The organism is Bacillus thuringiensis, from assembly GCF_022095615.2.
Lineage (GTDB): Bacteria > Bacillota > Bacilli > Bacillales > Bacillaceae_G > Bacillus_A > Bacillus_A cereus_AG.
On sequence record NZ_CP155559.1, the window covers coordinates 4,397,694 to 4,513,036 of the forward strand.

A 115,343-nucleotide genomic window follows, 5' to 3' on the forward strand; every position below is an offset into this window, starting at 1 on the left:
CAGTATAATTTAACGCTTTCTTTTTCTAATAATTGCTCAAGTCCCTCAGCATCTGTTTGCTGATTAATTAGACCGCGAAATTCAAGATCTTGTAAAATACCCATATCCTACATACTCTCCTTTAAGTTCATTACTGGCGTGAAGGTTGAAAACATAAAAAAATCGCCCCTTTAAATAAGGGACGATTTTGATTATCGCGTTACCACCCTAGTTGCAGGCAAAAAAAAGCCTACCACCTTATTTACATAACGGCTTAGCACCGTCTTTTCCCTTTTGAATACAATTCAATCGAAAAAAGATGCTCTAGGGGCGTAATTCGCGATCATCTATGTGCTGATTTTCACCGACCATCAGCTCTCTAAAACAGGGAAATGATCACTACTTCTCCCTTTCCACGCTCAATTATTCATATACTTTTCTTTATACCATCATTTATATAGGCGTGTCAAATAGAGGTAGGATTTCTCTCCTTGCCAATCCTTTACAACGTTGCAAAGAGTATCGTAATAAGAGAAAGAATTGGAACCCCAACTAATAACGATACATGAAACACAATGGATAAATCATTTCCAATCGTAGCCTCCACAGGATCCTTCGCCGGAGAACCAAGAAATCCGATTAATCGATCGAAGCGACTTACCGTTTTTGGAAAATCCGGTATTTCTATATGGTCACTATCTAAATGCTGCTGTAATTTATATTCATTTTTAAAGGGATTTTCGTTCAATTTCATCCACCTCCAGCAATTGTTTCAATTTCTTTATCCCGTTATGGAGTCTCGATTTCACTGTTCCAATCGGAATGTTTAATATCTCCGCAATCTCTTTTTGCTGCATGTCATGATAATAAGAAAGAATCAAGACCGCTCGCTGTTCTTCAGGAACTTTCAAAATTGCTTCTCTTACTGTGAGCCGATCTTCGTGAGAAAATTCTTTTTCCTGAATCGGCACTAAAAATGGCAAAAGCGTACGCCACTTTTTTCTTCTATTTAATTTATTAATCATAAGACGATAACCAATTTGAAATAAATACGTTTTTATTTTTCCTTTCTCAAGTTCATACATATGTTTCTTACGCTCTAACGTCAAAAATGTATCTTGCACAAGATCGATACTTAACTGTTCATCTCGGTTAAAGCGATACAAAAATGTATATAGCGCTGGTTTAATTAAAACATATAGTTTTTCCCCAGCCTCCTTATCCCCACTTTGGTACGCAAGCATGAGCTCCTCCTCAATCCCAATCTGCGCCATTTTTTTTGATCTCCTTTATTCCTTTTAACGTTAATGAAATACGGGAAATTAAATATGCACTTGCGACAATGACCCATGCTTGTGACTGATGCGTAAAAAATTGAACATATGGGTTTTGAATCGTAAATCCACTAAAAACGAAAATATTTAACGCCAGCACACATATACATGCATACACTGCAAGACAGACCGAAATTGTATCAAATACATTCCACCGAAAATATATTTTTGTTTTTGTAAAATCAATTTTATTTCCATTTTTTCGTACAATATACTTCTTATCCAACGGAATAATGATTGAAAAAATAACAATCATTATAATCCCAACTGTAATCATTGAAACTTTAAAGCCAATTGGCATCGGTAATAACAGACCACAAGAAAATACAACGATAATTCCAATTAAAGCAAAAGTAAGAAGTAACTTATTAGACATATAAAAAGCCTCCCTCATCTATTCTTTCATAAATGTATACAGACGAGGAAGGCAATGCGTTCAAATATTATTTTATTTTTTTAATAATTTTTGCAGGATTCCCACCAACTACTACATTATCAGGCACATCTTTCGTTACAACGGCGCCAGATGCGATAACCGCGTTGTGTCCAATTGTTACACCTGGATTAATAATTGCTCTTCCGCCAATCCATACGTTATCGCCAATTGTAACTGGCTTTCCATATTCTGATCCGCTTATGCGCTCTACTGGATCAAGCGGGTGTGTTGCTGTATAAATGTGAACACCTGGAGCTAACATACAGTTCACTCCAATTGTTACTGGGCATACGTCTAAAATTGTACAGTCAAAATTCGCGTAAAAATTTTCACCAACATGAATGTTATAGCCATAATCACATCTAAAAGAAGATTCAAGATGAATGTTATCTCCAGTCGTTCCGAATAATTCTTTTACGATTTCGCTACGCTCTTTTAATTGCACTTCTGGCGTATCATTTAATTTTCTCGTTAATATACGAGCTTGCTCCCTCTCTTGTACTAAAACTGGATCAGCCGGTATGTACATTTCTCCTAGTATCATCTTTTCCTTTTCTGTTTTCATCATACTATCCCCTTCAACTTATGTATATAAGTTAATAATAACATAAAAAAAGGTCTGAACGTTGTTTCGTTCAGACCCTTCTCTCTTAATCTTCCATCGTTGATAAGTCACCTGTTGGTAAGTTTAACTCCCACGCTTTTAATACGCGACGCATAATTTTACCACTTCTCGTTTTCGGTAATTTATCTCTAAATTCAATTTGTCTTGGCGCTGCATGAGCTGCTAGGCCTTTCTTTACAAATTGACGAATCTCTTCTTTTAATTCATCAGATGGTTCGTATCCTGCTCGAAGCGCGATAAATGCTTTAATGATTTCTCCGCGCACTGGATCAGGAATACCAATTACACCAGCCTCTGCAACAGCCGCATGCTCAATTAATTTGCTTTCTACTTCAAACGGTCCAACGCGCTCACCTGACGTCATAATTACATCATCAATACGTCCTTGGAACCAGAAGTATCCATCCTCGTCCATATATGCAGAGTCACCTGATACGTACCAATCTCCCGGCATAAAGTAAGACTCATACTTTTGCTTGTTATTCCAGATTCCGCGCATCATTGCCGGCCACCCTTTACCGATTGCTAAGTTACCCATTGTGTATGGAGGCACTTCATTTCCTTCATTATCAACAATCGCTGCTTTCACGCCTGGAATTGGTTTACCCATTGAACCTGGACGGATTTCCATACAAGGGTAGTTACAAATAACTTGTCCACCTGTTTCTGTCATCCACCACGTATCATGAATACGAAGTCCAAATGCGTTCATACCCCAGCGAATTACTTCTGGATTTAACGGTTCACCAACACTTAATACGTGACGAACTTGTGATAAATCATATTTTTTAATTGCGTCTTGTCCAGCTCCCATTAACATACGGAACGCTGTTGGTGCACTATACCAAACTGTTACACCGTAATCTTGCAGTGCTTCATACCACGCTTCTGGACTAAAGCGGCCACCTAAAATAACATTTGATGCTCCGACTAACCACGGTGCGAAAATACCGTAAGCCGTTCCCGTTACCCAGCCCGGGTCAGCTGTACACCAATATACATCATCTTCTTTTAAATCTAATACCCATTTCGCTGTTTGATAATGCTGAACCATTGCGTTTTGTGCATGAAGGACACCTTTTGGTTTACCAGTAGAGCCAGATGTGTAATGAAGGATTAAACCATCTTCACGGCCTAACCATTCGATATGTAATTCTTTTGAAGCTTGTTCAAATAAAGGATTGAACGCTACCAGTTTACCGCCCTCTTCTGCATTGTCTCCAACAAGAAAGACTGTTTTTAAAGCTGGTAAATCATTTAATGGTATGCGCTCTAACAATTCAGGCGTTGTAATTAACACCTTTGCTTCGCTATCTTCTAAACGATCGCGAACTGCACCTTCCATAAATGCTTCAAATAGCGGTCCAACAATTGCTCCTAATTTCACTGCACCAAGAAGTGCAAAATATAATTCTGGAGAACGCGGCATAAAAATAAAAACGCGATCGCCTTTTTCAACATCGCCATAATTTTTCAGGACATTTCCTGCTTTATTAGAAAAATCCTTCATTTCCTTAAATGTATATTTCTCTTTTCGCGATCCATCTTGATAATAAAGGGCTACTTTATTTTTACGATCGGATTTCGCATGCTTATCAATTGCTTCATACGCCATATTTACTCGGCCTGTCTCATTCCAAGTAAAATTTTTATTAACCTCTTCCCAGTTAAAATTCGCGTATGCCTCATCATAATTCGGCAAATTATTTTCTCCTTTAATGACAGGAAGCGTTTCTACTTTCATACTTTACATCCCCCTCCTATGTATTCTATTATCTATTATAATGATATTATTTAAAATTTTCAGTATATTTGTTGATTTTTAGACAAATTTTTAATGACAAAATTCGATTCACATCGCATATATTATAAAGTACGATATTAATAGATTCACAAACCCTCAAGGTGGTGAGCAATACATTGATCCATAAAAAAATATATAATGCTAGAAATTTAAAAACGGCGAAAGGAACTTTAATTATTGAAGGTCCTGTCTCTACACATAATCTTGAAATGTATGAATTTCATCCAGATTTAGTTGCGTTTCGCCCTGCCGAGCAGCAATATAAAGCAATTGTCGAAATTTCTAAATTACCAGAAGCTCGTCTCATTATTGCTAGACATGACCAAACGATCGTTGGATATGTTACATACTTATATCCTGATCCGCTCGAGCGATGGTCAGAAGGAAAGATTGAAAACTTAATTGAACTCGGGGCAATCGAAGTTGTCCCAGCCTTTCGCGGGTGCTCTGTCGGAAAAAACTTATTAGAAGTTTCAATGATGGACGACCATATGGAAGATTACATTATATTGACGACCGAATATTATTGGCACTGGGATTTAAAACAAACAGGCTTAAATGTTTGGGAATACCGAAAAGTAATGGAAAAGATGATGAATGCCGGTGGTTTACAATGGATGGCTACAGATGATCCTGAAATTTGTTCACATCCTGCCAACTGTTTAATGGTTCGCATCGGAAAACGCATTGATACGGATTCTATTCAAGCGTTTGATCGTCTACGTTTTCACAATCGTTTTATGTACTAATAAAGGGGGCAACTGGAATGATTGTAGAAGAAATTATGAATCAAAATGTAGTGACACTACATCCAAACGATACAATTGAAACAGCGATCCGAACAATACGTACAAAAGGCATTCGGCACATTCCAATTGTCGATCAAAATAATCACGTCGTAGGCATTATTTCTGATCGGGATGTAAGAGATGCAAGTCCGTCTATTTTAGATGAACAAGTTTCACTCGATATGCTGAAGCAACCGCTCGAACTCATTATGAAACATCCTGTTATGACTTGTCATCCTCTCGATTTCGTTGAGGAAATTGCTACTTTATTTTTTGAAAATAAAATTGGCTGTCTTCCTGTTACAAAGGCTGGAAAGTTAATTGGCATCATTTCTGAATCTACAGTACTGCACACGTTAGTGAAATTAACAGGAGCACATCAACCAAGTTCACAAATCGAAATTCAAGTAAAAAACGAACCTGGTATTCTCGGAAAAGTAGTTGCTATTTTTAGTGATTTACAAATAAATATCGTAAGTGTTCTCGTCTATCCAGCAAAAGATGAGAATGATAAAGTACTCGTTTTCCGCATTCAAACGATGAATCCTCTAAAAGTGATTGATGCACTTGAAGCAGAAGGATACCGCGTCTTATGGCCAAATATTATGGGGATGCAAGCATGAGTAGCGCGTTTATTTATTCGGATGACTTTCGGGGCTATTCGTTTAGCCCTGATCATCCTTTTAACCAACTGCGCGTCACACTTACGTATGATTTATTGCAAAAGGGCGGTTTTATCTCTCCCTCCCAAATTATCTCACCACGGATGGCTACAGATGAAGAGATTGCCTACGTTCATACAGAGGAATACATAAATGCGGTCAAACGTGCTGGAGAAGGTAAGCTAGAAACATCAATTGCGATGACATATGGGCTTGGAACAGAAGATACACCGATGTTTCCAAATATGCACGAAGCAAGTGCATTACTCGTTGGCGGTACGTTAACTGCTGTCGATGCTGTTCTTTCCGGGAAAGTAAAACACGCGCTTAATTTAGGCGGTGGCTTACATCACGGCTTCCGTGGCAAGGCATCTGGCTTTTGTATTTATAACGATAGTTCCATCGCAATGAAATATATTCAGAAGAAATACGGTTTACGTGTTTTATATATTGATACAGATGCTCATCACGGTGATGGTGTACAGTGGTCTTTTTACGACGATCCTAACGTATGCACCATTTCACTACATGAAACTGGGCGTTATTTATTCCCTGGAACTGGCGCTGTAAATGAACGCGGACAAGGTAATGGCTATAGTTATTCTTTTAACGTTCCACTCGATGCTTTTACAGAAGACGAATCGTTTTTAGATTCCTATCGAACTGTCGTAAAAGAAGTTGCCGCCTACTTTAAACCGGATATTATTTTAACGCAAAATGGCGCTGACGCACATTATTACGACCCACTTACACACCTTTGCGCAACGATGAATATTTATCGTGAAATACCGAAGCTCGCTCGCGAAATCGCTAACGAATATTGCGAAGGTCGCTGGATTGCTGTCGGCGGCGGTGGCTACGACCACTGGCGCGTCGTCCCAAGAGCTTGGGCACTCATTTGGCTCGAAATGAACAACATCCAAAACATCTCAGGTTATCTCCCTCCAGAATGGATTGACGCTTGGAAAGGACAAGCCGAAACAGAACTTCCCCTCACATGGGAAGACCCAGACAACATGTATAAACCTATCCCCCGTAAGCCAGAAATTGAAGAAAAGAATGCATTAACTGTAGCGAAATCCCTTGAAATCATTCGGAATAATATGACAAAATCTTTGTACTAAACGAAAAGGAGGCTCGTTTTCAAATGGCCTCCTTTTATTTATTGTCGGTTTCTGTCGGTAAGTCGATATATTTTATTTAAGAATTAGCTGGTTCAACTTTTATAAGAAAAGGTCGTGATATTATGTGGAAGCAACAAATGATTCACACGAAACGTGGCATATTTGAACTCTTTACAAAAGGAAATGGCGAACCACTTTGTATTACACATCACTATTCACAATTTAATGAAACTGGTGATTACTTTGCGGATGTTTTCACTGCTACGCATCGTGTATTCCTCATTAATTTACGAAACGCTGGTAACTCAGCAAAAGCCAATTCAGAAAAAGAATTAAGTATGATTGAAACAGTTCACGACTTAGAAGCAATACGAGAAGCTCTACAACTTCCAACATGGCACTTCGCTGGCCATTCAACAGGTGGTATGCTTGGACTTTTATATGCAATTACATATCCAAGTTCCTTACAATCATTAGCCTTGGCCGGAGCTGCAGCAAGTAACTATACCGAAACACCATTTTGCATTTATCACCCAGTACATCCACAGTTTCATTATATGCAACAACTCATCGAAAACTTAAAAAGCCCTCACCTTACAAATAAAGAAAGAAAAGAATTATCTACTAAGAGATCAAAATTATCATTGTATAAACCCGAAAACTATAACTCTTACTTTAATAAACCAATCCAAAAAACAATGTCCGCTAGCCGGATGAATGCTTTCACCAATGAATATCCTTCATTTGATGTAAGAGAGCATTTACCTTCCATCCAAACAAAGACACTTATTATATGCGGAAGACATGATGTACAGTGCCCAATTCAGTATTCTATTGAGATGCATGATGGCATACGCAATTCTATCTTTGTGATATTTGAGGAGAGTAACCATTATCCTTTTTTAGAAGAATCTGCTCAGTTTACTTCTACTACTCAAACATTTTATAAATCATTACGCCAGTACCGTTATTATTAAGAAAATCTATACAATGACAAAAAGCTCAAAGTCTCTATATGACCATGAGCTTACTTTTCAAAAGAAATATTTCACACTAGAAACAACAAAAAGAAGAACAAAAAAATCATTAAACCTACATCAAGTAATACTGCCTTTTTATCTCCTTCTTTTATACTCATCATAAAATTAGAAATTATTTTAATTCCAAAAAAGACCATCATAAATACCCCACCGAAATGATCATTCGTAGAATCTTCATCATAAAACATTTGTATTGCACCAATAATTAATAAAATAAGTACGATATTGGTTCCAATCTTTAAAGCCTTGTTTGATTTATTATCTTTTAATGTATCTCCCAAAATGTAGCACGCCCTCTCATGCTCTCCTATGTTTTATCTCTCTTTATATTTTAACACAAATTACCTATTATTCCCTTTTTGTTCGAATAACATAAAAAACCTGCCAATTACTCGGCAGGTACATTACACGTTAAAGCGATAACCAGCTCCCCATACTGTTTCAATATATTGCGGGTGAGCAGGATCTCTTTCGATTTTTTCACGTAGCTTTCTAATGTGAACAACGACAGTGGCTAAATCGCCAGCTGAGTCTAGTCCCCAAATACGTTCAAATAACTGTTCTTTATTTAATACTTGGTTTGGATGCGTTACAAAGAATGTTAATAAATCAAATTCCTTCGTTGTGAACGCGATTTCTTCATTGTTTATAAAAACTTTTCTCGCTCGCTGATCAATAGAAATTCCGTGAATATATAAAATATCGCGTTGCTTACTTACATTTCCTGATAATCTTTCATAACGAGAAATATGTGCTTTTACCCTTGCAACTAATTCACTTGGACTAAATGGTTTCGTTATATAATCATCCGCTCCTAAACCGAGTCCGCGGATTTTATCTATATCTTCCTTCTTTGCTGAAACAAGTAAAATCGGAATATCTTTTATAGCACGTATTTGTTTACAAATTTCGAAACCGTTCATTTTCGGAAGCATAATATCTAAAATAATTAAGTCATAATCTTCCTGAAGAGCCATTTGTAGACCTATTTCTCCTGAATACTCTACATCGACTTGAAAATCACTAATTTCTAAATAATCTCGCTGTAATTCTGCAATACTTATTTCATCTTCTACTAGTAAAATCCTCTTCATTCTACTCACCACATTCCTGTACTTTTTTCAAGGAAAAGAAAATACTTGTACCTTCCCCAAGCTTACTTTCCGCCCAAATTCTCCCGCCATGTTCTTCAACAATTTGCTTCGCGATTGCTAAGCCAAGTCCACTTCCACCTGTACTAGAATTTCGCGATTGCTCTGCACGATAAAAACGTTCAAAAATGTAGGGAAGTGTATCCGATTCAATACCTGATCCGTTGTCCATCACTTTCACAATCACTTTATTATTATCATTCAATACTGTTACAGTAATTTTCTTCTCTTCTTTATCCATGTATTTCACACTATTATGAATTAAATTTGATATCACTCTATTTATCTTTTCGCAATCAGCCGTTACATATAGTGGTGATGCATGTAATTGTAAGTTAACTTCTATACCTTCCTTACTTAAATCCATCTGCATCTCTTCTATTAATTCTTGCATAAACATATTTAATTCAACCGTTTCAAACTGAAAGGGAACTCGATTCAAATCGAGCTTTGAAAATAAAAATAGTTCGTCAATGAGTGTATCCATATGTCTTGCTTTCGTATGAATAGTCGTTAAGTACTTATCCATTTTTTCTGGCGTATTCGCGACCCCGTCTTTTATGCCTTCTACATATCCAATAATAGATGTAATCGGTGTTTTTAAATCATGAGATATGTTTGAAATGAGCTCTTTTCGATTTTCTTCATACTGTGTTTGCATCTCTATCGAATCTTTTAATCTCTTCCTCATTTCCTCAAACCCTTGATTTAATTGTCCGATTTCATCGTGCGATGTAACTGTTATTTGAAAATCTAAATTTCCTTCTTTAATTTTCTCAGTCGCATCTTTCAATACCAAGATTGGTTTTATCACACTTCTTGAGACGAGATAACTTAATAATCCAATAAGTAAAATGGATAACAGTAAAAGTGATCCGAACAAAATCGGAAATAACTTTTGTATAAGATCGACAAATGAACTTTGCCTTTTTAATACAAATATACTCCCTTCTTCATCCCCAGGAAAATAAAAATCAAATTTTACATATCGATAAAATGTATCGCCTAATTCCGTTGTACCACGACTATTAATATTTGCTGATTCAAATTTTGGAAGAGCTTCTTTTAAAGGTACACTTTCAAATATTTTTGTAGCATAAGAAATGGCTTCTCCCTTTCTTACAACTATTTTCACACCTTCTTTTTCAAGTGATGAAACGAACGATTTATCTAATAGTTGTGATTGATTTTTCTTTGCCGCTAATTTCAATTCAATATACGTATTCTCTTCTTCTGGCGTAAGCGGCTTTTGAATATAGGAACTTTTATAGAAATTTTTCACTGATTCCAAGTCTCCTGTTATGGAAAAAACAATTAAAAATCCCGCGACTAATATGAGCGTGATGGAAACGAGAATAACAGCGATATAGGAGAATAAAAATCTTATTTTAATAGACATCATTTACATCCTCACTTTATCAAACCTTATTACTCATAAGCATAAAAATATATGTTCAAATACTCAAGCGATTTTATAGTAATTTTAGCGTCAGTTTATAAAAATTTAATGTTCTTCTTTTACAGTTGAAATGAGGAGGTTGAAATTCCATGTTCAAAAAAACATTAAGCATGATCTGTTGCGTAATTTTTTTGCAAGGATGCTCACAAGAACAAGAAGTTAAAAAGGAGATGACAAACATGGAGACAGCACTACTAGCAGCTACTGAAAAACGAGAAACGAATACTGTTATATCGTTACTCAAAAAAGGGGCTGACATAAATATAACGGATAATAAAGGACGTACCCCTCTTATGATTGCTACATACAAAAATGATATAAAAACCGCAAAAGCGCTTATTGAAGCAGGTGCTGACGTAAATATTCAAGATGATATAAAAAACAATCCCTTTCTATACGCCGGTGCGGAAGGTTACTTGGATATTTTAAAACTAACGATTGATGCTGGCGCAGATCCATCGCTTACGAATCGTTACGGCGGAACAGCTCTTATCCCCGCCTCAGAACATGGCTATATTGATGTTATTAAAGAACTCCTTACGCGAACAACTATTGATGTTAACCATGTAAATAATCTCGGATGGACCGCTTTAATGGAAGCCATCGTACTAAGTAACGGAAACCAAACACAGCAACAAGTCATTCAGCTTCTTATTGAGCACGATGCAGATGTAAATATTCCAGACAACGATGGTGTTACTCCGCTAGAGCATGCTCGCGCTCATAACTTTAAAGAGATAGAGAAGATTTTGTTAGAAGGACGTAAGTAAAAAGCTAATTTTTGCCTTCCTCCCCCGCCCTATGCTACATTTAACCCGTTACATCAATATTAATAGGGTGGGAATAAACATGAACAAACCTAAAATTGGGATGATTGGACTTGGAAGTATTGCGCAAAAAGCCTATCTTCCAACACTTACAAAAGAAACAGATTGGAATTTTGTAGGAGCGTTTACACCTAACGCAGAGAAAAGGAAACAAATTTGCCAACAATACCGCATGCAAGACTTCCATTCTATTGAAACGTTAGCTTCGGAATGTGATGCAATCTTCGTTCACAGTTCAACTGCTACACATTATGAAATCGTTTCTGAACTTCTGAAAAAAGGAATCGACGTTTATGTTGATAAACCGCTAGCAGCTACAGTAGAACAGGCTGAGAAACTAGTCGAGTTGAGCGAAAAGTATAATCGAAAGTTAATGGTCGGATTTAATCGCAGATTCGTTCCTATGTATGTCGCTGCAAAAGAGCAAGCTCATGATATTTCATGGATTCGAATTGAAAAACACCGCACAAATAAAGTTGGGCCATACACGTACGACTTTACTATGTTAGATGATTACTTACATATTGTAGATACTGCTCGCTGGTTAGCTAACGATGATCTTAACGCCGTTCATAATATGATGCAAACGAATGAAAAGAATGAACTTCTTTACGGACATCACACATATACAACGCCAAGTGGACTGTTACTTTCTACCGCGATGCATCGCCATGCCGGTACAAATTTAGAACAAATTGAACTTGTAACGAAGGGGAAAATCATTCGTGTAAAAAATATGAACACATTTGAAATTGAGCAGGAAAACTCCATTTCGCAAAGCGGTTCTCCATCATGGGATACAACGTTGAAACAGCGTGGTTTTGAAGATGCTGTTCATCATTTTATCGAATGTGTACACGGCGATACAAAGCCTGTTGTAGATGGATTAGAAGGATTAAAAACACAACAACTGTTGCAATCTCTACTGGAGAATGTAAATAAAAATTAAAACGGATACATTTTTCAGAATTTACTTTCATTCCCATTTCCCCTTTATTTCTGGCGCAAATTTCTATAGAATATGTTGATAGGAATTATAAATTTCATAATGAATCGTGGAAAGGATGGGATTAACACATGTGGAACGAGTTTAAAAAATTCGCATTCAAAGGAAATGTAATCGATTTAGCTGTCGGGGTTGTAATCGGTGCTGCATTCGGTAAAATCGTTAGTTCTTTAGTAAAAGATATCATCACACCATTACTTGGTATGGTATTAGGTGGCGTTAACTTTACAGATTTAAAAATTACATTTGGTAAATCATCTATTATGTATGGTAACTTCATCCAAACTATTTTTGATTTCTTAATTATTGCAGCTGCTATCTTTATGTTTATTAAAGTATTCAACAAACTAACATCTAAAAGAGAAGAAGAAAAAGAGGAAGAAATTCCAGAACCAACAAAAGAAGAAGAGCTTCTTGGCGAAATTCGCGACTTATTAAAACAACAAAACTCTTCTAAAGATAGAGCATAATTGAACGGATAAAAAGGCATGCCCCTCGGGACATGCCTTTTCTATATGCTATAACGTTTCCGAATTCATATGAATAAATAAAATAATACCCGCAACCATAAGTACCATAATACTACCTGCAAATAGTGTAATGCCCATGAACATTAAACTCGTGCTCATGTCCACTGATACACTTTCAATAAAAATAGAAATTACATACGTGATAAGGGCAATTCCTGCAAGAATACTTCCTGGAACAAATCGCTTTAAGCCATTTTGTTTTAACGTCATATATGCAAAAATAGCAGTCATACAAAGCGTAATTATCCAAAGAACGATCATCTCTTTTCCCCCCTCACAAGCCTTTTCTTTCTATTATACATGACATTGCCCTATAATAGTTAAATTTGCACTTATGTGACATATAACAAGGAATAATACAATCTATAAAGAAGTCTTCCAAATAAGCTATAGACTAGGGAGGATTTCAATTGGAAGATGATATTGTAGGATACTTTAAACAAGTAGAGCGATATGATTATATTATAATTGACTTAAACAAAAAGTTTTTTTACATGGAAGTTGTACAAATAGAAACAAATGTGACTTTGCTAAAAATATCACTTCACTTAGACAAGGATGAAACCATTATTGCTGGAAATGTGAAACAATATGATCCTTCTAGATTAGAACATTTCATACAAAGTTTTAAACGGACTGCACAAACATGTCTTGAACATAATTTACGAAGTCCTGAAGAACTTTTTGCATTTTGGAAAGGAAATTGACCACTAGAAAAAATGGATGAATTTCATATATTTTAATATAATTACCATATACAAATATTATTTATAAGGGAGTGTTTCATAATGATTTGGATTTCACTAATCGTATTAGCCTATTTCATCATTCTCATCCCAATACAGTATAACTATATAAAGATGCTCAAGACAAAACAGAAAAAAATGAACATGTCACAAAACGAACTATACGACAACATGTCTTATGAAGAATCCCAAATACATTATCACTATCAAAGTAACGTATTTACAATACCTGCTTCGCTTGTCGCAAGTATTATTTATCGAGTGAAACATGCAGCATAATATGTACGCTGTAAAATTATTGTTTGAATCTGTTCATTCTGGTGAGCCTGATCCTACGAAAATTGATGAGCATTATGAAGAGAGTCACGATACACTTTTTGAAGAAAGTATTATTCTTGTTAAAGCAAACAGTATAGAGGAAGCTCATGAATTAGGTGAAAAGATAGCTATACACTCTGAAGAATCATACGATAATATGTACGGTGAGCAAGTAACGTGGACGTTTCGAAAAGTATTGCATGTGTTTGAATTAGACGATACACCATTTGAAACTGGAAAAGAATTGTACGCAAGATTTTTACACGTTAAGAAAAATGAAACGGTAGATACAGTAGTTAAAACATACTATCCTGAATACGAATAAAAGCTCACAGCGAATGCTGTGAGCTTTTGTATACTTACTTCGTTGAATTTCTAAATTGGATACGGTGAGGTAAGATTACAGTGTGATCTTCCACTTTTTCTTTGTTCATATACTTTGTTAATAGACGCATTGCTACTGCACCGATATCATACATTGGTTGTACAACTGTTGAAAGTTGTGGACGAACCATTAATGCAAGGCGTGTATTATCGAAACCAAGTACTTCTACATCAGTTGGTACGTTTAATCCAGCGTCTTGTGCTGCATGGATTACACCTAGTGCCATTTCGTCAGAAGATACGAAGATTGCTGTTGGCTTTTCATCACTGCTCCAAAGCTTTTCGAATGCTTCGATACCTGAATCATATGTGTAATCTCCATCGATTATAAGATTTTCATCATATGAAATACCTGCTTCTTCTAAAGCCTTTTTATAACCTTGTAACTTCTTCGCGCTGCCCGCTTTATCAATGAAAGGACCAGAGACGAAACCGATACGCTTATGTCCTTGCTCAATAAAGTGCTTCATTGCGTCGTAAGCTGCTTGTGTATAATCAATATTTACTGATGGCGTTTCATTTTGCTCATCAAATGACGCTGCTAATACGATTGGTACTGGAGACTTTTTGAATTCTTCAATGTGAATATCTGTAATATCTTCACCCATGAAAACAATTCCGTCCACTTGTTTTCCAAGCATCGTATTTAATAAATGGAACTCTTTCTCTTTGTTTTGGTCAGAGTTACTTAAAATGATGTTATATTTGTACATTGTTGCGATATCTTCAATTCCACGAGCAAGTTCTGCATAAAACGTATTTGAGATATCAGGAATAATAACACCTACTGTAGTTGTCTTCTTACTTGCTAGTCCACGTGCTACCGCATTTGGGCGGTATCCTAAACGATCAATTGCTTCTAATACTTTCTTTCTTGTTGTAGGCTTTACATTTGGGTTACCGTTCACAACGCGTGATACGGTAGCCATTGAAACGTTCGCTTCGCGCGCTACATCATAGATTGTTACGTTCATCTCATCGCACACTCCTTCTATTTTTGTTATCTATTTTTATGTATCGGTTACTTGAATGAAAAAAAGACATCAACTCTATTTGCAGATGCCACCAATCGTCCCGAGTTCTTCCTTTTACTAATGATACGATAAAAACGCAGGCTCATACAATATTTTCCCGCAAAAGTTTCGAAAAAATTCGCTTCTTTTCTCGTATTTTCGTATTTTTTATGAAAAAAAGGGCATTTTTTGTAAAAATATAGATATTCAATACGTAGAAACCTTATTTTAAGCAATACGATAGTAAATGAAATTTATATCGGCGATTTTCAAATATATTGACTGCAACTCGAAATATATCAGCGATTTTTCAATTATATCGATCACAACTCCAATTATATCAGCGATTTTTTAAATATATCGACTTACCGACAGAAACCGACAATGGTAGTCATTTGATGCGCTGAATTTGGAGGTACGCGGCGCCCTGTAGAATGCGTTATATCGGCAACGACAGGTAAATGTGTTTCTTCCTTTAAAATCAGCGCAGCGGATATAGGAAGCGTATTACGCGGCGCTCCTTCCCATCATACCTTTTCACTTACAATAAAAAAGACAGTGTAAACACTGTCTTTTTTATAAGAAGGAAACAAACGGTTTATCGCTGTTTTTCTCTTTTATAATAATTGCCTCGATTTTACTCTCGGACTTAATCTGCAATTGTACTTTTGCATCTTTAGGTAGTTTTTCTAACATACTTTGAGCAGCCAGTTGGGTAAGAGCCATTAATTCTGTTTTACCGTTATATTTAATAACAATATTCATATTTAATGTATCCATTTGATTTTTCTTATAAGAAACCTTAGCATTTACTGGGATAAAATCTCCAGTAGAAAAACCTTTCATTGCCTCAGCAAAGTTAGTTATTTTTGTATTATCTTCTCCATGTGCTTTTGTAAATTCATCAGAAGGATATGAAAACGCTTGTTCATCGATCGTGCTCCAATTTCCAAGGTTCGTATCATTCTTTTGAACGGTAGCACTAGCAATATATGTACCATTTTTTAAAGAACTTGTACTTTCTTGCTTAAAGATAGCAAACGTAATTGGAGATTTATTATACTTGTCATTTTTATTAATAGCCTCAGTAAGTTGCTTAGCAACTTCAGCACCTTTAGACATTGCTTCTTCATTCGATACAGTTGACGACATTGCCAACCCGATCACAACGCCAGATAAACTTAATTCATTTGAATTCTGCTTCCCGAAATAGTCTTGTTCTATAATATTTGTCAAAACGGGTGCTTTTACTTTTGCTACTAGTTCATCAACTAACTTATCAGGAATATATTGATTTAATTGTAGTACATGATTTTCTGTATCAAATTGCTCTTTTGCAATATTCATTAAACCATTTTCATACTCTGCTAAATCTAATTTAGAATTTGTTGTTATATTAGCTGTATTTATAACCTTTTGTTCCTTTAAAGGAATTACAGTTCTATAATAATCTTTAGAAACAGCAGTTCTCGGAATCATACTTTTTTCTTTCGTATCCTTCTGTATAACTTCATCCTTCTTACTAATCGTATTATTACTACAAGCTCCTAGTAATAAACTTACAACCGCGAAGGATAATGCCATTTTCTTCATTACTTAAAACCTACTTTCAACAATCTAGTTATTTAATTTGAACTATTAACAGTGTACCATTAAATATATTTCAACAAAAACAAAAAAAGAAGCAAGCACCTTTAGCTTGCTTCTTTTTACTTAACATTCTCTTCTAAAGCGTCTTTTTTAATGTTCCAATGAGACGTATTCCATACTACCATCCCATCTTTTATGTATAGCACTTGCGGAGATTCATGTTTAATGCTGTACTGTTCTGCAACACGATTCGAAACATCTCTCGCATCTTGTACGTATAAGTAATACGCTGGCACCGCTCTTTCTTCACTACAATACGCTTGAAATTCTGTATAGGCACCATGACTAATCGGGCATGTCGTACTATGTTTAAAAAGAACATACGGCTCGTTTTTTTCTACTAATACTTCAAGCTCTTCAATTGTTTCAACTTTTGTCATATTCATCACGATTCACCTCTCATACGAAGTCTAGAGCGCTTTTCTTTTTTTTCAGCTTTTTTCTCAAGTCTCTCTAATTTACGCTCTTCTTTTTCAACCTTTTTCTCTTGTCTTGTCGCACGATAATGATTGTATACTTCAATTGCTGCGCTACTCCACTGTACAACTTGCGCTACTTTATCTGCATTATTTTCAATTTCGTCCGTAACAGAATCTGATACATTACGAAGTTTCGTATTTAAAGAATGGATTGTCGTTCCAATTCCATCTACACCCGATACTACTTTATTTAATGATTGTGATTTCTGTTGAATGTCATCAGCTAACGCATTTGTTTTATGTAATAATTGCTCCGTCTCTACGCTAATCCCTTGCATTTGCTTTTCCAAACCTTCTAATGTGCTTGCAACGTTTTCTAACGTCTTCTGAACCGATAACAACGTTCTGCATACATACACTACTAATACAGCGAAAGCAACCGCGATAATAGCCGCACTTACATATAAAAGAACTTGCATTTCATCACTTCCTTTATCTTTTTCATACTTTCTCCTATTATACAATCATTTTCCGTTTCGTTCTAATCCCTATCTTTTCATTAGAATTTTCATACTTATTCGTTAACTTTAACATAAATGATTCAACAAATTCCACTAAGTAGGTTACAATAGGAGAGGATACATAATTAGTAGGGAGGCTTTACATATGAAAGATCCACGCATTGAAAAGTTAGCATACAATTTAATTAACTACTCTATTCGCTTACAAAAAGGCGAAAAAGTATTAATTGAAAACTTTGGCTTACAAAAAGAACTTGTAACTGCACTTGTAAAAGAAGCATATGCAGCTGGTGGTTTCCCATTCGTTTCTTTAAAAGATCATCAAGTAGATCGCTCTTTATTAATGGGTGCTACTGAAGAACATTTCGAACAAATCGCTGCGTATGAAGCAAGCGTAATGAAAGATATGGACGCTTATATCGGCCTTCGCTCTGGCGATAACATTAACGAACAAGCTGACGTACCAAGTGAAAGAATGCAAATTCACGGTCAAACAGTTGGTAAGAAAGTTCATAGAGACATCCGCGTTCCGAAAACACGCTGGGTTGTTCTTCGCTACCCAAATGCTTCTATGGCGCAGCTTGCTAAAATGAGCACAGAAGCTTTCGAAGACTTCTACTTCGAAGTTTGTAACTTAGACTACGGTAAAATGGATAAGGCGATGGATAGCCTTGTTACATTAATGAATAAAACAGATAAAGTTCGCTTAACTGGTCCTGGAACTGACTTAACATTCTCTATTAAAGACATTCCAGCTATTAAATGCTCAGGTCATTTAAATATTCCAGACGGTGAAGTATACTCTGCACCAGTTCGCGATTCTGTTAACGGTACAGTTTCTTACAATACACCATCTCCTTACAACGGTTATACATTTGAGAATGTACAACTTAAGTTTGAGAATGGTCAAATCGTTGAAGCAACTGCAAACGATACAGAGCGCATTAACAAAATCTTCGATACAGACGAAGGCGCACGCTTCGTTGGTGAGTTCGCAATCGGCGTAAATCCATACATCTTACATCCAATGGGAGATATCCTATTCGATGAAAAAATCGATGGCAGCTTCCACTTCACTCCTGGACAAGCTTACGACGATGCATGGAACGGCAACAACTCGAACATCCACTGGGATTTAGTATGCATCCAGCGCCCTGAATACGGCGGCGGCGAAATTTACTTCGACGACGTACTGATCCGTAAAGACGGACGCTTCGTTGTATCTGAACTAGAAGCTTTAAACCCAGAGAACTTAAAATAATGAAAAACGCTCGGAATTTTCTCCGAGCGTTTTTCATTTCTTACCTACCATTTCTATTTTCACATTTGGGTTCTCTTTCTCGATAAGCGCCAAGAATTCATTCACATCTTGCGGCATCGCAACCATATGTACTTTGTATGCATTCGTCGTAATTTCAAGATACTTTCCAACTTGACGAACAACTCTAATATCTTTTAATACAACATCGTCATTCAAAATGCCGTACTTCAATACACCATTTTCTACTTTATGCTTTTTAATAAATACTTCCCAAACGAGTGGCACATTTACAAGGAAGCATAAACCCATTCCAATTAACGCTGACATCCACTGTTCTTTATTTGCGAAAAGCATGACAAGTGGATATACGAACATAAAAACTAACGTGAAACAAACGAAAATTACTACCGACTTACTTCTTTGAATCGGAAAGTTCATACCTACACCCCCCAACCTAAATTATACCACTTTTTCCATTTTAGTCATAAAAAAGGCCATTTCTGAATGACCTTCTCACACGATATACCTATAGAATTTCTTATCTACCTGTAACACTGGAAAACTTTTTGGCAACTCGTCTATACTCACACTTTGGAAATTATTCTTTTCATAAAAACGATGCGCTGCTAAAAATTTCACTGTCGTTCCTAAGTAAATATCTTTCAGCTTTTTATTCTCAGCCCACGAAATTGCTGTTTGGAGCAACTTATGTGATGCGCCCCACTCTTTTCCGCGAAGTTCTTTTTTTACGAACATTTTCCTTAGCGCTACTTGATCGTTCCCAATATCTAATAAAGCTACTGTTCCAACTACTTTCCCATCATAAGTTGCAACCCAAAAGTTTCCATAATCCCTTTGATAGAACGTTTCTATTTCAAGTAAGTCTGGCTGCTCTTCTTTCGTAATGGGAACATTGTACTCTTTTTGCTGAATATGAACGATAAGATCTACTACTTCATCTTGAAACGTACTTTCATACGGAATAATGCGTATCTTCTCGTTCATCGAATCTCCTTCCATTCTGAAGCTAGTAAACTATATACAGCGATATCGTGAAAATGATCGTATAGCCACTCTTCATCTCTTAAAATACCATCTAGCTTAAATCCTAAACGCTCTGGAATAGCGCGGCTTTTCACATTCTCAACACCGCATCTAATTTCCATTTTATTTAATTTTAAATTCTCAAATGCATAGTAAATTACAGCCTTCACACTACGCGTCATAATGCCTTTCCCGCCAGCATCTTCTGCAAGGTAATATCCGAGACTCGCCGCTTTCTTCCCCCAACTTACCGGATGAATGCCTACCATCCCAACGAGCTTTCCTTTATAACGTATACCACTTTCAAAACCGTCTCCCTCTGCAAACTTCTTTAACCACATCGGACAAATTTCATCATACGCACCAGCAGATTTCATCCCATCTACCCAAGGGAGCCATCTTCGTAAATGATTACGGTTTTGGTCTATTAATTGATATAGTTCCTCTTTATGATGCTTCTCTAATAACTGTAATTCGATTTCGTCATCTACTCGAAGTGTGAACATGCTTTTTAGCCCCTTTTATTTTTCTTATTATTCTAACACTTACAGATGAAAAATGTTAAATATTCACACTTTTTTCGGTTTGATATAAGAACAACAACTATATATGATTGATATCTAGATATGAATCATATATAGTTAAAGTATGGAAAAAAATGATAATTTTATAATTCAATTACGTAAAGGTGTTTTTGATCTCGCTATTTTATCTTTAATACGTAAACAACCTATGTACGGATACGAAATTACAAGTGCATTACAAGATATCCCTGTGTTTCATATCCCAAACGGTTCGATTTACCCTATATTAAATCGAATCACGAAAAACAATTGGGCTATTTCCTATTGGGAAGAGTCTGGTGATGGCCCAAAAAGAAAATACTATCGCATTACAGACGAAGGGAGAGAAATTTTAAATAGTCGCTTACATGATTATGATGCAGTGTATCATGCTCTAATGTTACTAGCTAAAGGAGAGGATAAAAAATGAACAAAGAACAATTCTTTTCAAATGAACTCATTACTTCTTTCTTACATGATCTTCATAAAGGTTTAATGAACTTACCTGCGTCAGCAAGAGAACAACATGTGCTAGAGATCAAATCGGATTTATATGAAAATGCATTAAGTAAAGAAAGTGAAGGGATACCATTAGCAAGCATCCCTTCACAAGTCATTGAAGAATTTCTTCCTCCAAAAGAATTAGCAAAGGAAATTGCAGTAGAATATACAGATGCTATTCAAAATGTACAGCAATCTACAAATACATTTATTAAATATTATTCTGGCCTATCTATCGGTCCACTTGGCGCTCTATCAGTGCCTATTGTACTAGGCTTCATCAACATTTCAGCTAATTTGCCATTTGTACTAGCTTTTATAGCAAGTAACATTTGGTTTATCTGTAGAGAAAACCATTGGAATACAGATTTATTAAAATACTTTAAAACAATAATTTCCATTAGCTCAAGGCTTTTAATCGCTCTTCCGTTTACTTTTTTCGCCATTCGAATTATGATAACAAAACAATTCGATATGTTTTCATTCTATTATTTAATTGGATATGTACTTTTTAGTTCAATTTATATCGTTTTGTTAAAACAACTCTACAAAAAGAATAAACAATACCAACATATCAACGCCTTTTAAAATATATTGAACACAACAAAAAGACGCACAGCCACAGCTATGCGTCTTTTCTATTATTTCTCTGCAACTTGAACTTCTTTTACGTAAGCTGCTTCGAATTTTTGGATGTCTCCTGCGCCCATGAAAATTAGAACGCCGTTTTTGTGTTTCTTTAATACATCCGTTGTTGTATCTGTAATTAGTTCTGCACCATCAATACGCTTTTGCAGATCTTCGATTGTTAATTCACCTTTGTTTTCGCGTGCTGATCCGAAAATATCACATAAGTATACTTGGTCAGCTTTGCTTAGACTTTCAGCGAACTCATCTAAAAATTTTTCTGTACGTGAGAATGTATGTGGCTGGAATACAGCGACAACTTCACGCTCTGGGTGTTTTTGACGAGCTGCTTCAATCGTTGCATTAATTTCTGTCGGATGGTGTGCGTAGTCATCGATAATAACTTGCTCTCCCATTGGCTTTTCATTAAAGCGACGTTTTACGCCTTCAAAAGTTGTTAGCTGATGCTTAACTGCTTCTACATCAACGTTTTCATAATGGCAAAGCGCGATTACTGCTAATGCATTTAATACGCTGTGATTGCCGTATCCTGTAATTTTGAACGTGTCATAGTACGTATTACGAACGAATACATCGAAAATAGTACCATCTGTTCTCTTTTGAATGTTACGTGCTTGGAAATCATTATCTTCTCCAAATCCATAGAAAATAACAGGTACTTTCGCTTGAATTTTTTGAAGTTCTTCATCATCTCCACATGCAATAATGCCCTTTTTCACTTGCAATGCCATCTCTTGGAATGCATTGAATACATCATTGATATCTGAGAAATAATCTGGATGATCAAAATCAATGTTTGTCATAATCGCATAGTCTGGATTGTAAGACAAGAAATGACGACGATACTCACAAGCTTCAAATACAAAATACTTACTATTTTCTACCCCATGCCCTGTTCCATCTCCAATAAGGTAAGATGTAGGGTGTGCACCTTGCATTACATGGGCTAACAAACCAGTTGTTGATGTTTTTCCATGTGCACCAGTTACAGCAACACTTGTGTATTGGTTCATAAGGTCACCTAAGAAGTGATGGTAACGATGTACCGGGATGTTTAATTCTTTTGCTGCTACGATTTCTTCATGCGTATCAGGAAACGCATTTCCTGCAATAATCACTTGTCCTTCTTTTACATTATTTTTATCAAAAGGAAGGATCGAGATATTACGCTTTTCCAACGCTGTTTGTGTAAAGAAACGCTTTTCATAATCAGACCCTTGAACAGTATGCTTCATGTCATGAAGAATTTGAGCTAATGAACTCATTCCTGTTCCTTTAATTCCTACAAAATGGTAAACTGTCATCTTAAAGAACCTCCAACATTTCGAACTAATACAACGGCCTATCTATAAGACAGTATATGAATCTTTTCTTATTTTGGTAATCATCATACATTTTTGATGTAGTGAAGTTTTTCTTTCCCTTCACTTATCAGGATAAACTCGTACGTACTTCTTTTTATGTCCATAACAAATCCATTATAGCAAAAAAGAAGCCGCTATACTATGATAACAGAAAAACTGATAGGGTCAATCACCTATCAGTTTTTCTCTCTTTTACATATCTTCTCTTTTTTCTAATTGAACACGCTCTAAACGTGGGTTTGGACGATATTTACGACCAGCTTTCGCTTCTGGTTTTCCATTTAATTCTACGTTATCACCAGTAAAGCCAATATTCATTTTTAATAAACTACTTCCTACTCCGTATATATCAACAGGTACGTTTTGAGCTTCAAATTCACGAATACGCTTCTCATCAAATCCACCAGTTACAACGATGTCTACATGCTGGAATCCTTCTTCATCAAGTGCTTTACGAAGTGCGAATACAAGCGATGGGTTTACACCACGTGGATCGAATGTTCCAAGTACTTCTGGGTGGCGAATGAAGTATTGATCAATCATCGTGCGCGACGTATCTACACGTACACCTTTTAATGTTGATCCAAATTCACGCGCTACGCGAAGTGCATCTGTAATGACATCATTGTTGTAATCAATTAATACAACTAATTCATCTTCTGGGAATTTCTTATGATATGCTTTTGCCGCTTCCACAACATCACCATTAAACATTTGAATTAATGCGTGAGGCATTGTCCCCATACCACTCTTGCCCCACCATTCATTCATCGCATGCGTCGCTTGTGCGCTCATACCTCCGATGTATGCTGCATAACCGTCACCAGCTTGTTGTGTATAATGATCGTCACGATCTCCCATGAAAATAACTGGTTTTTCTTTATCTACGCTACGTGCAGCTTGGACAACGTTATATACGTTTGTCGCAACTGATGTACGACGTGCTAAAATTCCATCAATGACACCTTCTAAAAAACCAAAATTTTCATAAGGACCATGAATTGTTAACACTGTTTCAAACGGACTAATATTATCGCCATCTTTTAAAGAGTTAATTTCAAGTTCCTCAGGATTTTTGGCGAATGTTTGTAGCAACGCAATCACTTCATCTGTTCCGCAAAGAACTGCATTTTCCTTTTGGAAAAATTGCATCGTCACAACACTTTTCGGGCGAAATTCTTCAATGATTTCTCTAGTCTTTAAAAAGTAAACGGCAGAGAACCATCCTTCTCCAACACGTTCGTCAAATTTAAATGTTCTATTTGTTAGTCTATTTATTTCACCTTTTAATTTTAATTCAATTTCTTTCATGTCGCTTTACTCCCTACTTTACTATCCAACATTTTCTATTAGTATACAGCAAAACCGTTTACTATACATTTGTTTCCTGCATAGCAGCGAATTCATCCTCAGAAATAAGGACATCTCTCGGCTTCGTTCCTCTTCCTTCAGAAATAATCCCTTGCGATTCCATCTCTTCAATGAGACGTGCCGCGCGATTATAACCGATGCGGAATTTTCGCTGTACAGAAGATGTGGACGCTCCCCCTTGTTCTACAACAAATTGACATGCATCAAAGAACAATTCGTCTTCCGACTCAGCTTGTTCTGTTTTCGCTAATAAATCCTCTTGCTTAAATAAGTAATTCGGCTTCATTTGCTTTCTCACATGATCAACTGTTTTCTCAATCTCATCATCCGATACATATACACCTTGTACACGAACTGGTTTAGACGTACCGTTTCCTAAAAATAGCATATCACCACGGCCAAGTAATTTCTCCGCGCCCCCAATATCAATAATCGTACGCGAATCAACTTGAGATGATACAGTAAACGCAATACGCGTTGGAATGTTTGACTTAATTAAACCTGTAATAACATCTACAGACGGACGCTGCGTTGCTACTAATAAATGAATACCACAAGCACGTGCTTTTTGCGCAATACGACAAATCGCTTCCTCCACATCACCAGGTGCTACCATCATTAAATCGGCTAACTCGTCAATGACAATAACGATATAAGGTAATGTCTCTCCTGGAATTTCTCGCCCACTTACAATCGTATTGTAACGAGTTAAATCACGAGCACCCGCGTGCGCAAACAATTCATAACGACGCTCCATTTCTTCAACTGCCCACTTTAATGCAGCTGTAGCAGCCTTTACATCCGTAATAACAGGTGCTACAAGATGTGGAACAGAATTGTATGGTGCAAGCTCAACCATCTTCGGATCAATTAACATTAACTTCACTTCATGCGGTTTTGCTTTATATAAAATGCTCGTTAAAATTGCGTTAATACACACACTTTTACCAGAACCTGTTGCACCCGCAATAAGTCCGTGTGGCATTTTTCGAATATCCGTTACAATTGGATCGCCTGAAATATCAAGCCCTAGCGCAACTGTAAGCGGTGATTCGCTCTTTGTAAACACAGGACTTCTTAAAATTTCACGAAGGAATACTGGCTTACTTTCTTTGTTTGGAACTTCGATTCCAATCGCACTCTTCCCCGGAATCGGCGCTTCAATACGAATATCTTTCGCAGCCAAACTCAGCTTAATATCATCACTTAAATTTGTAATTTTATTTACTTTCACACCTGGGTCTGGCTGTACTTCAAAACGAGTTACCGCTGGACCTTGCGATACGTTAATAACATGTGCACCAACGTGGAAATTATTAAACGTTGTATCTAATAATTCTTTCTGTTCATTCAACCATTCCGTATTATCTAACGCTGCTTGCTGTGGAATTGATAGCAATGTTAATGGCGGAATTGCATATGTCGGTGGTGTTTGCAATACATTTCGTATATCGTTCTCTCTTTGATTTACAACATATGCTTTCTCTTGTACTTCCGTACTTGAAATTGGCTTTTGTACTTGCTCTGCCACTACTTGTTGCATTGGCTTTTCTTCCACTTGTGGTTCTACCACTACTTGCTGCACTGGTTTTTCTTCCACTTGTGATTCTACCACTACTTGCTGCATTGGCTTTTCTTCCACTTGTGGCTCTACCACTACTTGCTGCATTGGTCTCTCTTCCACTTGTGGTTCTACCACTACTTGCTGCACTGGTTTTTCTTCCACTTGTGATTCTACCACTACTTGCTGCATTGGCTTTTCTTCCACTTGTGGCTCTACCACTACTTGCTGCATTGGCTTTTCTTCCACTTGTGGCTCTACCACTACTTGCTGCATTGGTCTCTCTTCCACTTGTGGTTCTACCACTACTTGCTGCACTGGTTTTTCTTCCACTTGTTGTACAGGCTTATTCTCTACTCGTTCACTCATAGAAGATTGCATTTCATTTGCTCTAGCCGCATGTCTTTCCATTAATCGCGTTCTGTCTTGTTTCAACATAACAACATTAAATGGGACATGACGCTTTTTCTCACGTTTTGGTTCTTCTTTTTGTACAGCTGGTTGCTCTTCTGCAACCGGTGTTTCCTCTACAACTCGTTGCTCTTCTGCAACTGGTGCTTCTTCTACAACTGGCGTTTCTTCTACAGTTCGTTGTTCTTCTGCAACTGGTGCTTCTTCTACAGTTCGTTGTTCTTCTGCAACTGGTGCTTCTTCTACAGTTCGTTGTTCTTCTGCAACTGGTGCTTCTTCTGCAATTAAAACATTTGCAAAGCTTTGAACATCTTTTTTCATTTGTTCATCAGCCTCAGTAACATGTATGAACTCATTCTTTTGTTTAATTTGTTCATTTAACAACATTTCTTGCTGCGTTTCCTCAAGTGCTACAGGTTCCGCTTCTTCTAGCTCTTCTGTTTCCGCAACTACTTCCACTTCTTCTAGAGCTTCTGTTTCTGCAATTACTTCCGCTTCCTCTAGCTCTTCTGTTTCTGCAATTACTTCCGCTTCCTCTAGCTCTTCTGTTTCTGCAATTACTTCCGCTTCCTCTAGCTCTTCTGTTTCTGCAATTACTTCCGCTTCCTCTAGCTCTTCTGTTTCTGCAACTACTTCCACTTCTTCTAGAGTTTCTGTTTCTGCAACTACTTCCACTTCTTCTAGAGCTTCTGTTTCTGTAATTACTTCCACTTCTTCTGGAGCTTCTGTTTCCGCAACTACTTCCACTTCTTCTAGAGCTTCTGTTTCTGCAATTACTTCCACTTCTTGTAGAGCTTCTGTTTCTGTAATTACTTCCACTTCTTCTGGAGCTTCTGTTTCCGCAACTACTTCCACTTCTTCTAGAGCTTCTGTTTCTGCAATTACTTCCACTTCTTCTAGAGCTTCTGTTTCTGCAACTACTTCCACTTCTTCTAGAGTTTCTGTTTCTGCAATTACTTCCACTTCTTCTAGAGCTTCTGTTTCTGCAATTACTTCCACTTCTTCTAGAGCTTCTGTTTCTGCAATTACTTCCACTTCTTCTGGTATTTCTACAATGATTGTTTCTTCCAGTTTTTCTTCTGTTTTGACAATCACTGATTCTTCTGGAGCTTGCTTTTCTACTTCAATAGTAGGTTGTTCTATTTCTGTATTACGTTTAATTTCTTCTGATAATGTTGTATCCTCTTGCTCTACTTTAGAATCTACTAATTCCGCTTGTAGAATGTTTCGGACCACTACATCACTTTCTTGCTTAGCGTCTTCCATATGCTCAGCAATTGTTTGATGAAGTAATTCAGCCGTTGGAACTTCCTGCGGTGCACTAATTTCTTGAACCACTTCTTTTGCTTCTACTATAGGCTCTTGGCGTTCAATTTCATAACCGTTTTTCTCTAGCCATTGATCGACAACTGACTTTTCTTCCTTTTTACTCTGTTGACCTAGCTGATCAACTCCTTCATGACTGGAAGAATTCGTTGCTTGTCCTTCTGAGAAATCAGATAATGTATATCCTTTTTTCTCTAACCATGCATCAACGACTGATTTGCCCTCTACAGATATTTCAAGATCTTCTCTTTCCTTTTTTTCCTCCTGCTTTTCTACCTTTTTCTCTACAGAAGGACGATTATATCCGTAAATTGGCGAAATCATTTCTGTTGGACGAAATGGTCTACGGTTACTTTCTTGCGAAGGTGCAGATGCTTTCTTTACGACAGGCTCTCGCTCCGGTTCATATTGTACTTCCGGCTCTTCATATGTAGAAACTACCTTTTCCACATACTGTCGTCTACTTCTTTCCACTTTGACCCCTCTTTGAGTAGGCTGATTTTCATATGTTACAACTTGAACAGGTTGTTCTTCAAAATGCCCTGTTGCTATAACATCCTCTTCATCGAACCCATTATCCGGTACTAATGGAAAACGGCATTTACCTGCATTCCTACTTGCCATTTGTGCTTCTCTTGCTTCAGTGTAGTGGTTTACACGAGGGATCTTCGGCTGACTTTCGATTTGCTTTGGTACTTCTTTATTTATCGCTGTTTGTTCTTCCTCTTTGTTAAACAGCTTTTTCATCCAATCTAACATGCTTACCACTCTTTCTACTAAATAGTAACATCCTTTATTGTATCAGCATTCGGCAAAAAGTGCAGGTAAAATTAAGCATGTCATATTTATCCATAACATTCTAATTTACGAGTGTTTTCATATGGAAAAACGCAGCCTTCCATGTAAGACTGCGTTTAAGCTTTACTCTTCCGATACTCATCTACACTATCCGTTACACTTTGCAATAAAGAATTTACATACTGTGGGTCAGATAATTTTTTATCTTCTTCAGGATTTGACATAAACCCAAGTTCTAACAATACGCCAGGAACTTTTGCCCAATTAAATCCAGAAAGATCCTCCCTGAATTTAATTCCATTTACTTTCACTTGCTGATTCTCTCTCATTTTATTTACAATCGTTTGAGAGATTTGAAGACTTTCAGCATAAATCTCTTTCGTATACGGACTTCCTTCTGCCGGCGTTAATACAGCAAATCCACTTTGATTCGGATTTTCAGAACCATCTGCATGAAGACGCAAAAACAAATTCGCCTTATAGTCATTCGCAAATGTCGCGCGTTCTTTATTACTTATATCCACATCTTGTGACGTTCTCGTCATTAATACTTGTATTCCCTTCGCTTCTAACTTTTCTTTTAATATGAAAGCCATTTCTAACACAAGAATAGCCTCTCTTTTTTTCGTCACAACACCAGTTGTACCATCTGTCACTTTATATTTTTGCGTCGTTGCTCCTGGCCCAATCGGCTCTAAATTTAAATTCGCTTTTTGTTGATGCCCTGGATCAATAACGACAAGAAACTTTCCTTGTTTTTCATTACTCTCTACTTTTTGTTCATTATTTTGCAGCAGTTGCTCCGTTGGCTGCACTGGCGTGGCTTCCTCTTTCTTTTCCTCAGCCGGCACTTCCTCCTGCTTATGCTCCACTTGCTCATTCGTTTGAACTGCTTGCGGTTCTTCTTTCTTTTCTTGTTCTGCTTGCTGCTTTTCTACCGGTGCGTCTTCCTTGTTATCTTTGTTTTTTTCCTGCACAGAAGATGTTACTTCCTTTTTCGGCCCTTCTTGCGAACAACCTCCCATATATATTCCAATGAATGCAATCATGCTCATTATTTTTATATGCTTCATGTTTTTCTCCCATCACTTTGCACCGGTCTCAAAGTTTTTCTTATAATTGTTTTATAATCTCAGCCATATTTCCAATATGAACGGGTTGCCACGCTTCTGTACCGCGCTCTGCAGTATAAACTAGATAAGCATCATCAGCCACATTTACGAAAACTGGATCCCCCATATCTGTTTCATATCCAATAACAATCCATTCTTCCTGCCATTTACCGTTTTCTTCACTTATTAATGAGTTTTTATGTTTATCATATCGGTAACCGATTTGTCCTTTTTCTAATTCATTTTCGCTAAACACATATATTTCATAAGAATCTAGTTCGATATCTTGCTGTTTTGAAGTTTCAATTCGTTTCAGAAGTTCTGCAATTTTTAGTTGTTGTTTCATACGTCTATCCCCTTCTATTTTTCTAAATTTTAACTAGTTTGTTTATAAAATACAATATAGATTTTAAGAAAAAAGGTGACACCCTTATGAATATGAACGATTTTCTACATATACCTATCACAACTCGCAATATATTAACGATTCAATAGAAAAGAGAGGCTGTCCAAAAGGACAACCTCTCTTTTTTACATCAATTAAAATTTGAACTCTTGTCCAACTTCAAAGCTATCTTCTAATACAAGAATACCTTTTTCTTGTGGAGCATCTGGAAGCTCTAATTCACGTGCTGAGCAAATCATTCCTGAAGAAGGAACTCCGCGAAGTTCAGCTGGTTTAATTAACATACCGCTTGGCATTACAGCGCCGATTTTTGCAACGACCACTTTTTGTCCTGCATCAACGTTCGGTGCGCCACATACGATTTGTAATGTTTCTGTACCAATTTCTACTTTACAAATGTTTAACTTATCAGCATTTGGATGCTTCTCTTTTTCAGCTACATAGCCTACAACAAATTTTGGAGAAAGATCTGCTTCTACTGCTTCTTCAAAGCCGTTCTTCGCTAAAATTCCGTTGATTTTTTCTACAAATTCTTTCGTTAATGTTAGGTTACCTGTTTCTTTTACTTCTAAGTAAGAAGACGCATTAAAGATGTTGAATCCAGCTGTCTCATTGCTTTCACGATCGTATACGCGTGCAACATCTCCTTTGCGATCAAAAGTACGGTTCTCTAAAGTAATATCTTGTAAGGCAACAATTAGAGTGTCACCAATTCCTTCAAGGTTGTAAAAAACGTTCACTTCGTTCATCCTTTCTCTTTTCCATCTGTCTTCTTCCGATTCTTCGCTAAAATAAAGATTGGCTCGAAGTCTCCATCTTCATATACGAATGAAAGTGATGTAATCGGAACATGCCCTTCGGCAAAAAATTTCATTGTCATTTGTGCAATAATATCATAACCGATTTCGTTGACGATATCAGCAATAATTAATACATCTTGGTGAGGAACAGCAACAACCATGTCACCAGAAATCTTTTCACGCATCGATTGTAGTAACGATTCGTTTAAAATACGCGTCGCATCATACCCATCGTTTGTGTTTAAAAAGTAGAATGTATTCCCTGCTACTGTTTCTTGTTTAAATTCATAACCTAATGAGCGAGCGTTGAATAATGCCATTTCACGCACTTGTTGCTCTGTAAGTTCTAATTTTTGTAATAGACGCTCATCAATGAGTCGATACGTTTTATTCGAATCTAGCGCATAGTAAATACGTGTTTCCGCTGTATGATCCGTCATAATAAATGGATTTCCTTCTTCTGCTTGTTTCGGGAAAGAAGTAGAGCGAATAACAGGTAAAATTTTCGCTGCGCTATTTTCTTCTTTATGCATCGCAATTAACGCTTCTTGTACGTAATAGGCAACCTCTTCAATTGCTTTTTCTTTATTCACTTCCCATTTTGCCACAACTCCTGGAAGCGATACGTTAATACCCTTTTTCGAGTCTTTCTGTTCTATACGTAGAACTTCTTTCTCGCTATCATACTGAAAGTCCCATTCTGGGCGAGATAATTTCTTCATTAACTCGTCTTTCATCTTTTTACTTGTCATCTTCATCTCTTTTTCCTCCCTTCCAAAAAAACAACCTCCCCCGCGAAGGTAGAGGTTGTTTTACAATTCAATTGGCAAATTGCCTTATTTTAAACCTTCAATAAACTCTTCGATTTGTTCTTGTGTTTTACGATCTTTGTTTACATAGCGACCTGTTTCTTCACCCTTATTGTACGCTACAAAGCTCGGAATGCCAAATACGTCTAATTTTACGCATAGATCAATAAACTCATCACGATCTACATAGTAAAATGAGAAATCACTATATTTCTCTTCTACTTCTGGCATAAATGGATCTACAAAACGGCAGTCTGGGCACCATTCTGCTGAGAACATAAAGACTACATTCTCTTCATTTTTTAATTGTTGGAATTGCTCCATGCTTTCTAATGATTTCATCTATATTTCCTCCTCTAACGAGTGCTTTTTTTCATGTTATAATCTTTCTTTTATACTACCATACATCGCACATGGTGCAAGGTTTATGCTTGCTTTTCGTCATACTTATATTGCCCAACAAGTAACTTAACAACGTGTACAAATAATTCCGTGCGGTCGACATAATCATCTGTAAAGATACCGATCGCACCTTCGTGACTACGAATATCTTTTCTCTGTACAAACTCTTCCATCACTTCACTTAACTCCTTACCCTCTTCAAGAGGTGCTAAAAAATCGGCTGGTAACTTAATACGTGCACCGCCTGCAACGAATGTTTTACCGGTACTTGTTGCTAGCGCGCCCCAGTTACACATAAATAAACCGTGCTCCGTTTTCATTACGCCGCCTTCTAACCCAATACCAATTTGAGCTTCTCCTTCTTGTAGCGCTCGCTTCGCTCTATTAACCGCTCCTTGCATCGTCTCTTCATCTGAAAACGGCTGGTTTGCTACTCCTGAAGGAACAGAAAGAGATGTAATTTCAGCATCTTTCCAAACCTTCTCCACAGCATCAACCTTCGTTTTATTCTTCGATCCAACTACTACTTTCATTTCATTCACCTCTATATATCTTACCTTAATCAAATTACTCTTTATACATGGGAGCACGGCCACCACTCATCGATAGGGTATCTCTTCCACCTAAAAAAAGAAAGGCTCTTCAGCCCTTCTTCTCTACGCGTTATTCTTAATTGTTTCTAATGTCGTTTTATCCGTTGCTCTTACAAGCTTCGTAATTAACTCTTTCGCTGCCGCATAATCATCAACATGTAAAATAGAAGCATGTGTATGAATGTAGCGCGCACAAACACCAATTACTGCTGATGGGATACCTGAGTTACTTGTATGTACACGGCCTGCATCTGTACCACCTTGTGAAATAAAGTATTGGTACGGAATGTTGTGTGTTTCTGCTGTATCTAAAATGAATTCGCGCATTCCTCTATGTGTGACCATTGTACGGTCGTAAATACGAAGAAGAGCACCTTTTCCTAATTGACCAAACTGCGTTTTATCACCAGATGCATCATTCGCTGGGCTTGCATCAAGCGCATAGAAAATGTCTGGTTGAATCATATTTGCAGCAGTTTGTGCACCGCGAAGACCAACTTCTTCTTGTACAGTCGCACCAGAGTATAATGTGTTTGGTAATGTTTCGTCTTTTAATTCTTTTAATAATTCGATTGCAAGGCCACATCCGTAACGGTTGTCCCAAGCTTTCGCCATAATTTTCTTTTCGTTTGCCATCGGCGTAAACGGACAGATCGGCACGATTTGTTGTCCTGGTTTTACACCAATTTCAATCGCATCTTCATAACTATCTGCACCTATATCAATTAACATATTTTTTATATCCATCGGTTTTGCACGTTGCGCGTCACTTAATAAATGAGGAGGGATAGAACCAACAACCCCAACAACAGGACCATTCTTCGTCATCACTTGTACGCGCTGCGCTAATAGCACTTGGCTCCACCAGCCGCCTAACGTTTGAAAACGAAGCATTCCGTTTTTCGTAATTTGCGTAACCATGAAACCTACTTCATCCATATGACCTGCTACAAGAACACGTGGGCCAGTTTCGTCCCCTTTTTTCAGACCAAATACGCTACCTAAACCATCTTGTACAATTTCATCCGCATATTTGCTTAATTCTTGCTTCATAAAACGGCGTACATCATGTTCAAAACCTGATGCACCTTGTAATTCTGTTAACGTACGAAATAATTGTAATGTCTCTTTATTCACGAAGTCCCCTTCTTTCAAACCTTAGTAGAATACCTCTTTTATTGTAACGAAATTTTCGAAATGTTTCTAGTTTCTTCTTTTTTAGCTGTATTTGCTTTATAATTATTATTGGTACACTATTTTTATTTTATAGAATTGAGGTGAATATATGAGCTGGAAAGGTTTAGTAGCAGGTCTTGGCGTTGGGTTCGCAGCTGGTTATCTTGTTGCAAACAAAGTACAAGAACAATCCCATATTTCTTCAGAAAAAGCATTGAAAATGGTGAAACAAGCATTAAGTCATAAAGGTGAAATTACTGGCTCTTGGGTACATATGGTTCCAGAGACATTTGAAAAATATGATGTCGCATACGAAGTGTATCGCGGCGGTCTTACAACGATGTTAGATGATATACAAGAACGATTTGAATTTTTAGTTGATGCTAAAACAGGTACTGTTTTAGAGGTTATAGCAGCATAAAAAGGAGGGTTCCCATTAGGTGAACCTCTTATTTTTTGAAATTGTGGGTATTGATTAAAATTATATCAGCGATTTTTTAAATATATCGACTTACCGACAAAACCCGACAATAAAAAAGAGGCTGCTCCAATAAATATGATGGAACAACCTCCTATTTTTATGCTTCTATACTCGTTTTCCGTTCTATTTTTTCTACGATATGCCCTTCCTCATTCCACTTCACAGCACGATAATATGCGTCATGATAAAACGTAAACCACGCCTCTTTTTCAGCACCATACTCCATCCATTTTTGTTTATTTTCAATCGATGTCATCGGATAATCATCGTATGCCATTACCCATAATACATTTTGATGCGCGTGCGTCGGCAAGAGATCTGCTAAATGTAGCATCGTTTCCCCTTGACTCTCCAAAATGATGACTGCATGTCCATCACTATGACCACCAGTATGTGCCATCTTGATTTCATCTGTAATTTCTATTTCTTGCTGAAACGTAACAATTTGATCTACAATCGGTTCCCAATTTCCCTTCCAATATGTATTACGGGATCTAATATTTGGGTTCCTCATTTCATTCCACTCTGTTTCACTTACGTAAACTTTCGCATTCGGAAATGCTGGTACAAGGTGATCCCCATCCCATTTTGTTAGGCCAGATGCATGATCAAAATGAAGGTGTGTCATTAAAACATAATGAATATCTTCAGGCTTTAATCCCTGTTTTTCTAACGATTCATAAACCGATGATTCTTCTGTTACACCTTGATTTCGTTTCATCTTCTCATTCAACTTACCGTTTCCTATTCCTGAATCAATCAACATATTTCCGTCTTTCGTTTGTAAAAGTAACGGATCTGTTCGTAAATAAATATGATTTGTGTCATTATGTTTATATTTACGTGACCAAAGTACTTTCGGCACAACACCAAACATTGCCCCTCCATCTAAATGTGTATTCCCGCCTTTTAACCACGTTACTTTTATATCTCCAATTTGTAACTGTTCCATTACACATCCCCCTTTTAAATAATCTTAACATAAAATTCTGATTATTTTAGACATAAAAAAACCTATGCATTACTGCATAGGCTCTGTACGATATTTTGCTTCAACTCGGTAAATACGATGACCTTTACTTGAGAATTTCTCTTCGTATTCTGTCATAATGTTTCCTTCATAATCACTATTATGAAGATCTAGGCTCAGGTAAGTTAATAACATACCATACTCAGCCATACTCATTAGAGAGTATTCAAATAAACCTTGGTTATCTGTTTTGAAATGAATTTCTCCGCCTTCTACTAACACTTCTTCATAATTGCGTAAAAATGTTTTATACGTTAAACGACGCTTCGTATGACGATTCTTCGGCCATGGATCTGAGAAGTTTAAATAAACGCGGTCAATCTCACCTTTTGCAAAGAAAACTGTTAAATCTTCAGCATCTTTATTAATTAACTTTAAGTTCGGTACTTCTTCTTCAATTAATTTATCAAGTGCATCTACAACAACACTTGTGAATTTTTCAATTCCAATATAATTAATATGTGGGTTTGCTTTTGCCATATCATACATAAAGCGGCCACGACCTGTACCTACTTCAATATGAATTGGTTGTTCATTTCCAAATACTTCTTTCCAGTTACCAGCGCGCTCCTCTGGGTTTCCGATTACGATATGTGAATACTCATTAATTCGATCCATTGCATATGGTTTATGTCTTAAACGCATAGATGTCTCCCTCTCTTTACATAGCTATTTTAAAGGAATAATTCCTTCTCTCTGTTTTAATCAATCTCCCAAACAAAAAACCAAGTACGTACGAGCACTCGGTCCGTTTCTTTCAAGTATAAGATGTACCATTTTGATAAAAACTACATACAGCATTAAACATTCCATGACGAAACAGCTTTTTCTCGTACATTTGAAGAGAAAAACAATCGAAAGGATGATCCGTTCATGCCAATTAATCAACAACATCAATTAGAAGTGCTGAAAGATATTTTAGTCAATCACCAAAGTGATTGTTGCGGGACAGTTTCTGAATGCGAGCAATTAGAGCGTCTCATTCAATCGTTACTCGCAAACGATAGTATAAGTAGTGACGCTAAATCCATGCTAAACGATGTATATTCTTATAGTCAATCGGGTAAATCTTCCTCTAATTTGGACAACCACATTTCCAATAATCAAGAACAACTTACTCAGTGGATTGCTGGAATGGACAATTTTTCTTAAGTATTACTCTGAAGCAAGTAGTTGCTGTAAATATTGATGCCAATATTCAGCTTCTGCTTGCTGTTTTTTTGTTGTGTGCCATTGCATAGACAAAATCGTTTGTGCTATTACATACCATCTCATACGCCTAAGCAGCGATTCATCCATTTCAATATCATAATATTCGAGCCACTCGCTCCATTCATGGCGCGGAATGTACCAATATAATAACATACCGAGGTCTAGAGCTGGGTCAGCAATTACGGCTCCATCCCAATCAATTAAAAACAACTCATCTTCATCCGACAATAGCCAGTTGTTATGGTTCACATCACAATGGCATACAACGAATTCATTGTATTCAATATCTTTTAATGAATCCATTAAATATTGAAGGCCTTGCTGAATTGTTTCATCATCCCTTATATCTCCTCTTAAAACAAGTTGCAGTTGTTGTAATAACTCTTGTGCGTGAAGCGGCTGCTTCCCAAGTCTTTGAATCATCTGTACAAGCGCTTTAGAGGAGTGTATTTTCTTCAAAAGTTTCGCAACACGTTCTAGTTTCATATCCTCTGGCTCTAGCTTCTGTCCCGGAAGCCATTTTTGAGCAGAAATTACATCACCGTTCGTTACCCTTCTTGTCCAAAGTAATTTTGGAACAATTCCTTCTGCTGACAATACCGCTAAAAAGGGCGATGTATTCCGCTTTAAAAATAACTTCTGTTGTCCGTTTTGCGCAATATACGCATCGCCCGTTACTCCACCAGCCGGTACAAGACTCCACTCTTTTCCTAATAATTGTTCCAACCATTCCATATTCATTACCCGTTAACAAATCCTTATCTTTTATAGTTATGAAAAGAAAAACCGCAACATTTCTACACATGTTGTGGATTCATATATTTTACTGTAAATGAAAAGAAAACTTGGCATAAGCCAAAAATTCTCTATTTTATTTTACAAAACCAGTCATAGAATGACAACTTATCAAAATCGTCACCTTTGTCAATTCTACATTTATTACATTCTCATCGTCAAGTAGCGATTTGTCACATTATCGTCAATATATACGTGCTAATCGGAGCGAGCCTAAGTTCCTTTCCTCTAAATGAAGAAATTGGCTCTATTTTCGCTTGCTTTTCGTTTACTAACACATGCCACGTTTCTTCTTTCGGAAGTTGCACCGTTTTAGCTTCTAAACCGCTATTAAATAAAACTATAATCTCTTTCCACGGTCCAAATGATTCTGCATGCTCTAGATGATATGCAAGTACTTCTGGAGATGTTTGCAAAAAAGTCATGTGTTTTTTTATAAGGTCTGCGTTTTGTAATCGGAATGCTCCGTGCTCTTTGCGAATCGCAATTAAACCTTTTATATAGTTAACGGTCTCTATCTCTTCCTCTTTTTGATCCCAATCTAATTGATTAATTTCATCATTTGCATTATAACTATTTTCATTTCCTTGCTTCGTACGATAAAACTCTTGCCCAGCATGTAAAAAAGGAATGCCTTGCGAAAGAATCACCATTGCGCTCGATAGAAGGTGACGTTTTTTCAAAATCTCTTCTGGCTCTTCATTACTCCGCATTAATTTATCCCACATCGTCATATTGTCATGACATTCTACATAGTTAATGCTTTGCACAGGCTCTAGAAACAGACCTGTTTCTTTCATACTCAAAAGACTTCCCGATGCTATATACTGCAAATGATTACAGTCTACATGCCCACCAAATGCAAAACCACGTTTATTTATATGAAAGGTACTCCCTTTTATCCCATCACGAAATTGATCATTAAATTGCGCAATATGCGGCATTTTCTTTGCATTATTTAACGTTGCTTTTTCTTCAGCAGGAAGTGGTGTTTGTAGCTCCCATCCTTCTCCTAATAACAATGCATCTCGCTTTATGTTTCGCACTTCTTTTTCTATTATATTCATTGTATCCACATCTAAAATTCCCATTAAGTCGAATCGGAATCCGTCAACATTGTATTCAGTAAGCCAATATAAAATAGACTCTACAATGAATTTCCTCATCATTTTCCGTTCAGATGCTATATCATTCCCGACTCCCGTCCCATTAGAAGGCATGCCATCTTCACCATGACGAAAATAATATCCTGGGACAAGCTTTTCAAATGATGATAGCTCTCTTTCATACACATGATTATATACAACATCTATAATTACCCTAATGCCATGCTCATGAAATGTTTCAATCAACTGTTTACACTCTACTATCCTGTTATACGGATCAGAGAGGTCTGTAGCATAATATCCCGTTGGCGCATTATAATATAACGGATTGTAACCCCAATTATATGCAGAGGAAGGATTCGCCTCATCTACACCACCGAAACAATATAAAGGCAATAATTCAACATGTGTAACACCTAAATCTTTTATATGAGACAAGCCTGTTAACGTCCCATTTCGCCCTGTTGTTCCTTCTTCCATTAGCCCTTTATATGTTCCTTTTTTACTCACACCACTGCCCTGATGAATAGTAGCATCACGAATATGCAGTTCATACAATATGGCATCTGTCATTGACTGTAATGTTGGTAATTGCTCTCTTTTTATTACATTTGTCTTTTCCAAATCGATAACAATGCCGTACTTCCCATTTACAGTCACTGACTTTGCGTAAGGATCGACCGCTTCATTCCATATTAAATTAATACAAACAAGAAATGTATACTTTTCTCCAGCTAAATCACCTTGTAACGTATGAGTCCAAACCCCATTTTCTCCTCTATACATTTCATGATCGGTATATTCTTTATCACTTTTATAAGTCCTTACTTTTGCAAGCCTCGCAGTTGGAGCCCATACTTTAAATGTCGTTGCTTCTTTTTGATACACGGCTCCTAAATCTGTACCTTCGTAATAATACTTTTCATCGAAAATCGCTGTTCTTATGACAGCACCTATTTGTAAATCTGTTTCTTCATTCCGTTCATCTCGTACTGTATAATACTTCCCCACATCTAGCGGCTCTTCTATAAAGCACTCATACTTCGTTGCATCCGGAAGCGCAATTGTATGAGCAATCGGTAAATCTTTCACGTTACTTCCTTCTTGCAAACGAAATGTCCGACTTGTTCCATACGCATGTGGGAGCAAAATTGTAATTTTATTCATTTCATCTAAATAGGCATCAAATGGACGTTTTACTTTCAACATAAAAAAATCACCATCATTCTTAAAGTTAAAATAAAGTGAAACTTTGATCAGTAGGAAGGCTTTCCCACTGATTGTTAGCCCGCGCCAATTGGGCCTTTATGGACAGTAAATAGAGGGGTGAAACGAGCTGCAAATGATAAGGCTTTTCTTATCAGCGAAGCCCTATACAGTAACACATTATTCTCTATAGTATATTCACCTGTATAAAAAACGTTTTCATACATTCTATTTTTGTAATTTTATTTCAGCAATCGCTTTATACTTCGGTGTCTCCTTCACGTGAGATTCGTATAAAGTAATCGTATCCGCCTGAAATGATATTTCAGGCACTTTCTTTATATGTTCTAAATCAAACTGTTCTTCTCCTACCCATTTACGAGCAACAGTAATATGCGGATGATACGGGCGCGTTTCTAAAGGAAATCCATTCCCTTCGCAAATAGCATGTACTTGCTTTTGTAATTGAAACAAATCTTGATTCTCGCTTACCTTTGACCAAAAAATACGCGGCCTATCTTCCATACCGAACGTTGAAAACCCTTGTAAGGTGAACGATAATTCCTTTGTTTCTATAAGTGTTTGTAATCCATTCTTTATTCCTTTTAATTGTTCCTCTGTCGCACTACCTAAAAATGAAAGGGTAATATGATAGTCTTCTTTATGTACCCACGAACGAAATGGTAATTCTTCCTGCATTTCCTCTTTATAGTTAGACAGCACTTCTTTTATATGACTTGGTAACGTAATCGCGACAAAATAATGCAGCTCCATGTACATCTTCTCCTTCTTTCTATTGTTGCTTTTCTTTCTTATCTCATTCAATTAAAAAGAATCAAACTTTCCTAAAAGTTTAACCAAGTTAAGATCGCGAAATCAATTATATCGACGTTTCAACAAACTATATGTAACAGAAAACCGTCCCAAAATATTTATTGGGACGGCCTCTTCTTATTTATATATCCATTACTTCGCTAATTCATGAATTGCTTGCGCGTAAATTGCTGTTGCTTTTAATAAGTCTTCAATTTCAATGTACTCGTCTTTTTGATGCGCAAGTTCTTCTTTTCCAGGGAACAACGGACCAAACGCAACGCCAGCTTTCAATGAACGAGCGTAAGTACCGCCGCCGATTGCTAATAGCTCTGCTTTTTCTCCTGTTTGTTCTTCATATACGCGCTGCAACGTACGAATTAACACATGATCTTTATCAACGTGATGCGGGCGAGAGTTTGAATAATCCGCCACTTTAAATCCATGACTACCAACGTATTCTTTTAACTTTGCAATCATTTCTTCAAAGTTAGTCGTAACCGGGTAACGTACATTTAATCCTAAATTACCACCATTCTTTTTTGTATAAGAAAGGCGACCAACATTCACTGTTAACGGACCGCTAATATCGTCTTTATAAGAAATACCAGCTTTCTCTCCTAAAATATCTCCTGTAAATGTTTCTGTCACAAACGATGCAAACGAAGCCCCTTGTCCATCAAGAGCAACTGTAGTTAAGAAGTTTGCCAGTAATAAACCTGCATTCTCACCCTTCTCTGGAGTAGATCCGTGAGCTGAAATCCCTTTGATTTGCAACGTCACCGTATTCCCTTCTACAATTGCTTCACCTATTTTTTTAGCAGTTTGTAAATACTCTTCATATGCTACTGTAAGTGCATTTACATCTTCTCCTGTAATAATCGCTTCTGCAAAATCAGGAACCATATTTAAACGGCGACCTGATTCAAATGAAACAAGTTCATATGTACCGTTCTTCTCTTCACTACCACTTTGCACAACTTGTATATCAGAAATTCCTTTTTCTGCATTAATAATTGGAAAATCTGCGTCTGGCGCAAAACCGATTGTTGGCATTTCTTCGTTTTTAAAGTAGTGATCTACACATTTCCAATTGCTTTCCTCATCTGTTCCTAAAATCATGCGAACGCGTTTTGAAAGAGGTAAACCTAATTCTTTCACAATTTTCATCGCATAATAAGCTGCCATCGTTGGGCCTTTATCGTCAATTGCACCACGCGCAAAAATCTTCCCATCTCGAATATCTGCACTATATGCCGGAGTCGTCCAGCCATCTCCTTCTGGTACAACATCAACGTGACAAAGAATACCTACTAACTCTTCTCCTTGTCCCATTTCAAGATGACCTGCATACCCTTCTAAATTTTTAGAAGCAAAACCTTCAGTTTCTCCTTTATGTAACATGAAAGATAAAGCTTTTTCTACACCTTCACCGAATGGTGCGCCCTCTTTCGCTGATTCTTCTTCCCATACACTTTTAATTTGTAAAAATTGTTGTGTATCACGAATTAAATCATCTTTTCGTTTTGCAACTTCTTCTGTCCAATTAATCGCTGACATCACGCATCCATCCTTCACTATATTGTTTCTTTCATCATAACAAACCGAAATCTCTTATGCCATATACGAAACTCAAATACCGAACAATTGTAATATTTCAGATATTTCCCATTAGTTTTTCTTTTATTTTTTCAAAAAATTTTGCAGGAATTTGGCGTTTTACGTAGAATTTTATGTGTTAGTTGACTGACCATATATAAAATGTCAACTACCAATATTTTTCTATATGAATATTTGTTAAACTTTTGTAAAATTTAAGTAGATTAAAGCATGAATTTTATCATGTAGAGTACAATGGTAGTAACGACCTTCTTTCCTGAATGGGGTCAAAAAAACTAGTAGAGGAGTGGTTTTCTCTTGAAACCTACAACTACTCGTATGCTAACACGCATTAAATCAATTTATATGTACATCAATGAAAACGGAACGGTAACGACGAAAGACCTTGTAGATGAGTTCGGGATCACACCGCGAACGATACAACGTGATCTAAATGTGTTGCAGTTTAATGAACTCGTGTATAGCCCTTGCCGCGGTAAGTGGACAACAACAGGAAAGAAAGTGAGAATGACCTCATAATGAAAAAATAATTGTATGTAAATAAATACATACCCCTTTCTAACTCATTAGAAAGGGGTCTTTTCTGCGCCAAAAACAGCACTATTTCTCAGTATCTACCTGATATGTTTTTAACATTTCTACTTCTTCATCTGATAGCTCTCGGTATTGTCCAAGTTCTAGCTCTTCATCTAATACTAATGGTCCCATCTCTGTTCTCTTTAGGTAGACTACTTTTTTCCCTACCGCTTCAAACATACGCTTCACTTGATGGAACTTTCCTTCTGTAATCACAAGCTCGATTTCAGAAATCTCATCGCTTTTTAATATTGTAAGTGCACCTGGCTTTGTTTCATAGCCATCATCTAAAATAACACCTTTAGCAAACTCTTTTACATCCTCTTCTGTTACTACTCCTGCAACGTGTGCATAATATTTTTTCGGCACATGCTTTTTCGGAGATAACAATTGATGTGATAACTTCCCGTCATTTGTTATCAATAAGAAACCTTCCGTATCAATATCAAGTCGTCCAACTGGGAACGGATCAAAAATTGCATCTTCTAACTCTAATAAATCTATTACCGTTTCATGATTATCATCTTCTGTCGCTGAAATAACGCCTTGTGGTTTATGCAACATTAAATAAACAAACTCTTTATATTCCACAACTTCTCCGTGAATCATAACTTCTTGCTCTTCTACATTTACATGAACCTTCGCATCTTTCACTGGCGTTCCATCAATTTTTACAACGCCGTCTTTCAATAGTTTCTTTACTTCTTTTCTACTTCCATATCCCATATTTGCTAATAATTTATCTAATCTCACGTTTTTCACCTTCTTTGTTTATCATAGAAAAGGGGACGTAATTACGCCCCTTTTGATTTCAACTTTATTTTGAATCTATTGCCAAGTTTACGTTGGATTTTCTCTAACGCTTCTCCGCCAAATACTCGTTCAAGTACTCCTGTGCGAATTGCTAACAATCCGTACACAAGACCACCAATACCTGCACAAACCACAACTGTAATAAGAGCACCCATTCGGCCATCAGGCGAGATCATGAAGGACAGAATCCATTGTGATAACTTTACAGCAATGACCATTACAAGTGTTAATACTGCAATTTGGAAAGTTCTCTTATATACAACACCAAATGAATAGTGTACATGTTTTTTGATTTGTCGATTCGTATACCATACGGAAGCTAAGAATCCGACTGCTGTTGCTAAAATCGCTCCAACTGTACCAAAATAACGAATAAAGATTACGTTACATACGAATTTCAAAATAACACCCATAATAAGCGCGACAATCGCATGTTTTTGTTGATTGATTCCTTGCAGAATTGCTGCTGTTACGGTAAATAAAGCGAATAACAACGCAACCGGTGCATACCACATTAACACTTGTCCACCTAGTGGATCTAAGTCATAGAACGCAGTATAAATTGGATATGCAAGTGTTGAAATACCGACAACTGCTGGCAATGTTAAGAACATATTTGCCTGGAATGTTTGTGTAATTTGTAACTTTAAATAACGGTATTGTTTTTCAGTAAATGATTTTGTAATCGCTGGTACAAGCGTTAAACTAAACGCTGTTGCAAGCGATACAGGGATCATAATTAATTTATGCGTCCACATTGTGAAAATACCAAGCGCTCTCTCTGCGATATCACCTTGGCCAATCGCTTGCATAATTGAATTAAATGTCAATGTATCAATTTGTTGATATAAAGGAATTGTTAACCCAATTACAACGTAAGGAATCGCATATGCAAATAATTCTTTAAATAATTGAACGGTACTCACTGTCGATTCTGGTACAGTTTGTTCAATTAAATATTGGTCCAAATGTTTTTTACGTTTTAACCAGTACCAAATTAATACGCCGAGTGCTCCAACTGCTGAAACGAACGCAGCAAATGTCGCTACCCCAACCGCTGTTGCAACTGTACCGCCAAGTACTTTAATAACAATAAAACTACCCGCTAATAAAAAGACGATACGAATAATTTGTTCAATAATTTGCGAAACAGTGGTCGGTCCCATAGATTGGTGACCTTGGAAATAACCACGAATTAAACTCGCTGCTGGTACAACAATAAGTGCAAAACTTACAAGACGAATAATCGTCGTAACTTCTTCTACATTACTGTGTATACTTTGTTTACCAAGCATTGCTTCTGCAAACAATGGCGCCGACATATATAGAACTAGGAACGAAAGGACTCCTGTTACTATCATCATAACCATTCCCGAGCGGAACATTCTCCGGCTCGTTTTATAATCGCCAAGCGCATTATATTTGGAAACAAATTTGGAAACAGCAAGCGGCACCCCTGCCGTTGCAATACTTAAAAAGATCGTATATGGAATGTATCCATATGTATAGAGCGTTCCGCCTTCTGTACCTACTAATGCATGAAATGGAAAGACGTAAATCATGCCTAAGAACTTTACTAAAAATGTCCCTAACGTAACAATAAGCGTTCCGCGCAGAAATTTCGAATCGGACATACAAAAATCCTCCTACATCTACATAAAGTGAAACTTTAATCAGTGTGGGTGTTCTTCCCCACTGATTATTAGTTGAACTATTCGACCATTTACGGGCTGCCAAACTCCCTTTTTATTTCTCTTACATCTTAAGGTTTTAGTCTCATTGCCCACAAATAGCAGGATAGTGCTGAACTCTAACTTTTGTATTGTACCACAATTCTCTCCTTAAGCAGTACTTCACTCTATTTTTCTTTTAAGGGAAAACATGCTATTCTTTTAGGCAGGAAATGTAGAAAATGAGGTCGATATATTATGCATTATGATGTTATTGTCATCGGCGGCGGGCCTTCTGGGCTAATGGCTGCAATCGGTGCTGCAGAAGAAGGCGCAAGTGTCTTACTTCTTGATAAAGGAAATAAACTAGGGCGTAAACTTGCGATTTCTGGTGGTGGTCGTTGTAACGTAACGAACCGTCTACCACTTGATGAGATCGTTAAACATATACCAGGAAACGGCCGCTTCTTATACAGCGCTTTTTCTATTTTTAATAATGAAGATATTATTACATTCTTCGAAAATCTTGGTGTACAACTAAAAGAAGAGGATCATGGCCGCATGTTCCCTGTATCAAATAAAGCACAATCAGTAGTAGACGCACTTTTAACACGATTAAAAGACTTAGGTGTAAAAATCCGTACGAATACACCCGTTGAAACAATTGAATATGAGAACGGTCAAACGAAAGCAGTCGTACTACAAACTGGCGAAGTGTTAGAAACAAACCATGTCGTTATCGCTGTTGGCGGAAAATCTGTTCCTCAAACTGGATCTACTGGAGACGGATATGCTTGGGCTGAAAAAGCTGGGCATACAATTACAGAATTATTCCCAACAGAAGTACCAATCCTTTCAAACGAACCATTTATTCGTGACCGCGTATTACAAGGTCTTGCTTTACGCGATGTAAACTTAAGCGTATTAAACCCGAAAGGAAAAGCAATCATTTCTCACAAAATGGACATGCTCTTCACTCATTTCGGTCTGTCTGGTCCTGCTGCTCTTCGCTGTAGTCAATTCGTTGTGAAAGCACTGAAAAAGTTTAAAACGAATACAGTACAAATGAGTATCGATGCATTGCCAGAAGAAAATAGTGAACAACTATTCCAGCGCATACTGAAACAAATGAAAGAAGATCCGAAAAAAGGAATTAAAAACGTTTTAAAAGGTTATGTACCTGAACGTTACTTCCTATTCTTATTAGAAAAAAATGAAATTGACGGTAGTGAACAAGCTGGACAAGTTTCTCACGAGAAGATTCGTGCACTTGTGAAAGACTTTAAAGAGTTTACTGTGAATGTAAATGGTACGCAGTCAATTGAAAAAGCATTCGTTACTGGCGGCGGTGTATCCGTTAAAGAAATTAACCCGAAAGAAATGTCTTCTAAATTCACGAACGGCGTATATTTCTGCGGAGAAGTTCTTGATATTCACGGTTATACTGGCGGCTATAACATTACATCTGCCCTTGTTACTGGTCGAATTGCCGGAACGACAGCTGGGGAAAACGCGAAAATGCAATACTAGAAAAGAAACAGGGATTCCTGTTTCTTTTTTTATAGGTATATGAAATTATATAAGCGATTTGGCAACATATATCAGTGATTCCTCAAATATATCGACTTACCGACAATAAGCGTCAAATATACGCTCCTCCTGACTTCCCATTGCTTTTTTGTTGCTTTATATACCTTAGTACCTTTATATTTTATATTGTTGAATATTTAAAAAAGGGTAAGGGGAAAAAATATGAGAAAAAAAGTCATGATGTCTTTAATGCTAATGACGTTTCTTTCTGCGGTAGAAGGAACGATTGTTAGTACAGCAATCCCTCGTATAACGAGTGATTTGTCAGGCGTCGAACTTGTTAGTTGGGTATATGCAATTTATATGCTTGCAACAGCTGTTTCGACTCCAATATACGGAAAGTTAGCTGATTTATTCGGCCGTAAAAAAGTTTTACTTATCGGAGCTACAATCTTCTTAATCGGTTCTGCGCTTTGCGGAGTCGTTACATCAATGGAGCAATTAATCTTCTTCCGTGCTCTTCAAGGTATAGGTGCTGGTGCTGTTATGCCGATCACAATGACGATTATTGGAGACTTATATAGCGAAGCGAAAGACCGCGCGAAAGCACAAGGCTGGATGAGTGCCGTTTGGGGTGTATCTGGTGTTATCGGACCGTTAGTCGGTGGATTTTTAGTTGATTCTCTATCTTGGCGTTATATCTTCTTCTTAAACGTCCCATTTGGAATTATCGCTTGCTTAATGATCGCCATTTACTACAAAGAATCTATTAAACCCGCTAAACACCATATCGACTATCTTGGTGCAACAGTCTTCTCATTAAGTACGATCGCTCTACTATACGCGTTACTGACAGGTAGCAGTAAGCAAAACTGGGGAGACATAACAATTATCGGCCTATTAATCTTCGCCGTCGTTTCATTCATTATTTTCTTATTCATCGAGAAAAAATCTCCGGAACCATTAATTCCGCTAGCACTTTTCTCTAACCGTACATTATCTACAATAAATATACTAACTCTTATTGCTGGTGCAATGATTATTAGTATTACAATGTACCTTCCAATTTGGAGCCAAGGTGTATTAGGAAAAAATGCAACTGAAGCTGGACTTATTTTAATGCCAATTCCTGTTATGTGGACATTTGGCGCCATTTTCTCTGGTAACTTGGTAGGCAAATTAAAAACGAAACAAATCATTTTACTTGGAGCTAGCATTTTATCAGTAGCTACGTTCTTATTATTTACATTATCAACACATTCACCATCGTTCCTTATTTATGTAGCAGTCGGATTATTTGGCTTAGGAATGGGGCTTGTGACACCGATTTACATGGTAACAATTCAAGCAGCCGTACCAGCTCATACGCGCGGAACAGCCGTTGGTTTAAACACATTTATTAATACATTTAGTCAAACGTTAGGTGCTGCAATATTCGGTACAATCTTCAATACGATGATTCACGCACGTGGCATTAAAAACCTTGATCTCGTATCTGGTGGACACGGCAGTACTACAGCAAATATAGCAACCGAATCACAAGAGGCACTAGCAGCAAGTGTACACGTCATTTATATGAGTACTTTCGTATTAGCAGTATTTACATTAATTATCGCTTGGATTTTATTAAAACCAGCTACACAAACAAGTGAGCAATAATAAAGAGGATGACCATTTCGGTCATCCTCTTTTTATTCTTCATTCTCCACAATATGTTTCAGCATGGACAATTTATTATCCCAAAAACGCTCATAATACGAGAGCCACTGTTGTAATTCCTCTAATGGTTCTGGATGCAAACGATATATCTTCTCTCTTCCACTCTTTCTTCCGCTTACTAAATTCGCTTCTGAAAGAATATGAAGGTGTTTTACAACCGCAGTACGACTCATCGGAAAATGATCCGTTATTTTGGAAATCGGTAACTCTTTATCACTTAATAACCGTATTACTTCTCGGCGGGTTGGATCAGCAATTGCTTGAAATACATCATATTTCGCTGCTGATGAGGACACTTAACCTTCGACAACCTTTTTCAGTTTTTCATTTACAATCGCTACCCATCCACCGCTCATTCTATCGCGAATAATAGAGCTCTTCGCATTCGCTTTCGGAAGAATTTCATCAGGATGTTTCCAGCCGCCGTGAATTAACGTAAATTCTGTTTTATTATCTCCTAGGTCTTTCAGATTAAATGAAACGACCCAGCCATCTGTATCCCATGAGAAAGACAGGTGGTTTGGCTCATCGATTTCTAACACTTTACATGGTGATGGCCCAAATGGTGATTGCACATGAAATTCATGTCCTACCTCTAATTCGAAATCATTTGGCATAAACCATGATGCGATTCCATCTGCAGTTGATACTACATTCCATACTTTTTGAATAGATGCGTTGAAAACGATTGTTTGTTTAATATCATTTAATGTATTTTGTTGTTCCATTTTCATTCTCCTTTATTCGGCGTTCAAATATAACACCTTTTGGTTTCATTTAGATAATATAACACCTTTTAGTTTCACGTCAACGCTAATTCTTTTTTACTGTTGAGAAATTCTCAACATTTTTTCAACAGGACAAACACCCTCCGAGCATTTCCTCATAATATACTCACAAAGGCAACAAAAAATAAAAACTTCTCTCAACATGAAACTCCATCATTCATCTTGAAAGAAGAGCCTTACGTATATCATGCGTATTTCGTCTCTCCTCCTTCCCTCGGGGACACTACGCGAGATATGAAAAATCAGAAGGAATATGCCCACCATTTGAGTAGGTAGTTATTTCTCTTCTCCTCAACATTTCCTTAGGAGCGAAATGACTACCGACTCACTTTTTTCAAACAAAAATAAAAAGGGGATGAAAGCTATGTTCTATTGCATTAACTGCTCTGACATTCACCATGAAAAACATCCGAATGATAAAGTATTCAAAAACGGTTTTTATATCGATCCATTTTTAGGTGATCGTTATCACCTTGGTATGTGTACAGATGCCCAAAACCATGAAACAGGGGCGCCTCTTTTAGCGACAAAGAAATTAGGCACAACTCAATCTATTATGAACGTATTACCGACACATGTTGTCCCAACATAAAACATAAAAAAGAGCTGGCTCACCCAGCTCTTTTTTATGCTTTATAAACGATCATTGCTGAAAAACAATAAATTTGGTTTTCGTCATCGTTAATGGAAACACCGACTTGGTACTTAATATCTACAAAGTTACTATCATCAATCTTTTTCAAAAAAACATTTACAGCGTCTTCTAAGTCTTTTTCGTGACTTTCATCAAACACTTTTACACGAATCATGTTAACACCATCCTAGATCGCAGCCCTCCGCCGCTTGATTATTGCCACGGTGCGTATCTATGATGCGATAAAATTTTCCGTTTTCATATATATATCCGTCTTCTAACACATATTGTTTACTTTCAGTATAGACATAAAACTTACCTATCATAAATTTACTCGTATATAATTCCAAATAATCCGGTCTAAATTTAGCTACCACTTTATTTGTAATATCAATTTTTATTGTGCGCCCCACCTTCTCTCCCTCCTTTGCAAAGAACGGATTTAGGTATATTGTATTAGCGATTTTACATTTTATGCTTAAAAATAAATGGATATGCCTTCTTTCTTCACCTGTACTATTTTTCTAAAAAATCATCAATAAGTGAGCGCAAAAAAAATACAAATAAAAAAGAGTTTTTACTTATTGACTAGAACATTAATATTATGGTATTATATAAAATTTGACATTTTTATACACTTATGCTATCATTAAAGATGATTACCACATATGGAGGTGGATGATTTGTTTCAAATTGGTGATAAAATCGTTTATCCAATGAACGGCGCAGGAGTCATCGAAGCCATTGAAGAGAAAGAAATATTAGGAACAATACGTCAATATTGTGTGATACGTATCATCAGTAAAGATATGCAAGTAATGCTTCCAATGGATCAATTACAAAAATCAGGTATTCGTTATATCGTAGATAAAGGTACGTTAGATGGTATACTTCTTGACTTTCAAAACGGGGAATCAGACACATCACTTTCCTGGAAACAAAGATATACAATGAATATGGAAAAAATGAAAAACGGCAATCTGCAAGATAGCGCAGAAGTCGTTCGCGATTTACTTCGCCGTAATAAAGAGAGAGCATTAAATGCGAGCGAAAAACAAATGCTAGATAATGCACGTAAAATGATGATTAGCGAAGTTGCTCTCGTACAAAATGTTTCTGAACATCAAGCAACAGAATTTCTTCAAGATACAATTAATCACTAAATTTAAAATAGCTGGCCGCTATTTTTTTTTGTAAAAAAGGACGAAGAGCTTTATCTCTTCGTCCTTTTATATTACCCACGCCCTGCTTGAAACGATGGATATAACGTCATTCCACCATCTGCAAATAACGTAATTCCAGTTACATAACTCGCCTCTGAGGAAGCGAGCCACGTTGCGACTGCTGCAATTTCTTCCGGTTTTCCAATGTAGCCCATCGGTATCATACTTTCTACGTCGGCACGTTTTTTTGAATCCGCAAACTTCTCTGCATTAATTGGCGTATTTATTGCACCTGGCCCAATATTATTTACGCGAATGCCTTTTGGTGCGTATTCTAGCGCTAACGTTTCTGTCATCAGTTTAATGCCTCCCTTACTAGCTGCATAGTGCACAAATAGCGGCCATGGGATTTTCTCGTGAACACTCGACATATTAATGACAGAACCTTTAATATCATGTTCTACAAAATATTTAATCGCTTCTCGGCTTCCTAAAAAAGCACCTGTTAAATTTGTATGGATTACTTTATTCCAATCTTCTAGCGGCATTTCATGCGATGGTACCGCATTTTCTATCCCTGCATTATTAATCATAACGTCAAGCGTACCAAACTCTTTCACAGCAGATTGAATGAGGTTCACAACGTCAGATTCAACCGTCACATCACCTTTTACAGCAATCGCTTCTCCGCCTATTTTTTTAATTTCTTCTAATACATCATGTGCTTCTGACTCTCGTGAGCGATAGTTAATCACTACTTTTGCTTTCTCCTTAGCAAACCGTACTCCCATCGCTCTTCCAAGACCAGTTGCTGATCCTGTAATAACGACCACTTTTCCTGCTAAATCACTATACATTTCCATACCTCCTTTAACTTTTTGCAACACCTAACATTATTCCGGCTGCGATAATAAAAACGATACCGACAACAATCCCCGTTAATTGACGTTTCGTTTTTCTTTCACCTAATATAAGAATCCCGCCAAGCGTTGAAATAATAATTCCCATTTGTGATAGCGAGAAACTTGTTGCCACTCCAACACGCGGCTGCGAAATAAATAAAAACATATTTCCAGCTGCCCAAATTAGTCCTGGAATAATATTTCGTATCGCATATTTATTAAATGGATGATGTTTAAAAGTAAGCAAAATGCCCCCTAACACCATACCAACTGCTTGTGGCAATAAAGCTGACCAACCATCGACATTAAATAGTCTAATCACTACTACATAAACCAAATAACCGACTGTTGAAATCAATAAAATGATAATGCCCCTTTTAAAATTCCCCGCCTGCTCTGCACTCTTTTCTTCTTCACTTTGAAGTGATGTTAAAATAACACCGATAATAATACAAACGAGAGCCAAAACGCCAAGGACGACTGATATTGTCGTGGACCACTCATGAAATACGATGACTCCAAATAAAGTCGTCGCAACTAATTGAAGTCCTGTTGAAATGGGCATCGTTCTCGAAACACCCATTAAATCAATACTTTTTAATTGATTCGCCTGACCAAGTGCCCAAAATAAACCTGACACAATTCCAACTCCGATAATAGTAGGAGTCAATACGGGCTTCATAAAAATATAAACAACAATTGAGAAAATAAGTGCACCAAACGTTGTACCGAGCGTTTGACTATACGGTCCTCCGCCCAGTTTCACGTTAAATAGCACAATACTTCCCCAAAATATAGCCGGTAAAATCGCTAAAAGTATGTCCATCGCTCATTACCTTTCTTTACTAAATTTCATAGGCTATCACTCTAAATCATTAGAGTGAGCTTTTATCTTTTCTTTTTCTCGTTCACAAACCTTTTCTGTAATAGCACCAGGAACATTCTTTTCTCGTTCCACCTTCTTTATCTTTACGTGATCTAAATGATCTTCCAAAGTAAGTGTAACTTTATCATTCGGCGGATTATGTGCACCTTGGAACGTAAGAAATTGTAGCGTAATTTCAAATCTAGGAACGAACTCATCTTTCTTACCGAGACGCTTTATATTTATAACGGAAGCACATTCATATTGATCCTCTGTCACTTGTCTAATAACTGAATAGTACCTATTCGATAATGCACTCTCTAACAGCTGTTCCTTTGATTCTTTCGCGAAAGAATTGCTTGGAAAAGAGAAAAAGACCGAACATATCATTGTAATAGCTACACATATTTTTTTCATAATGCCCTCCTTGTTCTATAAATTAGTGTTCGCAAAAATGCCATAAAAAAACGACTTTCCCTGTGTAGGAAAGTCGTTTTAATGAATCCAATATTAACCACCGCTCACCGGTGGGATTAGTGCAACAACATCACCAGATTGGACCCTATCATCTTCATTTGCGTACTCTTCATTAATCGCAACCATAATTGGTTCTGTCACTGGTACATTATATTCTTTAGCAACAACATCTTTTAACTCTGCAACCGTAATATTTTCTTTCTCGATTTGTAATTCACTTGTTCCTGCTTCCTCTTGCAAGTGCGCAAATAATAATACTCGAATCATACTTACAGCTCCTTCCCAGGCTCTCCTGCGGGATATGGCGTTTTTTCTAATTGATCACCAATCCATGAATCCCCATCTTCCCAAAACTCTTTTTTCCAAATCGGAACAATTTGTTTTATGCGTTCCATAATATATTCGTTCGCCTCATAAGCCGCTTTACGGTGCGGCGTTGAAACAGCAACAACAACCGCGATATCAGAAATTTGCAGTGTACCAGTGCGATGTGTAATCGCAACATATGTACCTGGCCACTTCTCTTTCACTTCTGATCCAATTTTCTCTAGCATCTTTTCTGCCATCGTTTTATAAGCGACATATTCTAAGTATAATGTACGACGCCCTTTTGTAAACTCTCTAACCGTTCCAATAAATGTTGTAACAGCGCCGCATTCGCGGCGAATAACCTTCTTTGCTACCCCTTCAATCGAGATTTCTGTATCAATTACTTCATAATACGTATTTGTCATTTCGTACTCCTTACCGTTTGTATAAACCAGTCTATATACAACTCTTCTTCTGTTATATGAAATACTCTATATTCTTCTCGTATATTTGCCGGGGCATCATACCACGTAATAACCACTACTATATTTTCTACTTTATGTAAAAGCTCCACGTCTTCCGCAGAACGAAGTAACACTACTTTCGGATAGCTCTCTTTTTTATAGCCCTCTATTAAAATTGTATCCACTTCAAAAAAATCATATAAGCGAATAATTTCTTGCAAGGACCATTCCTCTCTTAATGACGATAGTGAAAGTAATCCAGCGCCTTCTACACTACTTACGACAGCACCGGCTTTTCGGTGCCTTTCACTATCTTTTTGCGCTACTTCTGGAAAACCTCCGTGCCCGTGATGTTTAATGGTAGCAACTTTCATTTTTCGTTCAGCTAATGCATACACAATTTTTTCAACGAGCGTTGTTTTCCCGCTATTCTGATATCCTACTATTTGTAAGATTGAAGGGGCTTTGCCCATGGCCAATCACATCCCTCGTCGTGCTCTAGCAATAATACAGATACTTTCATCCCTGCCTCAAATCCTCTCGTTCCTCCAGGCAATACAATAAAAGCATTCGCATCCGCGAGTGATGATACCGCACTCGATTTATCTAAACCGACTGGCATCGCTTGTAATGCCCCTTCCACGATTGTCACCTTTGCTCTTACAAAACGAGTGAACGGATTTGGTTTCGGAAAATCCTTTTGTAAAATAGCATCTGCTCTATATACGTGAGGTTCTTTCGCATACAAATATGTTTTTATAACCGGATGCACAAATAGCTCAAAGCCTACGTAGCAAGCTGATGGATTTCCTGATAAACCGAAAAGTAACTTCCCATCAACTTCAGCTACTGTCGTTACACTTCCTGGTCTCATCGCTATTTTATTAAAGAGTACATTCGCCTGTAATCTTTCATAAATAGCTGGCAAGTAGTCATAATCTCCTACCGACACACCGCCTGTCGTAATTAAAATATCAACCTCATCCATCGCCGATTGAATAGCTGTAAAACATGCATCTAACTCGTCGGCAAGTTGGCCATAATAACGGACTTTCCCTCCGGCTTTCATAATTTGAGCTGCAATCATATACGAGTTACTATTTCTAATTTTCCCTGGCTGTAACGACTCATGTACTTCTAACAATTCGCTTCCTGTCGTCACAATACCAACAACAGGCTGTTTTACAACTTTCACAGTACTATATCCAAACGTCGCTAATAAGGCGGCAACACCTGGGTTGATTGCAACGCCTTTCTTAACGAGAACTTGATTTCGTTTTATATCTTCCCCTTTAAATGACACATTGTCACCACTATTAAAAGGACGCTTTAACTTCATATATGTTTTTCCGTTCTTCTCAAAACCTTCCGTGAGTTCTAGCATTACGACTGCATTACAATCCTCTGGAATAGCTGCTCCCGTCATAATACGAACCGCTTTAAAAGACCCTACTTCATTAAAAAAAACAGATCCCGCCCCGATTTCTCCTATTACTTCAAATTCAACTGAATTCTCTTGATTCGCTTCTTTCGTATCTTCTGCTCGAATTGCGAAACCATCGTAAGGAGAACGATCAAAATGAGGAACGTCATGATCAGAGACAACATCCTCCCCAAGAATTCTCCCGTAACTTTCCGTAATAGAAACCTCTTCTACTTCACCATTCTTCGCATATTCCATTACCCTCTCTACTGCCTCAGCAACTTGAATTGGAATTCGTTTTTCTACCATCGTTTCTCACCTCATATTTGCAATTTTTTTTATCTCGATTAAACTTTATATATTAAATAGAAATTACTTCAAGGAGGAATTCCATGTCTTCATTCACACACTTTAATGACCAAGGACGCGCGAAGATGGTTGATATAAGCGACAAAAAAGCAACCGTTCGAACAGCAATTGCGTGCTCTAGCATTGTCGTTACAAAAGAAATTTACGATAAAATCTCTCACAATAAAATTGGGAAAGGTGACGTACTAGCAGTTGCACAAATTGCAGGTATTATGGCTGCGAAACGCACTTCTGATATTATCCCAATGTGCCATCCTTTATTATTAAAAGGTGTTGACGTTTCTTTCGATTGGAAACAATCCGAAGAACACTATCGATTACTTATTGAAGTAAAAGTTAAAACAGAAGGTAGCACCGGTGTTGAAATGGAAGCTTTAACAGCTGCTTCCGCTACAGCTCTTACTGTGTACGATATGTGCAAAGCTGTTGATAAAGGTATGATTATTGGCGAAACGTATTTATTTGAAAAAACAGGTGGAAAAAGTGGAGATTATACGAGAAAGTCTTAATCTTCTCTCCTTTGAACCTAAAGGGCTTCCTTTAGGTTCAACCTATATATCTTGCATATAAGCGTTTTGCTACATTTATATCATTCGTCCCATGAATAAAGGCCCTGCCATCTGTAAATAAAACAAAACGAAATTCCTCTACCGGAAATGATAATAAATACGGAGTAGCTTTTACATCCACACTTCTTTGTAAGCGCTTTTTAATTTCTTCTAAATTAAATTCATTCCGCACACCTGGACGGATTTGTACTGTATTTCGGCCACATAACACTTCTGTTTTCGTTTGTGCTTCAAATGTTAAACTCGGATATGTACGTAATCTTCCGCAAGATAAACATGTGTCTTTTTTCTGCCTATTCACTTTAAATGCCATCTGTTGATTATTCCAAAGATCAAACGATAACATCGTTTCGCGAAGCGCCCCATAGTCTTCTACTAATATTTTCAGTGCTTCCGTTATTTGATGTGCAACTACTAATTGCACTGCCGGCTGTATAATACCGGCCGTATCACATGTTGCCCCGCTCGCTGGATGTTCCATTAAACAGCGGAAACACGGTGTTTTTCCTGGTAAAATTGTATACGTTACTCCGTAACTTCCGACACAACCACCATATATCCACGGTATATTATACTTTTGTGAAATATCATTAATAAGAAGACGTGTTTCAAAATTATCTGTCGCATCTAATATTAAATCTACCTCATTCACTAACTCTTCCATTTCTTGCACTGTTACATCAGTCACAATCGGATTTATTTCCACCTCAGAATTAATCGCTTGTAAATGCTCTGCTGCTGCTACCGCCTTTGGTTTATATTGCTTTGCATCTTCTTCTGTATATAATTGTTGCCTTTGTAAATTACTCCATTCTACATAATCACGATCCGCAATTGTTATTTTGCCAACACCTGCTCTAACAATTGCTTCTGCATTCGCTGCCCCGAGAGCACCAGCGCCGATAATAAGTACATGCTTCTCTCTAATTTTTCTTTGACCCTCTTCTCCAACACCAGAAAATAATATTTGTCTTGAATATCGCTCCTGCATACGATAGCCCCCTTTCTTATCCTCCTATATAAGACATTTCAATTTTCGGACGATTCTTTGCACTTTCTTCTGTCCGTTCATCCGAATACCTGTCTTTTCTATTCATCCATACATCTTGTATAACGCTTACCAACTCATCATCCGAAAGATTTCCTCTAAGAAGTTCCCTTACATCCAATCCTTCTGTCGCAAATAAGCAAGTATAAAACTTTCCATCTGCCGAAATTCTCGCTCTCGTACAAGAAGAACAAAATGACTCTGAAACAGAAGTAATAAAACCGACTTCGACATTTGTTCCAACGTAACGATATCGCTTCGCAACTTCACCGAAATAATGCGCTTCAGCTGGCTCAAGCGGATACACGCTATGAATCATCTCAATTAACTCTCGCTTTGTAACGACTTGATCAAAGTTCCATCCATTTGTACTACCAACATCCATAAACTCAATAAATCTAAGCGTGATTCCCTGCTCTTTAAAATACGCAGCCATCGGAAGTACTTGATGATCGTTCATCCCTTTTTTCACAACCATGTTGACCTTTATATCAAGCCCTGCCTCTTTTGCAGCCATAATTCCCTTTATAACAGGTTTCGTATTTATATTCCGGCCATTAATGCCCTTAAATACATCATCTTCTATTGCATCTAAACTAACATTTACTCTATGTAATCCAGCTTCTTTTAATGCTTTTGCTTGTTTCGTTAAATGAATCGCATTTGTCGTTAATCCTATATCTACTAACCCGTCAATTTTCACGAGACGTGCAATAAGTTTCGTTAAATCTTTACGAAGCAGTGGTTCGCCACCAGTAAGTCTAATTTTTCGTACACCGATGCTAACAAATAGTTTTGCCAAACGCTCAATTTCATCAAACGTCATTAAAAACTCATCTTTCAAAAAAGCATAATCTGGCCCAAATACTTCCGCCGGCATACAATATGTACATCTAAAATTGCAACGATCAATGACAGATATACGCAAATCTTGAAGTGGGCGTCCAAAAAAATCTGTAACCATCTCCTGCATCGCCACCCTCCCTTTCTGCCAAATTTCTCTCTTTTCATTCTATTATAATATATTTTCGAACTGCGATGTTTTTGCTCAAGGGAATAAAGTGAAACTTTCCTAACCAATTAGACTACCTACAAATAACGAGATAAAAACCTTGAAGCGTAAAAGCCCAAGGTTTTCTTCTTATTAGCTTAATCTAATAATAGTTAAAGTAGCTCCTGGTGTCGTCGTAGATAATGTAGCTATTGCAACTAATCCAAATAACTGCAGACTAATAGCAGCTCCCGCAGGCAAATTAGCAATTATTGGTGCGCTAAATGAACCAGTAGCCACTGTCGGAGCATTTATCGTTCCCGCAAGCGGACTACCATTTACAGTTATACGAGAACTTACAAGTAACCCTGCCGTTAGATTAATTGTGTAAGCTATATAATAATTCCCTGCATTCGTAACTGTAAATACAGTATTTCCTCCGCTAACAGTAATTCCTGGACCAATATTTTGATTGTTCGGTAACGGTACATTTGTCCCGCCTAATAAAACGGAAATAGCGGTTCCTGATGTATTATTCGCAAATGCATACGTTGCAGTTGTACTAACTCCGGTCACACCCGTTGCTCCTGTGGCGCCAGTTGCCCCAGCTCCCGTTGGGCCTGTTGGACCTTGGATTCCTTGTGAACCTGTTGGACCCGTATCACCGGTTGGACCTTGTGAACCGGTTGCTCCAGTGGCGCCAGTTGGACCTTGGACTCCTTGCGGGCCTTGAATTCCTTGCGGACCGGTCGCTCCTGTTGCTCCCGTGACTCCCGTTGGACCTTGGATTCCTTGTGGGCCTTGCGCTCCTGTTGCACCCGTGTTCCCCGTTGGGCCTTGTGGGCCTTGCAATCCTTGCACACCTTGTGGACCGGTTGGACCTATGTCACCTTGAACACCTTGTATTCCAGTCGGGCCTTGTGGACCGGTCGGACCTTGCAATCCTTGTATCCCTTGAATTCCCTGTGGACCTTGTGCTCCGGTTGCTCCTGTCGCACCTTGTATTCCTTGCGGGCCTTGAGCTCCTTGAATACCTTGTGGGCCTGTTGGGCCTTGAATTCCTTGTAATCCTTGAATTCCTTGCGGGCCTTGAGCTCCAGTCGCTCCCGTTACTCCTTGAATTCCTTGCGGACCTTGTATCCCTTGTGGCCCGGTTGGACCAATATCCCCTTGCACCCCTTGTATTCCTTGTGGGCCTTGTAACCCTGTCACTCCTGTTGCTCCCGTTTGCCCCGTCGCTCCAGTCACTCCGGTATCTCCTGTCGCCCCGGTTGCACCTGTTGTCCCGATTGCACCTGTTGCTCCGGTCGGTCCAGGTGGTCCTCCTGATGGACCTGTTACCCCTGTTGGACCTGATGGACCTGTTGGGCCAGTCGGTCCGGCGGGTCCTCCTGACGGACCCGTGACACCTGTTGCTCCGGTTACTCCTGTTGGACCTGTAGTTCCTTCCCCTGTCGCTCCAGTTGCACCCGTATCTCCTGTTGCTCCGGTTGGACCTTGGACTCCTTGAATTCCCTGTGGCCCCTGCACTCCTTGCGCACCCGTCGGTCCTTGTATTCCTTGAATACCTTGAACTCCCTGTGCTCCCATTGGACCTGTTGGACCTATGTCGCCTTGCACTCCTTGAACCCCTTGCGGCCCCTCTGGACCTGTTGCTCCTATATTCCCTTGAACACCTTGTATTCCAGTTGCTCCTTGTGCTCCGGTTGCTCCTGTTACACCTTGAATCCCTTGTATTCCCTGTATTCCTTGCTGGCCTTCTGGTCCTGTCGCTCCTACTGGCCCTTGTATTCCCTGTATTCCTTGCTGCCCCTCTGGACCTGTTGCTCCAACTGGTCCTGGCACTCCTTGTATTCCTTGCGGACCCTGAAGTCCTTCTGGACCTTCTGGACCTGTTGGTCCTATCTCACCCATCGGACCTTGTATCCCTTGAACTCCTTGCGGGCCCGTTGCTCCTGATGGACCCGGTACTCCTTGTATACCTTGTGGACCTTGATCTCCGGTTGCTCCTGTTACACCTTGAGGCCCTATAGCCCCCTGTATGCCTTGCGGACCTTGATCACCAGTTGCCCCCATGATCCCTTGAATCCCCTGAACTCCCTGTATTCCTTGTTCACCAGTGACACCAGTCGGACCAGGAATACCTTGAATACCTTGCGGACCTTCTGGGCCCGTTGGTCCAATTGGCCCTTGAACCCCTTGTATTCCTTGTAATCCTTGTGCTCCTGTTACCCCTGTGCTTCCAGTCGGACCTGTATTTCCCGTTTCTCCAGTTGCACCTGTACTTCCTGTTACCCCTGTATTTCCCGTCGCACCAGTACTTCCACTCGGTCCACCACCTGGACCTGTTGCACCAGTTGGCCCCGTCGGACCAGGAGGTCCTCCAGATGGGCCCGTTACCCCTGTTGGACCTGTTATTCCAGCAGGACCCGTTGTCCCCTGACCAGTCGCTCCGGTTGGACCAGTACTTCCACTCGCTCCTTGTAAGCCTTGTATCCCTTGCGCTCCTTGTATTCCTTGTGGACCTGTTGCTCCTGGTACTCCTTGCACACCTTGAATTCCTTGTGGCCCCTCAGGTCCAGTAGCCCCAATCGGACCTTGTAACCCTTGTATTCCCTGTATCCCTTGTGCTCCAGTCGCTCCAGTTGGACCAATCGGCCCCTGTAACCCTTGCACCCCTTGAGGTCCTATCGCTCCAGTTTCTCCTTGTGGCCCCCTCAATCCTTGTGGACCCTGCTGTCCTTCTGGTCCTGTTGCACCCATTTGTCCAGCTGGACCTTGAATCCCTTGAACACCTTGAGGTCCTGTCGGGCCCATCTCCCCCATCGGACCTTGAAATCCCCTTGGTCCTTGTGGGCCAGTCGGGCCTTGTGGACCGGTTGGACCAGTGATTCCGATGCCAGTAAATCCCGTTGGAACGGGAGGAAAGGTAGGTCCAATAAGATTTGGTGGAATTCTGAAATTAGAGTTTAATGAATTTTTTTTATCACGCTCTTTCACACTTTCACCACCTATATACCTCTTTTTACTTTAAACAAACCTTTTCTTAATATGTATTTACAAAAATAATCTCCAAGACTATTTTTTATTGTAAATAATAAAAACCCCCTTAATTTTTTAAGGGAGTCCAGCAACTGAATCCATATTATCTGTATTAGGGACAGCTTGCATAGTACTCGATACATTTGCACTTTGCCCCATATTTGTTCCCGTTACAGTACCGGCAGGAGTTCCCCTTGTATATGTTGTCGTCACTGAATCTCCTGGCTGCAAGCAAAGCTTCGTCTCCGTTCCTATTACTGTAACAACATCAATCCAAGTACACCCCACTGAACCACTATACGATTTCGAAGCAGTAAATGACGTATCACTCAAATTATCACCGGTAAATATATTCCCAGTGTTATTCACAATAACAAACTCTTTTATATGAGCAGGCATAATCACACTCTACCTTTCCGCTATGAACCTAATGTACGTGTACTCGTTGCTAATGGCGGTAGAAAAACTGATGTTCGAATCACCACTTCTGGCTGCCGTTTCCCATTTAAAAAAACAGCCGCACTCGATCCTCCAGCACCCGCATAAGCTTTCGATACAGCTAAAGGTGCGATATTATAACAGTCGCCAACATTAACAGCCCCTGTATTATTAATAATTTTTACTTTCCGCATGTTAATCCCCATTTACCTATCCCCCTTTTGTACACTGTATGCAAAAAAAAAAAACTTGAAACAAACACGTTTCAAGTTTTTTTAAGCTACTTATTTCGTTTCACCTTCATATTGAAGCATACCGCCAACCATATTCATTGTTTTAAATCCTTGCTCATTTAAATAATGGCATACATTTTCACTGCGCATTCCCGAACGACAAATAAAGATATATTCATTCTCTTTATCAAAGAAATCTACTTTATTTGGGATATCGCCCATTTTAATATGTACAGCTTCTGGAATTTTCCCTGCTGCTACTTCTTCATCTTCCCTTACGTCTACTAAAAATAACGTTTCTCCATTTTCTAAACGCTCTTGCACTTCTTCTGTAGTAATTGTTTTAACTTCTGTCATATGTCGTTCCTCCTTATATACAATAAAACCTTTAGTCTCTTCCTTAAAAAAGCATGTCTAATCAATTTTAGCATGCGAAAGAAAGAACGCAAAGAATGGAAAATTTATTTCTCAATTTTCCCGCAAAACTTATTCTTTACAAACATAACTCGTGCATTGTATCCTCAATATACTTGTTTTATGAAAGGAGCCAATGAAAATGACACTTTTCCTTTTCATTACGGGCATCATTTTCTTAATCGCTGCAATTATTGCTCTTAGTATGAAAAATAATAAAAAGATAAAATCGCCACAAGAAATATCATTCTTATTTCTATTACTTAGTATAGCGTTCTTCGGTATAGCAATTGCCACATATATTTTCCGCCTACAAATCATGTAAAAAAAGGTGCCTACTACATTCATTGCACCTTTTTCACATCATTTATTTTCTACACAAAGCTAGATACTTTCCGATTTAAAAATTCATAAACTTTCTTTTCAAATAAATGAATATCAAATGCTCCCGCCATATGTCCATTTATACTTTCTATCTCATACACTTCCGCATATTTCCCTTGTTTTTGCAAAATGTCTACCATTTTATAATTATAACGTGACGGCTGAAGCAAATCTTGTTTGCACGGAATCATAAGTACATTCGCTTCTATGTTAGAAAGAGCATCTTCTAAAGATGAAAATCCATGCGCAATATCATGTAATAAAACTGCTTTCGCAGTGTACATCCACGAATTTGCATCTACTAACTCTATACTTCTATATGTCACTTTATTTATTTCTTTCTCAAATGATGTTAATGTAAACACATTTTCATAAGGGTCTACTTCTATACTATTACGAGGAAATGTTGTTTCATAAAAATGCTCATCAAACGCGTTCATAAACATCATTCTATTTGCTAAATGAAGTCCCTTCATTGGCTGCTCTTCTCCATATTTTCCGCCCTTCCAACTTGGATCCATTTGAATGGCCTCAATTGCATTTTGCGCTACATTTACCGACGTAATAATTGGATTTTGCGGGTTCGTAATAACGCCAATCATCCGCTCTACCATATGAGGATAATGAACTGCCCATTGCTGCGCAATCATCCCGCCAGCTGACGGTCCAATTACAGCATGTAGCCTTGCGATTCCCATATCTTTTATTAACTCATATTGCATACGAGCTACATCGAGAAATGTAAAAACTGGAAAATCCATCGCATATTCATCTCCAGTTTTCGGATGAATCGATTTCGGTCCCGTTGTAATTACATAAGGGTTCTTCACCTGCACATTACAAAGATTATCAGTGCATATAACATAATATTTATTTGTATCAATTGCTTTTCCCGGTCCAATTAAACCATCCCACCAACCAGACTCCTCATCATGCGCTGTATATTTTCCTGCCGCGTGACTCGTTGCACTAAAATAATGGCATACCAAAATCGCATTTGACCTTTCTCTATTTAAAGTACCATACGTCTCATACCCCATTTGAACAGGAATTCCCCTACCATTTTCAAACGTAAATTCTTTTAAAATAAACTTCTCTTTTTTTACAATTTGCACAGACTCTCCCTCTCCCCGTTATAGTATGAACTGCTTACTAAAGGATTTTTTCTATGCAAACCAATCTCCTCCTTCTTTTCATAAATAAATGAATAATATACAAAATTAGCCACAAAATAGCACTATATTACACAATTAAAGAGGGAATACATATGATTTGGAATTGGCTACGTAAGAAAAAAAAATCAAATACAACAGAAAAAAACGAAACAGATAACTCGGATCAGAATCAACAGCGAAATTCTAAACAAGACGACTCAGATCAGAATCAACAACAAAACTCTAAGCAAAACGACTCGGATCAGAATCAACAACAAAATTCTAAACAAAACAACTCGGATCAGAATCAACAACAAAATTCTAAACAAAACAACTCGGATCAGAATCAACAACAAAATTCTAAGCAAAACGACTCGGATCAGAATCAACAACAAAACTCTAAACAAAACGACTCGGATCAGGATAAACAGCAACACTCTAAGAAAGATAACTCGGCCCAAGATCAACAACAAAACTCTAAACAAGGTAACTTGGATCAAGATCAGCAGCAAAACTCTAAACAAAGTAACTCGGATCAAGATCAGCAGCAAAACTCTAAACAAAGTAACTCGAATCAAGATCAGCAGCAAAACTCTAAACAAAGTAACTCGGATCAAGATCAGCAGCAAAATTCTAAACAAAGTAACTCGGATCAGAATCAACAACAAAATTCTAAACAAGACGACTCGGATCAGAATCAACAACAAAATTCTAAACAAGACGACTCGGATCAGAATCAGCAACACTCTAAGAAAGATAACTCGACCCAAGATCAGCAGCAAAACTCTAAACAAGGTAACTCGGATCAGAATCAACAACAAAATTCTAAACAAGACGACTCGGATCAGAATCAGCAACACTCTAAGAAAGATAACTCGACCCAAGATCAGCAGCAAAACTCTAAACAAGGTAACTCGGATCAAGATCAGCAACACTCTAAGAAAGATAACTCGACCCAAGATCAGCAGCAAAACTCTGGAAATAATAGTATTTATGATTTTACGAAACCAGAAAAAGACCGTATTCATTCTCTACAAGATTTAATAGAGAAGCTCAAACAATCTAGCGATTTTGTTAATTATCACACATCTGACAATGAAACGATGCCTTATTGGATTTCTTACTATCGACCTTCGCTTGATGGCGAGAAGTTGCAAAAGTATTTAATGCCTACTCTTTTAGCACGACCTTGTGCTTCATTAGAAGAACTAAAAGAACACATTCCAATGAGCGGGATTACAATTACGAACGATTTACAAAAAATTGAGGACATGGTGTTAAAAGGACATGCGATTATTCAATTGAACCAGCAAGATCAAAAATGTATGCTTGCAAACATCGCGATTGATAATTATCGTGCACCAACCCCCCCTTTAAACGAATCGACTGTTATTGGTCCTCAAGAAGGTTTCGTAGAAGATATTGATACAAATATTAATTTAGTTCGAAAACGTCTTCCTGTTTTAGATTTACAAACAAAAGAAATGATTGTCGGGGAGTTTTCCAAAACAAAAGTTGTCATGATGTATTTAGACAACCTCGCAGAAAAAGATAATGTAGATTTTCTCGAGGAGTCATTACGTGCTCTTGAATATGATCAAATTAATGATAGTGCTTATATACAAGAACTAATGGGTGAAAAGTCGATTTTCCCTCTCTATATCAATACAGAACGCACTGATAGAGTTACAAAAGCACTAATCGATGGGAAAATCGCTATTTTTGTTGATGGCTCTCCAAGTGTTTTACTAACACCTGTATCCTATTTTGATTTTTTCATTTCACCAGAAGACTATAACGTCTCTTGGCTATACGCTACATTTTCACGCATTTTACGCCTTATCGCCGTTCTATTCTCGATATGCGCTACACCGTTATATGTCGCAGTTTTAAATTATCATTATGAACTTATTCCAAGTGACTTACTTGAAACTTTGATTTTATCAAGGGCACAAGTACCATTCCCGCCTTTAATTGAAGCACTCTTTTTAGAACTCGCAATCGACTTATTAAGAGAAGCTGGCGCAAGATTACCGATGAAAGTAGGTCAAACGCTCGGTATTGTAGGCGGTATCGTAATCGGGCAAGCATCTGTACAAGCTGGTTTAACGAGTAATATTTTATTAATTATCGTTGCTTTATCAGCACTTGCTTCCTTTATTACACCTATTTATAAAATGGGTAATGCAGTTCGATTATTACGTTTCCCATTTCTTATCTTTGCAGAAATCGGAGGACTGTTTGGAATTTCTCTTGGATTTATCTTTTTATTTACTCATCTATTCAGACTTACTTCCTTACGTAAGCCGTATGCTTTGTTTTATCCGACAAGACAACAATCTGTTAAAGATTCTTGGATCCGTTTTCCATTAACAATGATTGATACAAGAGATGTGCAAGCAAGACCACAACATGTAAAAAAAGCTGCGAAAGGAATTTCAACAAAACATAGATCGGACTTTGATGATTAAGAAATGAGGTGCATTCGATGAGTAAAGTTCAAGAAAAATATCAAATATCTCCTGCCTTTGTTTTCTTCTTAATTCACGGTGCACAGTTTGGTGCTGGCGTTCTCGGTTTCGCTCGGATTATTGCAAAAGCTGCTGGATACGATGGATGGATAGGAGTTATTATCACAGGAATTGGTATCCATATTCTTATATGGATGATGTATGTCTTATTAAAAGAAACAAATGGAAACTTAATTGATTTACATCGGCAAACATTTGGAAAGTGGCTAGGAAATGGTATTAGCATCATCTTTATGGCTTATTTTTTAATCGTCAGCATTTCCGTCATTCGAACATACGTTGAAATTATTCAAGTATGGATGTTCCCTACCGCTTCCACCTTTATGTTAACACTCTTTTTATGCTTAGTTAGTTATTACATTATTTCTTCTGGATTTCGTGTCATTACTGGCATTTGCGTCATCTCTGTTGGTGGTACACTAGGATATTTAATTCTTAGCTTATTCGTTTTGAAATACTCACATTGGGATAATTTACTTCCTATATTCACACATTCTTTTTCAGATATTTTAAAAGCCGCCAATCTGTCAATCTACAGTATGACAGGCTTTGAGATTTACCTCATGGTTTATCCATTTGTGAAAAAACCTATGCAATCTCATAAATACGCTCAATACGGGGCATTATTTTCAAATCTTCTATATTTATTTAGTACCCTTTTAGCCTTTGCGTTTTTTAGTGAGAAACAATTGTTAAAAACGATATGGTCACAACTTTCTATGACCCAAGTCATTCAATTACCATTCATAGAAAGGCTAGAATATATTGCGATTTCAGGCTATGCACTCGTTATTATTTCAAGTTTTATCCTTCCGTTATGGGCGGCAATGAGAGGCACTCACGAAATATTTCGCGTAAAACAAAGAGGTATTTTAATTGCTTTTATCTTTATCACGCTTATTGTTTCACAACTTTTAACAAACAGGCACGATATTAACAATTTTATTAGTAATGCAGCAAAAGTTAGTTTTTGGCTCATTTATGTATACATCCCAATTCTATTTATTATTGTGTGGGTGAAAAGAAAATGGAAAAAATCAAAAGCACGAGCAAATTAATGCTTATTTCTTGTATAACATTCTTTAGTCTAACTGGATGTTTACAAAAAAATATTATCGACGATGTACAACTTATTCAAGGAACCGTTTTTGATGTAGCAAAAGATAATAAAGTAAAAGTGACATTCGTTTGTCCCATTCAGAAAAAAGGTAATAAAGTTCAAGTTTTTGAAGGCAGCGCAAATGCGGTAAAGCAAGTAAAAGCAGACACATCTTTAGAATCTTCTCAACCTTTTGCTAGCGGACAAATGCGTGTTGCTCTATATACGATAAGACTTGCCAAAACAGGAATGTCTACTTCATTCGATACATTACTTCGAGATGTTAATATAGGGAACGCTTTGTATGTTGGCTTATTAGAGGGGAATGGTACTGAACTTTTAAAAGGAAAATATACGACTTCATACAACGTTGCAATTTATATAAAAAAGTTGTTAGAACATAATATGGAGACCGGTCCTTTACCAACAGATAATCTGCATGTAGGAGCATTCCGTTATTACCAAGAAGGGCAAGACTACTATATTCCAATTTTAAAGAAACATGGTGATAAAATAAAAATTAACGGAATTGGTCTTTTTAAAAAGGATAAGTATATCGGTAAAATCGCGGAAAAAGATATGTTCATATTTAAAGGACTATTAGAGAAACACAAATTAGATTCACACGAATTTAAAACAGATTCTGCGTACGTAATGATTAATAATATTCGTTCTGTTCCAACTTACGATATAAAAATTAAAAACGGGAAGCCTTCTTTTTTCATTCATGTTCATCTTGATGCACGTATTCAAGAACTATCGAAGCAAATTAACTTAGAAAATAACAAGAACACAAAAAACATTGAAAAAAATGTCCAAAAACAATTGGATGTACAGGCTACCAAATTAATTAAGCAGTTTAAATCTTTAAACGTAGATCCTCTCGGGCTAGGTGCAAAGTATAAACAACATTATCGCCCATTCAAATTAGAAGAATGGAGACAAATGTATAAAGATGTTCCGGTTCATATAAAATACACCGTAAATATTACAAATTCTGGTGTAATTGAATGAGAAATGATTGAACTCCTCTCTCCAGCATGATACAACGGAGAGAGGAGTTTTTTATTACCAAATAGAGAGAGAAGATATTTACGGGGGAGCTTATGTCTAAAAAATTAGTAAAGCCTATTTTAAATGGTATTTTATTTCTCGGCGTCTTTTTATTTGCTCATACATACTTAAAAAATGTTTCTTTCACACGTTATTTACTTGTCGTTATACCAATGTTACTCGTTGGTATATTTGGCATCGATCTTATTTTATCCATTTTAATAAAAAAAGAAGAATAACGAGCAGAGCCGTCCCAAAAGTATTCCGGGATGGCTTTCTTTTATTAATAGGTTATGTTTTGTTTTGTCGTTAAATCGATATAACCTTTACTATCACTATCTTAACTAAAAGATAAAACTTTTAGACAGTGCCTTTTCATTTCATAATCACCCTATGTTACAATGAGATTCGGACAAAGCGAGAAAGGATGAAACAACATGACAAACGAAAAAGGTTTAGATAAAGGATACGAACTTGTTGCGAAAATGCATGAAGAGTTCGGACATCCTGTGACAAATACTCCAACAAAACTAACAGAAGAGCGTGCAAAAATTCGTGCTAGCTTTATGCAAGAAGAGCTAGAAGAATTTCTAGAAGCAACGACTGTTGAAGATCAATATGATGCACTGATTGACCTTATTTACTTTGCATTCGGAACGTTTGCCGAAATGGGCGTACGTCCAGATAAAGGATTCGAAATTGTAAATAATGCAAACATGGCAAAATTATTCCCTGATGGGAAACCTCGATTCCGCGAAGGCGATGGCAAAATTCTAAAACCAGAAGGCTGGCAAGCACCAGAGCCACAACTTCGTGCTGAAATCGAACGCCAACGCCAAGATGCTGAAAAAAACTGCTAGGATTTCCTAGCAGTTTTTTATTATGTCTTTTTTCCTTTGATTCATTAATGACCCACGTGTCCCGCGTGTCCTGCTGCTCCACTAATGCTAGCCGCTCCTGCCGCTGCTCCTGCTGCTCCCGCTCCAATTCCACCTGTCCAAGGAGAAGATTGTTGCTGTTGTTGATATTGTTGATATTGTTGGTGTTGTTGCCCCTGCTGACCTTGTTGACCTTGATGACCTTGATGACCTTGATGCCCTTGATGCCCTTGGTGTCCGTGCTGGCCTTGATGACCATGATGACCTTGATGACCTTGATGACCTTGATGACCTTGATGCCCTTGGTGTCCGTGCTGGCCTTGATGACCTTGATGACCTTGATGACCTTGATGACCTTGATGACCTTGATGACCTTGGTGTCCGTGCTGGCCTTGGTGGTGATGATGGCCTTGGTGGTGACCATGGTGTCCGTGCTGGCCTTGATGCGTTTGATAAAGAACAGCCTGCGGATGTATATGATGGTGTCCGTGGTGATGTACTTGTTGCCCCTGATGTCCTTGATGGTGGTGATGACCATGGTGTCCTTGGTGATGATGATGTCCTTGGTGGTGGTGGTGTCCTTGGTGGTGATGGTGTCCTTGGTGGTGATGGTGTACATGGTGGCCATGGTGTCCTTGGTGATGGTGATGTACGTGGTGACCGTGAACACCTTGCGGATAACCGCCTACTCCGCCTGCTACGACACCTACTCCCGGTACCGGAAATCCTGTCTGCACTCCTCCAACGAAAGAAGGAAATGTAGTTGGTACTCCTACTGGAATTCCTGTCTGTACGCCAGCTACTGATGTCGGAAATCCTCCTGTTACTGTAGGCATTCCAGCCCCTGATGTCGAAAATCCTCCCATTAATGTAGGCATTCCAGTTTGCATGCCAGCTACCGATGTTGGAAATCCTCCTGCTGCTCCACCCATCCAGCTCGGAATTTCACCGTATCCTTGTTGGTGACCTGCTCCTCCCATCCAGCTCGGAATTCCACCGTATCCTTGTTGGTGGCCTGCTCCTCCCATTAACATCATTTGTGCATAACTGTCCGATTCGCCTCCGAAGAAGCCGTGTGGTGCATTATTGTCCATCCCTTTCATTCCTTTCACCTCTTCTACTCAATTTAGCCTACCTTTTTTATCATATTTCCTATAGAAAAATAGGTGTTTGTCTGTATTGGATTTCCGCTCTTTTATTTGTACGTAGTGGAATAATTGAAAACTTAGACTAAGGTGATCCTAAGATTATTTTCTACACAAAAAAGCTCAGAGTATAAATACTCTGAGCTTTTTTGAATGGATTAGTTTGCAACAACGTTAACAAGTTTTCCAGGAACTACAATTACTTTACGAACCGTTTTTCCTTCGATTTGGTCTTGAATTGCTTCAAGTGCAAGTTGTTCCATTTCTTCTTTTGATGCGTCTTTACTCATTGTTAGTTTCGCGCGAACTTTGCCCATAATTTGAACAACGATTTCAACTTCATCTTCTACAAGTTTAGACTCATCAAATGTTGGCCAGCTTGCATATGTGATTGTTTCATTGTATCCAAGTTTGCTCCATAGCTCTTCCCCGATGTGAGGTGCAACTGGTGCAATCATTTTTACGAAACCTTCTACATATTCTTTTGGAAGTGTTTCAGCTTTGTATGCATCGTTGATGAATACCATCATTTGAGAAATCGCTGTGTTGAAGCGAAGCTCTGCATAGTCTTCTGTTACTTTCTTCACTGTTTGGTGGTAAGCTTTTTCAAGATTTTTGTTTGGTGCATCAGTAATTTTCTCACTTAATTCGCCGTTATCTTGAATGAATAGGCGCCATACGCGGTCTAGGAAGCGACGAGCTCCGTCAAGACCATTTTCAGACCAAGCAATTGAAGCATCTAACGGTCCCATGAACATTTCGTATAGACGAAGTGTATCTGCACCATGGCTCGCTACGATATCATCCGGGTTTACAACGTTACCTTTTGATTTACTCATTTTCTCGTTGTTTTCACCTAAGATCATACCTTGGTTGAATAATTGTTGGAACGGTTCTTTCGTTGGAACTACACCGATATCATATAATACTTTATGCCAGAAACGAGCATATAGTAAGTGAAGTACAGCGTGCTCTGCACCACCGATATAAATATCAACTGGAAGCCATTGTTTTACTTTTTCAGGATCTACAAGTGCTTCGCTATTATTTGGATCGATGTAACGTAGGTAATACCAGCAGCTACCAGCCCATTGTGGCATTGTATTCGTTTCACGACGACCTTTTTTACCAGTTTCAGGATCAACAACATTTACCCACTCTTCAATGTTAGCTAGTGGTGATTCACCTGTACCTGAAGGACGAATGTTTTCTGTTTTTGGAAGAACTAATGGTAATTCTTCTTCTTTCACAGCTGTCATTGTGCCATCTTCCCAGTGGATTACTGGAATTGGCTCACCCCAGTAACGTTGACGGCTGAATAACCAGTCACGTAGACGGTACGTTACTTTTTGATTTCCTGCGCTCGTTACTTCAAGCCATTCAATCATTTTTGCGATTGCTTCTTCTTTATTTAAACCATCAAGGAATGCTGAGTTTACGTGTGCACCATCACCTGTGTACACTTCTTTCGTAATGTCTCCGCCTTTTACAACTTCCTTCATTGGAAGATTGAATACTGATGCGAATTCATAATCACGCTCATCGTGAGCTGGAACTGCCATTACAGCACCTGTTCCGTAAGTTGCAAGAACGTAATCAGCGATCCAGATTGGTAATTTCTCACCGTTTACTGGGTTAACTGCGTAAGCACCAGTGAATACACCAGTTTTCTCTTTTGCAAGTTCTGTACGCTCTAAATCGCTCTTCATTTTAACAGAGTTAATGTAAGCTTCTACAGCTTCCTTTTGATCTGCTGTTGTAATTTCTGCAACAAGTGCATGTTCCGGAGCAAGTACACAGTATGTTGCACCAAATAGTGTATCGGGACGCGTTGTGAAAACTGTGAACTTCTCATCTGTACCATCGATGTTGAAGTGTACTTCTGCACCTTCAGAACGACCAATCCAGTTACGTTGCATGTCTTTTAAGCTTTCTGGCCAATCAAGCTCATCTAGATCTTCTAATAGACGATCTCCATAAGCTGTAATTTTCAACATCCACTGTCTCATCGGACGACGCTCAACTGGATGACCACCGCGCTCACTCTTACCGTCAATGATCTCTTCATTCGCAAGTACTGTACCAAGTGCTGGGCACCAGTTTACAGGTACTTCATCAACGTAAGCTAAACCTTTTTCAAATAGTTTTAGGAAGATCCATTGTGTCCACTTGTAGTAGTTTGGATCCGTTGTATTTACTTCACGATCCCAATCGTAAGAGAAGCCTAATGCTTTAATTTGATTACGGAACGTATTAATATTAAGCTCTGTAAATTCAGCCGGGCTGTTTCCAGTATCAAGCGCATATTGCTCTGCTGGAAGACCGAATGCATCCCATCCCATTGGATGAAGAACGTTATACCCTTGCATACGCTTCATACGAGATAAAATATCTGTCGCTGTATAACCTTCTGGATGACCTACGTGTAAGCCTGCACCTGATGGATATGGGAACATATCTAGTGCATAAAATTTTGGTTTTTCTGTCTCATCTGGCGTACGGAATGTTTTATTCTCTTCCCAGTACCCTTGCCACTTCTTCTCAATATTTTGATGATTAAAGCTCATGAGATACCCTCCTTGAAATTCTATTTATTTTCACCGCCCAAAATACAAAAAACCTCTCATCCCTAGAAAGGGACGAGAGGTTATAGATTCCCGCGGTACCACCCTAAATTAATGTACAAATATACATTCGCTTAGATCCGTAACGTGGATTAACGGCAATTGCTACTATTAGTTTCACAACTGCAACTCAAAGGCGAGTTCATAACGAAACGTGGATTGACTTGCACCGACCGTCAACTCTCTAAACCAGCTTCTATTACTACTACTCCTTCTCACTGTTATTACACATATGAGTTAATGTGAACTACCTACCACTTCGTATCTCTTAAGAGCTTACTTGAAGTTAAGGCTTCTCGGTTAATCGTTACTCTTCATAACTAACGAATTCGTCTTAGGACAGCCGAGCTATCTCCCTTGTTCCAAAGGTTGTTTTATTTAAATATATTCTAAAACATGTTACATGTTCCGTCAAACTAAACTGCAATTTTTTCTTCAACTGTTTCTTCTACTTTTACTCGCTTATCATACATGCTCGTTGCAATAATCGCTACTACAAGCATTACCATGATTGCTATAAACAATACTTCCATATTGTATAAATCAACAATCGCTCCACCAACGACCGGTCCGAACATTTTCCCTACAGTCGCCGCACTATTTACAACGCCTTGATAAAAACCTAGTTTATCTTTTGACGCAAGTATATTCGCAATCGTCGGCACCGCTGGCCATACAAATAACTCACCAATTGTTAATGTCACCATCGCAACGAGAAACATTGTAAATTGCTGCGCTTGACTTAATACAACGAATGACGCCGCAAAAATGATGATTCCAATCATAATTTGCTGTTTTAAAGAACGCTTCATCCAGCGAATTAGCATACTAACTAGCGGCTGCGCACAAACGATCATTGCTCCGTTTATCGTCCATAATAAACTATAGTGACGAAGGCTAATATTTAATTCCTGCATATGTGTTGCAATTGCCCCTTGCCACTGTACATATGTAACCCAGCATAAAGCATATGCTACACATACGATAAGAAGTGCTTTGAATCCAGGTGTAAGTGTCCAGCCTTTTTTCGTTTCGACTTCTTTTTGCACTCCTGGCTCTTTCTTGTCTTCCATACCACGGAATCCGATAAAAGCAATTAAGAAGAAAACAAAGTATAAAATAAAGTTCGCTAAGAAAATATAATCAAAACGATACGATGCAACTAATCCACCACACGCTGTTCCGATCGCAATACCAACGTTTTGTCCAACATACATCGCATTAAATGCCCGTCTTCCGCCCTCTGGCCAAACCGTACCAACCATCGCATACATCGATGGGAAGACCATTCCAGAACCAAAACCGATTAACGCTAGCCATACAACATATAACGGCCAACCGTGGAAGAACACAAGACCTAAAATCGATACGAGTGTAATAACAATCCCTACTAAAGTTGATTTATAACCGCCCCATTTATCAAATAAAACACCGCCGAGCAAGTTTCCGATTACACCAGTAAGCGAGTTGATCATTAATACCATTCCGGCCACAGATAAAGATTTTCCTAAGTGATCATGCAAATAAATTGTATTAAAAGGCCATAAAAAAGAAGCACCCGTGACATTAATAATCATCCCAGCTACTAATAGCCATACTTTCCTTGGCATAGTCTCCCCTCCTATTCTATTTTTTCGTTCATCTATAACAGTAAAATTGTAGTCGTTTTTAAATAGGAAGGCAACTGATTAATAGTTGATGAAATTCAGATAACGATGTGTCGATAAATGAAATTATATTGATTACCGCTTGAAAATATATCGGCGATTCTCAAATTATATCGACTTACCAACAAAAAACGACATCAGTAACAATATATAAATAAAGGGAGACTACATGAATTTCACATAGTCTCCCCTATACTATCCAACTTCTTTTTCTCGCTTCGCACGTTCTTTAGCACTCCATTTAAATATTTTGTCTAACAAAGAATATATTCTCCCAGACTCTTTCGTTAATAACGGTCCTAACGATGCCAATATTAAAACATACAGTGCAGAGAACGGTTTAATCGTTGCCATTAAACCACCCGCAATGCCGATATTGGCTACAATAATGGAGAATTCCCCGCGTGATACGAGTGTTAAACCAATATTCATAGAAGCCTTATGCGATAACCCGGCTTTACGTCCCGCCATCATTCCAGCTGTAAAATTACCAATGAGTGTAATAAAAACTGCTCCTAATGCCAACCACACTGCTCCTCCGAGTGAAAACGGGTCTATACTTAAACCGAAGCTAAAAAAGAATATGGCTCCAAAGAAATCACGAAACGGAACGACGAGATGCTCAATCCGATCACTATGTTCTGTTTCAGAAAAAACGAGTCCCAATAATAATGCTCCAATTGCCTCAGCAACATGAATCGTTTCTGAAAATCCTGCTACAAAGAATAAAATAGCGAATATTACGATAATAAAAATTTCATTTGATGAAATATCAAATATTTTATTTAAGAACGGCGTAGCTTTTCTAGCGATTACAAAGAATAGGAGCATATACCCTACTGCGATTAACACCGATGTAAGAGCACCTACAAATGAAGTTGCACCTCCAAGTACTAACCCTGAAACGACTGATAAATATACAGCTAAAAAGATATCATCAAACATAATGATTCCTAATATTAATTCTGTCTCTTTATTACCAGATCTTCTTAAATCAACAATTACTTTTGCAACAATTGCACTCGATGAAATTGTAATGATTCCAGCAATGATTAATGTTTCTAATAAGGGAAAGCCCATTATATATCCATAGAGTAAACCTAATATGAAATTAAGCGATATATGAACACTACCCCCAAAAGCAATCGACTTTCCTGATTTAATTAATTTTTTTATTGAGAATTCTAAGCCTAAGTAGAATAAGAGGAATATGACGCCCACACGGCCGAGGAAGGAAATAACTTCTCCGCTTTCAATAAACCTTAAATCGATAAGTCCTAAATCTGGGGCATGAGGCCCCACTAACATACCAAGTATAATGAGAAACGGGATAATCGAGAACTTTAACTTCGCAGCGAGGATAGCTGCAAAAGCTACTAATACTAACGCAGTTCCAACTTCAAAGATTAAAGTATCCATCGATTATGAATCACCTCCTGCTGAAAGTAATTCATTAATAATTCTTTTCACTTCATGTCTTTCACCCGATAATACGAGCATATCGCCAGCTTCAATAATAGAGTCTGGACCTGGATTGAAAAACTTCTTCATATTCTTTTTCAAAATAGCAATAATCGTTACGTTATATGTTTTTCTGACATGTAAACTACCAATTGTTTGCTGTACTACTGGTGCGTTATTTTCTACCTTAAACCATTCAATTGATAATCCTTCAAAAGCCATTTCAATTGTATCTAACGCTTGTGGTCTATATACCATTCCACCTAAAATAGCCGCAATTTGTCTCGCTTCAGAATCGCGAAGAGAAACGCTTGAAATACTCTCATCCTGATCCGCATCAAAATGATACATTTCTCTTCGGCCATCATCATGAATCACGATAACCATTTTTTCATTACCTTTTGTAATTACTTCAAACTTACAACCAATACCCGGAAGTTCACTTTCTCTAATATTCATATTTTCCGCCTCCTAAAGTTTTTAGTTACGGCTTTTACAAATCTACATCAATCTCTGTTTTAAACTTTTCATCTTTTGAGATTCCTAAATACTTGAGTGTTTCTGATGGAGTTGCGTGATGGAAATGCTTTTGCAATAGAGCAATCGCTATTCCTCTTTTATACGCGTGAAATCCAAATGTTTTTCGCATTGAGTTCGTTCCAATCTTTCCGACAATCCCAACCGCTTCAGCTGCGCTATGGATAACACGATACGCTTGTTGGCGCGAGATTGAATTTGTCGTTTTATTAGATTGAAATACGTAGTTTTCTCTTTGAGCATCAATAGATTGTACGTACTCTAAAAGTGCTTCTTTTACTTTTGTATTTAAATAAATATCTTGTTTAAATTTTTCATCTTTCACAGGAAGAGAGTAAAACTCTTTAACTGTTCCATCTTCATTTAATACCTCTTCAAATTTCATACTAAGTAACTCAGTAATCTTTAATCCTGTGTTAATTCCAATAACAAATAAAAGATAATCTCGCTGTGAGTGCTCTTTTAAATACTTTTTCATAGCCTCAATTTGGCTTATATCTTTTAATGCCTCTACAACTTCCATACATGTATCTCCTCATCTTATGAACGGTAATTTTCTCATTATCCTGTTCATTTTACCTTATCACGCTATGAGATTTCCATGTATTATCCATTATTTTCACAATATACGACTTAGGTCTGACAATTTTTCATTCGGAAATTTATGATTGTACAAATACGGTGTGGGTAGAAAAATAGGGGATACAAATTCAGCTTCTTTCTATAGATCGGATTCCTCCTTTCGTTTTCCAGTTGCTGATACTCATATATTATGTTACTTATTTATATTATATTATATATTTCAGTAACATTAAAGTGTTTTTCCTGAAAAAAAATAAAAACCGAGCAGTTTCGCTCGGTTTTTTATTAATCTTCTTTCGGAAGAACAATTCCTTTATACAATTGAACAGTAATGAAGTAATAAATCGTGTAAATAACTACGAAAATTACGATTGGTACCCAAATACGGAAATACGGATCAATTAAAATAAATCCGAAAATATTCATACCGACTAATACGTGAGCAATACCTACAATTGCTGGGAATAGGAATACTAAGAATAATTCTTTATAAATTGATTTTGTTAATAATTCACGGCGCACCCCGATTTTACGAAGCATTTGATAACGCATAATATCTTTTGATGCCCCAGAAAGAATTTTGAACATTAAACAACTTGCCATCATTGCTAAGAAAGCAATTCCAAGGAAGAATCCCATAAACACTGTTCCGCTCGCAATGCCATAGAACATGTCGTAAGCTTGATATTTACTATCTAATCTTTCAGATGCTACATTTTTATATTTATCTAGTTGCAACTCGTCAAGTTTTTTCCATTCTTTTGTGTGTGCTTCAAAATCATCTGTTTTTCCAATAAATACGATTCCTTCTTTACCATTTACAGTATCGTACATTTTTTGATTTACAATTTTAATTGCATGATCTTCATGTACGTAGAATGGCTCGATTGTTCTGAAAGCCTCGTCCCATTCTTGTGGAAGTTCTTTAACGTTCGCATCTTTTTCATTCATTTCTCTAGAAACTGCGCCTACTGGTAGTTCCTCTGAAACCTTTTTCGTTTTCACTAAATCCTTCATCGACTTCATGTTTTCCATATCTTTTAATAAAGGACGATTTTTCTCTAAATCCTCTTTTACATAGTAAACGTATTTATCATCGACTTTGTAACGATATTCACTTTTCTCTTTAAATGTAATACCGTCTAAAATTTTCTTTTCTTCAGCAGTTGGATTATGAACTACTGAATCATATATTACGAAACCATCAGCCATTTTTATAACGTTATTTTTAAACGCCATACCACCTGAAATTGCACCGGCTCCAAGAGCAACTAACATCGCTACTGTCGCAAGCACTTTCGTTAAACTATTAATACGGAAGTTTAATTGTGCAAATGTAAAAGCGTTAAGTCCTTTTTCACTACGCTTTTTATTACTTTTTAACTTTTTAATAATGACTGGAAGAAATGATCCAAATAGCATGTAAGTACCAGCTGTTGTTGTAATTAATGCAATAAGAATTCCCATTTCTCTTAACGTTTCCATATTCATCATAGCTGCATATCCAATGCCTAATAAAATAACCGCAAGGAATGCAACTAAACCTGTCATTTTTCCTTTTACTGCAACACGTTCTGTTTGTGCGTCAGCATGTACAAGTTGTAATACAGAAATACGGGATAATTTAATACTATTCATAATTGCTGATAATACAAATAGTGCAAAGAAGAAGATGCAAGTAACAGTCATAGATGGAATATAAAATGATTTATACCCTTCACCAGCAAATTCTAATTGTTTCATTAATAACTGCCCGATACCTTCTGCAAGTCCTACACCAACTGCAAGTCCAACCGCAAGAGACGCAGCTCCTAATACAATTGTCTCAATAAACATAAGTAATGTAACTTTATGCTTTTTTGCTCCTAACATCATATACATACCAAACTCTTTTTGACGAAGAGATAATAAGAAAGAGTTTGCATATAAAATATAGAAGAAGGTTATTATCGCTAATAAAAATGAACCTGCTTGGAATACAAATCCAATAGACTTAATCACTGAATTAGATTCAAGAAATGCTTCATTTAGCGCTAACGTTTGAAACATATAAAAAATTGAAATCGACATGACAAGACCGACAAGTAAGACGATATAATCTTTCAGCTTACTCTTTAGCCCTGACATGGAAAGTTTGAATAACATGTCCTAGACCTCCTCCCTTACGCTTTTTGTGTACCTAAATCTGCAAGTACATCTAAAATTTCTTTATAGAACTCTTCACGCGTACCACCGCGATGAATTTCTTTATATAGCTCACCATCTTGAATGAATAAAATACGCTGACAGTAGCTTGCACTGTACGGATCATGTGTAACCATCATAATAGATACACCTTGATCTTGATTTAAGTTTGTCATCGCATCAAGTAAGCTTGCTGCATTTTTAGAATCAAGCGCTCCTGTTGGCTCGTCCCCTAAAATAATTGCTGGCTCATGTACTAAAGCGCGCGCTGCTGCTGAACGTTGTTTTTGTCCACCAGAGACTTCAGATGGATATTTTTGAAGTATTGCCGAAATGCCTAACATATCAGCTACCTTTTCTACTTTCGGTCCAATATTACGTGATGAAACACCTTGAAGTGAAAGTGGAAGTGCAATGTTTTCATAAATAGATAAGTTTTCTAATAAATTAAAGTCTTGGAAGATGAATCCTAACTTTTGTGAACGGAAATCTGAAAGCTCACCTTGCTTCATTTTTGTAATATCCGTTCCTGCAATTTCAACAACGCCGCCTGTTGCTTTATCAAGCGTTGAAATTACATTTAATAATGTTGTTTTACCAGAACCAGACGGCCCCATAATTCCAACAAACTCACCCTCTTGAATTGAGAATGATACACCTTTTAACGCGTGTGATTGATTCTCACCTTTTTTACCGTACACTTTTTGAACGTTTTTTACGTCTACAACTGGTTTCGTCATATATATCCTCCTACGCTTGTTTTTCCATTACCTATTTTGCTCCTTTTGGAGATGAACTGCTATTTGTTAACATTACATTTACCTTACACTTTTGTAATATAAAAAAGATGAGTGTGTAAGGTTCGTTGGTAAATGAAATTTTATTAACGATTTTTCAAATATATCGGCGATTCGACAAGTAGTATCGACTTACCGAAAAGATGACAAAAAAAGTGGGCTGTTCCACAAAAGGAACAGCCCACTTCTCTCTTTATTTCTTTAAAGGTGTTACCGTCCAATACGTAATAACACGCCAAATCCATTCTAATGGACCCATTCTAAAGATTTTCATCCAAATTACGCTAAACACAATTTGAATTGCGTAAACTGCAATACACACATATAACGTCTGCATGTAAGTTAAGTTTTCTGCAAAGTTAAATACACTTCCTGCAATTAAAATCATTGCAGTTTGTCCAATATAATTCGTTAAAGCCATACGACCATAGTACTTCAGTGGCGCTAACAATGTTTGAACTGGTTTTAATTGAAGTAGTAAAATTAATGCCCCAACATAGAAAGCTGAAATAATCGGTCCAACTGTAATACCAATCTGCAAGAACTTACTACTTTGCTCAATGTTTGGATCGTTTACTCCATCTAAAATAATGTTGTCAAAAGGCAATGCTGGAACTTGTTCGTACTGATACCATAAACCAATCAAACTTAACACAAACATAAATCCTGTGAATATAGCAACTTTTTTTATTTTTTGTGAAAGGTTTTCAAATACTTGATATTGTCCTGCAGCAAGACCTAATAAAATTAAACCTAGCGGTAAAAATTCTTTCGCAGCAAGTATACTAAAGGTAATTGTCAAAATAAGACCGATTACTAAATTCACTTCTTTTTTTGCTTTATAAAACGGTAAAACGATTAACCCGTAAATTGCATATAGCGTTAACGCTTCTCCAGGTTGAAACATTTGATGAATGTAGCCAAAAGTAAATAGCGCAACTACACGGCGTAAAAATAAAACATATCCATTTTTCCCTTTTGCAATCGCTCTAGAGATAAAGATATAGAATCCCACTCCAAATAAGAATGAGAAGATTGAGAAGAAACGACCTTCTACAAATAAGTATAAAAACCTTTGATAACTAGCATCCACTGTGTTAGGATCTGGAATTTTAATGTTAAGTAGTGCAAGAATATTTACTAAAATAATCCCCAGTAATGCAAAGCCACGAATGTAATCTAATTCATCGATTCGTTTGTTTGTAATATTGTTCCCCATAAAGCAACTCCTTGTATAAAATTTAATCCTCCCCTACTCTACTGGAGAAAGCGGCTCACAACTATCGACAAACCTTACAGAAATATTACATTATTGTAATATAATAAAATAAAACCAGGTCATATTGCGACCTGGTCTACTCTGATTGCTTCGATCTTTGAGGTTGTCCCTTTTTACTGTTACGCTGTTTCACTTGAACAACTGGATCAAGCTCATTCGAAAACTCAGCGTTATGTCCATTTTGCGTTTTTTGCTCTGGATTATTTTGATCTGAACGTTTCGCCATTACATTCACTCCTTATTAGTGCGGTGTAATAATCATTTGATGTTGCAATTGACGAATTGCCATACGTGCTCTATTTAACTGCTCACGTTGCTCATCATTCGCGTGTTGTTGCATCGTTTGTAAATCGTTATATGCTTGTTCTAATTGTAACTGCGCATCTGAATACTCCATCGTATTGTAATGCTCTTGTCTCATACCTTGGTCTAATTGTTCTTTCGCATATTCCACCGCTTGTTCCGCCTGTGTAATATACGATTCAAGTGATTGACGCTCTGCCATAATTGTCCCTCCTTGCTTCAATTCCCCTTTAGTGTGTCCCTTCCATATGAACCTTATGAGTATGTTATAATGGATTTTGTTTCATTTTGACTCGGCTTAGGAGGGAAAGTAATGAAGGTTCAAAACCCTTTTCCATATACAAACGACAATAAACGTTATCACACATGGAATTACCATTTACGAAATGAATTTGGTGAAAAAATCTTTAAAGTTTCATTAGATGCTGGCTTCGATTGTCCGAACCGCGACGGCACAGTTGCTTATGGCGGCTGTACATTTTGCAGTGCCGCTGGATCTGGTGACTTCGCTGGTGATCGCCGCGACGATGTTATAACGCAGTATCATGAAATGAAAGAAAAAATGCGCTCAAAGTGGAAAGACGGAAAATGTATCGCTTATTTTCAGGCATACACAAATACACACGCACCACTTGAAGTGTTAAAAGAAAAATTCGAACCGCTTCTAGCAGAAAAAGATGTTGTCGGTCTTTCTATCGCGACTCGTCCAGATTGCTTACCAGACGATGTTGTTGAATATTTAGCGGACTTAAATAAACGCACGTACCTTTGGGTTGAACTTGGATTACAAACTGTTCATGAACGAACTGCAAACCTTATTAATCGCGCTCACGATTATCCGTCTTATGTGGAAGGTGTAAATAAATTACGCAAGCATGGCATTCGAGTTTGTTCTCATATTATTAACGGTCTTCCACTTGAAGATTACGACATGATGATGGAGACAGCTCGTGAAGTAGCGAAGCTTGACGTGCAAGGAATTAAAATCCACTTACTTCACTTATTAAAAGGAACGCCAATGGTGAAGCAATATGAAAAAGGACAACTAGAATTCCTTTCTCTTGAAGATTACGTAAGTCTCGTTGTTGACCAACTTGAGATTATTCCAGCAGATGTAATTGTGCACCGCATCACAGGTGACGGTCCACCTGATTTAATGATCGGTCCAATGTGGAGCTTAAATAAATGGGAAGTATTAAATTCCATCGATGCAGAATTTGTACGCCGCGGAAGCTGGCAAGGAAAATATGCAAATGAGGAGAAACAAAAATGAAATTAGAACGTGTATTACCGTTTGCTCGCTCACTTCTGCAAACGGCAGTAAAAGAAGGCGATTACGCTGTAGATGCAACTTTAGGAAACGGTCATGATACTTGCTTCCTAGCTGAAATCGTTGGAGATAACGGAAAAGTATTTGGATTTGATATTCAAAAAGAAGCTATCGAAAGTTCTACGATCCGCCTAAAAGAAAAAGAACTTTTCGGACGTACTGTTTTAGTTCGCGATAGTCACGACACACTTCTATCCGTATTACCAGAAGAGGCAAAAGGAAAAGTAACAGGCGCAATTTTCAACTTAGGTTACCTTCCAGGCGGAGACAAACATATCGTCACAAAACCGAACTCAACAATCTCAGCAATCGAACAATTATTAGAAATAATGGCACCTGAAGGTATCATCGTCCTTGTCATTTACCACGGACATCCAGAAGGACAAGTAGAACGTGACGCTGTACTTACATTTGCCGAAGAACTAGACCAGAAACAAGCTCACGTACTGCGATACGGCTTCATTAACCAACAAAACAACCCGCCATTTATTGTGGCGATTGAGAAGCGGTAATTATATCGACAATTCGACACACTATATCGACTTATCGACAAAACATAACAAAAAAAGACGTGCACTCATTGCACGTCTTTTTCTTATTCTCCTATATAATGGATGTATACAATATTTGACGAAAGAAGGATAGAACTTTGCTAGTAGAACTAAGGGGAATTCAAAAGAAGTATGACAAATCACTTATACTAGACAACATTGATTTATCCATTCCAGAAGGAGAGGCACTCGCTATCATTGGCGGGAACGGGACTGGAAAAAGTACTCTACTCAAAATAATTGCAGGATTTATTTCACCTACGGCAGGGACACTTCAAAGAAAAGAACATATACAAATCGGCTATGTACCTGAACATTTTCCTGAAGGAATTCGTTTTACATTAGAGGATTATCTATATCATCTCGGCCACATTCACGGTTTATCAACAAAATATTTAAAAGATAAAATTCCGATGCTTCTTGAATCTTTTCATTTACATCATGCAAGACATTCCGTTATACGAAACTTTTCAAAAGGTATGAAACAAAAAACAGGCCTTATGCAAGCATTGCTTACGGACGTCCATTTATTAATTCTAGATGAACCTCTTTCTGGGCTCGATCCTAACTCTCAGCAAGAACTAGAACAAATTTTACTTTCATTGAAACAACAAGGCATATCTATACTCTTCACATGTCACGAAAAACAACTACTAGAAAACTTCGCCGATAGAGTTGTGACGGTAGCAAATCATACAATCACGGAAGATATCTCTGTACAAAAATCAGCAGAACAAGTCTATATTGAAGCAATCGTTCACGAAACATTTTCTACGATAGAACTACGGAAACAATTAGGATTTATACACGTTACACACAATTCAAATCAAAAACTTATTCAATTACAAATAGAAAAAGAATATACAAACGAAATGCTTCAGTTTTTATTACATAAAAAAGCATCTATCACACTGCTACAACCTAATTTTTAAATCGAAAGAAGGTTTATTATGTTTGCGCTTATTCGGTACCATTTTCTCGACTATACAAAATCGTATAAGTACGTCCCTCCTATTGCGATGTACTTTGTGAGCTTACTTTTTGTATATACATATAAACCAACTCCTATTGTACCGACATACTTAGAAACAGCACTCGCACTTTATTTATTATCTGCATGGATTACACTCACCATTTTTCATACTGAAGACCCTGTACAAGAACAAATCACTATTTCACACACAAATAATATTTCCGCATTATACGTTGGTAAATATATTACAGCTCTTCTCATTTGTACTGTGTTATCTTTTATATCCGTAATCTATCCAATTATATTGCAAATGTTTAATGAAAAAATGACAGTTTCTTTATTTTTAGTCGGATTTCTCGCTCACATATCTTTCTCTATACTAGGAATTTCAATCGCAACATTATTTACAAGAAATATAATTCAAAAAGCAAGCACTGCTTGGCTTAGTCTTACATTCATATTGCTTATAACGATCGCCTCTATCAGGTTTAAAAAAGAGTTACTATGGTTTTTACCACCTGTGGAAAGCTTTCTAATGCTTGGACAATACAAATATAATATACTTACTCACACGCTATGGCTTACAGCTTGGGCTATCGTATATTCATTTTTATTACTTACTTTATTTCTTTTTATCGTTCGCAAAAAACGTTTTTAATTACATATTAAAGGAGACGAAACAATGATCGGAATACTAGCAGGAATGGGACCAAAATCAACCGGACCATTCGTCGATACAGTTGTAGCAAAATGCCAAACAATATACGGAGCAAAGCATGATATGGACTTTCCTCATATGATGATTTATTCTTGCCCAACACCGTTTTACATGGATCGCCCTATTGATCATGCGGCGATGAAAAAAACAATTATTGAAGGGGCACAAAAACTTGAAAGTACTGGCGTAGAATTTATCGCTATGCCGTGCAATACGGCGCATCTTTATTTTGAAGAATTACAGCATTCTCTGTCCATTCCAATTTTAAATATCGTCGATGAGACGTTACAAGCAATTCCTGAAAATACAAAAAGAGTCGCTCTTCTCGCAACAGAAGCAACTGTTCAAGCTGAGATTTACCAAGACGGGATTACAAAACGTAATATAGAATACATTCATCATGAAAAATGGCAAAAAATGATTAATCAAATTATTTCTTGTATTAAAGGCGGAGAAATTGAAAAAGCTCACGAATTGTGGAATGCGCTCGTTTTACAATTGAGAGATGAAGTAGATACTGCAATTATCGCATGTACCGATTTGAAAGTGGTGGTGAGTGAGGATTTTGTTGATTCTGCTCAATGTCTTGCTGAGGCGGTTGTTAGGATGTATGTAGAAAATATAAGGAGGTCCCAATGAATATACCTTTTGAAATGAGATACACATTTGACGAAAACCTTAGAGAAAAACCTATATCCCTTGCTGAAATGAAGCAAGGGATTGCATTTTTGAAGGAACATTTACATGAAGGTCCGTTATATGGAAAGAGCTGTGGATTAATTGGCGTTTATGAGCGAATCGCTGGCAACCTTTCTGAAAGTAAATATTACTTACAGGTGGCAATTGAATATTGCACACAAACAGACAACATCAAAGGGATTTTTATTAACAAACTTCGTCTTGCACATACATATCATTGGGAAAGAAAATTCCCTGCTGCAAATGCACTCTTTACAGAACTTCTACAAACACTACCAGACTTCCTCGCCTATGAAGACTTCTTCTACCAACATTACGGAAAAAGTAAATTAGATGAAGGTGACTTCCATACCGCCTTATCTTATTTTCAAAAGGCACTTCAAATCAGGCTACAAAAAGGAAATGAAGAGCTGATTCACTCAACTAAGCTTTGCATTACGTATTGTATGTCTCACCAATGAAAATCCTCAAAACTTTTAACTTTCTTCACAATTCTTTCAAAGTAATCACACTTAATCTCGCTATATTAAATAAGTAGCTTATTCATATAGGGAAGGTTAGGGGGAACTGAAGTATGAAACAAAAGCGTTCGCTTCATTACATTTTTTGGCGTTGGCATTTTTATGCTGGACTTTTTATTACACCGCTTCTTATTACTTTGTCACTGAGCGGAATTGGGTATTTATTTCGGGAAGAGGTTGAAGATTTTATCTATAAAGATTTATATTTCGGGAAGAGCACCCAAACAGAATCTATTTCGATGTCTGATTCGCTTTTCTTAACAGAGAAAAAATATCCACATTATAGTGTGGCGAAAATTAGTGAGTTTAATGGGGATTATAATACTAGGCTTACAATCGCAAATGAATATACTGGAATGCAAAAATATGTGTATTTAGATAGCAATAATCAAATTGTCGGAGATCAAAACGCAAGTGAAACGTTTGCCAATATCATGCGGGAATTACATAGTTCTCTTTTAGTTGGTGGTACTGTCGTCAACTATATTGTAGAACTTGCAGCGTGCTGGACAATCTTTTTAATTGTGACTGGGTTGTATATGAGTATACGCCAATTCAAAAACACACCAGCATCCAATAAGCGGGAAAAGGCAAAACGACGTCATTCTATTATCGGTATTATATTTACAATTCCTCTCGTTCTGCTAGTCGCATCTGGATTGCCGTGGTCAGGATTTATGGGGAACCAAATTTATAAAATCGCAGCGTCGAATGAATCAATTGGATATCCAAAGTTATATATGGCACCTCCGGAATCAAAGGTAAAAGAATTGCCGTGGGCAACAAGAAAGGAAGCTCCTCCTGAATCTAATTCAAATGAGCCAAAAGCTATTTCAGTTGATGAATTACAAAAAGGAATTGAAATAAAAAAGCCATACGTTATCTCACTACCGACTGATCCGAAAGGTATATTCACTGTTTCGAAATCGAGCGGTTCTGGCATTACGGGTATGCACGTGGCACCAAATGAAGAAATAACTGCTTACTTTGATCAATATAGCGGAGAACTCATTTCAAAAACAGACTATCGTGATTATGGATTATTTGCACAATGGTTCACTTACGGTATCCCGCTTCACGAAGGACATTTATTCGGATGGCCAAATAAAATATTGTGCTTACTAACAACCTTATCTTTATTACTTCTCATTTATTACGGAGTAAAAATGTGGTTAGCAAGAAAGCCAAAAGGAAAATTAGCAGCACCTCCAAAGCAAAGAGATAAGAAAAGTACCATCATTTTCTTTATCATGATGGTTATATTAGGAGCTGCCATGCCTTTATTCGGACTATCTGTTTTAGTTATTTTTGTGATTGAACTTCTTATATATGTATTTTCAAAAATACGATCATAATAAAAAGAAAACCACTCTACAAGAGTGGTTTTCTTCATCACTGCGCCATTTTCTTTCGGTACATCTTCCCGTTCCAGTAGAAGAATCGTGAAGTGAGTCCTCCGTATTTTACAATACGCCGTGCCATTTTGTGCATATTCTTTTGCGCTGATACTTTTTGATCTGATAAATAAATACCAAGTAACCCTCGGCTTATGAGACGATGAAACTTCGCATGTGGCAAATCACCAATGCTCTTCTCTGCTTCTTCTACAAAATGTTTCATACGATCTAATATAGCTTGCTCGTTTTCATAATAACTACAGAAATTCAAATCCCCACCGGCGCGGTCTTCTTCTTGATCAATGAAATAATCAAGTAAAATGTGAAGTCCTTGTACGTAAGGGAAGTACCCTTGTTTAATTTTCGCAATATCTTCATCATGTAATTCATCATGAAATGCATATGCGACAAGACAGAAGATTCCAAGTGTAGAACCGGCACATGCTGAAAATTCAAACCAACTCATCTCAGGTAAGTTTTCTTTATGTGCTTCAAACCATGTTTGTAAGCGTGGTTCTCTTTCTTCTAACTTCACGTGTTTATGAATTTGCAAATCACAATAATAACAAGCAAGTTCATGAAGAATTGGAGCAATTTTGTCATAATGCTTCGTTTTCTTTAAAACATCCTGACATGTTTCAACAAGCTCATCTAAATAACCACCATCATCTTGATCATCACGATAACGATAATAGTTACCGCCTCCTTCAACTTCAGGACTTAATGCCATTACCATCGACTCATGAAGAGCCGCAAAGTCTTTCGGGTCAAGTGATGTACTACGATCACATAAATTATCTAAGTAGTCGCTAATCGTTTGATACGCTACAATAAAACGAATACATTCCTCTCGGTGTTCATTTGCTAGCAGCGCTAAAATACCACCGCCCTCGCAATGAAACGTTTTATGCTCAATACTTGCGATTGCCTGACTATGAAGCTCGTCATTCGGAATATGGTAGGCACGCTCTTTCCACATCGCTAGCTCATGGTGTACAACCGGAAACACATCACGGTATACTTTCGCCATGAGCGTTATGGGATTACTCGGTACGTTCACTTCTTCCTTCATCTCCTCTATTAAATGTACAAATAATGATTTATTTGTTTGTTTTTACTATATTATTGACATGCATTTCAGTAAATGACTGAATATAATTCAAAATTTCATCACGCTCATACTCATTTAATAACTCGTGATAACAATTCGGCCATTCTTTATAAGCCTTATCACTCATTTTAACATTATCAAACCATGTACGGACACGTATTTTATCTACAAGTTTATCCTCACATGCCTGCATTAGCAAGAGCGGAACATCTGGAAATTTATCTATTTTCTCATGAGCAATCTCGATAGACTTAATCAACTCACTATACCAACGTACTGATACTTTGCGCAAGAACAATGAATCATTTTCCATCGCATCTCTCACTTCATGATTGCGAGTTGACATTTCTACAGTGAGATTTGTTGCAAATTGTAACTTCGGGGCAACGACATTTAATATTTTCGAAGCAGCACGCAGCGGAGCGGAAGGTGCAGCTAATACTCCTAAACAAGGCGAACTTAGTACAATCCCATCTATGTCCTCTCTTTTCGTTTCTTGCATCATACGAATAACGACAAGTCCTCCCATACTATGACCAAATAAAAAAATGGGCAATCTATACTTTCTTGCTTCTTTCACCCATAACTTTATTTCCTCTATGTATTCATCAAATGAATCGATATGTCCTCTATTTCTTGAAGTTGTTCCGTGTGCTGGAAGATCGCCCATAACGACGTGATAACCGATATGATTCCACATTTCTGCAACCGCTTCATAACGCCCGTGATATTCCATAGCACCATGCACGATAATAATGACAGCTTTCGCTTCTTCCGCTTCATAGTTCCACATACGAAACTCCTCCATTTCACTCTTTTTCATAATTTGATACACTAAAACTAGTCTCTAGGAAAGGAAGGCTTTACATGATATATCCTTACAAAGAAAAAAATCCGAAAATTGCGAGTAGTGCCTTTATCGCTGACTATGTTACCATTACAGGTGATGTGAAAATTGGCGAGGAATCAAGTATTTGGTTTAATACAGTCATCCGTGGTGATGTATCACCGACAATAATTGGTGACAGAGTAAATGTACAAGATCAATGTACACTCCACCAAAGCCCGCAGTATCCTCTTATTTTAGAAGACGACGTTACAGTTGGGCATCAAGTTATTTTACATAGCTGTCATATTAAAAAAGATGCTTTAATTGGAATGGGTTCTATTATATTAGATGGTGCTGAAATTGGTGAAGGAGCCTTTATCGGTGCTGGAAGCCTCGTTTCACAAGGAAAGAAAATCCCACCAAATACGTTAGCTTTCGGTCGTCCTGCGAAAGTCGTTCGTGAATTAACAGAGGAAGACCGCAAAGACATGGAACGAATTCGCACACAATATGTTGAAAAAGGTCAGTACTATAAATCATTACAAAAATAATTTTACTGCTGCCATAAGATTGGCAGCTTTTTTTATAAAATGAAACTTTAATCAGTGGGGGCTTTGTTCATCCCCCACTGATTATTAGCCTTCACCAATCGGGCGTTTACGAGCAGCAGGGCTCCCGCCTAACTTTTTTTGCTCCAGCCGAACTTTGAGGTGGGAGTCTCACTGTCCGTTAATGCGAGATAAAAAACTAACTTTTTCTTTACAAAACCTTATTATTCCCTCAATAAAATCTTATTAAAATAGAAGCTAATATCTCCATATATATGTAAACGAGGGAGGAGAATTTTCATGAAGGTCAGTGGACTGTATAAAATAGAATGTTACATCTTCAAAGGAATTAACCGATACTTTGATCAAAAAACATTAAATATTTTTTTCAGCAATATTACTCATATCGGTGGTGCTACTTTCTCAATCGCACTCACACTGTTCTTTTTAATTTTTGCAAAAGGGACTTTGCACCAAGCTGCAATTGCAACTGCTATTTCGTTAGCAATTAGCCATATTCCTGTGCAAATATTAAAAAGATGGTATCCGCGAAAACGCCCTTATTTAACAATTCAGGATGCGAAATATCCAGTCCATCCATTAAAAGACCACTCTTTCCCGTCTGGTCATACAACAGCCATTTTCTCTGTCTGTATTCCATTTATGTGCTATAATCCAAGCTTATTTATTTTTCTATTACCGTTAGCATTATGCGTCGGTATTTCTCGCATTTATTTAGGGCTTCACTATCCGTCTGATGTATTCGTCGGTATGTGCCTCGGCACTTGCTCTGGCATCATCTCTTTTTATCAATTCATCCCACTTTTCACATAAAGGAGTGATATGATGAGAGTCGCTATTTTTACCGATACTTTTACGCCACAAGTCAATGGAGTTGCGAAAACATTAGAACGATTAACACGTTACTTTCAGAAAGAAAAAATCGCCTATTCTGTTTTCGCTCCTCAGCATACAGCTGAAGATAATTTCGTGGCTAATGTGAATAAGATGAGAAGTATCCCGTTATCAATATTATATCCAGAATGTCGCTTTTCTTTTCCTACTCCGCGCATTAAACGAGAGCTTCTTTCTTTTAAACCTGATATTATTCACATTGCCACACCTTTCAACATGGGACTGTGTGGATTGTATTATGCAAAAAAGTTAAACATCCCAGTTGTCGGTTCTTATCATACTGATTTCGATGCTTATTTACGCTATTATAAAATTGAATTTCTCTCTAATATGCTTTGGAACTATTTAAGATGGTTTCATAGTCATATGCAAAAAAATTTCGTTCCCTCTCCTGAAACATTACATCAATTAAAAAATAAAGGCTTTCAAGCCCTCTCTATATGGGGACGTGGTGTAGATTGTACACTCTTTCACCCATCCTACAATACAGTCCTATTCCGAAAAAAATATAATATTACAACGAAGTATGTCCTTTCCTATGTTGGACGGATTGCCCCTGAAAAAGATATTGATACGTTGCAAAACCTTATCGTTAAAACAGCGCACATTCGAAACGACATTCATTGGCTTATCGCAGGAGACGGTCCTCTAGCGACAAGTTTTCGTGAAGCTGTTCCAAAAACAAATGTCACTTTTACTGGATATTTACAAGGCGAGGATTTAGCTGAAGCCTATGCTTGTTCTAACATCATGGTATTTCCATCAGCTACTGAAACATTCGGAAATGTCGTACTTGAATCACTTGCATGCGGTACACCTGTCATTGGCGCAAATAGTGGCGGGGTTAAGAATATTATTACAGATGGAAAAACGGGAGTTCTTTGTTCACCCAAAAATGAGGATTCATTTCTATCATCCATCTATTCTTTATTGCAGAATGAAGAGCAACTTATGCAAATGGGCATAGCGGCTTCGTCTTATGCTAAAACAAAAAGCTGGGATGAAATCTTTCGTGGCTTACTTGACCAATATGAAACAGTCCTTCAGAACACCACATCAGAATTACTCGCTTAAACAGAAAAACTCCCTTCAAAGAACGAAGGGAGTTTATTACATGGTCATAAATTTTAGTTTAATAAATGATACATAAGGTTAAATATTGCATTATTTCTATATTCATTATAACAAAAATAAACATAACTAAACAGACTTGTAATAAAAACCCATAAAAATTAATATATGGTTATACAGTATTTTTTACTGTATGGTGATTTTAAGAAATTCCCCTTAAAATCAACTTACTCACATATCTTTATACAGTAATTGTTCCCCAATTTCTGTATATCAAAAGACCTTTCATTCATTTGAAAGGTCTTTTTGAGCCTGCACATATTCTTCTTTCGTATTCACATTTATAAACCACTCTGCGTTCGCTTGTACATCTTCACCGGCAACATATTTCACATTACATTGTGATAAAAGCTGGCCCATACTTCTTTTTTCTTCCTGAAGTAAAGCGTAAATCTTTTCTTTCACGCGGTTATGATACGCCGCAAGTAACGGTTGTTTTCTTCCATTAATAATAGGTACAATCGCATCATATTCATTACTCGTTTGCTCTAGTAAAATGGTAAACCATTCTTGCGAAACATTTGGCGCATCGCAAGGCATAATAGCGTACCAATCTGCTTCTATATATTCCATTCCTGATACAATTCCAGCAAGTGGGCCATTTCCTTTATAATGCGGAATATCTTCTATAACAGGAACTTGTACGAATTGCTCTACTCGCTCTTTTATATCGGAGTTACTAATGACCACAACTTCTTGTAACGCAGTTGTCATCACTTTCACAATATGCTCAATAAAAGTACTATCTTGCCAGCTCGCTAACGCTTTCGGTTCACCGAATCGACTCGACATACCGCCTGCTAATACAATTCCAGCCCACTTACTCATTGGCGATGTAGCTCAAATGTAATATGACCTAATTCCGGTAAAATTAATTTATTCATCGCAAGGCGAACTGCGCCGCTAGACCCTGGCATGGAAAAGACTACTTTGCGCCCAATTGTACCACCAATTGCTCTACTTAACATTGCGCTACTTCCGATATCTTCTAAATAACTAATCATGCGGAACAACTCACCAAATCCAACGATTTCTTTATCTAACAGCGCTGATACTGCTTCAATTGTCACATCACGTTTCGTAATACCAGTACCGCCATTTGTTAACACGACATCAACATCTTCTCTATGATAACCAGCTAACACCGCTTGCTGAATACTTTCTTTATCATCTTTTACAATTTCATAAGAAGTTACTGTATGTCCTGCTTCTTTTAACAATTCATGTAATAGTTGTCCGCTCTTATCTGTTTCTTCCGTACGTGTATCGGAAATTGTTACGATCTTGCAACGCACTTCTTTTGGCGCTTGTTTCTTATGTTCAGTTACGCTCATTTTTTCATCTTTCCTTTCCTCAAGGCTTTTCTTCATTTTATCATACATATCTTTACACAATTTTGTATGAAGCTGACGATGCATCATGATACAATATAAGTATAATAATCCACAAAAAGGAAAATGAAAACATCCTTTCTTATCCCCCCTAGACTTCACATCATTAGCTAACCTTTAACTTTTCTTATATTTTCTACATAGTAGAGTTCAGTTTTTAAAATTGCACTACCAAATAAATCGGAGGTATACATCTTATGGAACTTTATAAAAAATTAACAACAACATTCATCCTCTTATTCGTCGCTTCCATTACTGTCGGTTTTTCGCTAAAAGGCGCGATTCCATATGCTACATTAATAAGCATTATATTCGCAACACTCTTTTTACTATGTAGTGCATTGTGCGCAGGAAAAGCACGTCAGATAAAGGAATGATTGCATATGTTCCGTAAGAAACCGACAATTTGTAAATCATGTAAAAAGGAAATACAAACGTATGAAAAAGCATGGATTCATATGCCATTTCCGGCAAGCGGAATGACGAATATGAAAAAGTATATTGAGCTAGACGGAGAAGTGTATTGCAACTCATGCATCCAAATCATAAATAAAAAAAGCTTTGCGCTCACCGCGCAAAGCTTTTTTTCATATATTATAGACCAGCTTGCTCTTTTAAAGCTGCAGCTTTGTCTGTACGTTCCCATGATAGATCTACATCAGTACGTCCGAAGTGGCCGTAAGCTGCTGTTTGTTTGTAAATTGGGCGACGTAAGTCTAGCATTTTAATAATACCAGCTGGGCGAAGATCGAAGTTGTTACGAACTAGTTCTACTAGTACGTCTTCAGATACTTTACCAGTGCCGAATGTATCAACTGAAATTGATACTGGTTGTGCTACACCAATTGCGTATGCAAGTTGTACTTCTGCTTTATCAGCAAGACCAGCTGCTACGATGTTTTTCGCAACATAACGAGCTGCATATGCTGCAGAGCGGTCAACTTTTGTTGCATCTTTACCAGAGAATGCACCGCCGCCGTGGCGAGCGTATCCACCATAAGTATCAACGATGATTTTACGTCCTGTTAAACCAGCATCACCTTGTGGTCCACCAATTACGAAGCGGCCAGTTGGGTTAATGAAGAATTTCGTTTCTCCATCCATTAATTCTGCTGGAACTACAGCTTTAATTACATGCTCTTTTAAATCGCGATCGATTTCTTCCCATGTAACATCTGGATGATGCTGTGTAGAAATTACGATTGTATCTACACGTACAGGTTTACCATTTTCATCATACTCAACTGTAACTTGCGTTTTTCCATCCGGACGTAAGTATGATAATGTGTCATCTTTACGTACTTCAGTTAAACGGCGAGCTAATTTGTGAGCAAGCGAGATTGGAAGTGGCATTAATTCTTGTGTTTCATTACATGCGAAGCCAAACATTAAACCTTGGTCTCCTGCACCAATTGCCTCAATCTCAGCGTCAGTCATTAGACCTTCGCGTGCTTCTAGCGCTTGGTCAACACCCATAGCGATGTCAGCAGATTGCTCATCGATAGATGTTAAAACTGCACAAGTTTCTGCATCGAATCCGTATTTTGCGCGTGTGTAACCAATGCCTTGAATTGTTTCACGAACGATTTTTGGAATATCTACGTAAGTAGAAGTCGTAATTTCCCCCGCTACCAATACTAAACCAGTTGTTACAGTTGTTTCACAAGCTACACGTGCATTAGCGTCCTTTGATAAGATCGCATCTAAAATTGAATCAGAAATTTGGTCACAAATTTTATCTGGATGTCCTTCAGTTACAGACTCAGATGTGAACAGATGACGTTTTTTTGTCATGTGGTAAACCTCCCTACAGTAATTGTATATATTGTACGGAACTCATCCTTAATTTGCCACAAACTGCGACATACATTTATTCTCCCACACAAGCATACAGAAAAACCTTTCCTACTTTACATAGAGGAAAGGTTTAATTTGCTACTTGCATACTGCTTTTTGCCCTTTGCTCTTATCGTTCGAGACCGTTAGCCTCGCACAGGTTTTAGCACCTATTCACCTGTATTTACCACTACAAGTGAGGTTGCTGGGCTTCATCGGGCCTGTCCCTCCGCCAGCTCGGGATAAGAGAGTATCCGTCCCAACCTATACTAAAGAAATGATATTCATTTGTCAATTAATATTCACATTTTCCTGAAAGTTTTTCTCAATACGCCTGGAATGAAATATTAATAAGGAAATAATGCATGCACACAAACAAAAAGAAATAAATAGTATACATTATTTATATAATTGTGTTATACTCTTGTTGGGGATTACGAGAAATATTTCATTAAATGAAAAGGATGGTATATAAATATGAGTACTGTGAATGTCCAAATTGGTTTACACGAATTATTGAACGGAAGCAATGCACAGATTCAACTAAGTGTTCCGCAATTAGTGGAAAAAGTATTAATGCGAAATGAAGGGAAATTAACTTCTACTGGTGCCGTTTCTGCTTCAACAGGAAAATATACAGGACGTTCTCCTAAAGATAAATTTATTGTGAAAGAAGCATCGGTTGCTGACAAAATTGCTTGGGGAGCAGTGAATCAACCGATTTCTGAAGAACATTTTAATAAATTATATACTAAAGTTTTAGAATACTTAAAAGAAAAAGAAGAGTTATTCGTCTTCAATGGATTTGCAGGCGCTGACCGCAATTACCGCCTACCAATTCAAGTTATTAACGAATATGCATGGCACAATTTATTTGTACATCAATTATTCATTCGTCCAACTGAAGAAGAATTAACAACTCATGAATCAGAGTTCACAATTGTTTCTGCACCGAATTTCAAAGCAGATCCAGCTGTTGACGGTACAAACTCTGAAGCATTCATTATGGTTTCATTCGAAAAACGTATCGTACTAATTGGTGGTACAGAATACGCTGGAGAAATGAAAAAATCAATCTTCTCTATTATGAACTTCTTACTACCTGAACAAGATATTCTTTCTATGCATTGCTCTGCAAACGTAGGTGAAGAAGGCGACGTAGCACTATTCTTCGGTTTATCTGGAACAGGTAAAACGACATTATCTGCTGATCCACACCGTAAATTAATCGGTGATGATGAGCATGGTTGGTCTGATAACGGTGTATTCAATATTGAAGGCGGTTGCTACGCAAAATGTGTAAACCTTTCTCACGAGAAAGAACCACAAATTTTCGACGCAATCAAATTTGGATCTGTTTTAGAAAACGTTATCATTAATAACCAAACGCGTATCGCAGACTATAACGATACTACTTTAACAGAAAATACTCGTGCTGCATACCCTATGCATGCGATCGACAATATCGTACTGCCAAGTGTTGCTGGACACCCAAATACAATCATTTTCTTAACTGCTGATGCATCTGGCGTATTGCCTCCAATCAGTAAGTTATCAAAAGAACAAGCTATGTATCATTTCTTAAGTGGTTACACTAGTAAACTAGCAGGAACAGAGCGCGGCGTTACATCTCCGCAAGCAACATTCTCAACTTGCTTCGGTTCACCATTCTTACCACTTGATGCATCTCGCTATGCTGAAATGCTTGGTGAAAAAATCGAGAAACACGATGCGAAAGTATTCTTAGTAAACACTGGCTGGACTGGTGGCGAATACGGCATTGGTAAACGTATGAACTTAGGTTACACTCGTGCAATGATTCAAGCAGCATTAAGCGGCGAACTTGCGAAAACTGAAACAGCTAAGCATGACATCTTCGGTCTTGAAGTTCCACTTCACGTACCAGGTGTACCTGATGAAGTATTAATGCCTGAACAAACTTGGGCTGATAAAGCTGCTTACAAAGCAAAAGCAATCGAGCTTGCGAGCGAATTCAAAGAGAACTTCAAAAAGTTCGACAGCGTTTCGGAAGATATTATTAACTTAGGTGGTCCAATCGCTTAAGTACAAACTTTCTGTTGGAATAACCCTTTTACCCATATGAATAAGTGCCGTGTAACCGTAAAGTTTCGCGTACTCACCGACAAAACCCAATGCGGCTTAACGGTTACACACACTTACATAAAAAAGAAGCTTACGTTTTTGACGTAAGCTTCTTTCTATATCTTATATAAAGTACAATTTTAATCTTTTCATCTGTGACTTAGCTCATAAAATTACAGAAAATTCATTTTATAATCATTCGTTTTATAGTTTTTTGTGGTAAAATTTACATATATAGGAAAGGAAGAGGGCTATGAACAATTTTTCTCGTACAGGAAAAATATTATTCAGTTATGGAGCCATTCAAATGTTTTGGGGACTTGTGATGCTTAATGTTAATTTCTTTGAGCATACAAGTGAAACGATAAAATACATTATTCTAATTACCGGAATAGTTTGTTGTATTGTATCTAACTTTTTTAAAGAGCCTAAGAGTCATACTAATACGTGATTTCATGTTAACTTAGTGGAAGCAGAAACCTGTATTTTATGCAAAGTTTCGCTTCCTGTTGTACTATCCGCCGTATCCCTTATTCCAGAGTAAGCCAATTTTCAATTTAAATAACCAGATTTTCATATATACAAATCACGGCTTCGAACATATAAATTATATCCCTACTCATTACATCCCTCTGGTTTCACACCGCATGGGGCTAAAATAGGCCCTGACCGCTTCTATACGTCGCTGGATCCTCTATTCCATCTAAAAGAGTTTTTTTATCTTTTTAGCTCTTCGTTAATTCTTCCTCATCTTTCATACTATAGTAACCTAAATTCACAACGATTAAGAAATAGCCACCCAGAATCCCTACTGCAAATGCCCACATTACCATATGGTGCTCAATTTCGTACATAATAATAGCACCCAAAATAGCAGCTGCAAAACGATTAAACATACCGAGCGTCGGTGCTTTCGTTTTCTTTACGATACTATCTCCAAGCTTCTCAATTCGTCTTCCTAAAAGCCAAACACAATACATACTTACGATAAGTCCAATTCCAGCGCCTAGGAAATGAGCTGAAAACGGTGTTAACATCCACCCTAGTAAAAGAAAACCTAGTAAATAATACGATTGAATTTTAAACGATCTTAATGACATACTAATCATGCTGTACCCCTCTTCAGTAATTTTTATCTATCCAACAAAAGCTGTATAACTCATTTCTTTTGAGTTCATACGACTTAAAATTCTCTTCACTCAAATTAAAAACAACATAAACACAATGTTTATGTTGTTTGAATGTTTTCAGGAAATAATATTATACAAGATTTCGAACATCATATTCTTATAATTTGTGACGTTTTTCCAAACATTTTTCGTCCATTTATGAAAAAAATGATATCAATCTATGAACATACGGATATGATGTAATAACTACACAAATAAAGGGGGCGTCTAATGATTTATTTTTTAATGGCTCTCATTCACCTCATTATCCCTGCACTTATTGGACTTTCGTTATATTGGTACACGAAAAATCATAGTATTTTCTACGCTGTCCTCGGTGTTCTTCTTCCAGGTATTATTCTTATCACACTCTTCCGTATTCCATTTTTAAACTTAATTCCACTTGTTACTGCTATCTTATTTCTCGTCTTCTTACCAAAAATAAAAAAATAGGAAAGCAGATCATAAGTGATCTGTTTTCCTATTTTGATATAGGTTCCCCCGCAGTAGAATGCACTTTTACTTTCTCCGATTTCACAAACCATAGACCGAAGAAAATAATAATGCCACCGATTATTTGTTGAAATGATACATATTCATTTGCCCATACAGCTGCAAATAAAACAGCTACAAGTGGCGTTATATACATATATACCATCGTATGTGACGCGCCAATTTTTTGAATACCAACATACCACATCACTAAACCAAATACTGTTACAAAGAAAATGGAATATAGTAAAGCGAATAGTGTCATTCCGTGTGTAATCTGAAATGGCATTATAAATACATGTGGTCCACTTAACAATAAAAGCGGAATCGCGCCAACTAATGCTGACCATGCGGTAACACGTAGTGCTGAATATTTTTTAATTAATGGACCTGCTAAAACTGGATAAAGCCCCCAGCATATTGATGTAATAAGTCCAATTCCATTACCATAAAAAGAACTAGCAAGCGAATGCCCTGCTACTAAAACTAATGCAGCACCACCAAAGGCAATTATAGAACCGATGAGCTTTCGAGAAGAAAACTTTTCTTGTTTCAAAAAAATAGCAAATACAGTTGTAAAAATAGGTGAAATAGAAATGAGTAAAGAGGCATTTGTAGCAGATGTATATTTGACAGTTTCCATAAATAACGTTTGATACAGTACAATACCTACAACGCTAACGATGATTAATCTAGGTATATCCTTTCGCTCCATATAAACCGACTTTTCAATAAAAAATGTAAGGAGTAACATAAGCGGTGCCGCTGATATCATCCGAAGTGCCGTAAACTCAATTGCTGTAAATTCTAAAAGTCCATATTTCGCAATCGTAAAATTAATCCCCCAAATAATAACGACTGTTAAGATTAATAACTCAATCCCCCATCTTCTCATGCGTATCCCCTCCGCAAATAAAATTATACAGAAAATTCAATCATATGTACATTTCATTATGTGAAAAAATCTTTTTATTGTATGGAGAACTTTGCTTTTGTTACACGAACTTATATCAGCGATTTTTTAAATATATCGACTTATCAACAAAAAACGACAATAATAGCGACTTATACAATAAAAAAAGGTGGTTCCAAAACACACTTTGGAACCACCTTTCCTCTACTACACTCGAACGTGTAACTTCATATTCGGATTATAAAATTGACTCGGGCTCTTCAGTTGAAAAGTTCCTCCACCTTCATTCCAATCGACCGTCAACTTATCATCCATAAATACAAGCTTTGTACGATCAGCAATAAAATTCATTGTGCTGGATTCGATATCAACATCGCGCTCATCTTTTTCTGCTACAGCTACTAAATCGATAATTCCGCTCATTACACAACCGCAACCTTCATTATCGTAAAATAACTTTATATATTTTGCTTCATTTGGAATCTTATCCATAATCTTTTTATATGCTGCTTCTGTTACAGTAACGTACATATGTTAATGTTCATCCTCTCTCGTATCATTCATATATTGTACCACCATTTTTCTCGAAAAATATATACAGAAAATTACGACTAATATACAATATATGTAATAAAGGAGGTTGTATCACGTATGTTCAAATTACTTCGATACCCCATCTTCTTAGGTCTACTCGGTAGCTTTTTTATTTCTAGTGGAATGGTATTACAACATATACTTCCTTATTCTCCTTCTATTGGTTGGATTTTAGGCTTTACTTGTTTCCTAACCGCTTCTTATTTTGCTATGAAAAAATAAGAAGCACTTTAAAAACATGCGATTGTTTTACAGTAAATTTTGTTATGGATTTTATTTTGCTTCCACAGGAGAAACGTTGGCTCTAAAACGCTTCAATTTCCCTCCCGCTATTTTTGAAATCTAGACACACAATACAATCGACCACACAAAAATATAGAACTTATAATATACATATAGTAGTTCTATTTTTAAAACTAGATTTTCAAAATATAGAAAGGAGAACGTACATGTACCCACGTAATTGTTTTAGTTGCGACGGCAGACGTAACAGTGGTTCTACTGGAAACACTGGGCCTACTGGCAGTATCGGTCCTACTGGTAGCACTGGACCTTCTGGGGCTACCGGTAGTACTGGACCTTCCGGAGCTGGCTTACAAAGTACTACCGCCTTTAGTCTAGCAGCCGCTCCCAACTATAAAACAGGACAAGTTGTCACTTATACGAGCAGCGGCTATGTTGTAAAAAAAGATGCACCTCAAGGATTTCCTAATGTATCTCCAGATTATATTGTATTAGTAGAAAGTGGACCCACGGGGAGCACGGGGAGCACTGGACCCACTGGCATCACTGGACCTTCCGGTATCACTGGATCTACTGGAAACACTGGACCTTCTGGCATCACCGGCCCTTCTGGTAGCACTGGACCCACTGGCATCACTGGACCTTCTGGTAGCACTGGACCCACCGGCATCACTGGACCTTCTGGTAGCACTGGATCTACTGGAAACACTGGACCTTCTGGCATCACCGGCCCTTCTGGTAGCACTGGACCCACTGGCATCACTGGACCTTCTGGTAGCACTGGACCCACCGGCATCACTGGACCTTCTGGTAGCACTGGATCTACTGGAAACACTGGACCTTCTGGCATCACCGGCCCTTCTGGTAGCACTGGACCCACCGGCATCACTGGACCTACCGGCATCACTGGAAACACTGGCATCACCGGACCTACCGGCATCACTGGACCTTCTGGCATCACTGGACCCACCGGCATCACTGGACCTTCTGGCATCACTGGACCCACCGGCATCACTGGACCTTCTGGCAGCACCGGATCTACTGGAAACGCTGGACCTTCTGGCATCACTGGACCTACCGGCATCACTGGACCTTCTGGTAGCACTGGACCCACCGGCATCACTGGACCTACTGGAACTGCGGGTAGTGCATCAGCAAAAAGTATTATTTTTCAAGGAACAAATGCTGGTTTTCAACGTATAGCGGGTTCTCCTGGAATTGACTCCAATGTTATTCCATATGTCACTGCTGGAGCTGGTAGTATAGTCGGATTTGCTGCGTCTATAAATGTAAATAACTTACCTGCTGCTGTTTATACGATTGATATTTGCAGGAATGTCCCAACAAACCTCTCTGCTCCTACCTCTAGTTACATCCTATCTACTATTACCTTAACTACTACTGACAAAATTACTGGAACTATAGTATTTTCGATTAAACCGACGGATACTGGATCAGGACAAATTCAAGTGTTTAATCCTACTCCAGCAGTAGGTCCCGCTACTGTAACTTGGACTAGCATTACAACTGGAAACCCTGTTTCGAGAGGAGATGCTATATCCCTTTATATTAATCCTGGAATTACTGCAAGTGCTGTATATTCCATTTTCCTAATCACCGATATATAACCCTTACAAAAAGTAATTTACTGTACAAAAAAAGACCCGTAATTCGGGTCAACAAATAATAATACAAATGAATTAAAACAAATAACAGACAAGCTCATTATATACTATCATTGTAAAAATATCCATATTTTAACTTTTTTATTATATATACTGTGCCAATATTGTAAACACTGTCGAATTTTTATTCACAAAAAGGAGATCACTCTCGAATAAGCGATCTCCTTTTTTCAATATTTTTTCATTACATCGGCAATACAATCTTTACAGTCGTTCCAACCCCAACTTCACTTTCAAAACTCATTTTACCGTTGTGGTCTTTAATAATTTTTTCTGTAACTACTAAACCTAAACCTGTTCCCGTTTCTTTCGTTGTGTAAAAAGCTTCATTTAGCTTCGGAATTTTGTCTTTTGGAATACCGCAACCCTCATCCTTAACTTGAACAATGATTGCATCTTCTACAGTCACTTTAATCGTAATCGTTCCGCCAACTGACATTGCTTCAATCGCATTTTTAATTAAATTAAAAAATACTTGTTTTAATCGTTTTTCATCGCATGTAATCGATGGTATATCTTTACTATAAATACCTTGTATGTGCACTCCTTGCTTTAAAGCAGGCTTCCCCATAACTCTAATAACATAAGCGATAATTTCTTCTATATTATGAATTTCTGATTCTAGTGATTTAGATTTTTCAAATCCACTAAGTTCTGTAGCGATTGTATGAATTCGTTCTACTTCTTGTTTCATAATATCACTATATATTTTATCCTCAGGATATTTATTCGCTTGCTTATTCACAAATTTATCTAAATTCGCTAGAGGCCCTCTAATTTTGTAGCCAATAACTGTTGCCATTTTCCCAACAGTTGCCAGTTTTTCTGTTTGTTCTATTTCTTTATCCATCATCTCAAGCGTGCGAACATAAGACTGAAATCTCAAAAACATAATCCAACATATGATAGTAAATACGCTATATAATGCCATTGGGATTAAAACGAGTGACGATTGAATCATGATTCCTATAAGAGCATACTTTCCAACAAGTATGCCGGTAACTAACCAAAAATATCTTTTGTTCACAAAGAGTGGGGCAAATAAAATAAAAAATCCTTCTACTATATTCCCACCATCAAACTCAGCATCACTACCATAGTAAATCATAAAATTATGGATAAAATCTAATAAGTTATATCCAATTAGAATAATATACTTTACTGCAAATGGATTATTCCATTTCATGAAGTATACTCCAATACAAAACAAAATCACCATCAGAAAATAAAGCCATAAGCCTAAACCATCTTCAAATTCTCCTACTCCTTCTTGCTCTCCTCCTATTAAAGGTACAATAAATTCGTAGGCCAGATCGTATACAAAAAATATAGTAAAAAATAGACTTAAAAATATTTTCAGCGCCTTCATTTCTTCATTTTTAAATATATCGTTTTTATTCATATGGTAACTCCTAGCTTTTCTCCCACTTGGATTTCATTATTTCCATGCTGCTTCGGGAGCATGATATCTATTCTAGTTCCAATATCTCTTTCACTTGAAATATGTAATTCACCAAGATGCTGCTCGGTAACAAGCCGATTCGCTACCGTAAGTCCCAAACCAATTTTATCTTGTTTCGTTGTATAAAAGGCCTCTGTAACACGAGCCAAATTTTCTTTCTTAATACCGTAACCATTATCGATTACACTTAGTATTACATAATCTTGTCCTTTATTTTCTAACCGTAACTCTAATGTGCCACCTTGCTCCATGGCCTCCAGAGCATTTTTTATGACATATAGCAAGACTCCTCTTATTTTCCGCTCATCACATTCAACTTCTATCATCTTTTCTTCCACATTAGAAATAAGCTGGACGCTAGATTCATTCATTTTTTCGCGAAGAATTGTTATTGCTTGTAATACAATTCCTCCTATATTATGTTTTTTATAAATAGAAGGTTTACATGTAGCAACTTCCATCAACTCACTTATCATATTATTCATATTTTCTATTTCAAAGATCATCTGTTTGTAAATAGGGTCCTCCCCATGCTTCTCTCGTTGTAATTGCGTAAACCCTTTTAATGAAGCAAGTGGATTTTTAATTTCATGTCCTACTGTCGCTGCCATTTTTCCGATTACTGCTAATTTTTGTGATTCACTAGCAATCTTAATACTTTCCTTTACCGCTGAAAGGTATTGTATAAATCGATTTAAAATGATGTATGCCGCTATTAATACAAGTGTATACATAATGAGGAACATAAACCCCTTTACTTCCTGTAATACAAATAAATAAATCACATATTTTCCTACAATAGTCGAAAGTACAAACGCAAAATATTTTTTATTTAAAAATATAGGTACAAAGAAGATGAGAATAATTTCTATTATATTTACCCCATCAAATGCCGCCTCATTATAAAGCATATACGATAGTATATTAATAATTTCTATTCCCGTATATGCAAATACACATGCATATTTAACAAGGGGCACTTTCTCTTTTTTTATTAAATATACATTCACACCTAGTATTGCTATTCCGAAAATAACTTGCCATAGTATACTATTTCCCTTATCCGTTAGTGATTTATTCTCCAATACGATTGCATAGAAAATTTGGTATGAAACAACAATGACATACAGCACCCATAAAAAAATTTTTGCGTTCCTTTCTTCTTCTTTATATGATAGAAAACTTTCTTTCACTTCAACACCCCTTCAAAATAATATCTCGAAGAATACCATTTATTATAATAAATGATTTTCATAGACAAACAAAGATAAATCGAACATTTGAGGAAAATCATCCCAATAAAGCAAAGCATCTTCAGACTATATATAAGCATAAAAGCTATAAACAATAATACGTATATTATGGGAGGTGTTTTATATGGACGGTAAAAAAAATAAAAAAACAGAACAACTGGAATCCTTCACCCGTGAGAATGAAGGAAAGAGAATGACGACAAATACAGGTGTTACAATTTCAAATGATGAAAATACTTTAAACGCTGGTGATCGTGGTCCTACCCTTCTAGAAGATTTCCTGATGCGAGAAAAGCTTGCTCATTTTGACCGTGAACGAATTCCTGAAAGAGTCGTTCACGCACGTGGATACGGTGCACATGGTATGTTCGAGCTATATGAATCTTTAGAAGAGCTAACAATGGCCCACTTTTTACAAGACCCTTCAAAAAAAACACCCCTTTTCGTTCGCTTCTCTGAAGTAGCTGGATCAAAAGGGGCGAATGAAACAAATCGAGATGTACGAGGGTTCGCCGTTAAATTTTATACAGAAGAAGGAAATTTTGATTTAGTAGGAAACAATATTCCTATTTTTTTCATTCAAGATGGCATTAAATTCCCTGATCTTATTCACGCCCTTAAACCTGAGCCGCATAATGAGATTCCGCAGGGACAAACAGCACATGATACATTTTGGGACTTCATCGCCAATAACCAAGAATCCGCAGCGATGATGATGTGGATTATGTCTGATCGTGCCATTCCAAGAAGTTTTCGAATGATGCAAGGATTTGGCGTTCATACATTCCGCTTAGTGAATAAGAACGGAAAATCACGATTCGTAAAATTTCACTGGAAGCCGAAGCTCGGCATTCACTCATTAATTTGGGATGAAGCTCAAAAATTAGGCGGCGCCGATCCAGATTACCATCGCCGTGATTTATGGGAAAATATTAATGCTGGAAACTATCCTGAGTACGAACTTGGCATTCAAATTTTAGAAGAAGATGATGAATTCAAATACGATTTCGATATATTAGATGCGACGAAAATTTGGCCTGAAGAAGATTTTCCCGTTAAAATCATCGGAAAAATGACATTAAATCGCAACGTCGATAATGTATTCGCGGAAACGGAACAAGTCGCACTTCATCCTGGAAGTATCGTCCGTGGTATTGATTTTACAAATGATCCGCTCTTACAAGGTAGGCTCTTTTCTTATACAGACACTCAATTGGCACGCGTCGGTACAAATTATCAAGAATTACCGATTAACCGTCCGATATGCCCATTTCATAACAATCAAAGAGATGGTGCATCTAAATATATAATCGATAAAGGAAAAATTGCTTACCATAATAATTCCTTAGCAAATAACACTCCTTACACTGTCCCCGGTACAAAGGGTGGGTTTGTTACATATCCTTCTACTGTATCAGGTCATAAAATGAGAGAGACAGCTGCCAGTTTCAAAGACCATTTTTCTCAAGCACGTTTATTTTGGAATAGTATGAGTAACGTCGAAAAGGTTCATATTATGCAAGCCTTCTCCTTTGAATTAGGAAAAGTAAACAGTAAATCGGTACGCCAACAAGTCGTAAATATGATTGCACATATTAGTACTGAATTAGCTACGTTAGTCGCTGAAGCGGTCGGAGCAAAAGTCCCAAATATTCAAGAATCCAGCGTTACGGAATCATCGCCAGCACTCAGTATGGCCAATACGACATTTAGTCCTAATACATTACGAGTAGGTATCATTGTTGCAAATGGATATGACGGACAAAACGCGCAATATATAATAAATCAATTCAAACAAGTTGGGCTGCAGCCGGTCATTGTTTCCGAACGATTAGGTATTGTGCAAGGAACGCAAAATGTACGTTGGGACGTGAATGATACTTTTTTAACAGGATCTCCACTTCTTTATGACGGTCTACTTCTTATTGGAGGAAATCTTGATGAACAGTTTCTTAATAAAGCAAGTTCATTTGTCGTAGAATCATATAATCACTTTAAGCCAATTGGTGCCTTCCAAAATGGATCTACTGTTATTCAATCTTTAAATATTCAAGGAAAACCTGGTGTCTTAGTAGAACAGAGCCCTACGCTCCTGGCGAATGAATTTATTAAAGCTATGACGAAACAACGCTTTTGGGATAGAGCATATGAATAAGTTAGGGGGATAATTTATGTTTGTTACTGTCGAGAAAGATGTGCATATTTTTGTGCAAGACGTTAACCCCGGACCCGGTAGTAAAACCGTGTTCTTCGTCCATGGCTGGCCTTTAAATCATCAAATGTACCAATATCAACTCAATGTGTTACCACAGCACGGTTTCCGCTGTATCGCTATGGATATACGCGGAAACGGACAATCTGATAAACCATGGACTGGTTACACATACGATCGTTTAGCAGACGATATCGCCATTGTCCTAGAAGCACTTCAAGTAGAAAATGCTACATTAGTCGGTTTTTCAGTAGGTGGCGCTCTTTCTATTCGTTACATGTCTCGCTACAATGGTCAGCGCATTTCTAAACTTGTATTAGTCGATGCTGTTTCCCCCTCTTTCGTCAAAAATCAAGAATCTCCCTACGGTGTCCCAAAAGAACAAGCAGATACCCTCATTAATCAAATGTATGCCAATATGCCAAAATTTTTAAATGATGTGTCTTTATCATTTTTTAATAGAAACTTAGGATCTGCTACGTTAGAATGGTTTTCTTATCTCGGTATGCAGTCTGCTTCCTACGCTCTCATCAAAATATTGCAAGCTGCCGCAAATGAAGATGTAACGAAAGATTTAAGTAAAATTAACGTCCCAACAAAAATATTCCACGGTGTTCACGATCAACTGATCCCTTACAAAAGTGCTGAACTCACGCAAAAGCGGATTAAAAATTCTCAGTTACATCCTCTTACAAATAGCGGTCACGGCTCTCCAATCGATCAAGCGGATGAATTAAATGCAGAACTTATAAAGTTTTTGCATTCATAAAAATCTATGCCAAACCATTTCGATAGGAACGCAATTTTGAAATGATTAAAATTCACATATTTCTCACAAATCAATCAATAAAACGATTACATTTTCATTTATACTACATGTACAGGTAATACTCCCTAAACCCAGCTTGTCTGGTTACCCCGTTAAATACTATAAAAAAAGAACTTGTATCGTTATACAAGTTCTTTTTGTTTTTCTATTTAAAAAGTATATCTTTACTATACTGCTTTCCAGCAAGTAAATCATATTGGATCATTTTATATTGCTCTAACATTTCTTTTTGTTTCTTTGTTAAATCTGTTATCTCTTCTCCATCTTTATTAACCTTTAACTCATCTTTAAGGACTGGTATTTCTTTATGCATTTCCGATAAAAATTGATAGAACGGTGATTTATTTATCCCTGCATAATCCAAGACAAGATTAGAAAAATAGATTGGACTTACTAAACCTAAATTATCATTTGGCAAATCGAAATTTGCATACATTAACAATGGCGTTTCTGACATAGCTAATCTTTCATTTAGAGTTTCTTCATTCTCTATATATCCAGCTTCTTCATAGATAGCTTTATTTACCCCTAATATTGGTAAGTGATCTCCAAAGAAAACCAATATAGTAGGCCTTTCTAGCTCTTGAATTTGTTCTACTAAATATTTTAGAGCCTCATCAGAACGACGTACACCCTCAGTATATGTTTCTAATTCTGCTTTCGATCCCTCTTCTGTTAATCCGCTAATTTCTATTTGCTTCTCTTCAAATCGTCCTGGATTGAATGGGAAATGATTTTGCATCGTAACTGCATGAATAAACGTAGGTTGCTGTCTCTTATTCAATTCCTCTATTATTTCTTTACTAATAGATACATCGCTAATATAATCCCCATCTACCTCTATGTTGTTCATTGTATCTTCTGCGTTGAAATTATCAATTCCTAAAACATTATATACATCATCCCGCTTATAAAATGATCTTCCATAAGCATGAATTGCATTCGTATAATAGCCATGTTTTTTCAATTCACTTGCGATAGACGGAATTTCTCTCTGTCCTGTCACCGCTTGTTGATATGGTATAGAACCTTGCTTTAAAAAGCTCATTGAATAGCTCGTTAACGCTTCAAATTCTGTATTCGCTGTGTTTCCCCCGAATACAGGAGATACTGTTTGTCCACCCGGAAAATTCTCAATATAGTGATGTAAATTCGGCATCGGATCCTCGCTAAATGAAAGATTCATTAGCTTTGTTGGATCCCAAAAAGCTTCACTCATGAAAAATATAATATTTGGCTTCTCGGTCTTTTCTTTTTTCCCTACATTGTTTCCATATTGTTTCTTTATATTATTTGAAATTTGTAGCATATTTTCTTTTGAATATTCTTCTGGCTTCTCAATGACAGTTGTGTCTAAGTTACTGACAAATCCCAAAACAAAACCATTATCACCATAGTTTACATTTTGATTCCAAGCCACGAAGGTTACCCCATATTTTTGCAATACATTACTCATAAATGTATTAGGATAATTACTATATGCATACACCATAAACGTAGAAGCACATATTAAAATAATTCTCGTAATTATATTAGGCTTTATAACTGGAATATGCTTTCGTATATACATCACTAAATATACAAGCAGAGCAATCCCAAATATCCCCAAAAATATAGTCCACCAACTAAAATAGTCCATAACCATTGGTATAACGGACTGCATTTGAGTAATCTGTGTGAAATCAGACGGATAGAATGGATCTCCTCTAAAAATAAGTTTAAAATGGTTCACAATCCCAAAGATAGTTAGCACCAAACTTGTTATCGTGACACTCAAAAAGATTCGCCCGAGCAAACTGTACACAAAAACATATATCATATAAATAAATAATAAGCTTAATATATACTGTCCGTATCGCTGGTAAACCCAGTTATTAACTAATACAAGGCTCATATTCTCCTGTATCATGATATACATCCAATTCATTGTATGAGCAATTAAAAATAATAAGACGTAAGCTTGAATGGCCGGCCTAAGCTTATGACTGATGCCTTTATTTAAATGAATGATGTATAGTAGTACACTCCACAAAACGATAATGAGTATACTTAGCTGTATTTTCCCATTAAAAAACTCTTTAGTTCTCTCGAATTCGAAAGATCTTAACATAACAAAAAACAGCGTTTCTAAACAAATCGCCCACATTCCACTAAGAATGATAGAAATTAATAGGTTCTTCCTCGACTCCTGAGGAGAAAAACTAAGATAAAATTCATCTCTTCTTCGTTGTTGTGTTAAAAAATCAAAACGCAATTTATTCCCTCTTTCCTTTACCCCTTCGTCTCGCATCCACAAACATATTGTCCTATACAAAATACCATATTTGTATGCAGCTAGTCTCCCTATGTGCTTTTAATATACACATGTATTCTTAATTTCCCCTTAAAAATACAATGAAACTTTAATGAATCCGCGCCATTTAAGATTGAACGGGATAAACCTTCTTCGCTCTATATTCTAACAGCATAAATGAACTATACTTCACAAAATTATTACCATACGAAAAGAACCTACCAACACTGATAGGTTCTCCTTCATTCTAACAGACATGAGCATATGTATTATATAAGAGAATACATCCATACTTTCCATATAATACATACAAGTACGATAACTACAAAATCAAAAAGATCTAATCTTGGGCCCTTCTTCATATTCATCTCTAGCCATATATGAATCCATTTTATTTTTGTATATTTTTGAATGTTTTTCTTTGCAAATCGATAAACGAGTACTTGCATAATAAAAAATCCGACTACGAAAATGAACAAGAAAATGAGAAAATCGACCACAAAATTCCTCCCTATTTTTGCAGCGATTTTTCTACTATTTGATTTCTCAAAACCCACTCTTCAAATTGAGCACTTCCAAATTCCCAGCTAAGATCACGAGCATGTACAGAAAAAACGAAATAACCAGCATATTCATCCATAAATCTACCTGTCTCGATCTCACCTTTCTGAAGACCATATGCTCGAAAATTAAAATACACATCCCACACGTCTTCATTCTTCCGCTTATAAGCAATCGATTCCATATCACATTCTGTTCCGAAATAATCAAGATGTAAATGTACGCTATCATCATATTCGTAATCCATTTTATCACCCCTTATATTTGTACTTCTTTATCACCAAAAAAATTCCTGCTATCTACACTCACATATGGGCACTTACCTACATATCATGCTTGTAGAGTGACTTCTAGGAGGTGTCATATAGTGAAAAAATTTATAGCTGTTTTTTGCATCATGTTACTAGCTGTTTTCACATTTGCTGCTTGCAGTAGTAAAAAGGAAGGTACGAAAGAACAAACGCAAAACATTCGCATCGGCGAAGTTACCCATTCTCTCTTCTACGCCCCGTTATATGTCGGGATTGAAAAAGGATTTTTTAAAGATGAGGGATTAAACATTGACCTCCAAACAACAGCTGGCGGAGATAAAACGATGACCGCCCTATTATCTGGCGGAATTGATATTGCTCTCGTTGGTTCTGAAACGTCTATTTATGTTCATCAACAAGGTGCAAAAGACCCTGTCATTAACTTCGCACAACTTACACAAACAGACGGAACATTTTTAGTTTCGCGTAAAAAATTAGATTCTTTTAATTGGAATGACGTAAAAGGTGTTACGTTTTTAGGACAGCGTAAAGGCGGCATGCCACAAATGGTTGGAGAATACGTTTTAAAGAAAAATGGCATTGACCCTCACAAAGATACAAACTTAATTCAAAACATCGAATTTGCTAACATTGCAAGTGCCTTTGCATCTGGTACTGGGGAATTTGTACAGCTCTTTGAACCGACTGCAAGTATATTCGAAAAAGAAGGAAAAGGGTTTATCGTCGCTTCGTTCGGAAATGAATCTGGAACTGTTCCGTATACAACGTTCATGGCAAAAGAAAGCTTCTTAAAGAAAGATAAAGATGCTGCTGAAAAATTCACACGTGCGCTCTATAAAGCACAACAATGGGTTGATACACATAGTCCAGAAGAGATTGCTGATGTCGTTTCTCCGTTATTTAAAGACACTTCAAAGGACATTACAGTAAAAGTAATTGAACGTTATAAAAAGCAACATTCTTATGCGACAAATCCGCTATTAGATGCTGAAGAATGGAAACAGCTCCAAACGATTATGAAAGAAGCTGGCGAATTACAAAAAGAAGTTCCACATGAAGCGCTCGTCAATACAAAAATTGCCGAAAGCGTTATTAAGAAATAGAGGCGAAGTGTATGAGCTTTTTACAAATACGTAACGTTTCTCACTGCTTTTTCGCAAAAGAGAAGGCTAAATTGATTCTCGAAGACATGAGTTTACAAGTGGAAGAAGGCGAATTTATTTCTATACTCGGTCCAAGTGGTTGCGGCAAAACAACACTCCTCTCCATTATTGCTGGACTGCTTGATCCAATTGAAGGCATCGTCTTTTTAGATGGTGAGCCCATTACAACGAAAACTTCATCTATGGGGTACATGTTGCAGCAAGATTACTTGTTCCCTTGGAAAACAATTGAAGAGAATATTATGCTTGGACTTCACACCCGAAAAATGTACAATGAACAGACGAAAGAACATACTTTACAACTTTTAAAACAAGTCGGTCTACATGATGTAGAAGAGCAATACCCTCGTGAACTGTCAGGCGGTATGCGTCAACGTGCCGCTCTCGTTCGAACGTTAGCGACCAATCCGAAAATTTTGTTGCTAGATGAACCATTCTCGGCGCTCGATTATCAAACGAAGTTGAAACTAGAAGATCTCGTTTTCAGCTTACTACGCAAATATAAGAAAACTTCACTACTCGTGACACATGATATTGAAGAAGCCATTGCGATGAGTGATCGTATTTATTTACTACAAGCGAATCCTGGAAAAATTGCAAAAACATTTATCGTCCCAGAAAGCATCCGTTCCTTATCACCGTTAGAATCACGCCACCACCATGACTTCCCATCCCTCTTCCAAGATATATGGAAGGAGCTGGAGCGACTTGGATAATATAAAACAACTACATGAACAGTTTCAGAAAAAAGAACGCAAGCGTGCATGGTTAGCACGCTCTTTACAGCTTTTACTGCTCATTCTTTTCTTTTCACTATGGGAAATAGCTAGCAAAAAAGAGTGGATTGATCCTTTACTCTTTAGCTCTCCTTCAAGCATTTGGGATCTCTTCCTTAGTAAATGGATTGACGGTTCGCTTTGGGTTCACATATGGACGACATTACTTGAAACAGGAGTAGGCTTCATTCTTGGAACAGTGCTCGGCGCTATTATCGCTACCTTTCTTTGGTGGATGCCACTTCTCGCTCGCGTGCTCGACCCCTATCTCGTTGTCCTAAACGCCATGCCAAAAGTGGCACTTGGACCTATTATCATTGTAATCTTCGGTCCAAATATTTCTTCGTCGATTGCAATGGGGGTAATCATTTCCATCATCATTACCATTCTCGTTATTTACAGCGCATTTCAAGAAGTCGATTCTAACTATATAAAAGTAATGGACACATTTGGCGCAAATAAATGGCAATGTTATAAGCAAGTAGTTCTCCCTGCATCCTTCCCAGCAATTATTTCAACGTTAAAAGTGAACGTTGGTTTATCATGGGTCGGTGTTATATTCGGTGAACTTCTCGTCTCTAAGCAAGGTCTTGGTTACTTAATTAGCTACGGGTTCCAAGTATTTAATTTCACGCTCGTCTTACTGAGCGTACTACTCACCTGTGTCCTCGCAACACTTATGTATGTGTTTGTTGAGGCATTCGAAAAACTTCTAATTGGAAAACGAAAAAGAAGCTGACTTAGGGCGATAGACTATAGTCAGCTTCTTTCTTTACTTTTTATCACACAGCTTTGTTTCATTTGTCACGTTACCATTCGCAACCGTAACTGTATGGAAACAATCTTTCACACGTACTGTAACGACATTTTCTTTTCGATCTATTACATGATAATCATCATACTTTTTATTTAATGCACTACGAATTTGCTCTCCTTCAAAAATCGGAAAACCGTGAGACATTACCCAAATGAGACCAGCAACCGCAAGAATCGTTTTCATACGTTTCATTACCTCCTTGAGAGTAAACTTATA

At 37.4% G+C, this 115,343-nt stretch carries 126 protein-coding genes, 1 pseudogene, 1 riboswitch and 2 other annotated features (1 of these 130 only partly in view); of the genes and pseudogenes, 48 read left to right on the plus strand and 79 right to left on the minus strand.

Annotated elements, in window-relative coordinates; genetic code table 11:
• From tyrS to acsA, 6 genes are all read right to left on the minus strand, one after another.
• A protein-coding gene (gene tyrS, locus KZZ19_RS22760; protein ID WP_237981717.1) for a tyrosine--tRNA ligase crosses the window boundary here: on the minus strand, positions 1-104 show its beginning. The gene continues 1,153 nt to the left of window position 1, outside the view; only the first 104 of its 1,257 coding nucleotides appear in the window; the start codon lies at positions 102-104; its stop codon lies off the left edge, out of view.
• Between the two features lie 70 nt (positions 105-174).
• Positions 175-404, minus strand: a binding site (T-box leader).
• A 77-nt stretch (positions 405-481) separates the two neighbouring features.
• A complete protein-coding gene (locus tag KZZ19_RS22765) occupies positions 482-727 on the minus strand; it encodes a hypothetical protein (RefSeq protein WP_237981720.1) in 246 nt (81 codons plus the stop codon).
• Positions 708-1,253 (minus strand): RNA polymerase sigma factor, encoded by a 546-nt coding sequence (locus KZZ19_RS22770; RefSeq protein WP_088098009.1) that lies wholly within the window; start codon positions 1,251-1,253, stop codon positions 708-710. The genes KZZ19_RS22765 and KZZ19_RS22770 overlap by 20 nt, the downstream gene beginning before the upstream one ends.
• Positions 1,234-1,689: a hypothetical protein gene (locus KZZ19_RS22775; RefSeq protein WP_000066445.1), complete on the minus strand. Its 456-nt coding sequence runs from the start codon at positions 1,687-1,689 to the stop codon at positions 1,234-1,236. The genes KZZ19_RS22770 and KZZ19_RS22775 overlap by 20 nt, the downstream gene beginning before the upstream one ends.
• Positions 1,690-1,756: 67 nt before the next feature.
• The gene (locus KZZ19_RS22780; protein ID WP_322349766.1) at positions 1,757-2,317 is read right to left on the minus strand and encodes a maltose acetyltransferase domain-containing protein; all 561 of its coding nucleotides are present in this window, start codon (positions 2,315-2,317) and stop codon (positions 1,757-1,759) included.
• A gap of 82 nt (positions 2,318-2,399) precedes the next feature.
• Positions 2,400-4,118 carry an acetate--CoA ligase gene (gene acsA / locus KZZ19_RS22785; RefSeq protein ID WP_237981722.1) on the minus strand — a complete coding sequence of 573 codons (1,719 nt, stop codon included), beginning with the start codon at positions 4,116-4,118 and terminating at the stop codon, positions 2,400-2,402.
• A gap of 176 nt (positions 4,119-4,294) precedes the next feature.
• Between acsA and acuA the strand changes: the two genes are divergently transcribed.
• The 4 genes from acuA to KZZ19_RS22805 all read left to right on the plus strand — a co-directional run bounded on the left by acuA (position 4,295) and on the right by KZZ19_RS22805 (position 7,729).
• Complete coding sequence (acuA, locus tag KZZ19_RS22790; protein ID WP_088098011.1) at positions 4,295-4,927, plus strand: acetoin utilization protein acetyltransferase AcuA; 633 nt, start codon at positions 4,295-4,297, stop codon at positions 4,925-4,927.
• Between the two features lie 17 nt (positions 4,928-4,944).
• Positions 4,945-5,589: an acetoin utilization AcuB family protein gene (locus KZZ19_RS22795; RefSeq protein WP_088098012.1), complete on the plus strand. Its 645-nt coding sequence runs from the start codon at positions 4,945-4,947 to the stop codon at positions 5,587-5,589.
• Positions 5,586-6,752 (plus strand): acetoin utilization protein AcuC, encoded by a 1,167-nt coding sequence (gene acuC, locus KZZ19_RS22800; protein ID WP_098342866.1) that lies wholly within the window; start codon positions 5,586-5,588, stop codon positions 6,750-6,752. Before KZZ19_RS22795 ends, acuC begins: the two co-directional genes overlap by 4 nt.
• A 101-nt stretch (positions 6,753-6,853) precedes the next feature.
• Positions 6,854-7,729, plus strand: coding sequence for an alpha/beta fold hydrolase (locus KZZ19_RS22805; RefSeq protein WP_237981736.1), 876 nt, complete (start codon positions 6,854-6,856; stop codon positions 7,727-7,729).
• Between the two features lie 71 nt (positions 7,730-7,800).
• On the opposite strand, the gene KZZ19_RS22810 is transcribed toward KZZ19_RS22805, so the two are convergent.
• The 3 genes from KZZ19_RS22810 to KZZ19_RS22820 all read right to left on the minus strand — a co-directional run bounded on the left by KZZ19_RS22810 (position 7,801) and on the right by KZZ19_RS22820 (position 10,342).
• Positions 7,801-8,073, minus strand: a complete 273-nt coding sequence (locus KZZ19_RS22810) for a hypothetical protein (RefSeq protein WP_237981723.1) — start codon at positions 8,071-8,073, stop codon at positions 7,801-7,803.
• A 123-nt stretch (positions 8,074-8,196) separates the two neighbouring features.
• The gene (locus KZZ19_RS22815; protein WP_237981724.1) at positions 8,197-8,886 is read right to left on the minus strand and encodes a response regulator transcription factor; all 690 of its coding nucleotides are present in this window, start codon (positions 8,884-8,886) and stop codon (positions 8,197-8,199) included.
• A gap of 1 nt (position 8,887) precedes the next feature.
• On the minus strand, positions 8,888-10,342 hold the full coding sequence (locus KZZ19_RS22820; protein WP_237981725.1) for a sensor histidine kinase: 1,455 nt from the start codon (positions 10,340-10,342) through the stop codon (positions 8,888-8,890).
• Positions 10,343-10,491: 149 nt separating this feature from the next.
• Here KZZ19_RS22820 and KZZ19_RS22825 point away from each other — a divergent pair, with 149 nt between their 5' ends.
• The 3 genes from KZZ19_RS22825 (at position 10,492) to mscL (ending at position 12,705) form a co-directional block, all read left to right on the plus strand.
• Positions 10,492-11,172 (plus strand): ankyrin repeat domain-containing protein, encoded by a 681-nt coding sequence (locus KZZ19_RS22825; protein ID WP_237981726.1) that lies wholly within the window; start codon positions 10,492-10,494, stop codon positions 11,170-11,172.
• Positions 11,173-11,251: 79 nt separating this feature from the next.
• Positions 11,252-12,178: a Gfo/Idh/MocA family protein gene (locus tag KZZ19_RS22830; protein WP_237981727.1), complete on the plus strand. Its 927-nt coding sequence runs from the start codon at positions 11,252-11,254 to the stop codon at positions 12,176-12,178.
• Between the two features lie 128 nt (positions 12,179-12,306).
• Complete coding sequence (mscL, locus tag KZZ19_RS22835; protein ID WP_088098020.1) at positions 12,307-12,705, plus strand: large-conductance mechanosensitive channel protein MscL; 399 nt, start codon at positions 12,307-12,309, stop codon at positions 12,703-12,705.
• Between the two features lie 48 nt (positions 12,706-12,753).
• On the opposite strand, the gene KZZ19_RS22840 is transcribed toward mscL, so the two are convergent.
• Positions 12,754-13,026 (minus strand): DUF3917 domain-containing protein, encoded by a 273-nt coding sequence (locus KZZ19_RS22840; protein ID WP_000636592.1) that lies wholly within the window; start codon positions 13,024-13,026, stop codon positions 12,754-12,756.
• A gap of 149 nt (positions 13,027-13,175) precedes the next feature.
• Here KZZ19_RS22840 and dhp61 point away from each other — a divergent pair, with 149 nt between their 5' ends.
• The 3 genes from dhp61 (at position 13,176) to KZZ19_RS22855 (ending at position 14,154) form a co-directional block, all read left to right on the plus strand.
• Positions 13,176-13,472: a protein Dhp61 gene (gene dhp61 / locus KZZ19_RS22845; RefSeq protein WP_237981728.1), complete on the plus strand. Its 297-nt coding sequence runs from the start codon at positions 13,176-13,178 to the stop codon at positions 13,470-13,472.
• Between the two features lie 81 nt (positions 13,473-13,553).
• Positions 13,554-13,790: a DUF3949 domain-containing protein gene (locus KZZ19_RS22850; RefSeq protein WP_237981729.1), complete on the plus strand. Its 237-nt coding sequence runs from the start codon at positions 13,554-13,556 to the stop codon at positions 13,788-13,790.
• A 1-nt stretch (position 13,791) separates the two neighbouring features.
• Entirely contained in the window at positions 13,792-14,154 is a 363-nt protein-coding gene (locus KZZ19_RS22855) for a DUF4288 domain-containing protein (protein ID WP_237981737.1), read from the plus strand.
• Between the two features lie 34 nt (positions 14,155-14,188).
• Here the strand turns inward: KZZ19_RS22855 and ccpA are convergent, their stop codons facing one another.
• From ccpA to KZZ19_RS22880, 5 genes and pseudogenes are all read right to left on the minus strand, one after another.
• Positions 14,189-15,187 carry a catabolite control protein A gene (ccpA, locus tag KZZ19_RS22860; RefSeq protein WP_097865075.1) on the minus strand — a complete coding sequence of 333 codons (999 nt, stop codon included), beginning with the start codon at positions 15,185-15,187 and terminating at the stop codon, positions 14,189-14,191.
• Positions 15,188-15,645: 458 nt separating this feature from the next.
• Positions 15,646-15,753, minus strand: a pseudogene (locus tag KZZ19_RS22865) (bifunctional 3-deoxy-7-phosphoheptulonate synthase/chorismate mutase); the annotation flags it as partial.
• Between the two features lie 49 nt (positions 15,754-15,802).
• Positions 15,803-16,819, minus strand: a complete 1,017-nt coding sequence (locus KZZ19_RS22870; RefSeq protein WP_237981730.1) for a CamS family sex pheromone protein — start codon at positions 16,817-16,819, stop codon at positions 15,803-15,805.
• A 116-nt stretch (positions 16,820-16,935) separates the two neighbouring features.
• On the minus strand, positions 16,936-17,262 hold the full coding sequence (gene ytxJ / locus KZZ19_RS22875) for a bacillithiol system redox-active protein YtxJ (protein ID WP_073516751.1): 327 nt from the start codon (positions 17,260-17,262) through the stop codon (positions 16,936-16,938).
• Positions 17,262-17,774 (minus strand): DUF948 domain-containing protein, encoded by a 513-nt coding sequence (locus tag KZZ19_RS22880; RefSeq protein ID WP_001197725.1) that lies wholly within the window; start codon positions 17,772-17,774, stop codon positions 17,262-17,264. The genes ytxJ and KZZ19_RS22880 overlap by 1 nt, the downstream gene beginning before the upstream one ends.
• Positions 17,775-17,961: 187 nt before the next feature.
• Between KZZ19_RS22880 and KZZ19_RS22885 the strand changes: the two genes are divergently transcribed.
• On the plus strand, positions 17,962-19,077 hold the full coding sequence (locus tag KZZ19_RS22885; RefSeq protein WP_000654737.1) for an aminopeptidase: 1,116 nt from the start codon (positions 17,962-17,964) through the stop codon (positions 19,075-19,077).
• 33 nt (positions 19,078-19,110) lie between these two features.
• Here KZZ19_RS22885 and KZZ19_RS22890 read toward each other — a convergent pair whose 3' ends face one another.
• The 3 genes from KZZ19_RS22890 to KZZ19_RS22900 all read right to left on the minus strand — a co-directional run bounded on the left by KZZ19_RS22890 (position 19,111) and on the right by KZZ19_RS22900 (position 20,627).
• Positions 19,111-19,515, minus strand: coding sequence for a PH domain-containing protein (locus KZZ19_RS22890; protein WP_237981731.1), 405 nt, complete (start codon positions 19,513-19,515; stop codon positions 19,111-19,113).
• Positions 19,516-19,590: 75 nt separating this feature from the next.
• Positions 19,591-20,082 carry a GNAT family N-acetyltransferase gene (locus KZZ19_RS22895; protein WP_237981732.1) on the minus strand — a complete coding sequence of 164 codons (492 nt, stop codon included), beginning with the start codon at positions 20,080-20,082 and terminating at the stop codon, positions 19,591-19,593.
• Positions 20,079-20,627, minus strand: a complete 549-nt coding sequence (locus tag KZZ19_RS22900) for a GNAT family N-acetyltransferase (RefSeq protein ID WP_237981733.1) — start codon at positions 20,625-20,627, stop codon at positions 20,079-20,081. Before KZZ19_RS22900 ends, KZZ19_RS22895 begins: the two co-directional genes overlap by 4 nt.
• A 142-nt stretch (positions 20,628-20,769) precedes the next feature.
• Between KZZ19_RS22900 and KZZ19_RS22905 the strand changes: the two genes are divergently transcribed.
• Together KZZ19_RS22905 and KZZ19_RS22910 are read left to right on the plus strand one after the other, a co-directional pair.
• Entirely contained in the window at positions 20,770-21,114 is a 345-nt protein-coding gene (locus KZZ19_RS22905; RefSeq protein WP_237981734.1) for a PadR family transcriptional regulator, read from the plus strand.
• Positions 21,111-21,773, plus strand: a complete 663-nt coding sequence (locus tag KZZ19_RS22910) for an HAAS signaling domain-containing protein (RefSeq protein WP_237981735.1) — start codon at positions 21,111-21,113, stop codon at positions 21,771-21,773. The genes KZZ19_RS22905 and KZZ19_RS22910 overlap by 4 nt, the downstream gene beginning before the upstream one ends.
• 53 nt (positions 21,774-21,826) lie before the next feature.
• Here KZZ19_RS22910 and murC read toward each other — a convergent pair whose 3' ends face one another.
• From murC to KZZ19_RS22960, 10 genes are all read right to left on the minus strand, one after another.
• Entirely contained in the window at positions 21,827-23,137 is a 1,311-nt protein-coding gene (murC, locus tag KZZ19_RS22915) for a UDP-N-acetylmuramate--L-alanine ligase (protein ID WP_000219461.1), read from the minus strand.
• Between the two features lie 252 nt (positions 23,138-23,389).
• Positions 23,390-24,508: a nicotinate phosphoribosyltransferase gene (locus KZZ19_RS22920; RefSeq protein WP_087957220.1), complete on the minus strand. Its 1,119-nt coding sequence runs from the start codon at positions 24,506-24,508 to the stop codon at positions 23,390-23,392.
• A gap of 61 nt (positions 24,509-24,569) precedes the next feature.
• Positions 24,570-28,625 (minus strand): DNA translocase FtsK, encoded by a 4,056-nt coding sequence (locus KZZ19_RS22925; protein WP_348638008.1) that lies wholly within the window; start codon positions 28,623-28,625, stop codon positions 24,570-24,572.
• A 155-nt stretch (positions 28,626-28,780) separates the two neighbouring features.
• Positions 28,781-29,737 carry an N-acetylmuramoyl-L-alanine amidase gene (locus tag KZZ19_RS22930; protein WP_237981570.1) on the minus strand — a complete coding sequence of 319 codons (957 nt, stop codon included), beginning with the start codon at positions 29,735-29,737 and terminating at the stop codon, positions 28,781-28,783.
• A 40-nt stretch (positions 29,738-29,777) separates the two neighbouring features.
• Positions 29,778-30,122 carry a thiamine transporter gene (locus KZZ19_RS22935; protein ID WP_088098035.1) on the minus strand — a complete coding sequence of 115 codons (345 nt, stop codon included), beginning with the start codon at positions 30,120-30,122 and terminating at the stop codon, positions 29,778-29,780.
• Between the two features lie 194 nt (positions 30,123-30,316).
• Positions 30,317-30,931, minus strand: a complete 615-nt coding sequence (gene ytpR, locus KZZ19_RS22940; protein ID WP_237981569.1) for a YtpR family tRNA-binding protein — start codon at positions 30,929-30,931, stop codon at positions 30,317-30,319.
• Positions 30,928-31,740 carry a DUF1444 domain-containing protein gene (locus KZZ19_RS22945; protein ID WP_000784602.1) on the minus strand — a complete coding sequence of 271 codons (813 nt, stop codon included), beginning with the start codon at positions 31,738-31,740 and terminating at the stop codon, positions 30,928-30,930. Before KZZ19_RS22945 ends, ytpR begins: the two co-directional genes overlap by 4 nt.
• A gap of 78 nt (positions 31,741-31,818) precedes the next feature.
• Positions 31,819-32,133: a thioredoxin family protein gene (locus KZZ19_RS22950; protein ID WP_000838193.1), complete on the minus strand. Its 315-nt coding sequence runs from the start codon at positions 32,131-32,133 to the stop codon at positions 31,819-31,821.
• A gap of 83 nt (positions 32,134-32,216) precedes the next feature.
• Positions 32,217-32,726, minus strand: a complete 510-nt coding sequence (locus tag KZZ19_RS22955; RefSeq protein ID WP_098343346.1) for a DUF84 family protein — start codon at positions 32,724-32,726, stop codon at positions 32,217-32,219.
• A 123-nt stretch (positions 32,727-32,849) separates the two neighbouring features.
• A complete protein-coding gene (locus KZZ19_RS22960) occupies positions 32,850-33,923 on the minus strand; it encodes a M42 family metallopeptidase (RefSeq protein WP_048528744.1) in 1,074 nt (357 codons plus the stop codon).
• 148 nt (positions 33,924-34,071) lie between these two features.
• On the opposite strand from KZZ19_RS22960, the gene KZZ19_RS22965 reads away from it, so the two are divergent.
• Positions 34,072-34,383: a PepSY domain-containing protein gene (locus KZZ19_RS22965; RefSeq protein ID WP_000118541.1), complete on the plus strand. Its 312-nt coding sequence runs from the start codon at positions 34,072-34,074 to the stop codon at positions 34,381-34,383.
• Positions 34,384-34,540: 157 nt separating this feature from the next.
• On the opposite strand, the gene KZZ19_RS22970 is transcribed toward KZZ19_RS22965, so the two are convergent.
• Together KZZ19_RS22970 and trmB are read right to left on the minus strand one after the other, a co-directional pair.
• Entirely contained in the window at positions 34,541-35,395 is an 855-nt protein-coding gene (locus KZZ19_RS22970) for a YtnP family quorum-quenching lactonase (RefSeq protein WP_237981568.1), read from the minus strand.
• A gap of 69 nt (positions 35,396-35,464) precedes the next feature.
• Positions 35,465-36,118 (minus strand): tRNA (guanosine(46)-N7)-methyltransferase TrmB, encoded by a 654-nt coding sequence (gene trmB / locus KZZ19_RS22975; RefSeq protein ID WP_001239384.1) that lies wholly within the window; start codon positions 36,116-36,118, stop codon positions 35,465-35,467.
• Between the two features lie 228 nt (positions 36,119-36,346).
• Here trmB and KZZ19_RS22980 point away from each other — a divergent pair, with 228 nt between their 5' ends.
• Complete coding sequence (locus tag KZZ19_RS22980) at positions 36,347-36,625, plus strand: YtzH-like family protein (RefSeq protein ID WP_088098040.1); 279 nt, start codon at positions 36,347-36,349, stop codon at positions 36,623-36,625.
• A gap of 3 nt (positions 36,626-36,628) precedes the next feature.
• Here KZZ19_RS22980 and KZZ19_RS22985 read toward each other — a convergent pair whose 3' ends face one another.
• The 4 genes from KZZ19_RS22985 to pepV form a co-directional block, all read right to left on the minus strand.
• Complete coding sequence (locus KZZ19_RS22985; RefSeq protein ID WP_002096266.1) at positions 36,629-37,426, minus strand: phosphotransferase family protein; 798 nt, start codon at positions 37,424-37,426, stop codon at positions 36,629-36,631.
• Positions 37,427-37,653: 227 nt separating this feature from the next.
• Positions 37,654-39,795 carry a type I pullulanase gene (pulA, locus tag KZZ19_RS22990; protein ID WP_237981567.1) on the minus strand — a complete coding sequence of 714 codons (2,142 nt, stop codon included), beginning with the start codon at positions 39,793-39,795 and terminating at the stop codon, positions 37,654-37,656.
• Between the two features lie 225 nt (positions 39,796-40,020).
• Positions 40,021-40,566 (minus strand): RNA 2',3'-cyclic phosphodiesterase, encoded by a 546-nt coding sequence (gene thpR, locus KZZ19_RS22995; RefSeq protein ID WP_237981566.1) that lies wholly within the window; start codon positions 40,564-40,566, stop codon positions 40,021-40,023.
• A 192-nt stretch (positions 40,567-40,758) separates the two neighbouring features.
• Positions 40,759-42,165 (minus strand): dipeptidase PepV, encoded by a 1,407-nt coding sequence (pepV, locus tag KZZ19_RS23000; RefSeq protein ID WP_348638009.1) that lies wholly within the window; start codon positions 42,163-42,165, stop codon positions 40,759-40,761.
• 357 nt (positions 42,166-42,522) lie between these two features.
• On the opposite strand from pepV, the gene KZZ19_RS23005 reads away from it, so the two are divergent.
• Positions 42,523-42,744 carry a DeoR family transcriptional regulator gene (locus KZZ19_RS23005; RefSeq protein WP_000805512.1) on the plus strand — a complete coding sequence of 74 codons (222 nt, stop codon included), beginning with the start codon at positions 42,523-42,525 and terminating at the stop codon, positions 42,742-42,744.
• 81 nt (positions 42,745-42,825) lie between these two features.
• Here the strand turns inward: KZZ19_RS23005 and KZZ19_RS23010 are convergent, their stop codons facing one another.
• Positions 42,826-43,554, minus strand: a complete 729-nt coding sequence (locus KZZ19_RS23010; protein ID WP_001234944.1) for a pseudouridine synthase — start codon at positions 43,552-43,554, stop codon at positions 42,826-42,828.
• 41 nt (positions 43,555-43,595) lie between these two features.
• Positions 43,596-45,248 carry a putative polysaccharide biosynthesis protein gene (locus KZZ19_RS23015; RefSeq protein ID WP_237981559.1) on the minus strand — a complete coding sequence of 551 codons (1,653 nt, stop codon included), beginning with the start codon at positions 45,246-45,248 and terminating at the stop codon, positions 43,596-43,598.
• A gap of 294 nt (positions 45,249-45,542) precedes the next feature.
• Between KZZ19_RS23015 and KZZ19_RS23020 the strand changes: the two genes are divergently transcribed.
• Together KZZ19_RS23020 and KZZ19_RS23025 are read left to right on the plus strand one after the other, a co-directional pair.
• Positions 45,543-46,814, plus strand: coding sequence for an NAD(P)/FAD-dependent oxidoreductase (locus tag KZZ19_RS23020; protein WP_237981558.1), 1,272 nt, complete (start codon positions 45,543-45,545; stop codon positions 46,812-46,814).
• Between the two features lie 222 nt (positions 46,815-47,036).
• The gene (locus tag KZZ19_RS23025; protein WP_088098046.1) at positions 47,037-48,473 is read left to right on the plus strand and encodes an MDR family MFS transporter; all 1,437 of its coding nucleotides are present in this window, start codon (positions 47,037-47,039) and stop codon (positions 48,471-48,473) included.
• A 32-nt stretch (positions 48,474-48,505) separates the two neighbouring features.
• Here KZZ19_RS23025 and KZZ19_RS23030 read toward each other — a convergent pair whose 3' ends face one another.
• A complete protein-coding gene (locus tag KZZ19_RS23030) occupies positions 48,506-48,829 on the minus strand; it encodes an ArsR/SmtB family transcription factor (protein WP_000098837.1) in 324 nt (107 codons plus the stop codon).
• Entirely contained in the window at positions 48,830-49,261 is a 432-nt protein-coding gene (locus KZZ19_RS23035) for an SRPBCC family protein (RefSeq protein WP_088098047.1), read from the minus strand.
• Between the two features lie 424 nt (positions 49,262-49,685).
• Here KZZ19_RS23035 and KZZ19_RS23040 point away from each other — a divergent pair, with 424 nt between their 5' ends.
• A complete protein-coding gene (locus KZZ19_RS23040; protein WP_000498994.1) occupies positions 49,686-49,913 on the plus strand; it encodes a DUF3973 domain-containing protein in 228 nt (75 codons plus the stop codon).
• Between the two features lie 34 nt (positions 49,914-49,947).
• On the opposite strand, the gene KZZ19_RS23045 is transcribed toward KZZ19_RS23040, so the two are convergent.
• Both KZZ19_RS23045 and KZZ19_RS23050 read right to left on the minus strand, forming a co-directional pair.
• The gene (locus KZZ19_RS23045) at positions 49,948-50,130 is read right to left on the minus strand and encodes a sporulation protein Cse60 (protein ID WP_000621751.1); all 183 of its coding nucleotides are present in this window, start codon (positions 50,128-50,130) and stop codon (positions 49,948-49,950) included.
• Position 50,131: 1 nt separating this feature from the next.
• Complete coding sequence (locus KZZ19_RS23050) at positions 50,132-50,368, minus strand: DUF2553 family protein (RefSeq protein ID WP_088098049.1); 237 nt, start codon at positions 50,366-50,368, stop codon at positions 50,132-50,134.
• Positions 50,369-50,623: 255 nt separating this feature from the next.
• On the opposite strand from KZZ19_RS23050, the gene KZZ19_RS23055 reads away from it, so the two are divergent.
• Positions 50,624-51,118 carry a CarD family transcriptional regulator gene (locus KZZ19_RS23055; protein ID WP_061676805.1) on the plus strand — a complete coding sequence of 165 codons (495 nt, stop codon included), beginning with the start codon at positions 50,624-50,626 and terminating at the stop codon, positions 51,116-51,118.
• A gap of 71 nt (positions 51,119-51,189) precedes the next feature.
• Here the strand turns inward: KZZ19_RS23055 and KZZ19_RS23060 are convergent, their stop codons facing one another.
• The 7 genes from KZZ19_RS23060 to moeA all read right to left on the minus strand — a co-directional run bounded on the left by KZZ19_RS23060 (position 51,190) and on the right by moeA (position 55,867).
• Positions 51,190-51,975: a glucose 1-dehydrogenase gene (locus KZZ19_RS23060; RefSeq protein WP_237981557.1), complete on the minus strand. Its 786-nt coding sequence runs from the start codon at positions 51,973-51,975 to the stop codon at positions 51,190-51,192.
• Between the two features lie 13 nt (positions 51,976-51,988).
• A complete protein-coding gene (gene glcU, locus KZZ19_RS23065; protein ID WP_237981556.1) occupies positions 51,989-52,846 on the minus strand; it encodes a glucose uptake protein GlcU in 858 nt (285 codons plus the stop codon).
• 36 nt (positions 52,847-52,882) lie between these two features.
• Positions 52,883-53,302 carry a DUF3888 domain-containing protein gene (locus KZZ19_RS23070; protein WP_237981555.1) on the minus strand — a complete coding sequence of 140 codons (420 nt, stop codon included), beginning with the start codon at positions 53,300-53,302 and terminating at the stop codon, positions 52,883-52,885.
• A gap of 93 nt (positions 53,303-53,395) precedes the next feature.
• On the minus strand, positions 53,396-53,629 hold the full coding sequence (gene moaD / locus KZZ19_RS23075) for a molybdopterin converting factor subunit 1 (protein ID WP_237981554.1): 234 nt from the start codon (positions 53,627-53,629) through the stop codon (positions 53,396-53,398).
• A 2-nt stretch (positions 53,630-53,631) separates the two neighbouring features.
• A complete protein-coding gene (moaE, locus tag KZZ19_RS23080) occupies positions 53,632-54,096 on the minus strand; it encodes a molybdopterin synthase catalytic subunit MoaE (protein WP_237981553.1) in 465 nt (154 codons plus the stop codon).
• Positions 54,093-54,608, minus strand: a complete 516-nt coding sequence (mobB, locus tag KZZ19_RS23085) for a molybdopterin-guanine dinucleotide biosynthesis protein B (protein ID WP_237981552.1) — start codon at positions 54,606-54,608, stop codon at positions 54,093-54,095. Before mobB ends, moaE begins: the two co-directional genes overlap by 4 nt.
• The gene (moeA, locus tag KZZ19_RS23090; RefSeq protein ID WP_237981551.1) at positions 54,578-55,867 is read right to left on the minus strand and encodes a molybdopterin molybdotransferase MoeA; all 1,290 of its coding nucleotides are present in this window, start codon (positions 55,865-55,867) and stop codon (positions 54,578-54,580) included. The genes mobB and moeA overlap by 31 nt, the downstream gene beginning before the upstream one ends.
• An 83-nt stretch (positions 55,868-55,950) precedes the next feature.
• Here moeA and moaC point away from each other — a divergent pair, with 83 nt between their 5' ends.
• The gene (gene moaC, locus KZZ19_RS23095) at positions 55,951-56,436 is read left to right on the plus strand and encodes a cyclic pyranopterin monophosphate synthase MoaC (protein ID WP_237981550.1); all 486 of its coding nucleotides are present in this window, start codon (positions 55,951-55,953) and stop codon (positions 56,434-56,436) included.
• Positions 56,437-56,473: 37 nt separating this feature from the next.
• Here moaC and KZZ19_RS23100 read toward each other — a convergent pair whose 3' ends face one another.
• The 6 genes from KZZ19_RS23100 to KZZ19_RS23125 form a co-directional block, all read right to left on the minus strand.
• The gene (locus tag KZZ19_RS23100) at positions 56,474-57,487 is read right to left on the minus strand and encodes a molybdopterin-synthase adenylyltransferase MoeB (RefSeq protein WP_237981549.1); all 1,014 of its coding nucleotides are present in this window, start codon (positions 57,485-57,487) and stop codon (positions 56,474-56,476) included.
• Positions 57,488-57,503: 16 nt separating this feature from the next.
• A complete protein-coding gene (gene moaA / locus KZZ19_RS23105; protein ID WP_088098059.1) occupies positions 57,504-58,517 on the minus strand; it encodes a GTP 3',8-cyclase MoaA in 1,014 nt (337 codons plus the stop codon).
• Between the two features lie 171 nt (positions 58,518-58,688).
• The gene (locus KZZ19_RS23110) at positions 58,689-61,535 is read right to left on the minus strand and encodes a BclA-related collagen-like exosporium protein (RefSeq protein WP_237981548.1); all 2,847 of its coding nucleotides are present in this window, start codon (positions 61,533-61,535) and stop codon (positions 58,689-58,691) included.
• Between the two features lie 117 nt (positions 61,536-61,652).
• Positions 61,653-61,976 carry a hypothetical protein gene (locus KZZ19_RS23115; RefSeq protein ID WP_088098061.1) on the minus strand — a complete coding sequence of 108 codons (324 nt, stop codon included), beginning with the start codon at positions 61,974-61,976 and terminating at the stop codon, positions 61,653-61,655.
• Between the two features lie 20 nt (positions 61,977-61,996).
• A complete protein-coding gene (locus KZZ19_RS23120) occupies positions 61,997-62,221 on the minus strand; it encodes a spore germination protein (RefSeq protein WP_237981547.1) in 225 nt (74 codons plus the stop codon).
• 78 nt (positions 62,222-62,299) lie between these two features.
• Positions 62,300-62,605 (minus strand): rhodanese-like domain-containing protein, encoded by a 306-nt coding sequence (locus KZZ19_RS23125; RefSeq protein WP_000141210.1) that lies wholly within the window; start codon positions 62,603-62,605, stop codon positions 62,300-62,302.
• A gap of 199 nt (positions 62,606-62,804) precedes the next feature.
• On the opposite strand from KZZ19_RS23125, the gene KZZ19_RS23130 reads away from it, so the two are divergent.
• On the plus strand, positions 62,805-62,987 hold the full coding sequence (locus tag KZZ19_RS23130; RefSeq protein ID WP_016085879.1) for a hypothetical protein: 183 nt from the start codon (positions 62,805-62,807) through the stop codon (positions 62,985-62,987).
• 49 nt (positions 62,988-63,036) lie between these two features.
• On the opposite strand, the gene KZZ19_RS23135 is transcribed toward KZZ19_RS23130, so the two are convergent.
• A complete protein-coding gene (locus KZZ19_RS23135; protein WP_237981546.1) occupies positions 63,037-64,161 on the minus strand; it encodes an alpha/beta fold hydrolase in 1,125 nt (374 codons plus the stop codon).
• Positions 64,162-64,313: 152 nt separating this feature from the next.
• Between KZZ19_RS23135 and KZZ19_RS23140 the strand changes: the two genes are divergently transcribed.
• The 5 genes from KZZ19_RS23140 (at position 64,314) to KZZ19_RS23160 (ending at position 69,743) form a co-directional block, all read left to right on the plus strand.
• A complete protein-coding gene (locus KZZ19_RS23140) occupies positions 64,314-66,671 on the plus strand; it encodes a spore germination protein (protein WP_348638010.1) in 2,358 nt (785 codons plus the stop codon).
• A gap of 17 nt (positions 66,672-66,688) precedes the next feature.
• On the plus strand, positions 66,689-67,789 hold the full coding sequence (locus KZZ19_RS23145) for a spore germination protein (protein ID WP_237981544.1): 1,101 nt from the start codon (positions 66,689-66,691) through the stop codon (positions 67,787-67,789).
• Entirely contained in the window at positions 67,759-68,844 is a 1,086-nt protein-coding gene (locus KZZ19_RS23150) for a Ger(x)C family spore germination protein (protein WP_237981543.1), read from the plus strand. Before KZZ19_RS23145 ends, KZZ19_RS23150 begins: the two co-directional genes overlap by 31 nt.
• 92 nt (positions 68,845-68,936) lie before the next feature.
• Complete coding sequence (locus KZZ19_RS23155) at positions 68,937-69,122, plus strand: hypothetical protein (RefSeq protein WP_000038779.1); 186 nt, start codon at positions 68,937-68,939, stop codon at positions 69,120-69,122.
• Between the two features lie 198 nt (positions 69,123-69,320).
• Positions 69,321-69,743, plus strand: a complete 423-nt coding sequence (locus tag KZZ19_RS23160) for an HAD family hydrolase (protein ID WP_088098067.1) — start codon at positions 69,321-69,323, stop codon at positions 69,741-69,743.
• A 44-nt stretch (positions 69,744-69,787) separates the two neighbouring features.
• Here the strand turns inward: KZZ19_RS23160 and KZZ19_RS23165 are convergent, their stop codons facing one another.
• The 11 genes from KZZ19_RS23165 to KZZ19_RS23215 all read right to left on the minus strand — a co-directional run bounded on the left by KZZ19_RS23165 (position 69,788) and on the right by KZZ19_RS23215 (position 82,542).
• Positions 69,788-70,864 (minus strand): hypothetical protein, encoded by a 1,077-nt coding sequence (locus KZZ19_RS23165; protein ID WP_348638011.1) that lies wholly within the window; start codon positions 70,862-70,864, stop codon positions 69,788-69,790.
• 200 nt (positions 70,865-71,064) lie between these two features.
• On the minus strand, positions 71,065-73,473 hold the full coding sequence (leuS, locus tag KZZ19_RS23170; protein ID WP_088098070.1) for a leucine--tRNA ligase: 2,409 nt from the start codon (positions 73,471-73,473) through the stop codon (positions 71,065-71,067).
• Between the two features lie 65 nt (positions 73,474-73,538).
• Positions 73,539-73,758 (minus strand) — a binding site (T-box leader).
• A 188-nt stretch (positions 73,759-73,946) separates the two neighbouring features.
• Positions 73,947-75,140, minus strand: a complete 1,194-nt coding sequence (locus tag KZZ19_RS23175; protein WP_237981541.1) for an MDR family MFS transporter — start codon at positions 75,138-75,140, stop codon at positions 73,947-73,949.
• A gap of 252 nt (positions 75,141-75,392) precedes the next feature.
• Positions 75,393-76,616, minus strand: coding sequence for a cation:proton antiporter (locus tag KZZ19_RS23180; protein ID WP_237981540.1), 1,224 nt, complete (start codon positions 76,614-76,616; stop codon positions 75,393-75,395).
• A gap of 3 nt (positions 76,617-76,619) precedes the next feature.
• Complete coding sequence (locus KZZ19_RS23185) at positions 76,620-77,117, minus strand: cation:proton antiporter regulatory subunit (RefSeq protein WP_237981539.1); 498 nt, start codon at positions 77,115-77,117, stop codon at positions 76,620-76,622.
• 34 nt (positions 77,118-77,151) lie between these two features.
• A complete protein-coding gene (locus tag KZZ19_RS23190) occupies positions 77,152-77,718 on the minus strand; it encodes a tyrosine-type recombinase/integrase (RefSeq protein ID WP_088098074.1) in 567 nt (188 codons plus the stop codon).
• A 344-nt stretch (positions 77,719-78,062) separates the two neighbouring features.
• Entirely contained in the window at positions 78,063-79,922 is a 1,860-nt protein-coding gene (locus KZZ19_RS23195; protein ID WP_237981538.1) for an FtsX-like permease family protein, read from the minus strand.
• A gap of 17 nt (positions 79,923-79,939) precedes the next feature.
• Positions 79,940-80,701: an ABC transporter ATP-binding protein gene (locus tag KZZ19_RS23200; RefSeq protein WP_071744449.1), complete on the minus strand. Its 762-nt coding sequence runs from the start codon at positions 80,699-80,701 to the stop codon at positions 79,940-79,942.
• 250 nt (positions 80,702-80,951) lie between these two features.
• Entirely contained in the window at positions 80,952-81,977 is a 1,026-nt protein-coding gene (locus tag KZZ19_RS23205) for a DUF418 domain-containing protein (protein WP_088098077.1), read from the minus strand.
• 136 nt (positions 81,978-82,113) lie between these two features.
• Complete coding sequence (locus KZZ19_RS23210) at positions 82,114-82,263, minus strand: hypothetical protein (RefSeq protein WP_001129345.1); 150 nt, start codon at positions 82,261-82,263, stop codon at positions 82,114-82,116.
• A 15-nt stretch (positions 82,264-82,278) separates the two neighbouring features.
• Positions 82,279-82,542 (minus strand): YtzC family protein, encoded by a 264-nt coding sequence (locus tag KZZ19_RS23215; RefSeq protein WP_000840869.1) that lies wholly within the window; start codon positions 82,540-82,542, stop codon positions 82,279-82,281.
• Positions 82,543-82,653: 111 nt separating this feature from the next.
• On the opposite strand from KZZ19_RS23215, the gene KZZ19_RS23220 reads away from it, so the two are divergent.
• From KZZ19_RS23220 to KZZ19_RS23250, 7 genes are all read left to right on the plus strand, one after another.
• Complete coding sequence (locus KZZ19_RS23220) at positions 82,654-83,613, plus strand: TIGR01212 family radical SAM protein (RefSeq protein WP_088098079.1); 960 nt, start codon at positions 82,654-82,656, stop codon at positions 83,611-83,613.
• Positions 83,610-84,182, plus strand: a complete 573-nt coding sequence (locus tag KZZ19_RS23225) for a tRNA (mnm(5)s(2)U34)-methyltransferase (RefSeq protein ID WP_237981537.1) — start codon at positions 83,610-83,612, stop codon at positions 84,180-84,182. Before KZZ19_RS23220 ends, KZZ19_RS23225 begins: the two co-directional genes overlap by 4 nt.
• A 137-nt stretch (positions 84,183-84,319) precedes the next feature.
• Complete coding sequence (locus tag KZZ19_RS23230) at positions 84,320-85,153, plus strand: ABC transporter ATP-binding protein (protein ID WP_237981536.1); 834 nt, start codon at positions 84,320-84,322, stop codon at positions 85,151-85,153.
• Between the two features lie 18 nt (positions 85,154-85,171).
• Positions 85,172-85,852: an ABC transporter permease gene (locus KZZ19_RS23235; RefSeq protein ID WP_088098082.1), complete on the plus strand. Its 681-nt coding sequence runs from the start codon at positions 85,172-85,174 to the stop codon at positions 85,850-85,852.
• A gap of 24 nt (positions 85,853-85,876) precedes the next feature.
• On the plus strand, positions 85,877-86,551 hold the full coding sequence (locus KZZ19_RS23240) for an aspartate/glutamate racemase family protein (protein ID WP_088098083.1): 675 nt from the start codon (positions 85,877-85,879) through the stop codon (positions 86,549-86,551).
• Positions 86,548-87,072 carry a hypothetical protein gene (locus tag KZZ19_RS23245; protein WP_237981535.1) on the plus strand — a complete coding sequence of 175 codons (525 nt, stop codon included), beginning with the start codon at positions 86,548-86,550 and terminating at the stop codon, positions 87,070-87,072. Before KZZ19_RS23240 ends, KZZ19_RS23245 begins: the two co-directional genes overlap by 4 nt.
• A gap of 113 nt (positions 87,073-87,185) precedes the next feature.
• Positions 87,186-88,487: a PepSY-associated TM helix domain-containing protein gene (locus KZZ19_RS23250; RefSeq protein WP_237981534.1), complete on the plus strand. Its 1,302-nt coding sequence runs from the start codon at positions 87,186-87,188 to the stop codon at positions 88,485-88,487.
• Positions 88,488-88,524: 37 nt separating this feature from the next.
• Here the strand turns inward: KZZ19_RS23250 and KZZ19_RS23255 are convergent, their stop codons facing one another.
• A complete protein-coding gene (locus tag KZZ19_RS23255; RefSeq protein ID WP_140392571.1) occupies positions 88,525-89,589 on the minus strand; it encodes a tetraprenyl-beta-curcumene synthase family protein in 1,065 nt (354 codons plus the stop codon).
• Positions 89,590-89,629: 40 nt separating this feature from the next.
• Positions 89,630-90,433: an alpha/beta hydrolase gene (locus KZZ19_RS23260; protein WP_088098087.1), complete on the minus strand. Its 804-nt coding sequence runs from the start codon at positions 90,431-90,433 to the stop codon at positions 89,630-89,632.
• 74 nt (positions 90,434-90,507) lie between these two features.
• Between KZZ19_RS23260 and KZZ19_RS23265 the strand changes: the two genes are divergently transcribed.
• The 3 genes from KZZ19_RS23265 (at position 90,508) to KZZ19_RS23275 (ending at position 93,006) form a co-directional block, all read left to right on the plus strand.
• Positions 90,508-91,020, plus strand: a complete 513-nt coding sequence (locus KZZ19_RS23265; RefSeq protein WP_088098088.1) for a gamma carbonic anhydrase — start codon at positions 90,508-90,510, stop codon at positions 91,018-91,020.
• 297 nt (positions 91,021-91,317) lie between these two features.
• A complete protein-coding gene (locus KZZ19_RS23270; RefSeq protein ID WP_088098089.1) occupies positions 91,318-91,851 on the plus strand; it encodes a phosphatase PAP2 family protein in 534 nt (177 codons plus the stop codon).
• A 12-nt stretch (positions 91,852-91,863) separates the two neighbouring features.
• A complete protein-coding gene (locus KZZ19_RS23275) occupies positions 91,864-93,006 on the plus strand; it encodes a glycosyltransferase family 4 protein (RefSeq protein WP_237981533.1) in 1,143 nt (380 codons plus the stop codon).
• Between the two features lie 282 nt (positions 93,007-93,288).
• Here the strand turns inward: KZZ19_RS23275 and KZZ19_RS23280 are convergent, their stop codons facing one another.
• Together KZZ19_RS23280 and KZZ19_RS23285 are read right to left on the minus strand one after the other, a co-directional pair.
• A complete protein-coding gene (locus KZZ19_RS23280; protein ID WP_088098091.1) occupies positions 93,289-93,891 on the minus strand; it encodes a molybdenum cofactor guanylyltransferase in 603 nt (200 codons plus the stop codon).
• Entirely contained in the window at positions 93,888-94,397 is a 510-nt protein-coding gene (locus tag KZZ19_RS23285) for a MogA/MoaB family molybdenum cofactor biosynthesis protein (RefSeq protein WP_000117133.1), read from the minus strand. Before KZZ19_RS23285 ends, KZZ19_RS23280 begins: the two co-directional genes overlap by 4 nt.
• Positions 94,398-94,651: 254 nt before the next feature.
• Here KZZ19_RS23285 and KZZ19_RS23290 point away from each other — a divergent pair, with 254 nt between their 5' ends.
• Entirely contained in the window at positions 94,652-94,831 is a 180-nt protein-coding gene (locus KZZ19_RS23290) for a hypothetical protein (protein ID WP_088098092.1), read from the plus strand.
• A gap of 217 nt (positions 94,832-95,048) precedes the next feature.
• Here KZZ19_RS23290 and metK read toward each other — a convergent pair whose 3' ends face one another.
• A complete protein-coding gene (gene metK / locus KZZ19_RS23295; RefSeq protein ID WP_000163111.1) occupies positions 95,049-96,248 on the minus strand; it encodes a methionine adenosyltransferase in 1,200 nt (399 codons plus the stop codon).
• Positions 96,249-96,417: 169 nt separating this feature from the next.
• Positions 96,418-96,539: riboswitch (SAM riboswitch) on the minus strand.
• 228 nt (positions 96,540-96,767) lie between these two features.
• On the opposite strand from metK, the gene pckA reads away from it, so the two are divergent.
• Positions 96,768-98,354 (plus strand): phosphoenolpyruvate carboxykinase (ATP), encoded by a 1,587-nt coding sequence (pckA, locus tag KZZ19_RS23300; RefSeq protein ID WP_060486667.1) that lies wholly within the window; start codon positions 96,768-96,770, stop codon positions 98,352-98,354.
• 292 nt (positions 98,355-98,646) lie between these two features.
• A complete protein-coding gene (locus tag KZZ19_RS23305; protein ID WP_088098095.1) occupies positions 98,647-98,844 on the plus strand; it encodes a hypothetical protein in 198 nt (65 codons plus the stop codon).
• A gap of 274 nt (positions 98,845-99,118) precedes the next feature.
• On the opposite strand, the gene KZZ19_RS23310 is transcribed toward KZZ19_RS23305, so the two are convergent.
• Positions 99,119-99,502: an ATP synthase subunit I gene (locus tag KZZ19_RS23310; RefSeq protein WP_000624932.1), complete on the minus strand. Its 384-nt coding sequence runs from the start codon at positions 99,500-99,502 to the stop codon at positions 99,119-99,121.
• A 291-nt stretch (positions 99,503-99,793) separates the two neighbouring features.
• Between KZZ19_RS23310 and KZZ19_RS23315 the strand changes: the two genes are divergently transcribed.
• Positions 99,794-100,015: a hypothetical protein gene (locus tag KZZ19_RS23315; protein ID WP_237981532.1), complete on the plus strand. Its 222-nt coding sequence runs from the start codon at positions 99,794-99,796 to the stop codon at positions 100,013-100,015.
• A gap of 28 nt (positions 100,016-100,043) precedes the next feature.
• On the opposite strand, the gene KZZ19_RS23320 is transcribed toward KZZ19_RS23315, so the two are convergent.
• Positions 100,044-100,949, minus strand: a complete 906-nt coding sequence (locus KZZ19_RS23320; protein ID WP_237981531.1) for a DMT family transporter — start codon at positions 100,947-100,949, stop codon at positions 100,044-100,046.
• Positions 100,950-101,174: 225 nt separating this feature from the next.
• A complete protein-coding gene (locus tag KZZ19_RS23325; protein ID WP_088098098.1) occupies positions 101,175-101,498 on the minus strand; it encodes an iron-sulfur cluster biosynthesis family protein in 324 nt (107 codons plus the stop codon).
• 120 nt (positions 101,499-101,618) lie between these two features.
• Here KZZ19_RS23325 and KZZ19_RS23330 point away from each other — a divergent pair, with 120 nt between their 5' ends.
• Both KZZ19_RS23330 and KZZ19_RS31225 read left to right on the plus strand, forming a co-directional pair.
• Positions 101,619-101,783, plus strand: a complete 165-nt coding sequence (locus tag KZZ19_RS23330) for a hypothetical protein (protein ID WP_088098099.1) — start codon at positions 101,619-101,621, stop codon at positions 101,781-101,783.
• Between the two features lie 743 nt (positions 101,784-102,526).
• Positions 102,527-103,432: a collagen-like protein gene (locus KZZ19_RS31225; protein WP_432442730.1), complete on the plus strand. Its 906-nt coding sequence runs from the start codon at positions 102,527-102,529 to the stop codon at positions 103,430-103,432.
• A 241-nt stretch (positions 103,433-103,673) separates the two neighbouring features.
• Here KZZ19_RS31225 and KZZ19_RS23340 read toward each other — a convergent pair whose 3' ends face one another.
• The gene (locus tag KZZ19_RS23340; protein WP_088098101.1) at positions 103,674-104,891 is read right to left on the minus strand and encodes an ATP-binding protein; all 1,218 of its coding nucleotides are present in this window, start codon (positions 104,889-104,891) and stop codon (positions 103,674-103,676) included.
• Positions 104,888-106,144 carry an ATP-binding protein gene (locus KZZ19_RS23345; RefSeq protein ID WP_237981529.1) on the minus strand — a complete coding sequence of 419 codons (1,257 nt, stop codon included), beginning with the start codon at positions 106,142-106,144 and terminating at the stop codon, positions 104,888-104,890. Before KZZ19_RS23345 ends, KZZ19_RS23340 begins: the two co-directional genes overlap by 4 nt.
• 184 nt (positions 106,145-106,328) lie before the next feature.
• Here KZZ19_RS23345 and KZZ19_RS23350 point away from each other — a divergent pair, with 184 nt between their 5' ends.
• Both KZZ19_RS23350 and KZZ19_RS23355 read left to right on the plus strand, forming a co-directional pair.
• A complete protein-coding gene (locus tag KZZ19_RS23350; protein ID WP_237981528.1) occupies positions 106,329-108,359 on the plus strand; it encodes a catalase in 2,031 nt (676 codons plus the stop codon).
• Between the two features lie 16 nt (positions 108,360-108,375).
• A complete protein-coding gene (locus KZZ19_RS23355; RefSeq protein ID WP_088098104.1) occupies positions 108,376-109,185 on the plus strand; it encodes an alpha/beta fold hydrolase in 810 nt (269 codons plus the stop codon).
• Between the two features lie 205 nt (positions 109,186-109,390).
• Here the strand turns inward: KZZ19_RS23355 and KZZ19_RS23360 are convergent, their stop codons facing one another.
• The 3 genes from KZZ19_RS23360 to KZZ19_RS23370 all read right to left on the minus strand — a co-directional run bounded on the left by KZZ19_RS23360 (position 109,391) and on the right by KZZ19_RS23370 (position 112,346).
• Positions 109,391-111,535, minus strand: coding sequence for an LTA synthase family protein (locus KZZ19_RS23360; RefSeq protein ID WP_237981563.1), 2,145 nt, complete (start codon positions 111,533-111,535; stop codon positions 109,391-109,393).
• Positions 111,536-111,807: 272 nt separating this feature from the next.
• Positions 111,808-112,038, minus strand: a complete 231-nt coding sequence (locus KZZ19_RS23365) for a hypothetical protein (RefSeq protein WP_237981527.1) — start codon at positions 112,036-112,038, stop codon at positions 111,808-111,810.
• An 11-nt stretch (positions 112,039-112,049) separates the two neighbouring features.
• Entirely contained in the window at positions 112,050-112,346 is a 297-nt protein-coding gene (locus KZZ19_RS23370; RefSeq protein ID WP_237981526.1) for a DUF3986 family protein, read from the minus strand.
• Between the two features lie 120 nt (positions 112,347-112,466).
• Between KZZ19_RS23370 and KZZ19_RS23375 the strand changes: the two genes are divergently transcribed.
• The 3 genes from KZZ19_RS23375 to KZZ19_RS23385 are packed head-to-tail and all read left to right on the plus strand — an operon-like array spanning position 112,467 to position 115,049.
• On the plus strand, positions 112,467-113,474 hold the full coding sequence (locus KZZ19_RS23375) for an ABC transporter substrate-binding protein (RefSeq protein ID WP_237981525.1): 1,008 nt from the start codon (positions 112,467-112,469) through the stop codon (positions 113,472-113,474).
• Between the two features lie 11 nt (positions 113,475-113,485).
• Positions 113,486-114,250, plus strand: coding sequence for an ABC transporter ATP-binding protein (locus KZZ19_RS23380; RefSeq protein ID WP_237981524.1), 765 nt, complete (start codon positions 113,486-113,488; stop codon positions 114,248-114,250).
• Positions 114,243-115,049 (plus strand): ABC transporter permease, encoded by an 807-nt coding sequence (locus KZZ19_RS23385; protein WP_088064640.1) that lies wholly within the window; start codon positions 114,243-114,245, stop codon positions 115,047-115,049. Before KZZ19_RS23380 ends, KZZ19_RS23385 begins: the two co-directional genes overlap by 8 nt.
• A 33-nt stretch (positions 115,050-115,082) precedes the next feature.
• Here KZZ19_RS23385 and KZZ19_RS23390 read toward each other — a convergent pair whose 3' ends face one another.
• Positions 115,083-115,310 carry a hypothetical protein gene (locus KZZ19_RS23390; RefSeq protein ID WP_088098109.1) on the minus strand — a complete coding sequence of 76 codons (228 nt, stop codon included), beginning with the start codon at positions 115,308-115,310 and terminating at the stop codon, positions 115,083-115,085.
• Between the last annotated feature and the right edge of the window lie 33 nt (positions 115,311-115,343).

Bases quoted from the DNA above. Each gene is read 5' to 3' on its own strand.
- KZZ19_RS23380 (WP_237981524.1), top strand. From the start codon at position 113,486: ATGAGCTTTTTACAAATACGTAACGTTTCTCACTGCTTTTTCGCAAAA.
- leuS (WP_088098070.1), bottom strand. From the start codon at position 73,473: ATGAGCTTTAATCATCAAAATATTGAGAAGAAGTGGCAAGGGTACTGG.
- mscL (WP_088098020.1), top strand. From the start codon at position 12,307: ATGTGGAACGAGTTTAAAAAATTCGCATTCAAAGGAAATGTAATCGAT.
- KZZ19_RS23195 (WP_237981538.1), bottom strand. From the start codon at position 79,922: ATGTTATTCAAACTTTCCATGTCAGGGCTAAAGAGTAAGCTGAAAGAT.
- metK (WP_000163111.1), bottom strand. From the start codon at position 96,248: ATGACAAAAAAACGTCATCTGTTCACATCTGAGTCTGTAACTGAAGGA.
- murC (WP_000219461.1), bottom strand. From the start codon at position 23,137: ATGACAGTTTACCATTTTGTAGGAATTAAAGGAACAGGAATGAGTTCA.
- KZZ19_RS22880 (WP_001197725.1), bottom strand. From the start codon at position 17,774: ATGCAAGTTCTTTTATATGTAAGTGCGGCTATTATCGCGGTTGCTTTC.
- KZZ19_RS23370 (WP_237981526.1), bottom strand. From the start codon at position 112,346: ATGGATTACGAATATGATGATAGCGTACATTTACATCTTGATTATTTC.
- KZZ19_RS23220 (WP_088098079.1), top strand. From the start codon at position 82,654: ATGAAGGTTCAAAACCCTTTTCCATATACAAACGACAATAAACGTTAT.
- ccpA (WP_097865075.1), bottom strand. From the start codon at position 15,187: ATGAACGTAACAATCTATGATGTAGCGCGCGAAGCGAACGTTTCAATG.
- moaD (WP_237981554.1), bottom strand. From the start codon at position 53,629: ATGATTCGAGTATTATTATTTGCGCACTTGCAAGAGGAAGCAGGAACA.
- KZZ19_RS23125 (WP_000141210.1), bottom strand. From the start codon at position 62,605: ATGACAGAAGTTAAAACAATTACTACAGAAGAAGTGCAAGAGCGTTTA.
- KZZ19_RS22775 (WP_000066445.1), bottom strand. From the start codon at position 1,689: ATGTCTAATAAGTTACTTCTTACTTTTGCTTTAATTGGAATTATCGTT.
- KZZ19_RS23290 (WP_088098092.1), top strand. From the start codon at position 94,652: ATGGAACTTTATAAAAAATTAACAACAACATTCATCCTCTTATTCGTC.
- ytxJ (WP_073516751.1), bottom strand. From the start codon at position 17,262: ATGAATATGACAAAAGTTGAAACAATTGAAGAGCTTGAAGTATTAGTA.
- trmB (WP_001239384.1), bottom strand. From the start codon at position 36,118: ATGCGTTTAAGACATAAACCATATGCAATGGATCGAATTAATGAGTAT.
- KZZ19_RS23040 (WP_000498994.1), top strand. From the start codon at position 49,686: ATGTTCTATTGCATTAACTGCTCTGACATTCACCATGAAAAACATCCG.
- KZZ19_RS23330 (WP_088098099.1), top strand. From the start codon at position 101,619: ATGTTCAAATTACTTCGATACCCCATCTTCTTAGGTCTACTCGGTAGC.
- KZZ19_RS22945 (WP_000784602.1), bottom strand. From the start codon at position 31,740: ATGAAGATGACAAGTAAAAAGATGAAAGACGAGTTAATGAAGAAATTA.
- glcU (WP_237981556.1), bottom strand. From the start codon at position 52,846: ATGGACATACTTTTAGCGATTTTACCGGCTATATTTTGGGGAAGTATT.
- KZZ19_RS23190 (WP_088098074.1), bottom strand. From the start codon at position 77,718: ATGGAAGTTGTAGAGGCATTAAAAGATATAAGCCAAATTGAGGCTATG.
- KZZ19_RS22930 (WP_237981570.1), bottom strand. From the start codon at position 29,737: ATGAAGCATATAAAAATAATGAGCATGATTGCATTCATTGGAATATAT.
- pulA (WP_237981567.1), bottom strand. From the start codon at position 39,795: ATGTTGAAAGTAAAACGTCCATTTGATGCCTATTTAGATGAAATGAAT.
- KZZ19_RS23045 (WP_000621751.1), bottom strand. From the start codon at position 50,130: ATGATTCGTGTAAAAGTGTTTGATGAAAGTCACGAAAAAGACTTAGAA.
- KZZ19_RS23035 (WP_088098047.1), bottom strand. From the start codon at position 49,261: ATGGAACAACAAAATACATTAAATGATATTAAACAAACAATCGTTTTC.
- thpR (WP_237981566.1), bottom strand. From the start codon at position 40,566: ATGGAGCTGCATTATTTTGTCGCGATTACGTTACCAAGTCATATAAAA.
- KZZ19_RS23200 (WP_071744449.1), bottom strand. From the start codon at position 80,701: ATGACGAAACCAGTTGTAGACGTAAAAAACGTTCAAAAAGTGTACGGT.
- KZZ19_RS23315 (WP_237981532.1), top strand. From the start codon at position 99,794: ATGATTTATTTTTTAATGGCTCTCATTCACCTCATTATCCCTGCACTT.
- moaA (WP_088098059.1), bottom strand. From the start codon at position 58,517: ATGCAGGAGATGGTTACAGATTTTTTTGGACGCCCACTTCAAGATTTG.
- KZZ19_RS22795 (WP_088098012.1), top strand. From the start codon at position 4,945: ATGATTGTAGAAGAAATTATGAATCAAAATGTAGTGACACTACATCCA.
- KZZ19_RS22850 (WP_237981729.1), top strand. From the start codon at position 13,554: ATGATTTGGATTTCACTAATCGTATTAGCCTATTTCATCATTCTCATC.
- KZZ19_RS23390 (WP_088098109.1), bottom strand. From the start codon at position 115,310: ATGAAAACGATTCTTGCGGTTGCTGGTCTCATTTGGGTAATGTCTCAC.
- KZZ19_RS22830 (WP_237981727.1), top strand. From the start codon at position 11,252: ATGAACAAACCTAAAATTGGGATGATTGGACTTGGAAGTATTGCGCAA.
- KZZ19_RS23180 (WP_237981540.1), bottom strand. From the start codon at position 76,616: ATGGATACTTTAATCTTTGAAGTTGGAACTGCGTTAGTATTAGTAGCT.
- KZZ19_RS23270 (WP_088098089.1), top strand. From the start codon at position 91,318: ATGAAGGTCAGTGGACTGTATAAAATAGAATGTTACATCTTCAAAGGA.
- KZZ19_RS22955 (WP_098343346.1), bottom strand. From the start codon at position 32,726: ATGAAAGTAGTAGTTGGATCGAAGAATAAAACGAAGGTTGATGCTGTG.
- KZZ19_RS23210 (WP_001129345.1), bottom strand. From the start codon at position 82,263: ATGGCGAAACGTTCAGATCAAAATAATCCAGAGCAAAAAACGCAAAAT.
- KZZ19_RS22925 (WP_348638008.1), bottom strand. From the start codon at position 28,625: ATGTTAGATTGGATGAAAAAGCTGTTTAACAAAGAGGAAGAACAAACA.
- KZZ19_RS23060 (WP_237981557.1), bottom strand. From the start codon at position 51,975: ATGTATAGTGATTTAGCAGGAAAAGTGGTCGTTATTACAGGATCAGCA.
- KZZ19_RS22820 (WP_237981725.1), bottom strand. From the start codon at position 10,342: ATGTCTATTAAAATAAGATTTTTATTCTCCTATATCGCTGTTATTCTC.
- KZZ19_RS22825 (WP_237981726.1), top strand. From the start codon at position 10,492: ATGTTCAAAAAAACATTAAGCATGATCTGTTGCGTAATTTTTTTGCAA.
- KZZ19_RS23340 (WP_088098101.1), bottom strand. From the start codon at position 104,891: ATGAATAAAAACGATATATTTAAAAATGAAGAAATGAAGGCGCTGAAA.
- KZZ19_RS23150 (WP_237981543.1), top strand. From the start codon at position 67,759: ATGGAAAAAATCAAAAGCACGAGCAAATTAATGCTTATTTCTTGTATA.
- KZZ19_RS22815 (WP_237981724.1), bottom strand. From the start codon at position 8,886: ATGAAGAGGATTTTACTAGTAGAAGATGAAATAAGTATTGCAGAATTA.
- KZZ19_RS22920 (WP_087957220.1), bottom strand. From the start codon at position 24,508: ATGAAAGAAATTGAATTAAAATTAAAAGGTGAAATAAATAGACTAACA.
- KZZ19_RS22970 (WP_237981568.1), bottom strand. From the start codon at position 35,395: ATGGAACAGTTACAAATTGGAGATATAAAAGTAACGTGGTTAAAAGGC.
- moeA (WP_237981551.1), bottom strand. From the start codon at position 55,867: ATGGTAGAAAAACGAATTCCAATTCAAGTTGCTGAGGCAGTAGAGAGG.
- KZZ19_RS23260 (WP_088098087.1), bottom strand. From the start codon at position 90,433: ATGTGGAACTATGAAGCGGAAGAAGCGAAAGCTGTCATTATTATCGTG.
- acuC (WP_098342866.1), top strand. From the start codon at position 5,586: ATGAGTAGCGCGTTTATTTATTCGGATGACTTTCGGGGCTATTCGTTT.
- moaE (WP_237981553.1), bottom strand. From the start codon at position 54,096: ATGACAAATACGTATTATGAAGTAATTGATACAGAAATCTCGATTGAA.
- KZZ19_RS22895 (WP_237981732.1), bottom strand. From the start codon at position 20,082: ATGAACGAGAAGATACGCATTATTCCGTATGAAAGTACGTTTCAAGAT.
- KZZ19_RS22935 (WP_088098035.1), bottom strand. From the start codon at position 30,122: ATGAAACAACAACTAAAAATTGCAGAACTTCTGAAACGAATTGAAACT.
- KZZ19_RS23115 (WP_088098061.1), bottom strand. From the start codon at position 61,976: ATGCCTGCTCATATAAAAGAGTTTGTTATTGTGAATAACACTGGGAAT.
- KZZ19_RS23070 (WP_237981555.1), bottom strand. From the start codon at position 53,302: ATGAAAAAAATATGTGTAGCTATTACAATGATATGTTCGGTCTTTTTC.
- KZZ19_RS22900 (WP_237981733.1), bottom strand. From the start codon at position 20,627: ATGTTCACACTTCGAGTAGATGACGAAATCGAATTACAGTTATTAGAG.
- KZZ19_RS23240 (WP_088098083.1), top strand. From the start codon at position 85,877: ATGATCGGAATACTAGCAGGAATGGGACCAAAATCAACCGGACCATTC.
- KZZ19_RS22950 (WP_000838193.1), bottom strand. From the start codon at position 32,133: ATGAAATCATTAGAAAGCATGGAGCAATTCCAACAATTAAAAAATGAA.
- KZZ19_RS22855 (WP_237981737.1), top strand. From the start codon at position 13,792: ATGTACGCTGTAAAATTATTGTTTGAATCTGTTCATTCTGGTGAGCCT.
- KZZ19_RS23275 (WP_237981533.1), top strand. From the start codon at position 91,864: ATGAGAGTCGCTATTTTTACCGATACTTTTACGCCACAAGTCAATGGA.
- KZZ19_RS23205 (WP_088098077.1), bottom strand. From the start codon at position 81,977: ATGGGGAACAATATTACAAACAAACGAATCGATGAATTAGATTACATT.
- KZZ19_RS23100 (WP_237981549.1), bottom strand. From the start codon at position 57,487: ATGCAGGAGCGATATTCAAGACAAATATTATTTTCTGGTGTTGGAGAA.
- KZZ19_RS23305 (WP_088098095.1), top strand. From the start codon at position 98,647: ATGAACAATTTTTCTCGTACAGGAAAAATATTATTCAGTTATGGAGCC.
- KZZ19_RS22965 (WP_000118541.1), top strand. From the start codon at position 34,072: ATGAGCTGGAAAGGTTTAGTAGCAGGTCTTGGCGTTGGGTTCGCAGCT.
- KZZ19_RS22870 (WP_237981730.1), bottom strand. From the start codon at position 16,819: ATGAAGAAAATGGCATTATCCTTCGCGGTTGTAAGTTTATTACTAGGA.
- KZZ19_RS23265 (WP_088098088.1), top strand. From the start codon at position 90,508: ATGATATATCCTTACAAAGAAAAAAATCCGAAAATTGCGAGTAGTGCC.
- KZZ19_RS22910 (WP_237981735.1), top strand. From the start codon at position 21,111: ATGAACAAAGAACAATTCTTTTCAAATGAACTCATTACTTCTTTCTTA.
- KZZ19_RS23325 (WP_088098098.1), bottom strand. From the start codon at position 101,498: ATGTACGTTACTGTAACAGAAGCAGCATATAAAAAGATTATGGATAAG.
- KZZ19_RS22780 (WP_322349766.1), bottom strand. From the start codon at position 2,317: ATGATGAAAACAGAAAAGGAAAAGATGATACTAGGAGAAATGTACATA.
- KZZ19_RS22840 (WP_000636592.1), bottom strand. From the start codon at position 13,026: ATGATCGTTCTTTGGATAATTACGCTTTGTATGACTGCTATTTTTGCA.
- KZZ19_RS23215 (WP_000840869.1), bottom strand. From the start codon at position 82,542: ATGGCAGAGCGTCAATCACTTGAATCGTATATTACACAGGCGGAACAA.
- KZZ19_RS23185 (WP_237981539.1), bottom strand. From the start codon at position 77,117: ATGAATATTAGAGAAAGTGAACTTCCGGGTATTGGTTGTAAGTTTGAA.
- KZZ19_RS23245 (WP_237981535.1), top strand. From the start codon at position 86,548: ATGAATATACCTTTTGAAATGAGATACACATTTGACGAAAACCTTAGA.
- acsA (WP_237981722.1), bottom strand. From the start codon at position 4,118: ATGAAAGTAGAAACGCTTCCTGTCATTAAAGGAGAAAATAATTTGCCG.
- pepV (WP_348638009.1), bottom strand. From the start codon at position 42,165: ATGTCAGCGATTAATTGGACAGAAGAAGTTGCAAAACGAAAAGATGAT.
- KZZ19_RS23360 (WP_237981563.1), bottom strand. From the start codon at position 111,535: ATGCGAGACGAAGGGGTAAAGGAAAGAGGGAATAAATTGCGTTTTGAT.
- KZZ19_RS23225 (WP_237981537.1), top strand. From the start codon at position 83,610: ATGAAATTAGAACGTGTATTACCGTTTGCTCGCTCACTTCTGCAAACG.
- KZZ19_RS23160 (WP_088098067.1), top strand. From the start codon at position 69,321: ATGACAAACGAAAAAGGTTTAGATAAAGGATACGAACTTGTTGCGAAA.
- KZZ19_RS23320 (WP_237981531.1), bottom strand. From the start codon at position 100,949: ATGAGAAGATGGGGGATTGAGTTATTAATCTTAACAGTCGTTATTATT.
- KZZ19_RS22985 (WP_002096266.1), bottom strand. From the start codon at position 37,426: ATGAATATGGAATGGTTGGAACAATTATTAGGAAAAGAGTGGAGTCTT.
- KZZ19_RS22770 (WP_088098009.1), bottom strand. From the start codon at position 1,253: ATGGCGCAGATTGGGATTGAGGAGGAGCTCATGCTTGCGTACCAAAGT.
- KZZ19_RS23310 (WP_000624932.1), bottom strand. From the start codon at position 99,502: ATGATTAGTATGTCATTAAGATCGTTTAAAATTCAATCGTATTATTTA.
- KZZ19_RS22890 (WP_237981731.1), bottom strand. From the start codon at position 19,515: ATGAACTTTCCGATTCAAAGAAGTAAGTCGGTAGTAATTTTCGTTTGT.
- KZZ19_RS23155 (WP_000038779.1), top strand. From the start codon at position 68,937: ATGTCTAAAAAATTAGTAAAGCCTATTTTAAATGGTATTTTATTTCTC.
- KZZ19_RS23235 (WP_088098082.1), top strand. From the start codon at position 85,172: ATGTTTGCGCTTATTCGGTACCATTTTCTCGACTATACAAAATCGTAT.
- KZZ19_RS23055 (WP_061676805.1), top strand. From the start codon at position 50,624: ATGGAGGTGGATGATTTGTTTCAAATTGGTGATAAAATCGTTTATCCA.
- KZZ19_RS22885 (WP_000654737.1), top strand. From the start codon at position 17,962: ATGAAAGATCCACGCATTGAAAAGTTAGCATACAATTTAATTAACTAC.
- KZZ19_RS22980 (WP_088098040.1), top strand. From the start codon at position 36,347: ATGCCAATTAATCAACAACATCAATTAGAAGTGCTGAAAGATATTTTA.
- KZZ19_RS23025 (WP_088098046.1), top strand. From the start codon at position 47,037: ATGAGAAAAAAAGTCATGATGTCTTTAATGCTAATGACGTTTCTTTCT.
- KZZ19_RS23355 (WP_088098104.1), top strand. From the start codon at position 108,376: ATGTTTGTTACTGTCGAGAAAGATGTGCATATTTTTGTGCAAGACGTT.
- KZZ19_RS23285 (WP_000117133.1), bottom strand. From the start codon at position 94,397: ATGAGCGTAACTGAACATAAGAAACAAGCGCCAAAAGAAGTGCGTTGC.
- pckA (WP_060486667.1), top strand. From the start codon at position 96,768: ATGAGTACTGTGAATGTCCAAATTGGTTTACACGAATTATTGAACGGA.
- KZZ19_RS23145 (WP_237981544.1), top strand. From the start codon at position 66,689: ATGAGTAAAGTTCAAGAAAAATATCAAATATCTCCTGCCTTTGTTTTC.
- moaC (WP_237981550.1), top strand. From the start codon at position 55,951: ATGTCTTCATTCACACACTTTAATGACCAAGGACGCGCGAAGATGGTT.
- mobB (WP_237981552.1), bottom strand. From the start codon at position 54,608: ATGGGCAAAGCCCCTTCAATCTTACAAATAGTAGGATATCAGAATAGC.
- KZZ19_RS23015 (WP_237981559.1), bottom strand. From the start codon at position 45,248: ATGTCCGATTCGAAATTTCTGCGCGGAACGCTTATTGTTACGTTAGGG.
- KZZ19_RS23140 (WP_348638010.1), top strand. From the start codon at position 64,314: ATGATTTGGAATTGGCTACGTAAGAAAAAAAAATCAAATACAACAGAA.
- ytpR (WP_237981569.1), bottom strand. From the start codon at position 30,931: ATGAACGAAGTGAACGTTTTTTACAACCTTGAAGGAATTGGTGACACT.
- KZZ19_RS23250 (WP_237981534.1), top strand. From the start codon at position 87,186: ATGAAACAAAAGCGTTCGCTTCATTACATTTTTTGGCGTTGGCATTTT.
- KZZ19_RS23130 (WP_016085879.1), top strand. From the start codon at position 62,805: ATGACACTTTTCCTTTTCATTACGGGCATCATTTTCTTAATCGCTGCA.
- KZZ19_RS23175 (WP_237981541.1), bottom strand. From the start codon at position 75,140: ATGCCAAGGAAAGTATGGCTATTAGTAGCTGGGATGATTATTAATGTC.
- KZZ19_RS23280 (WP_088098091.1), bottom strand. From the start codon at position 93,891: ATGAGTAAGTGGGCTGGAATTGTATTAGCAGGCGGTATGTCGAGTCGA.
- KZZ19_RS22905 (WP_237981734.1), top strand. From the start codon at position 20,770: ATGGAAAAAAATGATAATTTTATAATTCAATTACGTAAAGGTGTTTTT.
- KZZ19_RS23165 (WP_348638011.1), bottom strand. From the start codon at position 70,864: ATGAAAGGGATGGACAATAATGCACCACACGGCTTCTTCGGAGGCGAA.
- KZZ19_RS23120 (WP_237981547.1), bottom strand. From the start codon at position 62,221: ATGGGGATTAACATGCGGAAAGTAAAAATTATTAATAATACAGGGGCT.
- KZZ19_RS23350 (WP_237981528.1), top strand. From the start codon at position 106,329: ATGGACGGTAAAAAAAATAAAAAAACAGAACAACTGGAATCCTTCACC.
- KZZ19_RS23020 (WP_237981558.1), top strand. From the start codon at position 45,543: ATGCATTATGATGTTATTGTCATCGGCGGCGGGCCTTCTGGGCTAATG.